Source organism: Paucisalibacillus algeriensis, from assembly GCF_000577245.1.
In the GTDB taxonomy this organism is placed as follows: domain Bacteria; phylum Bacillota; class Bacilli; order Bacillales; family Amphibacillaceae; genus Ornithinibacillus.
On record NZ_CBYO010000007.1, the window covers coordinates 230686 to 346028 of the forward strand.

Here is a 115343-nt window from a genome sequence, read left to right on the forward strand (position 1 = left end):
CAAAAGGTCATTCGTCTAAAGTTATTTGGGGACTATCGTTTCAATGAAATAGCGGAGATGGAACAAATCCCGTTATCGACAGTTAAAACAAGGTATTATGCATCATTAAAGTTAATTAAAAAGGAAATGAAGGTGCATCGTGATGAGTAAGGAAAAATTTCATATTCAACTGCCTAGTGAAGACCTGATTCAATCCGAAATTACTACCATAGTTGCTAACGGATTAAAGCCTAAAGAGTCGTTCTATGCGTATTTAAAGCGGTTATACAAACAAATTGGTTTACGCAATCTGTTACCAAACCGTTGGGAAGAGTTCCTTATTATTTTTTCCGTATTATGTCTCTTGATTGTTCTGCCATTCAATTTAGTGGAGAGTAATAATTATCTGATTAGAGACTTTTACATGATCACATTTTTACTATCTCCTCTGTTATTTATGGTGCTTTCTATTTATCAATTGGTAAGTCGAATCCAAGCTGCTACCTATGAAGTGGAGATGGTATGTAAGTATAATCTCTACCAAGTTGCTGCTTTTCGCATGTTAGTGTTTAGCATCATTGCTATCGTGGTCAATATTCTCAGTGTACTTTCTATTTTCTTGATAATTGATGGAATTCATCTTTTCAGAGCTTTGATGATTTCGATTTCATCTCTGTTTCTTTTTTCTATTATTTTCTTGTATGCCTATATGAAACGGCAATCGAGATTGATTATTGCCTTAGTCATTTGTGGATGGATTGCTGTAAACATTGGTTTAAGCTATGTGAGCCATGAATTCTATCTTGATATGTTAATAAATGTGCCAATCATTGTATATGCCATTGTTTTAGGCTTGAGTGTTGCTATTTATTTCAATTTTTTAAGAAAATTGGTGTATTTAAAACCAGTAGAAGGAGTTCGATAATATGTTGGTCATACAGGATGTAAGTAAGAACTACGGTAATTTCACAGCTTTAAAGGATATTAATCTTGAATTCAGTGCCGGTGTTTACGGTCTACTTGCTCCTAATGGTGCTGGTAAAACAACATTAATCAAGATGCTTGTCACACTTATTTCACCAAGTAAAGGAGAAATCTTATATAACGGAACAAATATTACTAATTTTGATGAGGAGTATCGCGATATTCTTGGGTATCTCCCCCAGCAATTTGGCTATTACAAGCATTACACACCGAAGAAGTATTTGATGTATCTAGCCGCACTTAAAGGAATAGACAAAAAGGTTGCACATGACAGAATCACTGAACTTCTAAAAAAAGTAGCATTGTCCGATGTTGCCAACAAGAAGATGCGGAAGTTTTCTGGAGGAATGATTCAACGTGTTGGTATAGCACAGGCTCTGTTAAATGATCCCAAAATATTAATATTAGATGAACCAACTGCTGGACTGGATCCAAAAGAGCGGGCACGTTTTCGTCAGTTATTAACCGAATTATCTCGGGAACGATTGATCATAATTTCCACACATATTGTCTCAGATATCGAGTCCATTGCTAATGAAGTGGTCATGATAAAGAATCAAGAGCTTTTGTATATGGATTCTGTCGAAAATATTTGTCACACGCTTGAAGGTTCTATCTACGAAACGTCCATTGCTAATGAAGAACTGGAATCATTTAGAAAGAATCATGTGCTACTTTCAGAGAAACAAGAACGAGGAAGTATGCTTGTACGATTCGTTCACAAAGGGAGTCCTGAACCAGAATGGACATTAAAGAGTCCTCATCTTGAAGATGTCTTCCTATTTGAATATCGAGATGACCTCTCGTTGGATGTGTGATGGCCATGCGTATCTCATTATACGAAAGTAAAAAAGCATTAACATCGCCTATTATTCTATTTTTACTGGTCCTATTTACCGTCTATAACATTTTCTTAATCTATAACTCTTCTGATTTTAAAAAAGAACTACATATCGCTAATGATATTGCTAAAAACTATGGATTAGACATTACAGATGAATCACTACTTAAATTAGAAAACGATATGCAGGAAGATCTTTCTTATTTAAATGAAATTACTTCTGAAAAAGTCGGACAAACGTTTACGAGTTCAGGAGAATTTTTCACTAATTTACGCTTTGAGGATCAGGAAACATACACGGAAGAACAATTAAATTCTTTTTATGATTTGTATGTAAAGGAAATGTATTTGGGTACGGCAAAAGGGATAGATGATTCTTACAATAAAATCGATATAGCGACATTGGGAGAAGACGGTATTCGTAGCTATGGATTGACTGGGTCAGCTGCAGATACCCTTAGAAAGCAGTTTGAGGTGTTTGAGGATCGGTTTGAGCAAATGAAGGCAAATGCTGAACATAAAGAATGGTTTTTTGCTGGAAAGATGTATTTTATGCATAGCCTATTATTTAAAAGCTTGTTCCTATCCATTATATTAGAATCTATTATTCTAATAGTCCTTTCAACCGCTTTAATTACCAACTACGAGTTTGAAAACAGGACACAACTTGTCACCTTTGCAACGAAAAGAGGACGGCGATTGATGGGGGATAAATTGTCAGCTTCCTTAATTGTCTCCACATTCCTTTCTGTGTTTTTGTTGGGTTCTTCTTTATTCATATATTTTATAGTGTATGATTATAGCCATTTGTGGGGCAGTTCTATTAGTAGTGCATTTAACTGGGAGTATCAGTTTCCTTACGTGTCATGGTGGGACATGTCTCTATTAACCTTTTTAATTTGGTCTATCGCACTGTTTTATGCTTGTATGCTTCTTTTTGCAGGGGCGACATTCGTTATTTCGGTACTGATTAAAAATAGTTATTTTACATTCTTTGTATTTGCGGCGATTTTTGCCATTCTATTCTTATTGCAGGGATTCATGCCGAAATCCTCTAACCTTTTGTTTGCTGCAGGATTCAATCTATCTAGTCTCGCCTTAAATCCTCATCAGTGGTTTATGGCAAGCAAAGGATTACTCATCTTTAAATACTACGAATGGATTACGGTATTGGTCTGGATGGTTTTCATTACGGTCTTCATTATTTTGGTTATCAAGCATTTCAAAAAACGGGAAATTGTCTAAGGGGAAGTGTATATGCGAATCATCTTACATGAAATCAAAAAAATCTTAAACTGGAAAATCGCCTTGATGTTAGTAATTGTAAATGTAATATTGTACTTTTGGTTCATCAGTTTTCATATTGATTATTTCCCTAATGGAAGGCCAGCATTAGATTCCTATCGAATTGGTGTGGAAATGGTCGAGAAATACGGGACTTCTTTAAATGAGGAGGAGATGATGGACTTTGAAAAGACATATAAAGAGCGAGTAAAAGATGCCGATGAATATATTCAATCAAGACAAGACTTTAAAGAAGCAGAAATTGGTTCTTATCAAGAGTTTAAAGAAATTGATTTTGAAAACCAGGCACAAGCTGAAGTACGCAACAAAGTAATATTTGAAGAATATATCGATATTTTTTGGGAGCTTCAAGCACGTGAATCATTATTAGAATTTCATGATGAACATGGTATGATCATGGCCAATGAAATGGAAAGAGCTAATACGAAACAGAAAGAAGTTTTAGCGAGTATTAGTGCAACCGGTAACTATTATATTTATCCTGAGGGAGCGTTTTATAACTTCCAAGAATTTATTAAAAATGTAGCAATTGCAATTATCATTAGCGTTGTATTGGTCGCTTCACCGATTTTTCTAAAAGATCGTTCTTTGCGGTTAATTGATCTGCAATATTCTTCAAGGGTAGGGAGAAATGTATTTAAGAAAAAGGTAATTGCGGGATTGGTTTCAACTTTAATAGTAGTAACAGCGCTATTAGCTGTTTACTTTAGTATTTATTCGTTAAATGATACGGAAATGTTCTTTGATGTCCCGATTAATTCCTTTATCGGAGGATTTCATTGGTATGATATTACATTCTTCCAATACATTATGATAACTGTTGCTGCAATTTACATATTGGGAATTGTTTTTTCTGTACTGGCTATGGCATTTTCCAATATTATGCCTAACTTTGTAGCCTTAGTTGGTGTTCAAATTCCGATTGTTATCGGTTTGATCATCTATGCCCTTTCCATGTTAGTGAATGGTATTACGGTCCTGTCTAGTTTTCCACAATGGTTTGTTCCGACATGTCATATGGTTCTAGTTTTTGTGGGTACCGTATTTATGTTTTTTGTTTGGAGAAGAGAAAGGAAATTGGATATTGTACAATAGTTATATTTTCACGAAGTGTTCATTGAGGAATTTATAAATGATTACTTAGATTCGTTATGCAGACATAACGAATCTTTTTCTTTTGCTAAATTACACTATAATTGTAAATTCTATGTGAATAATTCCAGTATATACTTGATTCAAGTATATACTTCTGATAATCTTATGCCATGGATAAAACAAGTTTAATAAAAGGTCATTTAGAAATGTGTGTCTTATCAATTTTATCGAATGGAAAAAGTTATGGGTACGAAATTATGAAGGAGTTGGAAAAGCATCATCTAAAACTGAAAGGAGTCGGAAGCATTTATCCCATTCTAACTAAATTAAAGGATCAGGAATGGGTTGATACTTATCGTGAAATGACGGATAGCGGTAAGGTTAGGGTCTACTATGAAATTAACGAAAAAGGAAGACTTCGTTTACAACTCAAGATTAAAGAATGGCTGGAGCTACAGCATGATATTAAATCGTTATTGGCCAGTGGAACGGAAGGAGATTTACTGAAATGAATGTTCAGCTTACGATGGAAGAACAACAATTTTTACAGGAGGTATTAGCGGAGTTAGAGGAGCTTCGGGTAGGTTCAAAGGAACGCGCTATAGTGAAAGAACAGCTACTAGAACATTTCCAAGAAGCCCATGAACATGGGGATGATAGTATTTACCGATTAGGTGATCCATCCACGTTTGTACAGGACTTTTTGGAAATCAACGGAATTAACATACAATCCAATACTAAACAAACAAAACCCAAATCGGTTCGTTTAACTGTGATTGGCTTTCTGACATTTGTTGCTACTTACATCATCTCACAGCTTTGTTTTTCTCTTTTTCTTACAGACTCATTTAGTCAAGAGAGGGATCCGACACTTCAATATAATCTCTTCTATAACATATCCAGTAATACTTGGTGGAATGGTTTATTGATATTGATTAGCATTACCATTTCAGTAATCTTGACCATTCTAGCAATCTATTATACTAGAAAATCACTACATAAATAGGAGTGAAGAAGGTTGAAAACTAGAATTTCAGTAATATTAATAACTCTTTTGATAGTTTTAATACCAGTTTCTTCAGCAGTTGCATTGGATGAATCGATGAAAGACGATTTAGATTCTAATATAGAAGAATACTTAGAAGAATATCGAGTTCCCGGTGCAGCTGTTGCTCTTGTTAGGGATGGAAAAGTCTTTTACTCCAACACATGGGGTGTAACAGGTGAATCGGAGGAGCCTATTACATTAGAAACTCCTTTTACACTTGGCTCGATTAGTAAATCCCTTACAGCCCTTGCGATTGTGAAACTAATAGATGAAGGAAAAATAAACCTAGAAGATCCTGTCCAGACTCATCTATCCTGGTTTACACTTCCAGACGACCAAGCCGCTTCTCAAATTACGATTAAACACCTTCTTAGTCAAACAAGTGGATTTAGTCCTTATACTGGTCTAGCCATCTCTGACCATGAATCCAAGAGTATGTCCGCTATTCAGCATACGGCAAAAAGCCTAACTGATGCGAAACTTAGCGCAAAACCTGGCGAGATACATCAGTATAGTAATGCTAATTTCATCATTCTTGGTGCACTCATTGAAGAGGTTTCCGGTCAAGTATTTACCGAATTTATGGAGGAGCATATATTTTTACCGCTAGGAATGGAGCACGCTGCTAGTGACTATGAAAGCGCGGTAAAAAAGGGTTATCAATTGGGCTATCAATCCTGGTTTGGATTCCCGGTTAAAAGTAGTATAACCTATGATAACGGTGGAGTTCCTTATGGATACATAACTGCAAATACACAAGACATGCTTGCGTACTTAGAATTTATCCGTTCAAATGAAGGACTTCTTTCCGAGGAAAATTGGGAACTCTATCAAACTCCCGTAACAGAGACCGGTACAGACAGGTTCTATGGTTTAGGATTACGTATTACCTCTCCTGGAACAAAAGATGAGATGATTTGGCATTCTGGATCGACTGCGGATTCCCACTCTGAGTTCTTTTATTTTCCAGAATCGGATTGGGGCGGCATCATTCTAACGAATAAAAATCACATACTTGAAGAAATTGGTCTAGTACAGCTTAAGCAAGGAATCATAAACATCGTGAATGAGGATGAAGCCGTTGAAATATCTAAAAACACCCCCACCGTTCAACTTATCATACTGGGAGTAATCCTGCTTTTGGGAGTATTATTTATCTTACTCGTTAAAAAGAGAAAAGTAGTAAAACGGAAAAAGATTTGGGGAATAATTGGTTTCTTACAGTTGGTCGTAGCAGTTGCCATTATTCCACTACTAACCTTTAGTACTAGTTCCCCATGGCATGCCATTCATGTCTTTGCACCGGACCTAGCTTTTACGATTATTGTTTTAATCATAATGTTAGTTATAAATGGATTATTTTTGTTAGTTGTTTCACTAAGAAGAAGTACAGGTGCCAGGAGCTAGGCATCTCTGAATTGGTTCATACTCTTCTATTAAAATATGTAAAAAGAACGATTTGCACTACTACGGCAAATCGTTCTCCTTATTAGTTGATTTTCCTTTCCTAAACCGATCCTTCTCCACCTTCTCCGGATCTGGCTCTAATACACCTTTTACCAATATTTGCTCAAAATCCGCTACCGGAACTGGTCTTGAAAATAGATATCCCTGAATGAGATCACAGTGGCGATTTTTCAAGAAGCGATATTGTCCGTACTCCTCTACACCTTCTGCGATGATCTTCATCTTCAGGCCTTTTGCCATTTCCATCACAGAGCCAACAATGATATTATCCTTTTCAACTTGACCGTCACGGCTTTGAATAAATACTTGGTCAATTTTTAAGGTGTCCGCTTGATACTCTCGTAGGTAGTTTAATGATGCAAAACCAGTGCCAAAGTCATCGATTGCAACTCGTACCCCAAGTTCTTTTAGCTGAGCAAGTGTGTCGATAACACCTTTTTCGTTTTTCAATAGTGAACCCTCAGTGATTTCCACACCAAGGTAGGCAGTTGGCACTTCGTATGCTTCCAGCTGGCTCTTCACATATTCAGTAAACCCCTTCTTCATGAGGCGAATTGGAGAGATATTGACAGAAACCGGGATAAGTTGTAATCCTTTATTCTTCCACTCTCTAATTTGGGCACATGCTTTTTTAATAACCCAATCACTGATGTCGTTAATTAGGTGGTTTTCTTCAGCGATCGGGATGAATTCACCTGGGGAAATCAAGCCCCATTCTTTATGATTCCAGCGAATTAATGCCTCCGCCCCCATGATCTCGCCAGTTTGTGTTTCCACCAATGGCTGATAATACAGTTCAAAATCTTCTCTTTCCATTGCTTCCAGCATCTCATTTTCTAGTCTAAGTTTACGTTGGAATGCTGTATCCTTTGAATAAGAGTATAAACGGAATGTATTTCTTCCGCTTTTCTTGGAGTATGCCAGTGCTGAATGAGCTTTTTCCATTAAGGTTTTACCGGAGTCTCCATCTTCCGGATAAAAGCTTACGCCAATGCTTGAGGTCATATTGATTTCGTATTCATCGATCGTGATTGGTTGCTTAATATCCTGGATTAGATTTTCAATTAACGAAACAAGAATTTCATTTGACGAATAATCCTCAAAAAGAATGATAAAATCATTGCTCTTTAAACGTGCAACGAAGCTACTCTCCGGAAGGATTAATAATAGCCTGTTGGCGATTGTTTTTAACACTTTGTCCCCAACATGATAACCAAGTGATCCATTTATTTGAGAAAATCGATCTAAGTTTAAAAATGCAAATGCAAACGGCTTTTCCTCCAGAAATAAACTATCTAGTTTCTCATCAAGACTTCTTTGATTCGGAAGTGTTGTCAATAAGTCGTGATTCGCTGTGAATGTAAGTTGTTCCTGAGTTTTTACTTCATCTGTAATATCGGTTTGCATCCCAAAAATATGCGTTATCTTCCCATTGTCATCATAGTAAGGAGCAGTATTACACGTCAACCACTTTTCCGTTCCATCCTGATGAGTGATTCGGTAGCGCATGTTGACAGACTCACCATTTGCTAGTACTTCAATCGCTGTTTGTCGAACATATTCCTTATCATCCTGATGAACATATTTCTGGATCACAGACCGAATATCTAATTTGTCTTGATTAAAGGATTCAATTGGATAGTTATAAAGATTTGTCAGCCCTTTAGATGCATAGACTAATTTCCCAGTCTTAAATTCACTTACCCAAACCCCAATATGTAAATGATCAAAGATTAGTTTAAAGCCTTTATTTTCATTTTCTATATCCATATGATGTCGTTTACGTATGGTAATATCCTTGATGATTAGCCCAATTCCCTCTACATCTACCCCTTGGCTTTGTATGGGAACCATCAAAATCTCATAAAACTGTTTTTTACGCTTTATTTCAACTTCACACTGTACTGCATTACCACCTCGAGCACCTTGGAAAGCAGTCTCTAGTTCCTGATAAGACTTTTTCAGTAAGATTCGCTTAAAGTCGACCATATTCACTATGTTCTTGTATGGAGTCGTCTCATTATCATTTCTAGAACGTATTTCCCCATCTGAAGAGAATATCATAATTACATTAGGAGAATTATTTCCCAATGAAGCATAGTGATGTAATAGTTTATCTGTATGAGCGTCTCGACTAATGGTTGTATCGGTTATATTATTTTGAAATAACAATCGTAAGGTGTCGGATTGTGTCGAATCTTTCATAGCCATAATCGCTCTCCTTTAACTAAAATAAACAGCAACTACTCTCTTTCTAATCTAAATTATAGTATAAAGGTCCCATATTTCAAACAGTTTTCTTAATATTCTTTAGTCATTTCGGTTATTGAAGAACAAAATACGATAAATTTTGTCAAAATTTCCTGTGTTTTGGATGATATTTACACATAATAGTCCAACATTATTGAGTAATAGGACGCTTATGTCATGAATTGCAGGCGTGGTCTGGTTGGTTTACAATAGGTAGCATGTAAATGAATCGGAGGTTATTGGAATGGCAATATTAGCCCAGCTTATCACGAGCTTTATTTCTTCAGCAGGGTTTGGCATTTTGTTTAATGCACCAAAGAAAGTATTACTTCAATGTGGCTTTAACGGGATGGCTGGTTGGATTGTTTATTATTTGTTGGTTGAAAATGGAGTGGATGCTGTACCAGCTACCATAGTCGGAGCAATTCTAGTTGCGATGATCAGCCGCTTCTTTTCCAAAATGTATAAAACACCAATCATTATCTTCAACGTATCCGGCATCATCCCTCTCGTACCAGGGGGAATGGCATATAACGCCATGCGCAGCTTTGTACAAAATGACTATTTAAATGCTGTCCAGTACTCAGCTAAGGTCATGCTGCTAGCGGGTGGCATTGCAATGGGCCTGATGTTCTCAGAAGTGTTGAATCAGATTATGTTGAAGACAGCTGGAAAGAGACGGCGGACGCAGTTGTAGGGATTAGGGGGGATGATTATGGGGTTTAGCCCATCTTCTAGGGGGGTTAGGCGCATGGCTTGGGTTTTAGGGCAGATGCTCGCCGAAGTTGGGCACAACCCCTCGTGGTTCGGGCTCATCCTCTATTAAGTCGGGCTCTTCGTCAAAGTTTTTGAGCGCAACATTCCCTCGATTAGGCACATGACCAGGGCTTTCAGTCGCATGACAAAAACATCCAGCCACCACAACAAAAATAAAGAGAGATTGTAGACGCTCTCTCTAACAAAACGGCTCCAATCTCTCTCCAATTCATCTATTCATCCTCAGATTCTAATTGTTTTATCCGAGTTATCATCACTTTATCCACGCGTGCACGATCCATATCCACCACTTCCAGATTGAAATCTTCTACTTGGATTGAATCAGTTACTTTTGGTATATCACCGATATAAGTAGTAATGTAGCCTCCAAGGGTGTGTGATTCACTTCGTAGTTCTTCCAATTCATCAATATCAAAGTAACGCTTGAATGTTTCCAGTGAAATTAATCCGTCAGCTAACCAAGATACTTCGTCGCGTTTAATAATTTTAGGATCGATGTCCTCTAAGTCTGGCATATCACCGACAATACTTTCGATAAAGTCATGTAGGGTTACAAAACCTTCAATTCCCCCGTATTCATCAATGACAACTGCCTGATGTTTACCGGAGACTTTGATTTTTTCCAAGGCTTGAAATGCCATCATGGTTTCCGGAAGAACAAGGGCTTTTTCTACCAATTCATCTAATTTGAAGTCTTTTCTTTTAATTAATTCAGTGAAGACATTTTTCGTGTAAATGATACCTCGGAAATTATCGAGACTTCCTTCTCCAACTGGAAATGCTGAATGATTACTTGAACTCATGATTTCTAGGTTTTCTTCCAGAGTATCTTCCAGGTCAATCCACTCTAGATAAGTTCTCGGAGTTAGGATATCGCCTAAGCGTTGGTCACCCATGTAGAAGATTTGCTCCACCATTTCGTGCTCAATTTCTTCCACTACGCCGCTGTATACACCTTGTTCAATTAACTGGGTGATTTCTTCTTCTGTGACGTTTGGTTCATTATTTTGTTTAATACCGAATATTTTCAGTACTAATTCGGTTGATTTACTTAATAACGAAATAAGTGGCTTACCTATTTTTGAAAAATAGTACATCGGCTTTGCCACGGTAAGTGCTGTTTTTTCAGGATTGTTCATCCCGATTCGTTTTGGCACTAATTCACCAATAATTAACGATAGATATGTGGTTATCGCAATAACGATAAACATACTAATTTGCGAACTAAATGGCGCAAGTGCTTCAATTTTTGCAATATGTGGCGCTAATTGGCTAGCAATTGCTGCCCCACCAAACGCACCTGTAACCACACCAATTAAGGTAATTCCGATTTGGATTGTTGATAATAATTGATTGGGCTCTTCTGCAAGTTTAAGTGCGAATGTTGCTCTTTTATCTCCATCCTCGGCTAATTTTTCTAGCCTTGCTTTTCTAGATGTTACGATTGCAATTTCCGTCATGGCAAAAACACCGTTTGCAATAATTAATATGAGAACAATACTGATGGATACCAGTGGGATGTCCAAAATGCCATCACCATACCTTTACTTTTCTTAACACATAAGAAAATTTAATCATATTTCTCCCATTCAGTCTAATTTTTGCTACTAATTGGATTCCTATTCTCTTTCGGAGGGAATAGCATTTCAGAAAATTATAGGTACCAGTTCGTTGTTATGCTACAATAGGATTAACGGATACGAGGAGGTTTTCAAATGGATATTGCAGCACTTTCAGTTGTCATGGCAAATAGCCAAGTTCGTTCTGACGCTAGTTTGGCAATCATGTCGAATATAAAAAATCTCATGCATCAACAAGGAAATCAGCTTACTGAGATGTTGAGTAAATCGGTTCCTGAAGCTCCACATCCTACACTTGGGAAAAGTGTTGACATTAAATTGTAAGTACGTACATATGCAGACAAATAATCTACTTCTTGCCAATAAATAATCCCCGAGCGACGTTTCGCCAGGGGATTTATTTATTGCACAATTATTGATTTTCGTCGTCTTTTTTATTTTCGTCATTAGGACCTACTTCTTCGCCGCCGTGATTATCGCTATCATCACCTAAGTTATTACCATCTTCACTACCTTCATTATCTTCTAGAAGGCCGTCGTCACCGTTAGTTCCGTCAGTACCATTCATACCATTGGTACCGTCCGTGCCATTATTCATGCCGCCGTCATCCGTACCACCATTTTCAAGATTGTTATCGTTACCATTATCATCTTCTTGATTTAATGGAGCCTCGTCACCGGCAGGATCTTCGATAGGATCTTCCGTATCATCGTTACCACATGCTGCCATAAGCGATAATGCCAATACAGGCGCACCTAATTTTATAAGCCATTTCTTAGTCATATGACATTTCCTCCTTGTAATAATAACTTATCGCGAATAGTTTAACCCGATTTCCTCATACTGATACGGATTTTTTACAGAAAAATAATGTATTTGGAATAGATTTAGGGGAAATTTAGAATTTGGGAGATTAATTTAGGGATTGTTTTGAGGAATTATGTGCTTGAAATTATTGGGCATATGCCCGGTTTATGGATAAATGTTACCTGAAATTTAGGGCATGTGCCCGGTTCTTGCTAGCTTGGACATTTATTTTAAATCATGTGCCCATTTCACCATTCATTGTTACCCATCACATACTACATCTGACCAATAACCGTAACCTTTTACCCAAATCCCACGAAATTGTACAACACCCATCCAACCCTATAAAACAAAAAAAATGCCGCCACACTCTATCGTGGCAGCATTTCCTCATTCATTATTTAATTGCAAAAGTAATCTCCGCTTCACAAGCTAGTTCACCATCAACAGTTGCGATACCTTTTCCTTTTCCAACAGGGCCTTTTACGCGGATGATTTCAACTTCTAATCGTAGTTGGTCGCCTGGTTTTACCTGGCGCTTAAATCGACATTTATCAATACCGGCTAAGAATCCGATTTTGCCACGGTTTTCTTCTTTTCCTAACATGGCAATGGCTCCAGTTTGAGCTAACGCCTCCACAATTAGCACACCAGGCATTACTGGATAATCCGGGAAATGTCCTTGGAAAAATGGTTCATTTGCAGAAACATTCTTAAGGCCCACAACGCGTTGACCTTCATCCATCTCTAACACCTTGTCCACTAACAAAAATGGATAACGGTGGGGAATTGTGTTTTTGATTTCATTTATATCCAATGTAAAAACTCTCCTTTATGTATACTTTTTTCTCATTATAACAGAGAATTAGGGTTTGGTATTAGTATTTACTACTAATTTTTTTGAAAGGAACTGTAAATTGCAAAAACCTGCACTCCAATACGAGTACAGGTCCTTATTATCTTTCCTTATATACAATATCAATGATATGTTGCCAAGTTTCCCATTCTAATGCATCTCTTGGTTCACCGTCGCCTAGTCCACCATAACCGAACATTAAGCCAACACCTAAAGCAGCAACACATAGAGCTACTACAATAATAAGTCTAAGCCAAATAGGGAAAATACGAAGTCTTGGCTTTTTATTATTTCGTTTCTGTATTTTTTGTTGTTTCTTTTCTGCTTTTTGCTTCTTCTTTTGTTCTTTTCTCATTTGCTGTTGTGTTTCGGTCATTTCGACTTCTGCACTTGCAGATCTACGTCTTCTCTGCTCTTTTTTCTCTTGTTCTAAGGAAGTATTCTTTTCAGAAGCACCCTCCTCTACTTTTGGTTCAGCGGCAGGTTTTGGTTCTTCTTTCACACCTTCAATTGGTACACGCTTGGGTGGAGCAGCCTCTACCTCAATTGGTGCACTTTTTGTTGGTGTTTCTTGAGTTTCTTCCTTAGTTTTTCCAACTTGTTCTGTTGTGGACATAACTTAGTTCACCTATTTCTAGATTACATTATATCTTCCTACGTAACAAATCATAGCAAAGCCCAGTAGAGCTAGACCAAAATCCGTACAATACTCTCTTTTATACTATAAGTTATTGTCAGTAGGTGAGTCAATCATCTTTTTTCCAATTAAGAGCGTAATTGATTTACTAATCCGATCATTTGATCACCCATGGAAATGGTCCGTGCATTAAATTGGTAGGTACGTTGGGATGTGATTAAATCGGTTAATTCCTTCGCCAAATTTACGTTGGACATTTCCAATGTGCCACTTTTAACAGAGGCTGGTACTCCTTGAATAACCTCTGCTTGGTTAAATCCTAGTTCAGCTAAGTTGGGTAGGCGGAAGTTGTTGTTTCCAGTTGCTTCTAGTAATCGTGGTCGAACTGCTTCTACTACCGTTAATTGACCAACAACTTCTGTGTTAGTTCCACGTCTTACGGTAACTTGGCCATTTTCAGCAACCTGAAGATCGTTAAAGCCATCCGCAAAAGTAATTGGGCCATTCACTCCTAAAACAGGGTCACCGTCTTTGGTTGTTAGCATCACTTGATTATTTGCAAGTGGGCTTAAATAAAAGGATCCGTCTCTTGTATAGCGAGTTTCGGTCATATTATTTTCCGTTACTGAAATTTGGAATAAATGGTTTGGTTGCATGAGTGCAACATCAAGAGCGCGTCCAGTTTCTTTCAAAGTACCTAGTGACAGGTCAACGTTAATTGAACCGAGCTTTGCTCCGGAACCGACGCGTACACCATCAGGCGTTAAACGACCTTGTGCATTGGCAGGGTCGGTCATGTTATTGATTTGTTGAAATAATAGGGAAGAAAAATCTGCGTTTCTAGCTTTATATCCTGTGGTTTGACTGTTGGCCAAATTATTACCAATTAAGTCCATCTTTTGTTGGAGTTGATTCATTGTAACTGCAGCTTGAATCATTGTTCTAGACAAGACGTTCCCCTCCTTTATACTTTGTCATTTACCCAATACGACCAATTTCAGTGACTGCTTTTCCTAAACTTTCGTCATATGCTTTTAAAACACGTTGGTTCATTTCAAATGAACGGTACGATTCCATCATTTGTGTCATCGTTTGAACTGCATTTACATTAGACTGTTCTAAGAATCCTTGCTGCACGGTGTATGTAACCCCAGCTGGTACAGGCCCTACTTCCCCATTAAATAGTCCATTGCCTTCTTTTTCCAATTGGTTCGCATCATTTGCATAGGCAATGCCTAGTTGAACATTCTGAGCACCAAGTTGAAGTTGTCCCTCTGGAGTAACGGTGAATTCCATTCCTCCCGTTTGAATCGGGTTACCAGCTTGGTTCAGCACGTAATATCCTTCTGTAGTTGTTAGAAAGCCCTGTCCATCTACTGTGAAATTCCCGTTTCTTGTATAACGTTGCTCTCCATTTTCATTTTGTACGGTAAAGAAAATACTTCCCGTTTCATCTGGGAAAATACCATCTATTAATGTCAGGTCAGTGGATACACCAGTTTCTTTCAGTGCACCTTGCACATAATCTGGAACATATTCTTGCACATAAACACCGGTATTAATGGATCCAATTGGATTTTGTACCGGTAGATTTTTAGGATTTTTCGTTGGGACCGTTTGGGAGCCCATTTGGTATAAAAGCATTTCGGGAAACGATCGTAATGTTGCTTGGTCTGCTTTATAGCCTGGTGTGTTAGCATTGGCAATATTATTAGCTAACGCTTCTTGTTGTCGTTGCATCGATAGCATCCCGCTTGCTGCTGTATAAAAACCTCTTAGCATTACAATTCGTCCTCCTTTTTCAGTAGGGAAATGGGAACTCTATGACGAGTTCCCAAGTTTAATTAAACAATACCTCTTCTACGTTCAATTTTATCGATATTTTCAAGCATGATTCCTGTTCCTTTTGCCACACAATGCATTGGCTCTTCTGCAAGGAAAACAGGTACTTTTAATTCTTCTGCTAGTAGTTGGTCGATTCCGTGAATCAGCGCTCCACCACCAGTTAAGATAACACCACGATCAATAATATCAGCTGAAAGTTCCGGTGGTGTACGCTCTAGAACAGCCTTAGCACCTTGTACAATCATGTAAACTGACTCACGTAGCGCCTCTTCAATTTCATCGGAATAAACCGTAATGGTACGTGGAAGCCCTGTTACCATGTCACGTCCACGGATATCCATTTCTTCTTTACGAGAACCTTGAAAAACTGTTGCGATATTAATCTTAATATCTTCAGCAGTACGTTCTCCGATCAATAACTTATATTTACGCTTGATGTATTGAAGAATCTCCACATCAAACTTATCACCAGCCATTTTTACCGACTCGGAAGTTACGATATCCCCCATAGAAAGAACAGCAACATCAGTAGTTCCTCCGCCGATATCAACAACCATATTACCGCTCGGCTGATAAATTTCCATACCGGCACCAACTGCAGCAACTTTAGGTTCTTCCTCTAGGTATACTTTTTTACCACCAGATTTCTCCGCAGCCTCTTTAATTGCTTTTTGCTCTACTTTTGTAATGTTTGTAGGGCAGCAAATTAGCATTCTTGGCTTAGAAAGAAATCCTTTAACATTAATTTTATTTATAAAATGTTTTAACATTGCTTCAGTCACGTCAAAATCGGCAATTACACCATCTTTTAATGGGCGAATTGCTTCAATATTTCCTGGTGTCCGTCCAACCATACGACGAGCAGCTTCTCCAACCTCTAACACTCTGCCAGTGTTACGATCCATTGCTACTACAGATGGTTCATCCAATACAATTCCTTTTCCCTTCACATGAATCAACACATTGGCTGTTCCAAGGTCAATTCCTATATCCCTAGAAAACATCAAAATCCTCCTCGTTTATTACGTTCCGCACCTGTCCAAAAACACAATGCTACTTATATCATATATTACCACAAAGTTTGACATAAAACTGCAATATTTTCAAAAAGAAATGGGAAATTTTGTTTAGTAGTAGTAGGGATGGGGTATTGAGGTGGATGGGGGTGCATTAATTAGGGGCTGCGGGCGCATGGTACCTGGGATTTGGCACATGTCCTTACTTATCAGGCTCATGGTGATTTGATTCTGGCACATGATAATCAAATCCAGGCTGATGCCACGACCTCAAACAAAAAACACATCCTAAAACTGGATGCGTTTTCCGTCATACCGTCTTCAAAAACTTGCTTCATTTCTAACATCCCAATTAAATAAGTACTCGCATTCACCTCCTTTAGAAGATGATGGTAACCGTCTAGGGTGTTAATTTACTGTTGTTACTTTTTCTGTGTCGCTGGTTTTGTACTTTTTACGGGTTGCTTCTCCGCCACGTAGGTGTCGGATGGATTTGTGGTACTCCAGAATTTCTTTTACCTTTTGGGCTAATTCTGGGTTGATTTCTGGTAGCCTTTCGGTCAAATCTTTATGGACTGTGCTTTTAGAAACACCAAATTCTTTGGCTATCACTCGGACGGTTTTCCTCGTTTCGACGATATGTTCGCCAATCCTGATAGTTCTTTCTTTGATGTAATCGTGCACACCGTTCGCCTCCCTAGTTGAATATTTCCCTGAGGTGTAGACATGAGACTAGGTGATCCCAAAAATGAACACGCCATTTCAGGTAGTCCACCCATGCAAATATTGTTGCAGGATGGATGTTCAGTGGCTTGTTAGTGTGGTTACTTTAGGTGTTGAGTTACATATTTATAGCAACTTGTGAACAACAGTACAAAGTAAGTTAGAATAAATAAACGACTAAATTTTTAAGATATTCTTTTTTAAGGCAATATGTAATCAAGCAAATAGGATGTTTTATAAAGAGCCACATAAGCTCTCACCTCAGACTTACTGAATGCTTGGTTTGTAACATTTTATTATCGTAAGGGCTGGATTATGATAAAAAAAGGATAGAAAGGTTGAGGGGACAAGTTGTTTTTTATTTTATTTTGAATTTTCCTTTATTTTTCCTTATAAAATCCCTCCAAATAAAAATAGAACCAAAAACTCTATACAATATAGATGTATAGAACTTTTGGTTTCTATATGAATGGGTTCAACTATTTAATTTATATTTCATGCGGTTGAATCTAATTCCCCGTACTCGGGGTCTGCAAATAATGAGCTTGTAGGCTGAATTAATGTGAAAAGCAATGCAAAACCTAAAAGTGTTTTAACTAAGTTAGTTTTGATTTCTTTCATGTTATTCCTCCTCCCTCATTTCTTCTTTAATGATACATTCAAGTTGAATCCCATCATTAACGATTCCACCGTATTCCCGAATTCTCTCTCTATAATCCCAATTTTTTTATCGCATTCATCGGTAATCTGCTAAAAAAATAGTCACTTCTTTCCACGAACATTCTGCATGACTCCGATAAAAGAGTTTTATCCTTCTTGGCAAGTCCCATGTAATACATCTTAAATGGGCTCTCTGTATATATATCCCCTAATAATTCAATCGCTTTTTCGTTATTTCCTTTTGCGATTTCAAGATGAGCTTGTTCGCTAATATCATCTGTTACTACTCCATTTGTTCTACCAAAGTGGGCAGCAAAGAATGGAATTGATTTATTATTAATGGAGTGTATGAATTTTTTAAGATTAAACTTTTCAGCAATTTTTAATGCTTCCTTTAAATGGTACATACCTTGATAATACGTATCAAAGGAATAAGTTAACGCTAGGTTCATATGTAAATTCACTTTTGTGGTTGGACTATTTGTTTGGTTTAGTGCTCTAAATGCATATTTTCTTGCCATGATTAACTCATTACGAGTCCAATAATAAACGAATAATTTTTGATAAGTCCTTAAATTAAAGCTGGAAAGAATATAATTATCTTGAATCGATTCAAATAATTCCTGTTGCCTTTCCAAAAAGTTGCCAAATTGGTTAAAATCCATTTGGCTGAAGTATGTATCCACGATAACAAGTTCAATTAAACATTTTAGTTCTGGATCAGGAGGAATCATTTCTTGTAAACGCGTTCGCATTTCCCCAACTGAATATTTCCTATCACGGCGGTCTAAGATAATTTGATAAACCTCCGCCCATAATTGGTTGGATGGGTTATTGGATAGTTGGTTTTTTGTGATCAAGATTCTAAGATCATCATAAAAACCATTCATATATAAGAATTCCATACCCTTTTTCCGAATCTCATTAGTAGATGATTGTAAGCAGAATTTACGTGTTAGATCAATTACTTCTTCCTCTTCATGATCTTGGGACAGTAATAAAATAATTTGTCCAATGGATAATTCAGCACTCTCTGAAATTGGCGTCAACGACTCTGGCATTATGCTTATATTTCCATAACTCATTTTTTGGGGACCATTCCTTTCAATATACATAGGCATCTGTTAGATAATTTATATTAATGAAAGTTACTAGACTGTGAAAACTATTTTGTCTATTAAATGTGATATATTATATTCTAGTAAAATTAATGCAATTTAATAGTAACATATAAATTCCTAGTTAAAAGGTATAATCGTTCGACATATTTCTTATGGAAACATTGAATTTGTAGGATTTTTGACAGATTATGCAATTGTTAGCTAGTAGAAGTTTTTTGAAGAAAGAATTCTGCAAAAAAAAGAAATCCTAGCATGTTAATTTACTAGGATTTCTAACTAATTATTCTGCTGAATCCGTTGAATTTTCTTCCTGGTTTGGTTCATCTGTAGATTCTTCTGTTGAATCTTCTTTTGATTCTTCTGTTTCAGTTTCGGACGTTTCGCCCTCGCCTGTCTCTTCAGAATTTGCATCGTTTGAATCTACTTCTTCAGAGCTAATGCTAGAAGTATCCTCTTCAGATACATCTTCAGACTCTGTGCTTTCTAGCTTACTTACTGGTTGATTAAAGAATTCTTCTGGGTTAAATACTTTTGCATCTTTTCTGATTTCAAAATGTACATGGACGCCATTGTCTTGGCCGAAGATATTTTCTCCAGCTGTACCAATAACATCACCCTGTTTTACTTCATCCTGTGGCTGTACACCAACTTCTCCTAGACTAGCATAATAGGTTGTTACCCCATTATCATGTGATAGAACGACAACATTTCCTAATAATGGATCTTCTTTGACCTCCGAAACTGTTCCGCTTAGTGCTGCTAGTACATCAAATGCTTCACCGTTTGGATAGACGATGTCAACTCCTGTACTTTGGTAATAGCGGTTGTTATGAAGAATCAGTGCACTTTCGCGATCTTCTTGAGATGCATCGTAATCAAAGAACTTCGTTACGATTTCAGCTTGTTCCTGGTCTGCCACAGGCATCTTGATTACTTCCTGTGAATCCATTACAGGCGCTGCATCCTCATCATGCGGATTTGGTGTATAATTATCACCTAACTCTTGGTCATCCCCAGCTTCTGGTAATTGATTATCAATATTTTGATACCAAACTACTACTGCTAATAATAAAGCAGCAATCGTTAAGTACACCGCAGGGAAAAACCATTTCTTACGGAAAATTGATTGGCCACCTTTTTTTGGCGTTTTGTTTTCCTCTTTCATTTATTCATCACCTCACCAACCATTCTGAACAGAAAATGAAAAATCTATACATTTTCTAAAACTTTTTTTATATTTTTATGCATTTTTTAACTGGTTTTGGGGATATTAAAGGTTTTAAGTGGGAGTTGGGATGATATTTGGTAGTATGGTTGGCGGGGTTTGGTAGAATGGTTGGGTGGTGAGAAGCTGGAATTTGAGTGTGGTAGGATTGGGGATGTGACCAAAACGAGCAACCATACTCCCTATCCCAGAAAACTTGTGACCCATTAAACAGGGCCTCCCACCCCCAATAGTTTAACAAAATACAATAACCCCCAGAGCCTAAGCTCCAGGGGCTAACTAACTTATTTACTGCATGACCAATGCTGGCACTGCTTCATCCATTTTACTAATTTCTACATCTTTATAATAATACTTCACGATGTCTTGGTATGTTTTTCCTTCTTTGGCCATTCCGTTAGCACCGTATTGGCTCATGCCTACGCCGTGTCCGTTTCCTTTTGTGGTGAAGATGAGGTAATTGTCTTTTTGTTTAATGGTAAAGTCATTGGAGCGTAATTTGAGTTTTTCTCGTACTTCCCGACCGGTGAACTTGTTACCTTCGAGGTTTAACTCACCAATGCGTTTACTATCCGTTCTAGTTGCTTCGATTACAAGTTGCTTGTTGTTTGGAAGATCTATTCCTAATGCTGTCTCCACCTGTTCAAATGTAAATGTTTCTTGATCTAAGTAATATGGGGAGGCCTCATCCCATGGGCTAGGCACACTTCGCAAATATGGAATCTCATTAATATAGTAATCTTCGGAGTTCTCGGTAAACCCATTGCTCGTTGAGAAGAATTGCGGGTCGATGGGTTTGTCATTATGTGTAATAATTTGACCTTTGGTTGCGAGAACCGCTTCTGAGATTTTTTTCATATTTTGACTGTAATTAGTACCCCATTTTGCTCGAAGTTCAGCATCATTTTTATAAACTTGATCTTGAATTGTATCTGTCACATCTGCTGTATCTTCTTCTGTTTGGTATAACATTTTATTGACGACATAAGTTCTTGCAGCAAGTGCTTGGGCTTTTAGTGCCTCTAGTTCAAATTCAACTGGCATTTCCTCAGCAACCACACCCGTTATATAAGCCTCCAGTGGTACGTTTTCAATTTGGTCTGTTTGTGTGCGCATGACTGCTACTTCTACAGCTGAATCCTCTATTAATCCCGTTGTCTCCACACTGTTGGTTTCACTTTTCTGTTGATCAATGGATTGTGATTGCACCTCACTATTCGAAATAAATGGAATGACGATTAATGTCGGAACGGCAAGAATGATAAATACCAGGCTAAACATGAATGCTGCTGGTCCTTTCCATTTAATGCCCCTTGTACTCATCGGTGCTCTCGGTCTTTTATTCGTTATGGTCGCTAATCGTTTTTGTAGAATCTGTTGCTTCGATACAGATTTTTTCTTTTTTAATTTTTGGATTTGTTTGATGGTGTGTTTATTGGTTTTCAAAGGCACCCTCCTCCTGAGACTTTTTCATTTCTAGCATTCCTACTATTAAACTTATACAGTTAGGGAAAATAATAGAACTAGAATTTTAATAAACTAGTGGAGGGGATTTAATAGGACAGGCTTAAAAGTATTTATAATGAAGATAATAAAATGATGTAGGATAAAATTAAATACCAATTCTATATTTACAAACCAAAAATAAAAGGTTGCCTCACCGCAGTGTAAGACAACCTCATCCTATAACTACCTAATATTCACAACCGGCTCCTTCGCCTTATCCTTCTTCACATTCTCATTGTACAAATGGCATGCGACAAAATGATTATCTTCCACTTCCTGCCATTCTGGTTTTTCCTTACCACAGATTTCCATGGCGAATGGGCAGCGGGTACGGAATACACAGCCACTTGGTGGGTTGATTGGACTTGGGAGTTCTCCTTGTAAAATAATTCTTTCCCTGGACTCCTCGATATCCGGGTCTGGAATTGGGATGGCGGATAGCAATGCTTTTGTATATGGGTGAAGTGGATTTTCATAGAGACTCTCACTCACGGTTAACTCCACCATGTTTCCTAAATACATAACGCCGATCCGATCGGAAATTTGCTTCACCATAGACAAGTCATGGGCAATAAACAAAAATGTCAGACCTTTTTCCTCTTGTAGTTGTTTTAATAGATTCACCACTTGTGCTTGAACAGACACGTCTAGGGCTGAGATTGGTTCATCGGCAATGATAAAATCTGGATTTAAGGCTAGTGCACGAGCTATCCCAATCCGCTGGCGCTGTCCACCACTAAATTCATGTGGATAACGGTTTGCATGGTCTCTATTTAACCCAACCTCTTCCAAAAGTTGGTAGACTCGCTCATTTTGTTCTTTTTTGCTTTTATAAAGTTTGTGAACTTCCATCGGCTCCGAGATGACCTCACGTACGGTCGAGCGGGGGTTAAGGGAAGCGTATGGGTCTTGGAAAATCATTTGCATCTTTTGGCGTAGTTTAAAGAGTTCTTTTTCACTTAAGTTGTGGACATTTTCGCTGTTAAATAAAACATCCCCTTCTGTTTTGTTGTAAAGTCCGATGATGGTTCGACCAATTGTTGACTTTCCACAGCCGGATTCCCCTACGAGCCCAAATGTTTCTCCCTTATTAACATGAAATGTTACGTCGTTAACGGCTTTTAAGACTCGATTTTTTCCTAGGTTAAAATGTTTCTTTAGATTTTTGATTTCTAATATTTTTTCTTCTGCCATGGCTATTCAGGCTCCCTTCCCCAGTATCGTCTTGCAATACAAAGCTCCCGCTCATATTTCGTATCTGCCAAACAAACAATCTCAATTCCTCGACCTGTCATCGGGGAATGTAGCATCTTTCCATCTCCATAATAAAACCCAACATGATGGATTCTTCCTTTTCCTTCTTCATATGCGAAAAATAGTAAGTCCCCTGGCTTTAGTTGATCAATTGGAATCTCTTTACCGTGCATTGCTTGGTCAGATGCATCCCTACTAATCTGGAAACCATTTGCTTTATGCATGGCATAGGCAAAGCCAGAGCAATCATAGCCAAAAGAACTCATTCCACCCCACAGATAATCAAGACCGATGTATGGTTCTCCCGCTTTAATAATGCTTAATCCATCGCCAAGTTTGCCACCTTTATCAGTAGGAAAAATTGCAATATGCTCTCTTGGCAAATAGCCCTTTCCATGAGGTGTGTGGACAGCTACACGGGATTCTTCTTTTTTCGCTACCGGTAAACAAGTCATATAACTCAGCTTTATGATTTTATCCCCTGATTCATCTTCTAACCAGACATGCTTTTCCGTAACCGCAGCTGTTTCTGGTCGAAGCCATTCATCCCGCTTCACTTCTTTTAATTGATAAAGTGGAACCCATCCAGGATAGCCATTTTCATCCTTTTTGGATGGCTGGCTAGGAATAATAATTCTTGCCCAGTCTCCTTTTACTTCTGTCACGAGAATCGCTTCCCCATATAACACTTGTGTTTGTACCCGGTTATCATTACATAAAGCTACTTTTTCTTCAGTTGATAGATCGGTTAGCCATTTTTCAATGTCTGTTGGGTTCCCTGTTGCCAATGAATCTATCTCCCTCGGGGACTCGGGATTTGTCCAAACGGTTCCAACTTGAACCGCTGCTACATGAAATGTTTCTGGTAATAGAAATGATTGTTTGAACATAGTATTGCTCCTTTCTCGATGAACTTTTAGAGGATATATTCTTGATGAAGCCCTTCGATTCCTAATCCTTTTCCGCTTCCAAAAGTAATTAAACTTTCCTTATATGTAATTCCACCTTTAATCAAATCTCCCGCAAGCATTAGTGGGGCATCAAAGTCAAAGTATTTTATATTTGGTTGGCTTGCCGCAAAGTGTGCTGCAGCTGTTATCCCAATCTTAGATTCAATCATACTACCAACCATGCATGAAATGCCGTAAACATTTGCTAGTTTGGCAATATTAAGTGCTTCATGGATTCCGCCCGCTTTCATTAGTTTGATATTAATCAAATCTGCAGCTCCCAGCTCTAGAACTGCCCTTGCATCCTTTGCGGAAAAGACACTTTCATCTGCCATGATTGGAATCTGCGAATGTTCAGTCACGTATTTGAGACCCTTTAAATCATATGCTTTAACCGGTTGTTCGATAAATTCAATTTGCAACCCAAGGTCTTCCATCTTTTGGATGGAACGGACAGCTACTTTTGGCTCCCATCCTTGGTTTGCATCAAGGCGAATGGTAACATCGGGCCCAATTCGATCACGGATTGCTTGGATTCTCTCGATATCCATGTTGATCTCATCTTTCCCAACCTTTACTTTTAAAACAGAAAACCCATCCTTTACATAGCCCTCTGCATCATCCGCCATTTCTTCTGGACTGTTTACACTTACCGTGTAATCCGTTTCGATTCTTTCTTGATACCCACCTAAAAACTGGGTCAGGCTCATGTTAGCCTGTTGGGCGATACAATCGTATAGTGCCATGTCAATTGCAGCTTTGGCGCTGGTGTTCCCTACTATTAGGCTATTGATTTTTTTAAAAAGGGCCTCTCGGTCTAGAATAGACAGTCCAGTTAAAGCTGGTTTGAAAACATCATTTATTGCATAGTGAATGCTTGCTAATGTATCTCCTGTAATCACATGTGTTGGTGGAGCCTCTCCCCACCCAACAATGCCATTGTCACAAGTCACTCTGACTACAATGGTTTCCGCAACTCTCACGGTTCGGAGTGCTGTTTTGAATGGTTTTTTCAATGGTACTGCTGCTTTATAGGTATCGATTTGCTGTATTTTCATGTATTTGTCACTCCAGGCATGATGGTTAATGTTTTATCGGTTGTATTTAGTATTGCGCTGACCCCCAGTGGGACAGCAAAATGTGGGAAGCAATGGCCAATTTTAAAGCCAGTCATTACTGGACAGGATAGGTCAGCTAAAAAATGGTGGAAAACTTCTTCTAAGGTTAAGGATGGTTTACTTTTCGGCTCCGCATTCGCAAAATCACCCACTACAATTCCCGCTGCTTGCTCCAGTTTTCCTGCTAGCTTCAATTGGTTCAACATGGAGTCAATCCGATATGGTTGTTCATCGATGTCCTCTAGGAGTAAGATTTTTCCTCTTGTGTCGATTTCATATTCTGTTCCTAGAGTACTTGTAAGTAATGCTAGATTGCCACCAACTAAATCTCCCGTACCTTCCCCTTCCACTAAAACATTCAGTTGTGAGATGCTTTCGTTATATTGTAGTGGTGTTGGTTCGAATAATTGCAAAAAGGATGTTGCCGATATGTCATCAAAATTAGGATCTGCTACATCAGAGGCTAGCATTGGCCCATGGAAGGTAATGAGACCAGTTCTTTGCTGGATAGCTGTATGTAAATAGGTAATGTCGCTATAGCCCCAGATGATTTTGGGATGCTTAGCGATGACATCATAATCAATAGAATCAACGAATCGTCCGGTTCCATAGCCACCACGTGCGAAAATAATGGCTTTCACTTCGTCATCTGTGATCATGTCGTAAAAATCAGATAAGCGTTCTTCATCTGTTCCGGCTAAATAGCCATGTACTTTTTCTATGTTTTTCCCTAGTTTCACTTGGAGGCCGAGTTTAGTGAAAAAGGGAATGGCTTTTTCGAGGTGTTTCATATTTGGAGGGCTTGCAGGGGCAATTACACCAATAGTATCACCTTTTTTTAGGGCTTTTGGTTGTAGCATATGTATACCTTCTTTCTGTTTTATGTCATCGAATTAACTAGTAAGGGGAGTTTGCTCTTCAGTAACGCTTATCACAAACATTCTCAATTTTAACTCAAGCTAAAATGCATATGACATCAGTGCTCATGAACATTTAGAAGAGAAAAGTATTTTGAAATGTTTATGAAGACCTTTCTCATGAACATTTTAAAGCTGTAATCATACAAAAAGTATATGATCGCGGCTCTCATGTATCTTAAGATACGATAAGCATATAGAAATGTTTATGAAGACCTTTCTCATGAACATTTTAAAGAGAATTCATGCTATAAAGTATATGATGTCAGTCATGTATAGTTAGTAGTGACAGGCTTGAAGCTATTCGTTTAAAAAGGAGTGGCTCATCATGGTGAATGAGCCATTCCTTGGTTAATTCAACTTACTTCTTATCCGCATACTTCAAATCAAAGTATCCAACTGGATGGCGTAGTATTCCTTCTACTCCATCTGCTTCTAGTACTACAGTATTGTAGTAACGGATTGGTATTGCAATCATTTCATCTGCTAGCATTTTTTCAGCATCATAAAGGGCTTGCCAACGTTCTTCTTCATCTGTTGCTGATTTACCTTTTGCAATTAGTGCATCATACTCTTCGCTAGAGAAACCTGTACGGTTCATGTAAGAATCCGTGATGAAGCTTTCTAAGAAGTTAACTGGGTCATTGTAGTCATTGATGAATGAACTACGTGAGAATTGTAGCTCTAATGCTTTTTGTGCTTCAGAGAATACGTTCCACTCTTGGTTTTCAAGAGTTACCTCTACACCTAAATTCTCATTGAACATACCGTGTAATGCTTCTGCAACGGCCTTGTTTGTATCACTTGTGTTGTAGCTTAACGTGATTGGTGGTAACTCATCATAGCCTTCTTCTGCCATACCTTCTTCTAGTAACTGTTTCGCCTTTTCAGGGTCAAATTCTACTAAATCACCATTTACATCGCGGAAGTCTTCACCTGTAGGGCTTGTATAACCAGGGTTAATGAATCCATATGCAGGCTCTACTCCATTTTTCACAACGAATTCAGCAATGTCATCACGATTTACCGCATAGGAGAATGCTTGGCGAATCTTCTTGTTTTGGAATGGTTCCATTTCAAGATTAAAACGGAAGAATTCCAATCCTCCATATGGGCCAATAAATACGTTATCTCCATCAATTAATTGATCAGACAATTCTGGAGGAATACCTGCTGTATCCAGTTCTCCAGCTTCAAACATTTGATATTGTGTGTTCGTGTCGTTAACCATAGCAAAATGTACCTTATCCAATTTCACAGCACTTGCATCCCAATAATGTTCGTTTTTCACGAATACCATTTCTTCATCATGCTTCCATGATTCTAATTTAAATGGACCGTTTCCAACGAATGTTTCAGCTTCTGTATGCCAATCCGGATTTGCTTCAGCTACTTTATGGTTGATTGGGAAGAATGCTGGATTCGTTAATACGTCTAGGAAGAATCCAGTTGGTTGAGCTAAGACAACTTCTAAAGTTTTCTCATCCACTGCTGTTACTTTTACATCATCAGCAGATCCTTCTCCACTATTATATGCCTCTGCTCCCTCAATAAAATAACCAAGGAATGCTGCTGCAGAAGCTGTTTCAGGGTCTAGCATGTATTTCCACGCAAATTCAAAGTCGGCTGCCACAACCGAGTCGCCGTTTGACCATTTGGCATTTTCACGTATAGTGAAGGTGTAGGTTAAACCATCATCAGAAATTTTCCAGTCCTCCGCTACCCCTGCAGCTGCGCGGTGGTCTGCATCTAAACGCGTTAAACCTTCCATTAAGTTATTTAATGGATCCCAAGATACCGCGTCAAACCCAATAGATGGATCTAATGATGTTGGCTCGGTACTATTATTTAATCGAAGTACTTTTTCGTCTGATGCTGCTTCATCGTCTGTAGCATCCCCATCACCAGTTTCCCCTGGTTCTTCAACTGGATCTTTTTCTTCCGGGTCTTTACCCGCGTCTTCTGAAGCAGTACAGGCAGCTAGGAAAAATACTGTCAGTACAGCTATCAGCAAAAAGAGAAGTTTCTTCATCCTTATCCCCCTTATTCCTAATTTGTGACCATGGTGGCCAGTAGTTGTTTTGCCCGTTCATCTTGTAACCAGCAATCCACAGAGTGAGAATCGCTTATGGTCGTAGAGCCCGGGTATATTTTATTACACACCTCCATCGCCATTGGACATCTTGCTGTAAATGGACATCCTTTGGGAGGTGAGAATAAATCAGGTGGTGTTCCTTCAATTGGCTTTAACTTTCCTTTTGTATCCAATCGGGGAACGGAATTTAGTAATCCTTTTGTGTACGGATGTTGCGGTTTATAAAATATCTCCCGCTTGTCACCTGTTTCGATAATTTTTCCTGCATACATAACAGCAATCCGGTCGGCAATTTTAGCGACCACACCTAAGTCATGCGTAATGAGGATAATTGATACACCCGTTACATCCTGGATTTTTTCAAAAAGTTCTAGGATTTGGGCCTGAATCGTCACATCCAGTGCTGTTGTTGGTTCATCAGCTATCAGTAGCTCAGGCTCACAAATTAGTGCTATTGCAATAACGATACGTTGGCGCATTCCACCACTAAATTGGTGTGGATATTGCTTCATTCGTTCTTCTGGATTAGGAATCCCAACAAGATCCATCATTTCCAGTGCACGTTTTTTTGCTTCCTTTTCAGTGACTTTCCGGTGTTGTTTCAACCCTTCCATTAGCTGTGTGCCTATGGTCAAGGTTGGGTTGAGTGCTGTCATTGGATCCTGGAAAATCATTGAAATATCAACACCCCGGATGGAGCGCATCTTTTTTTCCTGTAATCTTGTTAAATCCTTGCCTTTAAATAGGATCTTCCCACCGCTAATTTTCCCGGGCGGGTTTGGGATAAGCCCCATAATCGCATTGGAGGTAACACTTTTTCCACATCCAGATTCTCCTACGATTGCGAGTGTTTCTCCTTTATTTAGATGGAAGTCGACACCTCTTACTGCTTGTACGGTACCCCCATAGGTCGTGAAGGTAACGTGTAGGTCTTTTACTTCGAGAATTTTTTCCATCACTCCACCTACTTTCTTAATTTCGGATCCAGGGCATCCTGTAATCCGTCCCCTAAGACGTTAAAGGCAAACATCGTAAAGGATATGAAAAATGCTGGGAAAAACAATGTCCACCAGTTACCGGATAGTATTGCTCCTAAGGAATCATTAGCCATGACGCCCCAACTTGCATTTGGTGACGATATTCCAAGCCCGATAAAGCTTAGAAAGGCTTCTGCAAATATTGCGGAAGGTACGGTTAACGTCATTTGCACGATAATTGGCCCCATTGTATTCGGTAAGAGACCTCTCCGTATAATCCGTGGTGTCTTTGTTCCAAACGATTTCGATGCGAGGACATATTCATAGTTCTTTATCTGCATGACCTGCCCCCGCACAATCCTGGCCATGCCGACCCATCCCGTAACGGTCAGGGCAATAATAATCGTGGATAAACTTGGTCCCAACACAACTAGAAGCAAGATAACTACTAGCAAATAGGGGATACCATATAAAATCTCAATTATACGCATCATGACATTATCCGTGCGTCCACCTTTATATCCGGAGATTCCTCCCCAAATAATTCCAATTGTCACATCAATTAATGCCGCCATAAACCCAACAAACAGGGAAATTCTCGCTCCGTACCAAGTACGTGTAAAAACATCGCGACCTGCATTATCGGTCCCAAACCAATGTTCAGCAGATGGTGGTTGGTATTGTTTAGATAACACTTGTGTATTCGCATCATATGGTGACAAGATTGGACCGAAAATTGCCATCAGGACTAATAGAATTAAAAATACTAATCCCGACATGGCTAGGAAATTTTTTCTTAAACGTCGCCATGCATCTTTCCAGTAGGAGAGGGATGGCCTTGCTACTAATTCCTGCTCTTTGATGTTTTTTTTCCGCCATGTAAACCATTCATCTGGTACATTGTTTCGATTGTAATTCTGGGGATTCTGATTTGGCTTCATACTACTCCCCTTCCTTCTTGGTCACTTTGATTCTTGGATCTAATATTCCATATGCAATATCCACTAGGAAAAGCATGACGATTAAGAATGCACTATAAAACACGGTTGTTCCCATAATAACTGGGAAATCCCGATGGTTAATACTTTCCACAAAGTATTTCCCCATGCCTGGTATCGCAAAGATTTGCTCAATTACAAACGATCCCGTCATGATACCAGCAAGTAATGTACCCATGATAGTAATGACTGGCATCAATGCATTCCTAAGTGCATGCTTCACAATTATTTTCCATGGGGTTAAGCCTTTTGCACGAGCCATTTTTATGTAATCCTGTGTTAATACCTCGAGCATGGTGGACCTTGTAAGTCTGGCAATGATGGCCATTGGACCGGTCGCCAAGGCTAAAACTGGCAGCACCATATGCATGGGGCTCTTCCATGTCGCAACCGGGAAAAACTCCCAATCAACCGCTAATTTCTGGATTAATAATGTTGCTAAAATAAAGTTTGGTATTGATATTCCAAGTACTGCGATTCCCATTGCCAGGTAATCAATGACACCATTATGTCGAAGCGCAGCTAGAATTCCGAGTATAATCCCGGATAGGACCGCAACGATAATCGTGACCAATCCTAGTTCTGCTGAAATTGGAAATCCTCTACCTAATAAATCATTCACTGTTTGATTTGGTTGTTTAATAGATGGACCAAAGTCTAAGGTAGCAACTGATTTTAAATAGAGAAAGTACTGGACATGGAGTGGTTTATCGAGATTGTAATGCTTCTCCAGGTTTTGCTGGACAATCTCATTGGAGTTTCCTTCACTATTAAAAGGAGAACCTGGAACCGACACCATCAGTACAAAGGTCAATGTAATGATGATCCATAGTGTTAGCACCATGATTAAAAGTTTCTTCAGAATGTATTTGAGCATTGCCTCCAACTCCTGTATTGATTTCTCATTTGAAGTACTAGTAGAAAAGCTTCTTCTGAAAATAAATTATGAAAGTGTTCTTTTGTTTATGAGATTTATTGGGTAAGATATTGATAGATTTCAAGACCCACTCTCCCGATGATTTCGGGTGATTGTAGGTCGTCTAGGCCTCTTGTTAAAACAGATGCAATGAATGTTCTTTTACCGACATAGAAAATACCTACATCATGTCGAATACCGGATACATTTCCGGTTTTATTGGCGATTTCCCATTGCTTTAGTGAGCCGATTATGGGCTCGTCTGGCTCTGGGACTTTAGCTGGTAACGAATTTCTTACTTGCTGTTTTTTCAAAATATCTATCATTTGCTCACATGCATGGGCAGATATAATTTTTCCCGTTAAGATTTTTTTGAGCATATTGGTCATGTCATGAGCAGTAATCTCATTTAATCCTTCACGTTCGACGTCTATGGTCATCATTTTATGATAAAAATTACTTTTTTCTAAACCAATATTTTTCATGGTCTGTTGGATTGCTTCCGTACCCACTAAATCAATAAGCATATTCGTTGCAGTGTTATCGCTTTGAATGATCATTAGCATAATCAAATCGTAAATCGAGATTTGAGTCCCGGGAGTCATATGCTGTAAAACGCCACTTCCCCCAACCAAATCTTCCCGTTTCAGTGTTAAGCAGTTACTGAGTGAAAATTGGTTGCGATGACTTGAGGCAAATACAGTAATCATAATTGGTATTTTGATCACACTAGCAGAATAAAATAGCTCATGTGCATTTAATTCCCATTTTTCATCGGTATCAAGGTCGTGTAGGGATATCCCCCAAGTACCACTAGCATCTTCTGTAATTTGACTGATTCGTTCCGATAGCTCTCTCATATTAATTGTTTCTCCCATTAGTTGATTACGCATATTTCGTATCATAGGCAAGTTCAATCATAACGAGGAGTGCTCGATATGCTTCTAAAATATCTTTTGCCTGATACTGAACGATCGTTGTTCCAGGGATAATTTCTGTTCCTGGCATCATATGCGCTAGTTCTGCTGCACCATAGTTTACAAATTCTATTTTGATGGTTGGATGTTCAGGTGGAACGAGTGGCTTCACATTATGTTGATTTTCAATTGCTTGTTTTACTTTTTCCTGCAAAAGTTCCCCTGCTTTTTTAGGGGTTAGACTTTTCGTTGTCGATCTAGAAACTGCTTCTTTCACAATTGCGGTGGTGACATTTGGAACAAGTGCCTCGGCTTCTTTTGCCGTTTCATCATCACCTGATACGAGTAGCAGTGGAACCCCATGGTATCCAGCCACCATCGCATTCATTCCAATCTCCCCAACTTGCAAATCATTCACATAAAAGTTTCGGACCATATGTATCATCGAATGGGACATTACTCCAGGCATCCCTGCTCTTGAGTGGTAACCAATAAACATAGCACCCGCATATGTCTCATCGATTCCATGAACCATCGAGTATGTTTTGACCCCACCAGTTATAAGCTGTGCTTCTGGATGAAGTTCGTCGATTAAGATATTATTCATCTTCATGTGGCTATCATTAACCAGTACCTCACTACAGCCAGATTTAAAGGCTGCATCAACAACATAATTCGTTTCATTAGTCATGATTTTACGTGCGCGCTCATAATTATGCATGGAAGCGCTAACAAAAGTATAATCTGGTAAACCTGTTATCCCTTCCATGTCCACAGATAAATAGAGTTTCATAGCATGTCTCCTTTGATGTTTTATGATTATTAAATTATATGTTTGGATTTCTTTCTGCATGAGTGGATGTTTGTATTGTTCTGTGAAGTGAGACAAAGGTCTGAGTACTCGAGCATTTTGAGGTTTTAAATATGTGGAGTAGTAGACATCGCTCGACTTTCTTCCCCATTAATTTCATTTTTTATTTGTTAACATTGTACCTGTTAATCCATCAAATTGCAAGATAATTTATACAATTTAATATTGTTGGAATTGAGGGAATACAAAGGAATTGTGGCGTTAGGTGGGTGTTTAACATATATTGGATATAACTTGACTGCTTGCTTAAGGGCATGGGACTAAACTATTGATAGATGTGACCGTTTGGGTTGATCATACACCCATGTTAAATAACCATGTACCTTTTAACGAAGAGGATGTACCCGATATATGGTAGCATGAAACCATTACACTGAATCATATGCCCGATCCAGAAAGAGTTTATGGTCCCATCAACCGAAAGCTTGTGCCTGATTTTGTATATCAAACTACCATAAAAGTTTTGGATAAAAAAAAGAATGGAGCCCTTACAGCACTCCACTCTATCAATCATTCGACTTAAGAAAGTTCAGCAACATAGTTAACCTTATATGGGTTAACAACATCACCATTTTCATCAACGCGTTCGATATCTGCTCCAAGGTTTGCTAATTTTCCAGCAAAGTCAACATAGCCACGATCTAAATGTTTTAGTTCGGTAACTCTCGTTAAACCTTCTGCCCGGAGTCCAGCAAGAATTAGCGCAGCCGCTGCACGTAAGTCTGTTGCAGCTACTTCTGCACCTTGAAGTTCAGATGGTCCGTCAATGATGACACTACGGCCTTCAATTTTCATTTTTGCATTCATGCGGCGGAATTCCTCTACGTGCATGAAGCGATTTTCAAATACTGTTTCTGTAATCATGCTAGTTCCATGAGCACATAACATTAGCGCCATAATTTGCGATTGCATATCTGTTGGGAATCCTGGATGTGGTAACGTCTTAATGTCAGTTGCTTTTAACACATCTGGACCGATAACTCGAATCCCATTTCCTTCTTCTAGAATGGCAACTCCCATTTCCTCTAATTTTGCAATTAGAGGTCTTAAATGCTCACTTACAGCATTTTCAATGAAAATATTTCCGCCAGTAATAGCTGCAGCAATCATAAATGTTCCAGCTTCAATACGGTCTGGGATGATGGAATGAACGGCACCATGAAGTGATTCGACCCCTTCAATACGGATTGTTTCCGTACCAGCACCAATCACTCTTCCACCCATTTTATTAATGAAATTTGCTAAATCTACTATTTCAGGTTCTTTCGCTGCATTTTCAATAATAGTTTTACCTTCTGCAAGTGCAGCTGCCATCATAATATTCTCTGTAGCTCCTACACTAGGAACATCTAAATAAATCTTTGCACCTTGTAATCTACCATCTACTGTTGCTTCAACAAATCCATTACCGACATGAACTTTTGCACCCATTGCTTCGAAGCCTTTTAGGTGTAAATCAATTGGACGTGAACCGATTGCACATCCTCCTGGCATCGCAACATTTGCATGACCATAACGAGCAAGTAACGGACCTAAAACAAGAACGGACGCACGCATTTTTCGAACATACTCAAATGGCGCTTCCGTTTTTAATTGCTTTGAAGCATCAACAACAACTGTATTATTATTAAACACTACATCAGCATTCATATTTCGTATTACTTCATTAATCGTATAAACATCAGCTAGAACTGGGACCTCATGAATAACGCTATTTCCCTCACTAGCAAGAATACTCGCAGCAATTACGGGTAGCACGGCGTTCTTAGCGCCTTCTACATAGACATTACCATTCAACTGCTGTCCGCCTCTTACAATGATTTTATCCATATTTCAAATTCTCCTTCAGATCCATTTTCCCTATATTAATATTCATTTATTAGGATAGGTGTTCCAATCAAGTATTGGACATCACCATTGCCAAGGTTTCTTGTTACAATCTGAACATTTACTGGCCTATCCTGAATGGTAATTTTCTGACCCCACCCGGAGGTATAACCATATACTATCTCTACATTTCTTGTCGAATTTATTGTGTCTCTTTGTACATTAATTTGTCGCAAATTAAGCTTTTCAGTAAAACTTTGAACTACATAATCATTTTCAATTATAGCACTAGTTCTCGTAGACATACAAGAGAATATTTTAACGTCTTTTGTAAAATATTTGTTAGTTAAATTAGACTGCATATTCCTATATATAGAAGCAACATTTTCATCCCATGAACTTCCTTTTATGGACACCACAAGTTCCGCCTGATACTGCTTTTCTTTCGGGAAAATCACATTATACATTACGTTTATATTACCCTTTTTATGAGTGTCACTAACTAAATATATAATACTGTTTTCATTCTCTTCTTTCGTGACTGAATAACTGCTACTAAAATCCTGAAGAATAACTTCTAATCGCGACGAATCCATATTTTCCTTCAACGTCACTTCCCAGCTTTCGATTTCAAGATCGCTTTCTAACATAATAATATTTGCTATATCAATAATTTCATATTGTTCATGTTCCATTGCAAAAACAGTATTCGATAATAATAAGATAATAACACTCATTACTAAGATTCTTTTCATAATAAAAATCCCCCTTGTTCAACTTATCAACAGTATGAACAAGAGAGATTCATAACATACATCTTTTTTAATAGTTTAGTAGATTCTATGTAGTCCTTCAACTTATAGAAGTAATTTTAGATCTTGTGACCATTGTAGAAACTCCAGGAAAAAGCGACTTACCCCTGTCCCTATAACAATCGTTAAAAAAAGTATTAAGATCCTTGCTTCTGTTCCTCTACCTTTTCGTATTAATGGCTCAAAATTAATGGTTTGCATTAACCGCCATGTAATATAGATGAAAAGAATATGGGAAATGATGCTCATCAGTGCAACTTGTCCAATCGATAACATTGCTAACCACCTTAATAATATAGTTTTCCTATATAAGACTGCCATTTAAACGCTATAATGTCAAATGAAGTAAGCCTTACATGGAGTTTCGACACAGGAAATGAGTTATGTATTAATATTTCGCATTTCCCGGGAAATATCGACATTGATTGAGAAGTTTGTTTGATTTTATGTTGGAAGTTAATTTCCATTATAAATATGATTGTTGTTTAATTTTTGGAATAGTAATTAATATTTTCCTTGGCAGGATTTATGTATTGTTATTAAATATTTGATTGAGGGGTGAGTTTGGTTAGAGGACTGACTTTTTACAATAATTCTAGAACATGTGCCTAACGATATATGGGGTGCTTCTATTATCTTTTATAATAACCGGTATTAATTGTGAATGTATGATACAGTCTCAATATTCATTTCAAATCTGTACCCATTTTAAAATGATGTATGAAATTCTGCCATTCTTCTTTTCAATCCTATTTCATGCGCGAAATAATGTATGAACCTTTTCCATTGCAACAACTGTATCCAAATACCCACAAAAACACAAAAAACCCCCCGCATTCCACGGGGGATTTTCAAATACAGTTATCTTGGTTGAGCAACTTCCAGACGGTTTGCTGCTCTTCTGAGTGCTAATTCTGCCCTTAGACGATCGATATGATCATCGTTTGAACGAAGGCGTTGTTCGGCACGTTCTTTTGCTTTTTGAGCTCGTGCTACATCGATATCTGAAGGTTTTTCTGCAGATTGAGCAAGGATTGTTACCTTATCTGGTCGAACCTCCAAAAATCCGCCATTAATAGCTAGCTTGTCTTCACCTGAATCACGCTTTAAGCGAACAGCCGAGATTGCAAGTGGCGCAACCAATGGAATATGCCCTGGTAAAATACCGAGTTCACCATTTTCTGCTTTACAGCTAACCATTTCATACGTATCTTCTAAAACAGGGCCATCAGGAGTAACAACACTCACAGTTAGTGTTTTCAATGTAACCCCTCCTTAGACTGGCTCCACTTCATGTAAGTCATTGACTTACATGAGTGCATAGGTGTTTACCGAGCCGAATGTCTATTTATTATTCCATGCTTTTCGCTTTTTCAACTACTTCTTCAATGCGACCAACTAGACGGAATGCGTCTTCTGGTAGGTCATCATATTTACCTTCAAGAATCTCTTTAAATCCTTTAACAGTTTCTTGTACTGGTACGTAAGATCCTGGTTGACCAGTAAATTGTTCTGCTACGTGGAAGTTTTGAGATAGGAAGAATTGGATACGACGTGCACGAGCAACCGTTAATTTATCTTCATCAGAAAGCTCATCCATACCTAGGATAGCGATGATGTCTTGTAATTCACGGTACTTTTGCAATGTAGCCTGTACTTCACGAGCAACTTCATAGTGTTCAGCACCTACGATTTCAGGGTCTAATGCACGAGAAGTTGATGCAAGTGGATCCACCGCAGGGTAGATACCTTGCTCAGAAAGTTTACGATCAAGGTTAGTTGTTGCATCTAAGTGTGCGAATGTTGTAGCCGGAGCCGGATCCGTATAGTCATCGGCAGGTACGTAAATCGCTTGGATAGATGTAACTGAACCTTTTGTTGTTGATGTAATACGTTCTTGTAATTGTCCCATTTCTGTTGCAAGTGTTGGTTGGTAACCAACCGCTGATGGCATACGACCTAGTAGGGCTGATACCTCAGAACCTGCTTGTGTGAAACGGAAGATGTTGTCGATGAATAATAGCACGTCTGCGCCTTTTTCATCACGGAAATATTCTGCCATTGTAAGACCAGTTAATGCTACACGCATACGTGCACCAGGTGGTTCGTTCATCTGACCGAATACCATTGCAGTTTTTGTGATAACACCAGAGTCCTTCATTTCGTAGTAAAGGTCATTACCTTCACGAGTACGCTCTCCAACACCAGCGAATACGGAAATACCACCGTGCTCTTGTGCGATGTTGTTGATTAATTCCTGGATTAATACGGTTTTACCAACACCGGCACCACCGAATAAACCGATTTTACCACCTTTGATGTAAGGTGCTAGTAAGTCAACAACCTTGATTCCTGTTTCTAGAATCTCAGTTTCTGTTGATAAGTCTTCATATTTAGGAGCTGCACGGTGAATTGGGTCTAAACGAATTCCTTCTGGTAATTCTGGATCCAAGTCAATTTTATCCCCTAATACGTTAAATACACGACCTAATGTAACGTCACCAACTGGTACAGAAATTGGTCTACCTAAGTTTTCAACTTGCATTCCACGTTGTAAACCATCAGTTGATGCCATTGCAATTGTACGGACAGAGTTATCACCTAGGTGAAGGGCAACTTCTAGAGTTAATGTACCTTCTACTAGTTTGACAGTTAATGCGTTATAAATTTCAGGAAGCTTGCCGTCTTCGAATTTTACGTCAACGACTGGTCCCATTACTTGAGTAACGTGTCCTAAGCTCATCGATATTTCCCTCCTAACATACTTTCATCAAGATTATTCTAGAGCGCTTGCTCCACCAACAATCTCGGTAATTTCTTGTGTGATTGCTGCTTGGCGTGCACGGTTATAGGACAAGGATAGATCATCAATAAGATCTGATGCGTTATCACTTGCACTCTTCATTGCCGTCATACGTGCAGCATGTTCACTTGCTTTTGCATCCAGTAATGACCCGTAGATAAGACTTTCAGCGTACTGTGGTAATAATACTGCTAAAATTTCTTCCTCACCTGGCTCATATTCATACTGGCTGCTTGATCCGGTAGTAGTATCCATATTTTCAATAGGCAATAACTGGTTAGTTGTAACAACTTGAGATATCGCACTAACATAATGGTTATAAATAATTACTAGCTTATCAATCTCTTGATCAGAGTACATCTGTACCGTTTCAGATGCGATGTCTTTAATGAATGCAAATGAAGGTTGGTCTGGAAGTCCGATAATGCTTTTGGCTACTGGGAAATTACGTTTCTTACAGAAGTCAACAGCCATTCTTCCAATTGCAATGACAGTATACTCGTCACTAGAGTCGTGATTTTTCTGGATTGTATTGTTTAGATGTCGCAAAATGTTCGCATTATATGCACCTGCTAAACCACTATCAGCAGTAATGGCAACATAACCTGTCTTTTTCACTTCGCGTGTTTGGAGCATCGGATGAGTTGCATCGGTATGTTTTGCAATACTTGCCACAACCTCTTGCATTTTTTCGCTATATGGAACGAATGCTTTTGCATTTTGTTCCGCTTTATTCATCTTAGATGCAGAAACCATTTCCATCGCTTTGGTGATTTTTTTCATTTTGGATGTAGAATCAATACGTTTCTTAATATCTCTAAGTGATGCCAAGCTCTTTCACCACCCTTTCGTAGCCGAGTTAAAGGGTAAAAAGCTTATGAGATTTAGGTAAACCCCTAAGCTTCTTACTCATCACTCTTAAAGGTATTTATTAATTATCAGATGTTAAAAATGTCTTTTTAAATGCTTCAATTGCACTGTTCATATCTTGAGCTTCTGGAAGGTTACCAGTGTCGCGGATTGTTGCTAGTAATTCAGGTTTATTAGAATCTAGCCATACATTGAACTCTGATTCAAAGCGTGTAACATCCTCAACTGGAATATCATCTAAGAATCCTTTTGTTAGTGCATAGATAATCATTACTTGGTATTCCACTTTAAGCGGTTTGTGTAAGCCCTGTTTTAGAACTTCTACTGTACGAGCACCACGGTTTAGTTTTGCTTGTGTTGCTTTATCAAGGTCAGAACCGAACTGAGCAAATGCTTCTAGTTCACGGTATGAAGCAAGGTCTAGACGTAGAGTACCAGCTACCTTCTTCATCGCTTTAATTTGTGCGGAACCACCAACACGTGATACGGAAAGACCTGCGTTGATCGCTGGACGTACTCCAGAGAAGAATAGGTCAGATTGTAAGAAAATTTGTCCATCTGTGATGGAGATTACGTTTGTTGGAATGTATGCAGAGATATCTCCTGCTTGTGTTTCAACAAATGGAAGTGCAGTTAGTGAACCAGCACCAAGTGCGTCACTAAGTTTAGCTGCACGCTCTAGTAAACGTGAGTGTAAGTAGAATACATCCCCTGGGAATGCTTCACGACCTGGAGGACGACGAAGTAATAGGGAAAGCTCACGATATGCTGATGCTTGTTTAGATAAGTCATCATATACAACAAGTACGTGTTTGCCATTGTACATGAATTCTTCACCCATTGTTACACCCGCATATGGTGCTAGGTATAATAATGGAGCTGGGTCAGATGCACCTGCAGCTACAACGATTGTGTAGTCTAATGCACCATAACGGCGGAATGTTTCCACTGTTCCACGAACAGTAGATTCTTTTTGACCAATTGCAACATAGATACAGATCATGTCTTGGTCTTTTTGGTTTAGGATTGTGTCAACTGCAACTGTTGTTTTACCAGTTTGACGGTCCCCGATGATAAGCTCACGTTGCCCACGACCAATTGGTACTAGTGCGTCTATCGCTTTAATACCAGTTTGAAGTGGTTCATGAACTGATTTACGATCCATAACTCCTGGAGCTCCGGATTCGATTGGACGAGATTTAGACGTTTCGATTGGCTTACCACCATCAATTGGTTGTCCTAATGGGTTAACAACACGACCGATTAGTTCCTCACCTACTGGTACTTGCATGATACGTCCTGTACGACGAACCTCGTCGCCTTCTTTAATCTCAGTGTACGGTCCAAGGATAATGATACCGACGTTAGACTCTTCCAAGTTTTGCGCCATACCCATAACACCGTTTGAGAATTCAACAAGCTCTCCAGCCATGACATTGTCAAGACCATGAGCACGTGCGATACCGTCACCAATTTCAATAACTGTACCGACGTCACTTACTTCAATATCTGAATCGAAATTTTCGATTTGCTGTTTGATCAGTTTACTGATTTCTTCAGCTTTGATGCTCATACCATTTCACCCCTATCATCAAATGTTCGCAAGTTTAATATTTTGCTCAATACGGCGTAGTTTTCCAGTAATTGTTCCATCATAAATGGTGTTACCCATACGAATCTTCACACCACCAACAAGACTTGGGTCTACTACATTGACAAGCTTGACAACTGATTTATTCAAACGCTTTGCGAATGAAAGTTCAAGGTCAGCTCTTTCGGCATCGGATAACTTACGAACAGAATATACTTTACCTTGTGCAACTCCGCTAGCGTTGTTTACAAGCGCTTCAAAAGCATCGACAACTTCGGATGTAATTCCGACACGATGACGTTCTACAAGAATTTTCAATGTGTTCAACACATCTTTTGATACTCCTGTAAAAACTTCCTCTAAAAAGTTGCGCTTTTTCTCGTTTGTAACACGTGGATGTGCTAGGAATGCTTGTAGTTCTTTGTTTTCTTGGAAAACTTGTTTTACAACACGAAGTTCTTCTAGCAAGTCATTTAAAGTTGCTTTTTCACTTGCTAGTTGGAAAAGAGCATCTGCGTAACGTTTTGCAACTACTGCTTCACTCATCGCTCTTCTCCTACCTCTTTAATGTATTCGTTGATCAATTTCTCTTGATCTTGTGCACTCAATTCTTTCTCAATAACCTTACTTGCAATAAGAACAGATAAGGACGCAACTTGTTCTTGAAGTGCTTGAAGTGCTTTTTCTTTTTCGTTTTGAATATCTTGTTGTGCTGATTTCTTGATGCGTTCTGCTTCTTGGCGTGCTGACTCGATAATATCTTGTTCTTGCTTCACACCAGCAGTTTTAGCATCTTCTATAATTTTTTGTGCTTCTAATTTTGTTTGCTTTAATTGTTCTGTAGCTTCTTTTGCTGCTTTTTCAGCTTCTTGTCTTGAGTTTTCTGCAGCTTCGATTTCACTCGCTACATATTCTTCACGCTTTTTCATCATATTCATTACTGGACCCCAAGCGAACTTACCAACTAGGAAAAGTAATAATAGGAAGAAGAAAAGCTGTACTAACATGTCTCCACCGTGAAATCCACCAAGTGATGCGTATATAGTGAATGCTTGCACTCGAATTCACTCCTTTCAACCTGATTCAATCTTCTAATCAATATGGTTCATTTCTTACTCAGGTAAAAACAACGGCGAAGTTTTATTTGACATCTTCGCCATGTTAACATGAATATACTCTTAATTAGTTACCCATTACCATTAATGCGATAACTACCGCGATGATAGGCATAGCCTCTACTAGACCTACACCGATGAACATTGTAGTTTGAAGTTGACCTTTAAGCTCAGGTTGACGAGCGATTCCTTCTACTGTACGACTAACGATCATACCGTTACCAATACCTGCACCAAGTGCTGCTAAACCTACTGCTATTGCTGCTGCTAAAGCTCCCATAATATAAAATCCTCCTTAAAATGTATAAATAATTTTTTTAATAATTTCCGGTTTTAACAGTTTACTATTAAAACTGGTTAATTAATGAGATTAATGTTCTTCACTAACTTTATGCGAAATGTATACCATTGAAAGCATTGTGAAGATAAATGCTTGGATACCTCCGATAAATATAGAGAATCCTTGCCATGCTAAGAATGGAATTGCTCCACCTATGAATCCCCATACTCCAGTCATTGTAAGTCCTACTAATAATGATAGTAAAACCTCACCGGCATATAGGTTACCAAATAGACGAAGACCTAGAGTCAACGTATTGGCAAACTCTTCAATAAGTTTAATTGGGAATAAAAACGGTAGTGGTCGGAAATAATCTTTGACATATTCTTTTCCACCACGTAGTTTAATTCCATAAAAATGAGATAATAGAATTACCATTGCTGCTAGTGTCAGGGTAATACCAGGATCTGCTGTTGGTGATTTCCACCAAACATCACCATTGTATACTCCGTTAGTTATAACACCAAGCATATTTCCTACTAAAATGTAAGTAAATAGTGTTAGTGCTAATGGTAAAAATAGCTTACCAGTCTTCCAATCCATTGTGTCATTTACGATTCCTTTAACAAAATCTAGAATCCATTCCATGACGTTTTGAGCACCAGTTGGTTTCATTTGTAACTTTCTAGCACCTAGCACGGATAGGACAAATACGATTAATGAAGTTACGATAATCATAAATACATTCGACAAATTGAAATCGAGCCAACTTATTCCAAAGACGTCGTGTACTATCGGCGCCCCATGATCCATACTTATTCACCCCTCTTTCAAGCGCTGTCCTTATTTTTGTTCATAAAAAAATCTATCATAATGACTAAGTAGGAAGTCATTAATCCAATTATAACGGCAATCACATTAAAGTATTCTTCGTAGCGAAGAGCTATGATAATTGCTAAACTTGCTGCGGCGAATCTGGATATCATCCCTATTCCTCGTGGTTTCTCACTTTTAGCGACTGCTTCTGTAAATTCAATTGTTTTCTTTTGTAATAGATAAAGGTTATAGAAGCTAATGGCACTTCCTAATAGTAGCCCGAGGAAAACTTGTAAATAAGGAGTAAATCCTGCCCCAAGTACGAGAATTGCTAAAAGGTAAAACATCCACTTACGCTGACGGGCATATTGATTTTCGTTGTTGGTCATTCCTTATAATCTCCCGTTTCCGTGAATTTCCTAACAGTTGTTACCATTCCATAGATTCCTGCAGCTAGTCCTAACAAAAGCCCAATTATTGTGAAAATTGGCTTTAGAGATACTAGATTGTCGACCCAGCTACCAAGGAATATTCCTAGAATCGCTCCACCTGCTAAATTAGCAGAAACCGCACTTGCTAACACAATTGCATGATGTGGTTTTTTCCCCATAATTTTCACTCCTCTTCCAAGAGTTCATTGGGGACAAAGTTAATAGGAGAGGTCCATTAACTAACACTATGTAAGATATAAAAATTGTACACAGTTATGCAGTTAAATGAAAACCTTATCATTCATTCCACACTAAGTCAGTTTACATTAGCCCACCTTTGTTTGTCAATTGAATTCCTTGTAAATTTGACATATTTCATGCATTCCATTTTTTGTATATAAAAATGACGTTTCAGAATGCTTTAAAACTGAATATTCCTATATCATTATATAGGATTCATGCGGGTGAAATGGTGACATTTTTGTGAACATGATTAGGTTTGGAAATTGCTAATTTGATAATAAGAAGGACTACCGTTTTAGGTAATTGTATTGTCGAAAAAAAACCAGGCAGCTATTGGTGTGCTACCTGGGCTAGTAGTTGTTCTCTTATGCGTTACCCGATATGTGCTCGGTTGTATGTTCACTACAGTTCTGGACTTATAACTAACTCCGTTTCATAACTCTCATATGTGCCATCCTCTAGCTGCAAGGTGATGATTGCTAAGTATCTACCCGGTTTACCAATATCCCTCTTTTTTATATATCCTTCATTCATTCCTACTTGAGTGTCCTCTATACGAAAGAGTGTCCGGTCAAAAAGTAGTGTATGTGGATCATAGAGCTCTACCTCAACGCTTCGATTATCTTCTGTTACATATAAACGGTAGACAAACTCGTCTTTCGAGAATGGTTTTAGCGTAAACTCAAAACCAGTTGCTTTTGGGTAATCTGCTGTTTCGTTAATATATAGGTATGGTAGATGATACGTTTCCCCTTCAGAGCTTAATTCAAGCCAACCTTGGTGAATTCCTTTTTCCATTTGAGGTGATGTAATGCTTAGTTCAACTGGGATTTCAACTTTTTCACCTGCATCCACTTTAAAAGGAAGAGGTAGATTCCAGCTCACTCCCTGATGTTTCGACGGGATATTAAATGAAAATTTTCTTGGTTTTTTAGAAGTATTCTCAATGGTTAAATTAACTGTTTGCGTTTTTCGGTACTCATTAATTTTTCCAAACGTTAGTGATGGATTGTAAATGATGGTAGGTGTATCAATGGCTTGCATTGGATCCACCTTTCCCATTCCCTGTACGATTGGCTCTGCTGGTTGACCTTTTTCGTCAGCAATTCTTTGTGCAGTTGTTTTCAGTGCACCGAAAATTTGTTCATTGGTCCAGTTTGGTTTTGCTTCCTTGATGAGGGCAATGACACCTGCTACATGTGGTGACGCCATGCTTGTCCCTTGTAGTGGCATGTAACCGCCGGGGACGGTACTTAAGATGTTTGTTCCAGGAGCAAGTACATCTGGTTTTATTTCCCAGTTAACCGTCACTGGCCCCCTTGAACTAAAGGTAGCAATTCCGCTACTCTTTTTTTCATAGATTGTTTCGATATATGGATGACTTTGGTCAGAAGCAAATTGCACTAGCCATTCTCCATCCTCTTTAGATACTGAAACCACTGGTATGGTTATAGGTTGTGACTGGTCATGGATGGCACCTTGAAATATGCCTTCCTCATTATTGTAGATGATTGCGGCGATGGCTCCTTTATCCTCTGCTTCCTTTGCAAGTTCATAGAATGGGACCTCTCCCCTTTTGATGAGAGCAATCTTCCCTTCTAGTTCTGTGGTTTTTCCCGTTGCAATTTTGTAGTCCATAGCTAGTTCCCAAGGGACGGAGCCTACCATCGGTAAAATAAGTATTTTTTTATCCGAAAAGGAGTCGTATAACATAGGGACTGTTTGAGAGTTAGCAAAAGCTCCGACCGCTAATGCTTTTGTTGCGGTTGCTGGAGCCCCGACTGTCCAATTATCCGGACCACTATTTCCATTGGCAATGACCACTGCCACCCCCAGTTCTGCTGCACGATTTACTGCAACACTTGTTGGATAGTCAGGTCCATTGACAGAATTTCCAAGTGAAAGATTGATAATATCCACCCCATCTTCCACCGCTTGTTCCATGGCGGCAATTACCTGGACAGAAGTACCACTTCCGCCTGGTCCAAGTGCACGATAAGCACGAATTTTCGCATCGGGCGCTACCCCTTTAAGGCTTCCATTTGCAGCAATAATTCCTGCGACATGACTCCCGTGGTTGGTGGGCATTCCTTCTGTTTCCAAGGTTTCCATTGGGTCATCATCTAAATCGACCAAGTCATACCCGCCTTCGTAATTCCCCTTCAAATCAGGGTGGGTGTGATCAATACCTGTATCTACTACTCCAACTGTAATGCCTTTTCCAGTGTATCTCGTATTATTCAGAGTGGATGGCAGTACAATATCTGGATTACCTTTCATGACATCTTCGACAGCTTTAGCGGGCTCCTGATACAAGTTGGTTTTATTAAATGAATTGGATTGGTATGTTTGAACTGTGTGTACGGCTTTAACAAAATCCAGGGTTCCCATTTTAGCTAAATCATTGGGTGATCCTTGTAGTGCTAAGCCGTTAAATAGTTTGTTGTATGTAGCGATTACGGTGATAAATGGATGATAGGTTTCTATATACTTCTTATGTTCTAGTGGATTACCCTCTACTTCGATGATAATGGATTGGTGATTGTCTTTGTCTTTAGCTTGGACAGGGCTTTGGATTGTAAATGTCATGATTATGGTGAACACAAGTATAGCTAATCGTAAGTAACGCACACAAACTCCTCCTTAGCTATTAGCATCTGTATTTTTTATTGGAATGATACATGAATATCTCATAGCTTGGTATTTTATTTATGTTAGGAGAATGCGTGTTACTTTGATTAATCCAAATGATAGATTAGTTGGACTACATCTGATTGGACATAATTTTTCCTCCTATTCAATCTAAGGTAAAAATAATGACTACAAATTGATAAACTATGTACACCAATTTGTAGTCATATATTTGTGAAACAGAATATGGAAGTCTCTATTTTATTATTTGTTAAAGTATTCCGCTATGGCATCGGCAATTCTACGTGATGCTTCTCCATCACCGTATGGGTTGGATGCTTTCGCCATTTTGTCATGTGCTTCTTGGTTGGATAAAAGTTCATCTGCTAGCTTAAAGATGGTGTCCTCGTCCGTTCCTACAAGTTTTAATGTTCCAGCTTCGATACCTTCTGGACGTTCCGTCGTGTCCCGAAGCACAAGAACTGGTACTCCTAATGATGGCGCTTCTTCTTGCACACCACCCGAATCGGTAAGAATTAAGTGGGCATGTGCTGCAAAATTATGGAATTCCACTACATCAAGCGGTTCAATGAGCTGAATACGGTCATCGTTTCCTAAGATCTCATTGGCAGTTTCTCGAACAACTGGATTTAAATGCACTGGATATACGATTTGAATATCTTGATGTTTTTCCACCAATCGCTTGATTGCTCGGAACATTTGCTTCATGTTCGTTCCTTGATTTTCACGACGGTGGGCAGTCATTAATACAAGCCGCTTCCCTTTAATTCCATCCAATATTGGGTTGGAGTAATTTGAAGCAACTGTTGTTTTCAATGCATCAATCGCCGTATTACCTGTAACATAAATGCTCTCTTCTGGTTTATTTTCATCCAACAAATTTTGCTTTGACTTTTCCGTTGGTGAAAAATGCAAGTCCGCCAGTATCCCGGTAAGTTGGCGATTCATTTCTTCAGGGTATGGAGAGAACTTATTCCAAGTACGAAGACCAGCTTCTACATGCCCCAGTGCAATTTGGTTGTAGTAGGCTGCTAAGGATGCAGCAAATGTTGTACTTGTATCCCCATGAACAAGCACGATGTCAGGTTGTGTTTTTTTCATCACTTCATCCAGACCTTCAAGGACACGTGTCGTAATTTGTGCTAATGTCTGTTTTTGCTTCATGATGTTTAGGTCATAGTCTGGTGTAATATGGAATATCTCTAAAACTTGGTCTAACATTTCACGATGTTGAGCCGTTACCGTTACAATCGGTTCAAATTCATCTAATCGTTTTTTCAATTCCAGAACAAGTGGAGCCATCTTAATTGCCTCTGGTCTTGTCCCGAAAATCATCATTACTTTGATGCGTTTTGGCACCATTATCACTCCGATTATTCTATTTACACCTGACATATTGGATGTAGCTTACTTTGTCCCAAATAAACGGTCACCAGCATCTCCAAGACCTGGCACGATATAAGCATGATCATCTAATTTTTCATCCAGTGCAGCTAAATAAATATCGACATCCGGATGTTGTTCTTTGATTACCTCAACACCCTCTGGTGCTGCGATTAAGCACATCAAGCGAATATTCTTCGCACCACGATTCTTCAGGGATTGGATTGCATCATTAGCAGAACCTCCAGTTGCAAGCATCGGGTCAATTACAATTAACTCACGCTCATGGATATCTGAAGGAAGCTTTATGTAATATTCAACTGGTTTCAATGTTTCTGGATCACGGTATAATCCAACATGTCCAACCTTTGCAGCAGGAATTAATTTCAACATTCCGTCCACCATACCAAGTCCTGCACGTAAAATCGGAACAAGCCCGATTTTCTTACCAGCCAATACTTTAGTTGTTGTAGTTGTAACTGGTGTCTCAATTGTCGTTTCTTCTAGTGGTAGGTCACGAGTAATTTCAAATGCCATTAGCATTGCAACTTCATCTACTAACTCACGAAATTCCTTTGTTCCCGTACTTCTATCTCGGATAAATGATAATTTATGTTGGATCAACGGATGATCTAAAACATGTACATTTCCCATTTAGCGATCACTCCTTATCGAATTGGTTACATCTTTAAAATTGTACTGAAAAAATGGGACATATTCAAGGTAGAGGTATGAAAAGTTGGGAAAGTTTAATAGGATGGGGATGATTTTGCAATATGAAGATTGAACTTGTGCCTGATTTGGTGGAGGATGGGACCAGGGGATTTGAGTTTGTGCCAAATTGTGGGAGGCATAGGACCGGGAGACTTGAGCTTGTGATTGATTGTGAGAAGCATGGGACTGAGAGACTTGAGCTTGCACCCAAAACAGAGATGGATGTGACCGGTATACTCGTGCATGCGCCGAAACCTTAGAACCCTGTAACCGGTAAACTTTAACTTGCCCTCAGACTTAATAATCGTGTGCCAAAAGCAAAGGGTTCAACTACTTTTAACATACACCACCCAGTAAAACACATCCCACCTAAAAAGAGGACACCGAATCTGGTATCCTCTCCCCTAAAAATTATACATATAAAGGTGATTTTTCAGTTAACGCCAATACGCGGTCAGCTGCTTCTTTTAGCACTGTTTCATTTTCATGATCGTGTAATGTCATGGAAATGATGCTTGCAATTTCGCGCATTTCTTGTTCTTTGAAACCTCGTGTTGTAACGGCTGGTGTTCCGATGCGGATTCCACTAGTTACAAATGGGCTTTCTGTGTCGAATGGAATGGTGTTTTTGTTAACTGTAATTCCGATATCGTCTAAAACATGTTCTGCAATTTTTCCAGTGATACCAAGTGGTGTTACATCTAGTAATAACAGGTGGTTGTCTGTTCCACCTGATACTACACGGATTCCTTCTGCAACTAGCGCTTCTCCTAGTGCTTTTGCATTGGCGATGATTTGTTGATTATAAACTTTGAAATCATCGGATAGTGCTTCCTTGAAAGCTGTCGCTTTTGCAGCAATGATGTGCATTAATGGGCCACCTTGCATTCCTGGGAATACAGCTTTATCCACTTTTTTTGCATATTCTGCTTTGCAAAGAATCATACCTCCACGTGGTCCACGTAATGTCTTATGAGTTGTTGTTGTAACAAAGTCTGCATATGGTACCGGGTTTGGATGTAGACCAGCTGCAACAAGGCCTGCGATGTGTGCCATATCAACCATAAGGTATGCGCCTACAGCATCTGCAATTTCACGAAACTTTGCAAAGTCAAGTGTACGAGAATAGGCACTTGCTCCTGCTACAATTAATTTAGGGTTTACTTCTTTTGCTTTTTCTAAAACCTTATCATAATCAAGTGTTTCTGTTTCTTTTTCTACACCATAGTCTACAAAGTTGTATAATGTCCCACTGAAGTTTACAGGGCTACCATGTGTTAAGTGTCCACCGTGGTTTAGATTCATCCCAAGGACAGTGTCTCCAGGCTCGAGTACAGAGAAATAAACTGCCATATTTGCCTGTGCACCCGAGTGTGGTTGTACGTTGGCGTGTTCTGCACCGAATAATTCTTTTGCACGGTCGCGAGCTAGGTTTTCTACTACATCGACATGTTCACAGCCACCATAATAACGTTTGCCTGGATATCCTTCTGCATATTTGTTGGTTAGTACGGAACCCATTGCTTCCATTACCGATTCTGATACGAAGTTTTCGGATGCGATTAGTTCAATTTTTGTTTGTTGGCGTTTCTTCTCTGCCTCCATTGCTTCAAATAGTTCGCGGTCTGTTTGTTTTAAGTGTTCCATTGGTAATCCTCCCTGTTTATTATTCTATTAGCTTAGCCCCTCAGAGCGATTAGTAAAATATATTTTTTTACAAGGTAATAACTTATTTATATACCTACTCTAAACAAGCTCTATCCCACGTTACCCGTATAAAGCTCTTGCTCCGCCTATTAGTTTAGGTCGGGTTTTTGCTATGTTGATTCTGGCTTTCCCTATGTATCGTTGGTTTAGTCTTACGGGTACAGCGACGTGTTTTAGATGCATGCCTATCATGGTTTCCCCTATGTCGATACCGGCATGGGCTTGTATGTGTTCCACAACTACTGGATTTTCCATGTGTTTATAGGCATAGGAAGCCATCGCTCCTCCAGCTTTCGGTACTGGAATGACGGATACTTGTTCTAATCGGTATTCTTCTGCTGTTTCTCTTTCTACGACAAGTGCACGGTTTAGATGTTCACAGCATTGAATGGCTAGATGAATGCCAGTTCTTCTTTTAAATACCATTAGTGCTGAGAAGATTTGTGAGGCGATTTCTTCACTTCCTGATGTGCCAATATGTTCACCAGCAACTTCACTTGTTGAGCAACCGGTTACAAAAATGGTTCCGCTTTTAAGAATGTTTTGATTTTCAAGTTCTAACAATACGATTTGTAAATCTCTTTTGATATTATCCATTGTCATTATCCATCACCTTACTTAGATATTTTGGCGGGGTAGGTCCCCCGCCATCATTATTATAGATTTTTATCTTCGTAGGCTGTTAACTTGTCAAGGCGTCTTTGGTGGCGGTCACCTTCGAAATCTGTTTCTAACCAAGCTTTTGCGATGTCTCTAGCAAGTCCAGGACCAATTACGCGCTCCCCTAATGCAATCATATTGGAATTATTATGCATACGGGTTAGCTTTGCACTATATACATCTGAAAGAAGTGCGCAACGGATTCCTTTTACTTTGTTTGCTGCAATGGACATCCCTATTCCAGTTCCACATACTAGAATTCCCCGGTCGAATTCACCGCTTGCTACTCTCTCTGCCGCTGGAAGAGCATAGTCAGGATAGTCTACAGATGTTTCACAACTACAGCCTGTATCCTCATATACAATACCCATTTCATCTAATAAATTTTTTACTTCATTACGTATAGTCATTCCTGCATGGTCACCTGAGATAATTACTTTCATCAGTATTTTCGCTCCTTGTCTTGTTGTATTAGTTCATACGAAACTTTTGAATTTGTTTATTTAAACCACTTGCTTGTTCCTCTAAGTCATGGACGAGATGATCCACTTTGCCAATAGAAGCTGCTTGCTCTTGAATAGATGCATTCACTTCTTCTGCTCCTGCAGACGTTTCTTCAGCAATGGCTGCAACCTCTTGTGATTGAGAGGCCGTCGCTTGGATGGAAGCAAGTTGTTGATTCACAATAGATAAAATAACATCAATTTCACCAGCTACTTCTTCCACAGAACCGGACATTTGCTCAATGGACGCATTGGTTGTCACACCATTGTTTGCTTCTCGGTTTGCGAGCTGAACATTCTCATTAATTTTCTTCACTACTTGGTTCACATCATCTTGAATTGCTTCAATTAGACTAGAAATACGCCCGACTGCTTGGGCACTTTGGTCTGCTAGCTTACGAATTTCTTCCGCAACCACAGCAAAACCTTTTCCATGTTCCCCTGCTCTAGCCGCTTCAATCGAAGCATTAAGTGCAAGAAGGTTCGTTTGCTCGGCAATTTCCCCTACCATCGTGATAATAGACTCAACTTGAAGTGCATTTTCCTTCAAGTGATCCACATCTTTCAATGAGAGTTCTTGGTCTTTTGCTAGTTTTTGAATACCTTCTACTAGTTGATGTACTACTTGTTTACTATCATTCAACGTTACTAGCATCGTTGTTGATTTTTCTTTGGATAGCCCAGCTTTTTCCTGAACCTTTTCTGCAAGAGCAGTTGCTTCTTCCACTGATTCTACGGTTTGCTGAATAGCTTCTGATGAGCTCTCTGCACCTTTTGAAATATCCTCAACAGATGCACTAATCAAATCGGAATGCTGTGCAACTAAACTCGAGGCCTCTCTCAATTGCACCACCGATTCATTCGTGTTTTTGAAATGGACATCTATATTATGTACCATTTCTTGTAGATTTTTTAGCATGGCATTAAATGATGTACTCAACGCGCGGATTTCATCATCTGAAGATGGAATTTCCACCTCCTGGTTTAGTTGACCAGCTGCTACTTCAGATGCAACAATCGCCAACTGATTCAACGGCTTTGTAATCACTCTTGCAGCAAAAAATGCTAACACCCCAGACCAAAAGATCCCCAAGAGTAAAATTACGATGGTGTAGACTTCCATAGAAACCTGCCAGAAATCTACTACAAAGTCATAAAGAAAGTACAGAAATAATGCACTCGTGGAATAAGTAATGAACGCTAATATTGTTGTGAATAATACGAGCTTTAACCTTAATCCAAAGCGATATTTGTTGCTCATCTCGTTTTCCCCCAGCATGTTTAAGTATTGTTCTTTTATATAATTATATAGTTATTAAGCTTATTCACTGCAACAGCCATGTCCAGCGCCAAACGACTAGCGAGATTCCCTCACCTACGCAAGTCGCTAACTGGGCACTTCCGCTTTTAAGTTTCTTATATTTTTTTAATTAAAAGCTCTATATTATCTTCTAATTCTTCTAATGTTTTTTGGTATGTAGCTAAATCTCCACCGAATGGATCGGAAATATCGTAGTTTATTAAGCTGCTTTCTAGTTGACTAATTTTCTGAATGTCAGGTTGTAAATATTCTCGCAACTTTTCTTCCAGTTGCACATTATTTAATTTATGTTGATTTTCATGGATAAATTGAGATTTTTTCATTTCATATTCGGCATAAAGTGATTTTAATTCATCCCATACTTTACGATCGGAATCAGATACAAATTCTTTCAATGTGTAATACTTTTCTTGAAAATTAGGATATGCCATAATGAGCGACTGCTTGTGACCGGTTGTCATTAATAAAACAATATCTGCCCAGTTTAGAAGTTTTTCATCAACCGGCTTGGATTGATGGCTTAGCGCAATTCCCTTTTGGTCTAAAAGCGTTACAACATGCTTGGATGCACGTTGATTTTTAGCCGCAAAAATCCCTGCTGATTTTACTTCTGCTCCTGGTAGCTTACTTTTCAACAAAGCCTCAGCCATCGGGCTACGACAAGTATTACCGGTACATACAAACAAGATTTTCATGAAAGAACCTCCATTCCGGTGAAAATCATCTACATATCTAAAATATAACATAGAATTATGACAGTTGACAGAAAAAGAATATAAAGTAAAAATCAATACAACAGATAATTCTGACTTTTACTTCCCCATAAATACTATCTAAAAATGATTACTTCGATACACTTCAAAATATATCAATAGTTCATTAGTCCTAGTTATTTTTTCGCAAATTGTCAAAAAGTGAGAAAAATGTAGAAATTCTAATCCATTAGTATTACTATTAGGAGTATGAAATAAAAATACCTAAGCTACCAATTTACTATTTCTATAAGTTCTTTCCATTTTTGTTTACATAGCCCTTGGTGTTTCTCTATACAATATAGAGAAGTCTCATTTAGGTATTATCCTTTGGGAGGGGAAAAGAAATGAATAATAATGAAACAGCAAATGTAGGGGATGTTGTCCTTTTTGACAGAAGGAATCAACAGTATCAAGGTAAAGTATTTCAAGTTAGAGAAAATAGTGTACTAGTTGAATTATCAAAGGATGCTGCAAAGATTTTAGGATATGAAATGCCTAACACTGTGGTGAGACACGGAAAATATAGTATTATATCATAATGAAATGGGAGACTTCTCCCTAGCAAAAGAGGATGCCCGTATCGGACATCCTCTTATTAGTTCCGTTAAAAAATGATATAAATGCCAAATCCGCAAAGAATACTGCCTCCCAATATCTCGCTATAAGCCCCTAGGAACCCCTGCACCTTTCTACCAATAATCATTCCAGCCCAGGTTAATACCATACTGCTAGCCCCGAAAAGTATTAGTGTTAATGCTGTTTTTACGCCAGATAAACCAAAACTCAGCCCAACCGAAAAACTATCGATACTAACACTTAAAGCTAAAATAAGTAAACCCAAGCCGGCTGTTTGAATCATTTTTTCCGACTCATGATTAAATGCCGAAAACAACATATGTGCTCCGATACCAAACAGTAGCAGACCACCCGCTAAGGTTGTCCAATCACCAATTTGCTCCGAGATCAATTTACCAACCACAATCCCTAGAAACGGCATGATAATGTGAAATAAACCAATCACAATGCCAATAATCGCGATTCGCTTCAACCGAATATTCTGCATTCCCAGCCCAAGGCTTACAGAAAAAGCATCCATTCCTATAGCAACTGCCATCATTAATATCGAAATAAATTCACTCATAAATCATCCCCCTTGGACATGCCTTTTACACTATATGCTGGGTTGGGTGGGATTATGATTTGTGGTCTTGGGATGAGTTTGGTATTGGGTAGGGGGTGTTTGTTGGGGTTTGGGTACATGATTTGTTGGATTGGACTCATGCTCCGAGTTTCCGGAAACAGGATTCTCGAGACATGAGCACATACCCGAATAACCACCTACGTTTCCAGAACTCAACACGAAAAAAGAGGTGATCAATGTCACCCCTTTTCCATTACTCTGCAATATACCGACTAGCTGCTTTTCTCAATCGGTTCATGACAGCTTGGCCTATTCCAATTTCCGGATAGGTATCGCAAAGAATAATGTCTACATCACCTTGCTTAAATTTTCGTAGGCCGTCATAAAGATTGGCAGCCACTTCCTCGAGTGACTCACCTAGAGAAATTTTTTCTTCGACATTCAATTTTTCTAATGTGTTACGATTCGCTAGGATGCCGACGCGTTTACCTTCTGCTATTAGTTGATTATAGGTGATCTGCATTTTTTCACTTCCACCATCGATTAGCCACATGGGAACCTCTGGTGCGTAATGTTTGTATTTCATTCCTGGTGCCTTAGGCTTTTCATTTGCCTCTGCACTTTGAAGGGCTGGATCAACCATAACCTTGCCAACTACCTCTTCTAGTTCCTCTTTGGAAATTCCGCCTGGTCTTAGGATAACGGGGATATCCTGTGTACAATCTATCACGGTTGATTCCAATCCAACACCGGTTGGACCAGCATCCACTAGTCCGGCAATTTTTCCGTTCAAATCCTCCCAAACATGGACAGCTGTTGTTGGACTTGGTTTTCCTGATAGATTTGCACTTGGTGCTGCAATTGGTATGTTACAAGTCTTTAATAGCTTGAGTGCTACAGGATGACTTGGTATCCGTACTCCTACCGTTGTTAAGCCGGCTGTTACATTATCTGCACAAGTCCCGTTTGAAGGTAATACATACGTAATTGGTCCTGGAGAAAATGTGTCTACCAATTCTTCTACATAACTAGGAACAGCTTTCACCAGTTGAAATAATTGCTCTTTTGTAGCAACATGCGCAATTAGTGGATTATCCTGTGGACGACCTTTTGCCTGGAAGATTTTCGATACTGCCTCATGATTCGTAGCATCAGCACCGAGTCCGTAGACCGTTTCTGTTGGGAAAGCCACAGCTTCCCCTACTTTCAATAAATCGCCTGCTTCTATGATCATTTTTTCATTATTTGTACCGTTCTTTGTTATATTCCATCGTTTTGTTTCTACCATTCCACTACCTCTTTTCTTTCCTCATTTTATCGGAATGATGAGTGTTTCGCAAAGTATATAGTTATCCACAAACCAAAAAGAAAACCCGTATATTATCCACAGGTTTTCCAAACAAACGTTTATTTTATTCCGGTTAATAACACCTTATCCACTACTTTTATGTTTATTGACAGTTTTTTCACAACTTATACACAAGCACTTGTGGATTATGTGCATAATCCCTTATGAAACCTCGTATGCCCACCAATTTCCTTGTTTAGGACGATTACTATTCACATTTAGTGCTTCTTTTTGTGGATGGAATTGCAAAGCTCCTAGAAGAATGTCCACGACAGGCTGATGACTATGTACATAAACCTTCTTCGCTTTCTTAGTTTTTGCTAACACAATAATCATTTCTAGTAGGACTGGTAGTCTTTGTGCAGCTTCTTTTGATATGTAGAGCTGCTTTAGCCAAAATATATCTTTTTCTACAGTTGATAGGACAAAACATCCTTTAATCTCATCACCAATCTCAACCACATATCCATCTTGTAATAAGCTCTTCTGGTCTACTTGATCTGTTGTACTTAAAAACTCTGTAATTTTATCCTCTGCTACTTCGCTTGCAATCAATAATCTCATCTTTTACACCCCTGTTATTAGTAGATTACTTCATTTAGAATCTCGCTTTTCTAGCATTTTATGCAAGGGTACTATATTCTATGACAAACCTAACCATTCAAATAAGAAAAATTTTATCTTTAGGCCTTCATCCTTTTGGGGTTCTTCATCAAATCCACCAGGACTTGCTGCAGCTACACTAATTCCGTTGGCAAAATCTAAGAAACATAACGGCGGGAATAACACACACCACCAATTTGCCCCTTCTCCTTCACCAATCGTAATTAGTATTGCTTCATATTCGCCTGCAGGGTACAAATACGATCCATAAATTTTGGTTGGAAAACTTACACTATCATTGTATTCCACATCAAATTCTCGCTTTTCCCCTTCTTCTTCTAGTGTCTGCTTCACAATTTCACTTATCTCTGGTATTCTGCTTTCTAACAACTTTCTTGCTTCCTCAATATCCGTGATATCAGCTACCCATTCTGTAATGGCAGCATTCACTTTATCACGAACTTTTTGCTTAATTTGTTGATCTGCTTCGTTATCACTGTTTGCAAGAATCCTTAAGCGTATCGCATCATCCGGGATTACTTGATAATCATCTATTTTTTTTCCATCTCCTTGCCCTTTAAGCGGTAAGGAAAGTGCTATCATAATAAGAATAATTAAAATAAATGCTAGTTTCTTCATTGTCCCCATCCCCCAGTTACTGAATTAGTCATAGTATGGACAGCCGGGAAAGTTTTTAAACTAGTAATCTAGCATATTTTCTTAAACTGGTAGTTGGTAATGATTGTCAACCTGTCAACCACAATAAAAAGGACTGATTAAACGTGTCAGCCTTGTTTTCGAACCAACGATTATACTCAATCGAATCTCCTGTATTAAAAATTGCTAAATATGGTAAGGTTCTTGCTCTATCGAGTATATTAATCGATTTCTTGTGGATATTAATATTATCAGTTTATTGGGAGGATAATAATGCAAGAGAACCATGACACAAGATTAACATCTTCTGAGATTTCAGTGATTTGGAGCAGTTACCTGAACAACTCTTTTTCCATGTGTATTATGAAATATTTCTTGGAAAATGTTGATGATCCAGATATAAAATCTGTTGTACAATTTTCACTTGATACTTCTGAGAAAAATTTCAATACCAGTAAAGAAATTCTAATGAAAGATAATCAACCTGAACCAGTTGGTTTTACGGATGATGATGTAAGTCCAACTGCTCCCCGATTATATTCGGATACATTTTATTTATATTATCTTGAAAATATGGCGAAAATCGGATTATCTGTTTATGGTGTTGCTTTAAGTACATCAGCGAATACTAAGGTCCGTGATTTTCTAAGTCTGGCGATAAAAACTTCAACAGAACTATATAATAAAACTGCCGAGATATTACTAGCTAAAGGGCTATTTGTAAGGTCACCTTATGTTACAACTTCTAACAAGGTAGATTTTATTGACGAGAAAAAGTATTTAGGTGGATTGATGGGTATGAACAACGACATTAGACCGTTAAATGTTGTTGAAATGACTCATATTGAAGCAAATGTAAAGACCAATGCAGTTGGGACCACACTATTAACAGGTTTAGCACAAGTCGCAAAATCTAAAAAGGTACGCAACTACTGCACTACTGGAAAGGAAATTGCGAAAAAACATGTTCAAGTGTTTACCACCTTTTTAACGGATGATGACTTACCTTCACCAATGCCATGGGATCTTGAGGTTACCGATTCAACAGTAGCACCTTTCTCAGATAAATTAATCATGTATCACACATCTACACTCATTTCATCTGGCATTTCTAATTACGCGACTGCATCAGCTGCTAGCTTTAGAACCGACATTCAAACATCTTATGTTCGTTTAACAGCGGAAATTACACAATATGCTAAAGAAGGTATAAACATCATGATCAAAAATAAATGGCTTGAACAACCCCCACAGATGCCAAACCATAAAAAATTAGCAAAGGAATAATTATTTGAAGTTATAGTGAGATAGAAGTGGCTGCTGCTTAATTTCAAAGATTATCTCAAGATGATTTTGTGTTCAATTACTTTTCAGGGTATTGGTCAGTTTCTAAACCAAAAATAAATAATAGGTAATTATTAAAGTAATTTCTACAAGAAATTGAAGAAACACACTCCGTTTGCAATGAGTGTGTTTCTGTTTTTTTGGAGAACTTTCTCTATACTTGATAGTCGTATAGAATTCCAATTACACCAAGTTATCCGCAAATACTATCCGATTTTTCCCATTAATATCTTTTAAAATATTTACCGTACTTTTAGGAAAGGTTTCCAGTAGTAATTCTTTTACTGCTTCGCCCTGTAAATGTCCAATTTCAAATACAACGGCCCCACCGGCGATAATTGCATTAGGGAGCTGGCCAATTATTTTCTTATATGCTGCTAAACCATTATCATCAGCAAACAAAGCCAATTCTGGATCGTGGTTTACTACCGTATCGGATAGTTCTGGTCTCTCCTCTTCTGATATATACGGTGGATTAGAAACAACAATATCTGCTTTAAGGTTTTGGGCAAAGAATGGAGCAAGAAAATCCCCTTGTAAGAACGTAACATTAGCTTGCAAATATTCCGCATTCTTCTTGGCTGTTTCCAATGCTTTTTCTGAAATGTCAATGGCATACACGTCTGCATTCGGTAGTTCTAAAGCTAATGTTATCGCTATAATCCCGCTACCAGTGCCTATATCCACAATGGTTATTGGCTCATTTTTAGAAGCGTGGTTGATGACATGTTGAACAAGTTCCTCTGTCTCAGGACGTGGGATTAAAACATGTGGATTAACGGAAAATTTTCTACTGTAAAACTCTTCGTAACCCATTAAATGCTGAATCGGCACTCCTGTTTCCACATGCTTTTCAATATCTTTACGAAATCTTTCCGCAATATGCAATGGTACATCATCACGCATTTGTGCAAAAAATTGCGTCCTCGACACATCTAAATGATATTGGAGAAGGAGGTCAGCTACCCTCGGTTCTCGATTGTTTTTTTCTAAAAAAAGAGAAGCCCACTGGAGGACTTCATATTGTTTTTGAACCATCTTATTCACCAATTTGTTCTAATTTATTTGCTTGCTCTTCCATAATTAACGCATCAATTACTTCATTAAGCTTACCTTCTAGAATTTGATCTAGCTTTTGAATGGTAAGACCAATGCGGTGATCTGTTACACGGTTTTGTGGGAAGTTGTACGTTCTAATACGCTCGGAACGGTCTCCAGTTCCAACTGCAGATTTACGATGTTCATCATATTCCGCCTGTGCTTCCTGTTGGAATTTATCATAAACACGTGCACGAAGAATTTTCATAGCTTTCTCTTTGTTTTTAATTTGGGATTTTTCATCCTGCATGGAAACAACGATACCCGTTGGCAAGTGAGTCAAACGAACAGCTGACATGGTTGTGTTTACACTTTGTCCACCAGGTCCACTTGACGCAAATAAATCCACACGAATGTCCTTGTCGTGAAGTTCAACTTCAACTTCTTCCGCTTCTGGTAGTACTGCTACGGTTGCAGTTGATGTATGGATTCGGCCACCTGATTCCGTTTCCGGTACACGTTGTACTCTGTGAGCTCCATTTTCATACTTCAGCTTGGAATAAGCACCATTTCCTTTTACCATGAAAATAATTTCCTTATACCCACCAACACCAGTTGTATGAGCATCCATTACTTCCGTCTTCCAGCCTTGGCTCTCAACAAATCTTGTATACATGCGATATAGGTCACCAGCAAATAACGCAGCCTCGTCTCCACCAGCAGCTCCGCGTATTTCAACAAATACGTCTTTATCATCATTTGGATCCTTTGGTAAAAGAAGAATTTTCATTTTCTCTTCTAATTCTTCTTTTGCTTTGCTAAGCTCGGAAATTTCCGACTTAACCATGTCCTGCATTTCCTTATCCAAATCGTCCTCGAGCATTTCTTTCGCATCTTTCAACTGATCGGTTACATCTTTATACTCACGGTACGCCTGCACAACATCCTCAAGTCCAGACTGCTCCTTGGAATACTCACGCAATTTATTCGTATCACTAATAACTTCCGGGTCACTTAATAATTCATTCAATTTATTATAACGATCCTCTAACGTTTGTAATCGTTCTAACATCACGGTCACCTCACTCAGATTAACATTCTAATTATAGTATACAGAAGGGATGAGGTCAAAATTCTTTTTAGTGAATACCATTTGGCCTCGCGATATATGTAGTTAGTTCGGCTGTTTATATTTGGTTTGGGGTTTTTGGTGTGTTGTTAAACGAAATTTATGCAAGTTCAGCAAAACTAACAGGAAAAGCAGTGGACTCTGTTTATTAGAATGGTTTTAAAAGGCTAAGTTTATAAAAAAGCTGTTACTCTGTCTATTAGAACTGTTTTAAATAAAAAGAGCACCCTCAAAAAAGGCTGCTCAACACAATATCATTTGCTAACATTCATCAACTTCCGTTTCCCTACGCTTGTTGGGCGGTTTGGGACTTCGTGGTGGTGGCGACATCTTGGTTCGTAGGATTCGGATGCGCCTACCATGATAATTGGGTCGTTGTAGGATGCTGGTTGTCCATTAATTAGGCGTTGTGTGCGGCTTGCGGGAGATCCGCAAATTGGACATATGGCATTAAGTTTTGTTACTGATTCAGCAAGGGCCATTAATTCTGGCATTGGTCCAAATGGTTCACCGCGGAAGTCACGGTCTAATCCTGCAGCAATAACACGAATGCCACGATCTGCTAATTGCTCTGCAACAATAATGATGTCTTCATCGAAGAATTGTGCTTCATCGATTCCTACAATTTCAACATTAGTTTGTAGATTTTCCAAGATTTCAGAGGAGGAACTTACTGGTGTTGCCATGATGGATGTCCCATTGTGTGAAACTACTGCTACATCGTCATAACGATTATCTATTGCAGGTTTGAATACTTGGATTTTTTGGTTTGCATAGGTTGCTCTTCGTACTCTTCGAATAAGTTCTTCGGATTTACCTGAAAACATGCTGCCACAGATTACTTCTAGCCAGCCGCTTTGCTTCATAACATACATGTTTTGGGATCTCCCTTCGTTTCTACTAGGTTTTATATGTGTATTCATCACATGTATACGTTCATTTTTAATCATTAGTATGTGTATTTGAGAAATAAAAAACAGGCAAAGCATAGTCGATTTGCCTGTTTTCTCCCGGCATGAGTAAACTCACCCAAAAATAGTATTATTTGGTCATTCACTAGATAAGTGAATTTGCCATTCTTATTTCAAATTATATTTCTTCTTGAAGCGATCCACACGTCCACCAACAGTGTCAGCTTTTTGTTTACCAGTGTAGAATGGATGAGATTCTGAACTAATTTCAACACGAATTAATGGGTATGTGTTACCATCTTCCCATTCAATTGTTTCGTTTGAAGATTTAGTTGATCCGCTTAAGAATTTGAAGTCAGAACTTGTATCTAGAAATACAACTTTTTTGTATTCTGGATGGATTCCTTCTTTCATGTCTTTCACTCCTTCTGCCCTGAATCCTTTGGAAACAGAGTTATTTTAGAGGATGTTCAAAACGTCCGGTAAAAATGACACTTTGCTGTTTCTAGTTGGCTTGATTTTCCGCTCCTCATGTACCTTTTGTGTACATTCCAGTGCTTAAATCTACGCCTCCTCGAACTGCTCGGTCCTTTTTTCCTCCTTTTGAACTCTCATTTTAAGAGCCGCGTTAGGTATAAACCTTTTCTAAACTCACTAAAAAATTATAACAATATGCGACTCTGTTTGCAATAGCTTATTGAAATATTTCATTCCGGAAATGTATTCCTACTGCTAGTTTATCTACTTCCCTGTCCGTTTACGCTGCATTTCTTCTTCTATTTTTTGCAAAAATCCTTCATTACTTTCAGATGCTTTTAGTTTTCTAAGGAAGCGTTCTAAGAAATCAGGGGAATCTTGCATGGTTTTACGAATTGCCCACATTTTATCTAATTGGCCTTTATTAACTAATAGCTCTTCTTTACGAGTTCCAGAGCGTAAAATGTCAATCGCAGGGAAAATTCTACGATTAGCAAGATTACGGTCTAAGTGTAATTCCATATTACCTGTACCTTTGAATTCCTCATAGATAACATCATCCATACGAGAACCTGTGTCTACAAGTGCTGTTGCTAAGATGGTGAAACTTCCACCTTCTTCAATATTACGTGCTGCACCGAAGAAACGTTTTGGACGGTGAAATGCCGCAGGGTCAATACCCCCAGAAAGTGTACGGCCACTTGGCGGAATTACAAGGTTGTATGCACGAGCAAGACGGGTAATGCTGTCCATCAACACAATAACATCGCGTTTATGTTCCACTAATCGCATTGCACGTTCTAGAACAAGCTCGGAAACTTTAATATGGTTTTCTGGTACTTCATCAAATGTTGAGCTTACCACGTCAACATCTGGGCTAACGGAGCGTTCAATGTCGGTTACTTCTTCTGGTCGCTCGTCTACTAACAGAATGATTAATTTTGCTTCTGGGTGATTAACGGTGATGCTATTCGCAATTTCTTTGAGTAGCATTGTTTTACCCGCTTTTGGTGGTGCAACGATTAGTCCACGTTGACCAAACCCTACCGGCGCCATTAAATCCATAATTCTTGTGGAAAGCTTGTTTGATTTTGTTTCAAGTTTCATCAAGCGATCTGGGTATAAAGCTGTTAATGCTGGGAAGTGTACTCTTTCTTTTGATGAGTCAGGGTCTTCACCGTTTACCGCATCAACATGCAATAAACCGTAGTAGCGTTCGTTTTCTTTCGGAGGTCGTACTTTACCAGATACTTTATCCCCGTTACGTAAGTCAAATCTACGTATTTGAGATGCTGAAATATAAATATCCTCTGCACTTGGAGAATAGTTTATTGGTCTTAAGAAACCAAACCCTTCTGACGGAATAATTTCTAATACCCCATCCATGAATAAAAAGCCATCTTTTTCTGCCTGTGCTTTTAAGATTGAAAAAATAAGTTCTTTTTTCGTTAGTTTCGCATAATAAGATACTTTGTATTCTCTCGCTAATGCATAAATCTCTTTTAAGGTTAGTTCCTGAAGCTTGCTTAATGTTAACTCTGCCATTTAATTATCACGCCTATTCCTTATACATATTTACTATTTTGATAGAAACACTAATGATTATGTAATATTTACATGTCCATTTTGATTCTTTAGAACTTGAAATTATTTTGATAAGGCATTTCTGATTATAGATTGAATTTTTGCTTCTTAGATGTGAAACTGTGAAGAAGGGAAGAAAATAATTAGAAGCTAGAATAGAAGTTTTGGGTCTCTCCTCTGTGCCTTGAGACAACCATTTGATTTTTTTCTTTTATCTTGTATATTAACCAAACAACACCTATCTTAAACATTTACAATATTAAACGTTTTAACAGGAATATTCAATAGTTTTTTTGCATTAAGGAAAATGTAATGTTTTTGCAGAGATTAATGTAGGAAAGTACTAGGGCCAAGTAATCATAATTCTTCTGGCTTCCACGAATATCGCTATCATTCTAAGGTATATATAAGTCAGAGGAATTGGAAAACATTGGCACGATGTTGCCAATGTTTTCCAATTATTTATTCAGGCTGCATGACTAAGTTTGGTTTTTTCTTTAAGCTATGTTCCCCATCGATAAAGCGAACTGTTCCACTTTTAGCTCGCATCACGACAGTTTGTGTTTTTGCTTTTGAGCCTTTGAATTGGACACCTTTTAATAATTCCCCATCTGTAACGCCGGTTGCAGCAAAGATGGCGTCATCCCCACTACAAAAATCATCCATATAAAAAACTTTATTAATATCACTAATTCCCATTTTGTGACAACGTGTAATTTCCTCATCATTGGATGGAACCAGTTGACCTTGCATTTCGCCACCTAAGCATTTTAGCGCTATTGCAGCAATGACGCCTTCAGGTGCACCACCAATGCCCATAAAAATATCAATACCTGTATCATCAAATGCAGTATTAATTGCAGCTGCTACATCACCATCTTGAATTAATCGAATTCTGGCTCCTGCCGCTCTAACCTCATCAATCAGCTTCTGGTGACGAGGACGATCTAGCAAAATTACAACAAGGTCTTCAATATCTTTGTTTTTAGCCATTGCAACTGCCTTTAAGTTATCAATGGTTGGTGCATTAATATCAATTTTGCCTACAGCTTCTCGTCCTACTGCTATTTTTTTCATATACATATCCGGTGCATGAAGAACTTTACCATGGTCACCGATTGCGATAACGGTTAATGCGTTTGTTGTTCCACTGGCCACGATATTGGTTCCTTCTAATGGATCAACTGCTATGTCAACTAGTGGGCCTGTTCCAGTACCAAGCTTTTCTCCGATGTATAGCATTGGGGCTTCGTCCATTTCGCCTTCCCCAATAACTACAGATCCTCTCATCGGAATGGTATCAAAAACGTCGCGCATTGCTGTTGTTGCAGCATCGTCTGCTTCTTCTTTTTTTCCTCTTCCCATCCAACGTGCGGATGCAAGTGCTGCTGCTTCTGTTACGCGTACGATTTCCATTGTTAAGCTTCTTTCCATGTTCCCCATCTCCTTTAAGTAAATAAAGCCTCATCCCAAGAAGGTTTATATACTTAAAAGTTGGATTATAGATGGAACTTTCTTGCCATGTTCGCAGCCCGAATTCACTCCGCTTTCCATGGGCGGCTGGTGAGCCTCGGGCCAACAGGATGTTGGTCACAAAGGCGTTGCCTCAGGATGAGGCGTCCTTAGCCTTTGAACCCCTATTTGCTATTGACGGGGTCTCACCTATGCCTATCCTCCCATAGGAGTCTCCGTGTATTCGGGCTGCTCTGGTTAAAATACAAAACACTTTTAATTAATTAAAATAACCACTTAATAAAACTCAAACAAGAAACTCTACGAATTCTGGTATTGTAAGATCTCGGTTTCTGTCATGTCTTCACGCCATACGTTTGCGCCTAGGGTGTTTAGTTTTTCTGTTAGGTTTTCGTATCCTCGGTCGATATGGTCGAGTCCTGTTATTTCGGTTATTCCATTGGCCATTAGTCCTGCGATTATGAGTGCTGCTCCGGCTCGGAGGTCACTAGCTTTGACTCGTGCTCCTTGTAGTTGTACTGGACCTGATACGATGACAGAACCGCCTTCTACTTTAATGATGGCATTCATTCTTCTTAGCTCATCAATATGCTTGAGCCTAGCGGAATAAATGGTATCCGTCACTACTCCGGTATTATGTGCTTTTGTCAGCAAGCTGGTAAATGGTTGTTGTAAATCCGTTGGAAAACCAGGATATACTAATGTTTTTATGTCCACGCTTTTTAATGGTTTCTTGGCTGCAATATATAGTTGGTCGTCTGAATCTTCTACGGTGACACCCATTTCGCGTAGTTTCGCTAATAGTGATTCTAAATGCTGTGGAATCACGTTATCAATTATTACTTCATTGCCGGCGGCAGCAGCTGCAATGGCATAGGTACCTGCTTCGATTCGGTCCGGTATTATGGTGTGTCTACAACCATGTAAGGTAGGTACTCCTTCGATACGGATAACGTCCGTCCCAACACCCTTAATTTTCGCACCCATATTGGTTAGTAAGGTTGCCACATCAATAATTTCTGGCTCTTTCGCTGCATTTTCAATGATGGTTTTCCCTTTTGCCTTTACAGCGGCAAGCATGATATTAATGGTGGCACCAACACTAACCACATCTAAATAGATACGGGCACCTCTAAGCTCGTTTGCTCGAAGATAAATCGCACCTTGTTCATTGGTTACTTCCGCACCTAATGCTTCGAATCCTTTGATATGTTGATCAATCGGACGAGGGCCTAAGAAGCATCCACCTGGCAAGCCGATCACTGCTTTGTTAAATTTGCCCAGCATGGCTCCCATAAAATAATACGATGCTCTTAGTTTTTTAACTTTTCCATTTGGTAGTGGCATGGAAATCATGTTTTCTGGATCGATATGTATCGTTTGTCCATCCCACGCAACCTTCCCACCGATTTCTTCTAACAAATCACTTAATGTATATACATCCGAAATTTCTGGCAGTCCTTCTATTGTAACCTCCGAATCAGCTAAAATAGCAGCTGGAAGGAGAGCTACTGCTGAGTTCTTAGCTCCACTGATGCGTACCTTACCATTTAAGACATGACCGCCCTCAACTATCATTTTTTGCACGTCAAAAACCCCGCTTTATGAGGTGAGGATGTTACTAAGATTTGTCCCCTTTTACATCCTCCACATTATTTAAATATTCCAGCCTTTTTATTACCCAGTTCTACATCTCTTCAAACCTTGGACCAAACTGATTGAAAAACTTGGCGTTGCTTTTCTTAGATGAATAATTGAGCACACACCACCTAAACAGGTAGGAGTTCTCTAAAACACTGAAATTTCTAGTCAACCTTAGTGTGGTCGTACTAGCTGTAATTTATTGATTTACTTTTGCCCAATCTGCAAGAAACTTTTCAATTCCTTGATCTGTTAATGGATGCTTCACTAGCTGAGCAAGTACGTTATATGGTACTGTCGCAATATGTGCACCGTTTAGAGCCGCATCTGTTACATGCATCGGATGTCTAATACTTGCAGCGATAATTTCTGTCTCAATACCATGACGATTAAAGATTTCAGCGATTGTTGCAACTAATTGCATACCATCATGACCAATATCATCTAAACGACCAAGGAATGGCGAAACATATGTAGCTCCAGCTCTAGCAGCTAACAATGCTTGGTTCGGATTAAAGATAAGCGTAACATTTGTTTTGATACCTTTGTCACTAAACGCCTTCACTGCTTTTAATCCCTCAAGTGTCATCGGTACTTTAATCGTAATATTAGGTGCAATAGCAGCTAGCTCTAAACCTTCTTTAATCATTCCTTCTGCATCTTCAGCGATAACTTCTGCACTTACAGATCCTTCTGTAACTTCTGCAGTTATCTCTTTCAGACGATCTACAAATGATACACCTTCTTTTGCAACAAGACTTGGATTTGTTGTTACTCCTGCTAAAACACCAAGTTTGTTAGCTGAACGGATTTCCTCAATATTTGCTGTGTCGATAAAAAATTTCATGTAGTTTTTTCCTCCCCTATTTTATAGGAATAGCCCTGTCTATTAGACCATCTACATATATAATATATACGTAGTTCGACCAAATGGATAGGGCGTATTGTTAAAAATTATTAAGCTTGATTAGAAGAACCAAATTCACGCATTTTACCAATTACAGTTTGTTTAATTGCTTCTGTTCCTGGTCCTAAGTATTTACGAGGATCATAAACTTCTGTTTTCTCATTTAATACTTGGCGAACGGCTTTCGCTTGAGCCATTTGGTTTTCTGTATTTACATTAATTTTAGCTGTACCTAATGAAACAGCTTTTTGGATATCCTTTGTTGGAATTCCAGTACCACCATGTAGTACTAATGGAACTTGTGTAAGGTTTAAAATTTCTTCCATTTCTTTGAATCCTAGATTAGGTTCTCCTTGATAAGGACCATGAACGGAACCAAGTGCTGGTGCTAGGCAGTCAATACCTGCTTCTTTCACGATACGAACACATTCCTCAGGATCCGCATAGTTAATTCCACCGATAACACCGTCTTCTTCTCCACCTACTGTACCAACTTCAGCCTCAACAGATACCCCGTGGATATGTGCTAATTCAACAACCTTTTGTGTTGTTGCAATGTTTTCCTCGATCGGTGAGTGAGAAGCATCAATCATAACAGAAGTAAATCCTGCATGAATTGCTTGGGCACATTTTTCAAAGCTTGAACCATGGTCTAAATGGATAGCAACAGGAACTGTAGTACCATATTCTTCCATTAATGCTTTAACCATTGCTACAACTACCTTGAAGCCACCCATATATTTTCCAGCACCTTCAGAAACCCCTAGAATTACAGGAGATTTTTCCGCTTCAGCTGCTTGCAAAATCGCTTGTATGTACTCCAAATTATTTATATTGAACTGTCCAACTGCATAGCCATTGTCTTTCGCTTTATTCAACATGTCTTTCATAGATACTAATGGCATTTGAATGTCCTCCTTCGTGATAGATCAAATCCATCATTTTGTTCACTTCAGTATTAGAATACCAAAGTCAAAGACATGCATGCAAGGTAATCGAGTCGAAGTGGCTATTTGAAAAAATTCCAACTAGTCTGCCAGTAATTGTTTTACATAATCTCTTACCTCAAGAACATCAAAAGGCTTGGACAATACTTTTTTTACACTTGTTAATTCATATGTAAGATCTTTAAAGCTTTCTGCTAAACCACTCATGATAATAGTATTGATATCTTTATTTTCTTTTTCTAATTGTTTTACGACTTCAATACCATCCATAATAGGAAGCTTATAATCTATTATCATTAAATCAATCTTATGCTTGTTAACCATTTCTAATGCCTCTTTTCCATTTTGGGCAGTGTGAACTTGAAATCCTTCACTACCCAGTAAATCCTCTAGCAAAAGCCGGATTCCAATTTCGTCATCAACTATCAATATTTTTCTCTTCATTTTGACAACATCCCCCTTTATCATTAACTATTCGATATAAAGCACTAAAATCCCTTCTTTTTAGCGAACGCTCCAAATGGTAAATTATAGAATTATTAAACCTCTAATCGCGGTATTCGTATATCATATCGACAGTAACTAGTACCCTATTGTCCTAATTGATAAACGTTAAATTGAATATAACAAAAAAACGCGAATTGGATCACATAGGGATACAATTCGCGACTAATGCACTACTAGTATTAATTTGGCATGATTATTTCTGGCTATTTAGTTCTACTGCAGCGCCAATAAAACCTTTGAATAAGCTTTGTGGTCTTGTTGGACGTGATTTAAATTCTGGATGGAATTGACATGCCACAAACCAAGGATGATCTTGAATTTCAATAGTTTCTACTAAACGACCATCTGGGCTTGTTCCTGAGAAAATAAACCCTTTTGCTTCCATTTCTTCCCGATATTCATTATTAAATTCATAACGGTGACGATGGCGTTCCTCCACCATCTCTGCACTATCATAAGCAGCTTTTGTCTTGGTACCTTCCTTCAATTTACATGGATAAAGACCTAGACGAAGTGTTCCACCTAAATCCTCCACATCTTTTTGTTCTGGAAGTAAATCAATGATAGGATGTGTTGTATTTGGATTAATTTCTGCTGAATGAGCATCTTCATACCCTAGTACATTACGAGCAAATTCAACTGTTGCTAACTGCATTCCCAAACAGATTCCGAAGAAAGGAATGTTATTTTCACGGGCATATCGAATTGCTTCAATTTTCCCTTCGATTCCGCGGTCTCCAAAGCCACCTGGTACGATTACGCCATCGACTTGTGATAACTTTTCACGAATTGTTCCAACATCCATTTTCTCTGAATTAATCCAGTGAACATTGATATCTGCATCAAATGCATAGCCTGCATGTTTTAGTGATTCCACCACAGAAATATAAGCGTCTTGCAGTTCAACATATTTTCCAACTAAGCCAATGTCAACAGTCTTGGATAAATTGGTTACACGGTCCACAAGTTCTTTCCATTCTGTCATATCGGCACCGGCCACTTCTAATTCAAAGTGATTACAGATGATTTGATCTAAATGTTGTTCTTGTAATGAAAGTGGGATTTCATAAAGGTTTGCCGCATCTTGCATTTCAATTACTGCTTCTTCACGAATATCACAGAAAAGAGCAATTTTATCTTTCATATCTTGGCTAATTTCATGTTCAGTACGTAATACTACTGCATCTGGTTGAATCCCTAATGAGCGTAGTTCTTTTACGCTATGTTGTGTTGGTTTTGTTTTTAGTTCACCAGCTGCTTTGATAAAAGGCACTAATGTACAATGAATGTACATGACGTTTTTCTTGCCAATATCACTTTTCACTTGGCGAATTGCTTCTAGGAATGGAAGAGATTCGATATCCCCTACTGTTCCACCTATTTCTGTTATAACAACGTCTGCATGGGTAGCTTCACTTGCTCGGAAAACTTGATCTTTGATTTCATTGGTTATGTGTGGGATGACTTGAACAGTTCCGCCAAGGTAATCACCACGACGTTCTTTGCGAATTACGTTTGAGTATACTTTTCCAGTAGTAATGTTGCTGTATTTATTTAGGTTTTCATCAATAAATCGTTCGTAATGTCCTAGGTCTAGGTCTGTTTCTGCACCGTCGTCTGTTACGAATACTTCTCCGTGTTGGTATGGGCTCATAGTGCCTGGGTCAACGTTTATATATGGATCAAATTTTTGAATAGTTACTTTTAATCCTCTGTTTTTAAGTAATCTTCCTATTGATGCTGCTGTTATTCCTTTTCCTAGTGATGACACGACGCCACCTGTGACGAAAATGTATTTTGCCACCCTTATCCCTCTTTCTGTGTATGATTAATATAAATGAAAATAAGTACGGCCACTGTTTGGTTTTAGTTTGTGCTTAATTTATTTTTAGAATCGTAGAAAATAAAACTTCCCAGTGGTTTTAAACATTTTGTTGTTACTTTCTGGCCAAGTCCGCGGCCAGATACACTTCGCTTTTACTTCCAGCACAGGGGCGACATCTGCTCGAAAAAACCATCGCAGTGTCTACCTTGCCATGGGCGGCTGGTGAGCCTCGGGCCAACAGGATGTTGGTCACAAAGGCGTTGCCTCAAGATGAGGCGATCTTAGTCTTTGAACCCCTAATTCCTGCTGCGGGGTCTCACCGATGCCATTCCTCCCACAGGACAAGAAGCGCTTCGTCAGCATGACATCGCACGCAGAAAAAACGCTCCTCTTTTTCAAGGAGTCTTCGTGTATCTGGCCGCTCAATGCGAAAAAATTAATAATCCTTCTTGGACGTATGAGTTACAACCTAATAAAAATAACAGTAATTAATACTTACCAAATCACTTTTTACTAGCTATAAAAGAAGATTCCTTAAAAGAAGATTCTTTTTGCTGCTAGGGTATTGATTCCCGTTATGGGCTTGTGTAAAACACAAAAAGCGCTCCCCTTTTTAAGGGAAACGCTTTGAATAAATAATTTTAAAGAGCCCAATACATATTGTACAAACCTGTTCTATAAAAGTCAAGGTGTGTTTTTATTTTTCGTCGTCTAGGTCTTCTTCTTCGATTTCATTAAGGTCTTCTAGTTCATCATCGACATCGTCTTCATCATCGTCATCGAATTCATCGAAATCTTCATCTTCTAGTTCAAAGTCTTCTTCTTCATCTTCGTCAATATCATCGAAGTCCTCGTCGTCTAGATCATCATCGTCATCTAGGTCAAGATCTAAATCATCGTCTTCCAGATCTAAGTCGTCATCATCTTCAATTTTCTTTTTAGATTTCTTCTTTTTCTTCTTCGGTTCGTTGTGGATATCTTCGTCCATTTGTTCAAATGGATACCAGCGCTTTAATCCCCACATGTTAGCACCTAGGGTAATGAATCTTCCGTCTACGTTTAAGTCTGTGTAGAATTGTGCTAGTAGGTCTGCTTTTTGTTGTTCGGTATAACCTTTTAGTTCTGCAACTTTATTGAAAATATCTCTAAAGTCCATTGCTTTTGTTTCTGCTAGTAATACTTCTTTTGCCAATTCTAACATTGACATTCTTTCAATTTCCTCGCGGCTAAGATTATCCAAGCTCACAATACCGCACTCCCTTTTCGTTAATATACAGTTTCTATTAAAAATGAATCCTATAGGGTAGGATAACTCTTGCTAGTATAACTTTGTATGTGTTGTTTTTAAAGCTATGATACATTATAAACAAAATATGATGTAATTATCAAATTTATTTTCTTTGTTTTATATAAATGCTAAAAAGATATAACTTTCGACATTTATTATGGTGTAGATATCAAGCCCGCGGCCCGAATACACTTCGCTTTTACTTCCAGCACAGGGGCGACATCTGCTCGAAAAAACCATCGCAGTGTCTACCTTGCCATGGGCGGCTGATGAGCCTCGGGCCAATAGGATGTTGGTCACAAAGGCGTTGCCTCAGGATGAGGCGATCTTAGTCTTTGAACCCCTAATTCCTGCTGCAGGGTCTCACCGATGCCTATCCTCCCATAGAAGTCTTGGTGTATTCGGGCCGCTAAGTGCAACTATTGTTGTTTGGCTTTCTTTTAATTCTGGTAATCCATAATAATCCAAAAAGAATTTCTATCAATTTTGCAATATGCAAAACTTACTATCATCACATATTCCTTCTATACTGTCCTCCGACTTCGTATAGGGCGGTTGTGATTTGGCCTAGGCTAGCTACTTTGACGGTTTCCATTAGTTCTTCGAAGACGTTTCCCCCGGATGCTGCTACTTCTTTTAGGCGTTTTAGGGCTGGACCTACATGATCTTGGTGTTTTTCTTGGAATTTCTTTAGTTCTTGGATTTGATGTTCCTTTTCTTCGGTTGTTGCTCGGGCTAGCTCCATGGAATCAATTTCCTCTTCTGATGGTGGGTTAGGATTCAGGTACGTGTTTACCCCAATAATTGGCAGTTCGCCTGAATGTTTTTTCCCTTCATAATAGAGGGATTCCTCTTGAATTTTACCTCGTTGGTATTGGCGCTCCATCGCACCTAGTACACCACCACGATCATTAATGCGTTCAAACTCCTGTAATACCGCTTCTTCTACAAGGTCTGTAAGCTCATCAACGACGAAGGATCCTTGCAGGGAGTTCTCATTTTTCGTTAAGCCAAATTCACGGTTGATAATCATTTGAATTGCCATTGCGCGTCTTACGGATTCTTCTGTTGGTGTTGTAATAGCCTCATCATATGCATTTGTATGGAGTGAGTTTGTGTTATCTTGAATCGCAATTAATGCTTGTAATGTTGTACGAATATCATTAAAATCAATTTCCTGTGCATGTAAGGAACGACCAGAAGTTTGAATATGGTACTTCAATTTTTGGCTTCGCTCATTGGCACCATATTTATCACGCATTGTTATTGCCCAAATACGACGTGCTACCCGACCTATGACGGTATATTCAGGGTCCAGTCCATTGGAAAAGAAGAATGATAAATTCGGTGCGAATTTATTAATATCCATGCCACGACTTAGATAATACTCTACATAGGTAAAGCCATTTGCAAGCGTAAATGCAAGTTGTGTAATTGGATTTGCTCCTGCTTCTGCAATATGATAACCAGAAATGGATACCGAGTAATAGTTTCGTACATTTTTATTGATAAAGTATTCTTGGATGTCACCCATCATTCGCAGCGCAAATTCAGTTGAGAAGATACAAGTATTTTGTCCCTGATCTTCTTTTAAAATATCTGCTTGAACAGTTCCTCGGACTACAGCGAGTGTATCTGCTTTAATTTTTTCATACTCTTCATTAGTTGGCTTACGACCATTTTCTTGAGTAAACTTTTCTACTTGCTGATCGACTGCCGTATTAAAGTACATAGCCAAAATAATTGGCGCTGGTCCATTAATTGTCATGGAAACAGATGTTAATGGGTTGATTAAGTCAAAGCCTTTATATAGCTTTTTCATATCATCAAGTGTACAAACGTTAACACCACTCTCGCCAACTTTTCCGTAAATATCTGGTCGGTATGCCGGATCTTCTCCATACAATGTAACGGAGTCAAAGGCTGTCGATAGACGTTTAGCCTCATCATTTTTTGATAAATAATGGAAACGACGATTTGTTCTTTCTGGTGTTCCTTCTCCTGCAAATTGACGTGTTGGGTCTTCTCCCTTCCGTTTGAACGGAAATACTCCAGCTGTGAATGGAAATGCTCCCGGAACATTTTCCTTTAACTGCCAAAGAAGTCTTTCTCCCCAGTCCATGTATTTTGGAAATGCAACCTTAGGTATCTTTAAGCCAGCAAGGGATTCCGTTGTCAACTCCATGTTAATTTCTTTGTCTCGGACCTTAAACGTCATCGTATCGCCTGTATAGCTTTCTTTTGTCGTATCCCATGATTCTAATAATTTCTTAGCATTTGGATGAAGTTTTGCTTCGTAGGTTGTATAGGTTGATCTCAATGAATCCTTCACCATATCATCTTCAACCAGTTTAAGCGCTCCTTGTAATTGATACATTTTCCTAGCGATTTCACTTTGTTCTGTTGCGTTCTTGTGATAGTTTCGAACATGGCTTGCAATCTCACGTAAGTAGTGACGGCGTTCATTAGTGATAATCAGGTTTTGCTTTTCAGAAATCGTAAAACGGTCAAATTCCACTTTTTCTTCCCAGCCATACTTCTCATTTAACTTATCAACGATTGCGGCAAATAAAGCATTCGTACCTGTATCATTAAATTGACTTGCTATTGTCCCAAACACAGGGAAGGTCTTCTTATCTTGATGGAACAACATATGACTACGCTCGTATTGTTTCCTCACTTGGTTCAGTGCATCCTCAGAGCCTTTTTGCTCAAATTTGTTAATGACAATAAAGTCGGCAAAATCAATCATATCAATCTTCTCAAGCTGTGTTGGTGCACCAAATTCTGATGTCATCACATACATAGAAAGGTCCGTTATGTCCGTAATAGCTGCATCTCCTTGCCCAATTCCACTTGTTTCGACCACAATAAAATCAAACCCGGAAGCACGAACCACCTGAATGACATCCTGTATTGCCTTTGATAATTCACTTCTTGAATCTCTCGTAGCAAGTGACCGCATGTAAACACGATTGGTGAAGATAGCATTCATACGGATTCTATCTCCAAGAAGAGCACCGCCTGTCTTCCGCTTCGTAGGGTCAATTGAGATTATCGCTACTTTTTTTTCCTGTATTTCATTCATGAATCGACGAATTAGTTCATCGGTTAATGAACTTTTTCCTGCACCGCCAGTACCTGTAATCCCAAGAACTGGAGTTTTGGTATCAGCTATTTTACTAACTGCTTCTAATACCTTCTGTTTCTCTTCTACCTCAATTTCTTCATTTTCCACATAGGTAATCATTCTTGCGATTGCTTGGCGGTCGCCTGCTTGCAGTTTTTCCAATTGCTTTTCCAAATCAAATGGTGGTAGAAAATCACATTCTTCTAACATGAAATTGATCATACCTTGTAGGCCATGTTCACGACCATCATCCGGGGAGAAAATACGTGTAACACCATATTGGTGCAATTCTTTAATTTCACGTGGGATGATAACGCCGCCACCACCACCAAATACTTTAATATGTTCTGCGTTAAGTTCTTTTAAAAGGTCAATCATGTATTTAAAATATTCCACATGCCCACCTTGGTAAGAGGAAATTGCAATCCCTTGTACATCCTCTTGTATGGCCGCATGGACTACTTCTTCAACAGATCGATTGTGACCAAGGTGGATTACTTCTGCTCCACTTGCTTGTAAGATTCGGCGCATGATATTGATGGAAGCGTCATGGCCATCAAAAAGACTTGATGCGGTAACAAAGCGAACTGGATGCTTTGTTTTATATGATGTGACTTGTTGTACCATTTATTAAAACCTCCAATTTATTGGGTTTATATCAAACTTTGCTTGTTAATCGTGGTTCGCAGCATAAATCAATGTTATATTCTTTCTAAAAAGTACTCTCCTTTTTAAAACAAAGCATTTATGTTGAGCGTTTAATTCCCAATGCTGAAAAGGCAAATTGTAGTTGTTTTTCGATATATTCATCCAGGGTAAATTCTTTTTGTAGCATCCATCTTCTAAAGCCCCACATGTGACCTTGGATCATGATGTTATTGGCTAGTAGTGTGATGTCTTGCTTTGGTAGGGCGTTTGGAAGTGAGGCTGTGATTGCTTTTTCTAGCATGGTTGCCATTTCTCTTTCTTTTTGGAGAATGGCACGTCTTGTTTCTTTACTTAGGGATTTAACTTCTTGATATAAGATCAAAATTTCTTCCTGCATCTCATCCATTAAACGGAAGAAGGATGTAATCACATTTCCTAAGTTTTCTGTTGAAGCTTGATTCCGCTCAACCACTACCTCAAGACGCTTCTTCACTTCTCCATGGATGGAATCACAGACTAGATATAATACATCTTCTTTGGTACGGATGTATTCATAAAGGGTCCCAATACTGAACCCTGATTCCTTGGCAATTTCCCTTGTCGTTGTTCGATGAAATCCTTTTTCTTTAAACAATGTTAAGGCACCTTTGATCATTTGGTCTCGCCTTTTCTTAATTAACTCTTCATCTTTAACAGAAGATAGAACCTTATTCTCCTTCACCCTTCTATCTCCCTTCCCTTTTCCATTTCTCATACCAATCACTTGCCTGTTTATACGGATCTATGTTTTCTTGATCGGCTGTAAAATCCGGTTGAGCCTGAATAAACTGATTGACATCACGCCAAATTTCTTCACGGATTAATTCGAGTACTTCGAGCTTTTCCCGCATGTTACGGCGCTTTTTTCCTTCTGTTGTACTGTACAAGTAATGATGATGTTCATTGATTTTCTGCCAAAGTTCATCGATTCCTTTGTTTTCCGTTGTGATGGTTTTCACGATGGCTGTTTCATGCTGGTCCGTTTTAGTAATGTGCACGAGTTCCCTTAACATGGCTCTTAATTTTCCAACACCGTGTAAGTCAGCTTTATTGATAACATACAAATCAGCAATCTCCATAATTCCTGCTTTAAAAATTTGCAGCACATCACCACTGTTTGGTGTCAATACAACTGTTGTTGTGTCCACAATTTTCATGATATCTAGTTCAGATTGTCCGACCCCGACTGTTTCGACAATAATGACATCAAAACCAAACGCATCACAAATTCGAACTGCGTCTTTTGTTGCCCGGGCAAGACCGCCTAGACTACCACGGGTTGCCATACTACGGATAAAAACGCCGTCATCGGTAAAATGCTCATTCATTCGAATGCGGTCCCCAAGAAGTGCCCCTCCACTAAATGGACTGGTAGGGTCAACGGCAATAACTGCTACCGTCTTCCCCTCCGTCCGGATATGGGATATCAACCGGTTTACAAGCGAACTTTTCCCGGCACCAGGAGATCCAGTTAGTCCGATAAACATGCCATTCTTTTTGATGGAATAGACATCCTGCATGATTTGTAATTTGTCTTCATGGTCATTTTCTACAAGCGTAATTGCCCTTGCTAAGGCACGTACATCCTTATTGGCAATCCGCTCCACTAACTGGTGCATCCTGTACATCCTTTCTATTTCGTTACCATTCTACCGATAACAAGACGTTGTACTTCTTGTGTTCCTTCATAGATTTGAGTAATTTTTGCATCACGCATATAACGTTCTACTGGGTAATCCTTTGTATATCCATACCCACCGAAAATTTGAACCGCTTCTACAGTAGATTTCATCGCAACGTCTCCAGCGAATAGCTTCGACATAGCAGATGCCTTTCCATAAGGAAGTCCTTCTGATTCTAGCCATGCTGCTTGATACGTTAAGAGACGGGCTGCTTCTATTTCTGTTGCCATATCTGCTAGTTTGAAAGATATTCCTTGGTTATGTGCAATAGGCTTACCGAACTGTTCACGCTCCCGCGCATAGTTGGTTGCTGCATCTAATGCACCTTGTGCAATACCAACTGCTTGTGCCGCAATACCATTACGTCCACCATCAAGTGTCGTCATGGCAACCTTGAATCCTTCTCCTTCTGCCCCTAGTAGATTTTCCTTTGGCACACGGCAATTTTCAAAGATAAGTTCTGTAGTAGGAGATGAACGAATTCCTAGCTTTTTCTCTTTCTTTCCAAAAGTGAATCCTTCTGTTCCTTTTTCTACGATGAATGCACTAATCCCTTTATGACGTGCCTCTACATCTGTTTTTGCAAATACTACATAAATATCCGCTACTCCACCATTGGTAATCCAAACTTTACTACCATTCAGTACATAGTGTTCACCATCTAATTTAGCTGTTGTTTTCATGGAAGCAACATCACTTCCAGCACCTGGTTCCGATAGGGCATAAGCTCCTAAGGCTTCTCCTGTTGCTAGACGTGTTAAAAAGTTCTTCTTTTGTTCTTCATTTCCATATTTATAAATTGGCCAGCTAGCTAGGGAAAGGTGAGCTGAAAGGGTTACCCCTGTTGAAGCACACACACGAGATAATTCTTCTACAGCGATCACATAACTTACATAATCGGCACCAATTCCACCATATTCTTCTGGCCAAGGAATCCCGGTTAAGCCTAATTCTGCCATTTTATCGAAAATTTCACGGTCAAAGCGTTCTTCCTCATCACGCTCTGCAGCGGTTGGTTCTACTTCTTTTCTGGCAAAATCCTGGACCATCTTACGTAACATTTCCTGTTCTTCTGTTAATTGAAAGTTCATGTTCCTTGCCTCCTAGTTTCTGATTAAGTTATTGGAAATAACGATATGCTGAATTTCATTTGTGCCTTCGTAAATTTGGGTGATTTTTGCATCCCGGAATAGTCGTTCCACTGGATACTCCTCTGTGTAGCCGTAGCCTCCAAAAATCTGGACTGCTTCTATTGCCACATTCATAGCAGTGTTAGAGGCATACATTTTCGCCATTGATGCTTCCTTAACACATGGGATTTCTTGCTCAATAAGGGATGCAGCTTGGTAGACTAATAGTTTCGCTGCCTCCACTTGTGTAGCCATATCTGCTAGTTTGAAAGAAATACCTTGGTTGTGTGCTATTGGCTTTCCGAACTGCTCACGGACACGCGCATATTTAGTCGCATGTTCTAGTGCTGCTTCCGCTATCCCAAGAGCTTGTGCTGCAATTCCAACTCTTCCTTTATTTAGGTTTGCCATCGCAATCTTGAAACCATCGCCAACATTACCAAGTAATTGCTCTTTCGGTACCCGGCATCCTTCAAAGGTTAGCTGAACTGTACTAGACCCATGTAAGCCCATCTTCTTTTCCTGTTTCCCAATAATGAAACCTTCTGTATCCTTTTCTACGATAAAAGCAGAGATTCCGTCTGGTCCAGGGGAAGTTCTCGCAAATGTAATATATAAATCAGCTGCCCCACCATTTGTAATAAACACTTTCGATCCATTCAGAACATAATGATTTTCATCGAGCTTGGCAGTTGTTTTTAAATTTTTCGCATCAGATCCTGCTTGCGGCTCAGTTAATGCAAACGCACCAAGGTATTCACCCGTGGCCAGCTTCGGTACGTACTTCTCTTTTTGTTCCTCGGTACCAAAAAATAGAATTGGATTTGTACCTACAGATGTATGAACCGATAAAATAACCCCTAGTGTAGCACTTACTTTCGCTAGCTCATGAATCGCAATAATATAAGACGTGTAGTCCATCCCTGCCCCTTGGTACTTTTCGGGGATTGGGATTCCCATGATCCCCAATTCTCCCATTTTCTTAATAAGTTCCATTGGAAACCTTTCATCCTGCTCCATTCTTTCTATCTCCGGAAGTACTTCTTTCTGGGCAAAGTCTTGAACCATCTTGCGCATCATCTGTTGTTCATCAGTAAAGTGAAAATGCATGGTTCTCGCCCCCTTTCTAATGTTGTTAAATATTATGTAAAACTAATCGTACCGGTAAAATCCTCGTCCTGTTTTCTTCCCTAACCATCCTGCTTTCACATATTTCCGTAATAATGGACATGGCCGGTACTTACTATCACCAAATCCTTCATGTAAGACCTCCATGATATATAGACATGTATCAAGTCCGATAAAATCAGCTAACTGTAATGGTCCCATTGGGTGATTCATCCCAAGTTTCATCACGGTATCAATATCCTCTACCGATGCCACGCCTTCATACAATGTGTAGATAGCTTCGTTGATCATTGGCATTAAAATACGGTTTGATACAAAGCCTGGAAAATCATTCACTTCAACTGGTGTCTTGCTTAGTTTATGGGTCATATCCTCAATAGCTTGGTAAGTCTCATTACTAGTTTGTAGACCGCGAATAATTTCAACTAGTTTCATAACTGGCACTGGATTCATAAAATGCATCCCAATCACTTGCTCCGGTCTACTGGTAGCGCTTGCAATTTCCGTAATAGGAAGTGATGATGTATTGGATGCAAGAATCGTGTGTGCTGGTGCAATTTCATCCAATTGTTTAAATACACTTGTTTTGACATCCATGTTTTCAACAACCGCTTCAATAACTAAATCACAGTTTTTTGCATCTTGAAAGCTAGATGATGGAGTTAGTCTAGTTAATGTGTCTACTTTTTCTTTGTCCGTGATGCGGCCTTTATCAACCGCACGGGCTAATAGCTTTTCAATATTTTTCATGCCCTTTTCTAGAGCCGCTTCGTTCATATCATTTAAATAAACATTGAATCCTGATTGCGCACAGACTTGGGCAATTCCTGCCCCCATTTGTCCAGCACCGATTACCATTACTGTTTTCATTTGTTGCACCTCCTGTATATTAAAGGAATGAGGTTTGTATGAGAGGGAGGTTGATGTGCATGTTTTCTGAGCATGTGACCGTTAGAGCGGGGCATGCGCCCTCCTGACCCCCGGACACTCCCAGTCCCCTACATCTATCAAACTCCCAAACTATTCCTCATCCCAAATCCAACAAATTTATTACTCCCCTGGTACCTCAATTAATATCGCATCGCCTTGGCCGCCACCGCTACAAATTGCAGCAATTCCTAATCCGCCTCCACGGCGCTTTAGTTCGTGGATCAGTGTTAAGATGATACGGGATCCACTAGCTCCAATTGGGTGTCCAAGGGCCACTGCTCCACCGTTTACATTTACCTTTTCCGGGTCTAGACCAGCAATGACGCCGCTTGCTAGTGATACCGCGGCAAATGCTTCATTAATTTCATATAAAGCAATATCGTCTTTTGTGTAGCCTGTTTTTTCAAGTAATGCATTAATTACAATTCCCGGTGTTTGTGGGAAGTTCTTTGCTTCGACAGCTACTTCGGCATGACCTAGAATGGTTGCCAAAGGCTTTTTGCCAAGGGTTTCGGCTTTTTCTTCTGACATCAACACAAATGCTGCTGCACCATCATTGATGCCAGGAGCATTACCGGCAGTGATAGTTCCGTCTTTATCGAATGCAGGTCTTAGTTTTCCTAAAACTTCTAAGCTAGTATCTTTTCTTGGTGCTTCATCTTTTTCTACTAATACTGTGTCACCTTTACGCCCGATGATTTCAACTGGTACGATCTCATCGTCAAACTTTCCATCTTCCATTGCTTTCACTGCACGCATATGACTGCGGTATGCCCATTCATCCTGTGCTTCGCGAGTTAAATTAAACTCTTCCGCTGTTGAGTTACCGTACGTTCCCATGTGTACTCCAGTGAAGGAACAGGTTAGCCCGTCGTGAATCATCATGTCAACCACACGTTTATCACCCATACGGTTACCCCAGCGTGCGTCTGGTAAAATATATGGTGCATTACTCATACTTTCCATGCCACCCGCAACGACTACCTCTTCTTCACCGAGACGAATTAACATGTCTGCTAATGTGACACTACGTAGGCCAGAAGCACAAACCTTGTTGATTGTTTCTGTTTTAACGGCCCATGGAAGACCTGCCGCGCGGGATGCTTGGCGTGATGGAAGCTGTCCTTGACCACCTTGTAGAACATTCCCCATGATTACTTCGCCAACTTCTGTACCTTCTACCCCCGCTCTTTCTAAAGCAGCTTTTATTGCTTTTCCACCTAATTCAGATGCAGTTAGTGGTTTTAAGGCACTGCCAAATTTTCCAAATGGAGTTCTTGCTCCTGCTACAATGACTGATTTTTTCATCTTAACATTCCTCCTACTTTTATTTTTTCTATGTTGTCATTCCTTATGTCATAATGATTGAACGCTCGCTCAGTATCAATTCTGTAAATAAGAGGGGTAGTCAAATACGTTTACCCCTCTATCCCTGAACTTATGCGGTCTTTACTTCCTCTTCCACTAAGACAGATATTGCTAGAATTTCTGCAACATCCATTGTGCTTATGTCTTCTTCTACTTCTTTCGCTTTTGTTCCATCACTTAGCATCGTTAAGCAGTATGGACATGCACTCGAAATCATGGTTGGTTGAACGGCTAACGCTTGCTCTGTTCTCGCTACATTAATGCGGTTTCCAGTTGTTTCTTCTGTCCACATTAGACCACCGCCAGCTCCACAGCACATCGCATTTTCACGGCTACGATCCATTTCCACAAGTTCTAGACCTGGAATTGCAGAAAGAATCTCACGTGGCGGATCATAGACGCCATTATATCTTCCTAAGTAACAGGAATCATGGTAGGTTAATCGTTCATTAATTGCTTTGGTTGGTTTTAATTTACCGTCCATAACTAAATCATAAAGCATTTGTGTATGATGGTAAACCTCCGCCTCATACCCAAAGTCAGGATATTCATTCTTAAAAATATTGTATGCGTGTGGATCAATCGTTACTATTTTTTTCACTTCATTTTTCTCAAATTCTTTAATGTTTTTCTCTGCGATTTCTTGGAATAAAAATTCATTTCCGATACGTCTTGCTGTATCACCTGAGTTCATTTCTTTGTTTCCTAGAATTGCAAAGCTGATGCCAGCTTGGTTCATTAATTTAGCAAACGCAATAGCGATCTTTTGGCTACGTGCATCAAATGAACCCATCGAGCTAACCCAGAATAAGTATTCGAAGTCTTTTCCTTCTTTTTTCAATTCTTTAACAGTAGGAATATATGCTGTTTCATCTGTTTCGCGCCATTTAATACGGTCTTTCTTCGATAATCCCCAAGGGTTACCTTGACGTTCTATATTCATTACCGCACGTTGAACATCAGCATCCATTTTTCCTTCTGTCATTACTAAGTAACGCCTTAAGTCAATAATCTTATCCACGTGCTCATTCATAACTGGACATGCATCTTCACAGTTACGGCAAGTTGTACATGCATTGATTTCTTCTTCTGTTATCACATCACCAATTAGACTAATCGTCTCCATTGTTGCTGCCGCTTCACTTTTTGCAGTTTTGGCTAATTGGTTTCCTTGAGTACCGGCAAATGCATAGGAAGGAACCCACGGTGATTTCCCAGTAACTGCTGCACCTTTTTCGGTTAAGTGATCACGAATCTTGACCATTAAATCCATTGGTGACAGCATTTTCCCTGTGCCTGCAGCAGGACAAACATCTGTACAACGTCCACATTCTACACAGGCATAAAAGTCGATCATTTGAATTTGTTCAAAGTCCTCTACTTTTCCAACACCAAAGGATACTTCTTCTTCACTTTCTTCATCGATATCAAAATCTAGCTTATTCAGTTTACCAGGAACACGCTTACTTAGGAATACGTTGATCGGTGCTGCAATTAAGTGTGCGTGCTTGGATTGTGGAACGTAAACTAAGAACGTAAGTAATGTTAGGTTATGAATCCACCAGCTTACAAAGAATATAACCATTGCCGCTGAAGGTGATAAGAAACCAAAGACGGTGGCTATTAAACTAGCAACTGGCTCTGTCCATGTTGCAGAATGTCCATGCCAAATTTGCGCCATACCGTTTCCAAGTAATACGGAAACCATTAATGTTCCAATGAATATTAATACTAATCCAGCTTTAAAACCACGCTTTAAACGGACTAGTTTTTCAATATAACGGCGGTAAAATGCCCAAATAACTGCTACTAAAATAGTTAATGTCACGATTTCCTGGAAAAATGTAAATCCTGGATATAAAAATCCAAATGGCAAATGATTCCCAGGTGAAATGCCTTTTACGATAAAATCAATTGCACCAAATTGTACAAGGATGAATCCATAGAACATCATAACGTGAATTATACCGGACTTTTTATCCTTTAATAATTTTGATTGTCCAAATACAATCTTGATAATTCGGTTTACTCGCTCTTTAATTTCCCCATCAAACTCCGATTTTTTACCAAGTCTAATGTAGGCTACCCTTGTTGCAATTACTCTACCAAACAAGTAAAATGCATAGATTGTGACGGCGATAAATAATAGCGTGTTGATTAATAAGAATACTTCCATCAGCTGCCCCTCCTACTGAAGTTCTTTTTCCTAATGTATTAATTTTCTTGCAAAGAATAACCAACTACATTAAAATGATAGCGATTGCAATTATTTGAAAATAAAAAAGAATGTTTCACCTCTACTATAAATTATGAATGACTATTCAGTCAACCTGTTTTTTATGGATATGCTCTACTACTTGGATATATGTTGAAAGCATTAAAAAAACCCAGGAAAAATCCCAGGTTTCTAACTTTCATATTAAGTATCACTTTTACATTTTCTCTGGAGCATTCACTCCAATTAACTTCAACGCATTCGCAATTGTTGTTCTAACTGCCTTCATTAACGCAATTCTCGCATTTGTTAACTCAAGATTATCTGTATCCAATACTTTCTCTGCATTATAGAAACTGTGTAGTAAGGATGCTAAATCAAAGACATATTGTGTAATTTTCTGTGGTGCATGTTTATCAGCTGCATCCACAATTACTTGTGGGTATTCTCCCATTTTCTTTAGTAAATCAAGCTCTTTTTCAGAAGTTAATAAAGATGAATCAAACGTTTGTTTGAACTCTATACCCTTTGCCTCTGCTTGTTTTAGCATGGTGCAAATTCGTGCGTGGGCATATTGCACATAGTACACCGGGTTGTCATTTGACTGTGATCGTGCAAGCTCTACATCAAAATCAAGCTGGGAATCATTAGATCGAGCTACGAAGAAATATCGAACAGCATCGATTCCTACCTCATCCATTAGTTCTCTAAGTGATACTGCATTACCAGTACGCTTACTCATACGAAGCTTTTCTCCACCATCAAAAAGATTTACCATTTGAATGATTTTCACATCAAGTTTATCCGCTTCATAGCCAAGTGCTTGAATTGCAGCTTTCATTCTTGGAATGTATCCATGGTGGTCGGCACCCCATACATTAATCAGCTTATCAAATCCACGATTTAATTTGTTTTGATGGTATGCAATGTCTGGTGTTAAATACGTGTATGCCCCATCATTTTTTACTAGAACACGATCCTTATCATCACCGAAGTCCGTTGAACGGAACCATGTTGCACCGTCCTGTTCATATATATATCCGCCTTCTTCTAACTTGTTCAATACATCTTTGATTTCATCGTTCTTGTATAGACTTCTTTCTGAGAACCAGTTATTAAAATGAACGCCAAAATCATTCAGGTCTTTCTTAATCTTTCCTAATGTATACTCTAGGCCATATTCTTTAAAAAATGCTAGACGCTCTTCTTCAGACTTATTTGCGTAGGCTTTTCCATGTTCCTCCGCTAATTCTTTTCCAATTGCTACAATATCTTGGCCATGGTAACCATCTTCAGGCATATCCGCTTCTTGCCCTAATGCTTGTAGGTACCGTGCATTCACAGATAATGCAAGATTATCAATTTGGTTTCCAGCATCATTGATATAGTATTCACGCTCTACTTCAAACCCCGCAGCATCTAACACACTGCATAGCACATCCCCAAATGCAGCCCCACGAGCATGCCCAAGATGTAGGTTTCCAGTTGGGTTTACGGAAACGAACTCCACTTGGACTTTCCTTCCTTTGCCGTATTCGGTTCTTCCGTATGCAACGCCAGCCTCTAATATCGTAGGGATTAAATCGGTCAAAAAGTCGTTTCTCATGAAAAAGTTAATGAAGCCGGGACCTGCAATGTCAACTTTTTCTACAGAAGCCTTTGATGTATCTAAATTAGCTACGATATCTTCTGCAATTTGTCTAGGTGCTTTCTTTGCGATTCGTGCTAATTGCATCGCTATATTTGTCGCAAAATCACCATGTGACTTATCCTTTGGTTTTTCTAAAATGATATCTGGTAGTTCCGTTTCTGTTGCAAGTTCCGCTTTTAAAACCGCGGCACTAATCTGTTCTTTTAAATTGGTTTCTGTTTGTGCTAAGACGTTCATTCTGCTTCCTCCTTTTTAAGTGTAAGTGTTAGTTTATGTTTACGTTCATCTTGTCCGTTCAATTTTACCGTGTATTCGATATTAAGCTGACCCTCGTGTTGACTATCTAGTGCTTGATAATTAATGGAATTTGTATATGTTTCCATATGTAAGTTGCCATGCGGATGTGTATAGACATTCTCCGTCACTTTTTCCATACGAAATTGCTGATTCATAGAGACGGCTCCTGACCGTTTTATATTTACCTTTTCTGGATGTATGGTAATGAAGCTTTTAATACTATAATTATCCTCTGTCTTCTCTTCAAAGGTAATAACATCCATATTATTTTTTCGATAAAACTTTCCAATCTGCTTACTTGTATTAGTTTCTTTTTGACCATTGTCTTCAATAACCGTTTGCAAATGTATTAAGACTTGTTTTTCCAAAATTGCACGCCCCTACTTCTTGCTCGTATTTATCTATTATAGCGACAACTGAAGACCCATTTCAATATATATAATTAGAAGTTTATTTCCCTGAATATTCACCCATAATGATAATAATTGACAGATTACGACAAAACCAGATGGAGTCTTGAATATGGAGAAAAGTTTCCTGCGTAAAAAGATAAACCGCATTCTATTAAAAACAATACTTGGCATCTCCCTAACAGCGGTATCTTCTATTTTACTGATATACCTTGTAGCTCTTTTACTTGGACCACCCAACTTAATGAATGAACAAAATACGATTTATTATAGCATAGAAGAAGAGGTGATTGGAGAAGAACAAGGTGTAGAAAATCGTTATTGGGTTGGTCTGGAGAAAATGTCACCTCATGTTATTAATGCAACATTGATGATTGAGGATCAACGATTTTTTCAGCATAATGGCTTTGATTTCAAACGCATTATCGGGGCTATTATGAAGGATATTAAAACAATGTCCTTAAAAGAAGGAGCAAGTACCCTTACCCAGCAGTATGCCCGAAACCTTTTTCTTTCCCACGAAAAAACATGGGCAAGAAAACTGAAAGAAGCATTTTACGCTATTCGTCTTGAAATGTATTACTCGAAGGAAGAAATTTTAGAAGGATATCTTAACACGGTCTATTATGGACACGGAGCATACGGAATTGAAGCTGCCAGTATTCATTTTTTCAATAAGTCGGCCAATGAACTGACAATTTCTGAAGCTGCAATGCTTGCTGGAATTCCAAAAGGTCCAACCTACTACTCTCCTTTAAATGATTTGGAACGGGCAACAGACCGACAAAAGCAAATCCTTTCTGTAATGAACGAAGAAAATGCCATTTCTGATGAAGATTATTATTTAGCCAGTCGTGAAAACCTGGTATATGCCGATCCAAAGGAAAGAAAGAAACTAACTGTTGGCCCTTACTTTCAAGATACAGTTTTAACAGAAGCAGCCAATCGGTTAGAGCTTGATCAAGAATTAGTACGGTCAGGTGGGTATCAAATTTATACCACATTGGATATAGACATGCAGAAGAAGCTAGAAGAAAGTGTAGCTAAAACAATTGCTGAAACAAGTGAGATGGAAGTGGGTGCTGTTGCAATCGACCCAGAAAACGGTGCAATTCGTGGATTAGTTGGTGGACGTGACTATCGGTCCAGTCCATATAATCGAGCAATCCAAGCAAAACGAATGCCTGGTTCTACATTCAAGCCATTCTTATACTATGCAGCATTAGAAAATGGCTATACGGCTACTACCATGCTAACAAGTAAACCTACTACATTTGAAATCGAGGATGGAAATGTCTATCAACCGAGTAATTTTAATGGATATTATGCCAATGAGCCCATTACCTTAGCCCAAGCTCTGGCGTTATCCGATAATATTTACGCCGTTAAAACAAATATGTATTTAGGTGTAGAAACCTTGATTGATTCCGCTAAACAATTTGGGATATCAAGCGATCTGCCATCAGTACCTTCTCTTGCCCTTGGAACGGCAACCGTAACTGTCGAGGAAATGGTCTCCGGATATGGGATGCTAGCTAATGGCGGTAAAAAGATTGATGGACATACAATAAAAAAAATTGTTGACCGGGAAGGAAAGACTGTGTATGAGCGCGATGATTCTAAAAAGGAACAAACACTTGATCCACAAAACGCCTTTATCTTAACCCAGCTTTTGACAGGAACATTTGACGAGTCATTAAACGGATATATGTCCGTCACAGGAATTTCACTATCAGACCAATTATCTCGTACATACGCTGGCAAAACTGGCTCAACTGATTCGGATAGCTGGATGATAGGCTTTAGCCCTACACTTGTGGCCGGAGTTTGGACTGGGTATGATGACAACCGGACCATCACCAAAATGCCCGAACGATCCTATTCCAAGGATATATGGGCAGATTTTATGGAAAGTGCCCACGAGGGTAAGCCTCAGGAAAACTTTGAAGCACCTGCTGGTCTAGTTGCTGTTCCAATCGACCCGGAAACTGGTTTACGTGCAACACCACACTGTCCGGTTAGTACCGTAATGTTTTTTGAAAAAGGTACTGAGCCTGATTTCCATTGTTCCGAGCACTTTTATGGTGAATTAGAGCATGATTATGAGGAAGAAAAAGGATTGTTTCAGCGGTGGTTTGAGGTGTTTTTTGAGTGATTAGGGTTGGGTAGGCACATGCTCCATATTATCGAGGCATACGATCCCTCACCCTAGCACAACATCCCCACCAATACACGTACAAAAAAGAAGCCGACGTACTGCAAGTGTCCAGCTTGCAAGTCGTCGGCTTCTTTTTTGTCCTAGTAATACATGAGTAAGCCCATGTACTAATTAGTTTACAAATTTCTGGAGTAAAGTACAACATTTTAGTTAAAGTTTCATTTTTCAGACACAATTTATTCACTTTTATCTATTTCCACCTGTCTTTTACTCACTAGTAATTTTAAACAAAAAAGACTAGCAACCAATTTCTAGCTGCTAGTCTTCTGAGGATTATGCTAAACTATTTTTTAATTCATCTGTAGAGTTTTCCCAGAATTCTGGTTTAAACTCTTTTAAGAAATCTCGTAATAAATGTCTGGAATGTTCATCCATATGTTCGACGATGATATGACCCTTGAGTGATTTCTCCATATGTTTCACATGCTCGGCCATCGATTTATAAGCAATTTTATTGGGACGATCCACTTGGATTTCGCATCCAGTAACCCCGGCATAATAAGGGCCATTTTCATTGCGATCCACGTTTACCCATACAATCCAGTATAGTAATCCATTTGGTACCTTGGATTTATCTGATTGCCATTTAACACGGCGTTCTACATCACTTCGGGCATGCATAGCACCCATATCCACATAGGCTTTGTCTTCATTTGGATCTACAATGACAGAAGACATGTTTTCTAAGCTGATTGCTCCTACACCGTACCCGCCATGTCCATCATTGGAGTCATCCTTTATTATTGTAAATTGGTTCTTTTTCTCTTCACTCATCGGTCAACCTCCTATACAACCTCATTACCACATATTGTAGCATAGCCTGCCAACCAATTTCACCTTTCGAAACCTAGTGCAACTTCAAAGCTAGCTCATCGATCAACTTCCAAGCCTCGACCAATTCTTCTTCACTGTATTTTTGCTTCGGTTTCACATCATGTACTTTTGCCTCAACTTCATCTTTTGATAAGTCTTTGAAATAGAGCATAGTTGAGACAAGTTCAAGAAAACGCGAGCTTTTTCCTTGTAGAAGCTCAATACTTCCCGAGCAGTTCGGCATATGAACGGAAAATTGATTTAAAAATTGTGTACCGTCATTAGTTAATGAATAATGATATTGAAAATAATTGCTCTTGACTTCTTTTTCTTCATTGATAAAACCTAGGTTGCACAATTCCTCAATACGTAATGTAAGTTCTTCTGAATATGGTCCATAGAAGTGAAACTGAAATTTCTCCTCAAATGGGATACCAAATGATTGTAAAATATATACCATTTTTTGCAGTTTTTTTCTCCCAGTAACCTGCTTTGCTTCAGAAAAAAACCGCATGAGCTTTGCATGATTTTCAAGCATTTATGATTACAACTCCTTGCGATATAGAATTTCTGTAATTTCTTGGATAATTTTTTCATCTTCTATTGCATATAAAAAGTCTTTCGGGAAATACAATTTATGATCTGTTCGTTTCTTACCTGAAATAGATTCCACAATATCCGAATGTCTCGAAAGCTCTTTCAATGCGCCATTCGGCATTAATAAGTGTATTGGAAGTCTTTCTTCTTCCTCACCTGGACGGTAAAAGTCATATGGTAAATCAGAGGATGAATCGACCACTAGATAATATTCTGGATCAATACCTGCTTGTTTGAAAAGTTGAATCAGTCTCATCAGATCATTAATTTGCTTATTAGGATTAAACTCGACATATTTAAACAATCGTCGATTCATGAATCGTTCACACAGGTCGCTTAAAACCTTATCATCTTCCTCCTGCCATAGTTGGAAGTAGTAATGAACAATTGATTCATCAAGCTTTAAATACTCATCTAGGGACACCTTTCCTAAGAAAAAGGACAGAAAATGTGTTGGCTGTAGTTTGAAATTATAGTCCATTTCATATAAGTGTTTAGCACGGTGAAGTATTTTCGTCAAAATAACTTCTGCACTTCTGGTTACTGGGTGGAAATATACTTGCCAGTACATTTGATAACGGCTCATAATATAATCTTCTACGGCATGCATACCGGAAGATTTAATAACGACCTGGTCCTCTATTGGGCGCATAACACGTAATATCCGTTCCATATCAAAGTGGCCATAGCTTACCCCTGTGAAATAAGCATCACGTTGCAAATAATCCATACGGTCCGCATCAATCTGACTAGAGATTAAGCTAACAACAAGCTTATTCGAATGTGTTTTTGCAATAACATCCGCCACTTCCTGCGCAAATCCAGGGGTTACACGTTCTAGAATTTGATGGACAACAGTATCACCTAAAATAATTGCTTGTGTATAATACTCATGATCAAGTTTGAATACTTTTTCAAAGGAATGTGAGAATGGACCATGTCCTAAATCGTGGAGTAATGCCGCACACATACAGAGTAAACGTTGGTCGTTATTCCAATGGGCTCTCCCTTGGAAATTATCGATAATTCGACGCACTATTTCATAAACCCCTAAGGAATGATTAAATCTACTATGCTCAGCCCCATGGAACGTGATATTTGTCGTTCCAAGTTGTTTAATTCTACGGAGACGTTGGAATTCCGGTGTTGCAATTAGATCCCATATAACACGGTCACGTACATGTACATACCGGTGAACAGGGTCCTTAAATACCTTTTCCTCATTCAGTTGTTCATCTTTATAGGCCACACTATTTCAACTCGTTTCTATCGGTCGATTTTGTTATTATAATTATATAATAGTTAGTCAGGGGAAAAAAGACATATTTCGGAACTTATGAAGGAGATCATAATGAAAAATTGGCAAGATATCATACACCATACGACATTCAGATACATCGATCACACAGAGGAAGAATTTTTTCATCATGTGTCGAACACCGCTTTAACTTCATTTGCAATCGATGATGCACTAGCTACTTCCGTTAGTCTAGAAAATTCTCCACCAACAGTACGATTATGGGTACACCCAAAAACCATTGTGCTCGGGATTCCCGATGCTCGCCTTCCCTATATCGAAGAAGGAGTTAAAATATTAGCAAGCGAGGGCTATCATGTGGTGGTGCGAAATTCTGGTGGACTTGCTGTTGCTCTTGATGAGGGGGTTCTTAATCTTTCCCTTGTCCTACCAGGTGTTAAGCATTTATCGATTCATGAATGTTATGAGGCGATGGTTAGTTTGATCCAATACATGCTCCAAGATGTGACAAAGGAAATTGAGGCTTATGAAATTGTCGAATCTTACTGTCCTGGTGATTATGATTTGAGTATAAATGGAAAAAAGTTTGCAGGAATTTCTCAGCGTCGTGTTCGTGACGGTGCTGCGATTCAAATCTATCTAGATATTGAAGGAGATAGTCATCAGCGTGCTTCCCTCATTCGAAACTTTTATCATATAAGTAAAAAAGGGGAAGAAACAAAATTCGACTATCCTAAAGTTAATCCCGATGTAATGGGTTCTCTGTCGAATCTGACTGGAATACCGATAACCGTCAAGACAATAAAACAACGGGTTTTGTCTGCTTTGCAAGAATTGAGTGATGTTGTCAAAATACCTTTTTCCGAGGATGAACTTGAAGTGTTTGAGAAGAGGTATGAACAGATGATAAAGAGAAATGAAAAGATATCGGAATGGCTAAAGGAAGCTTAATGAATTTGTATTAAGCTTCCTTCTTTAATGGAATAAACGCCCCCACCCTCTATTTCCTGCAGATTATCGTCTTTAAAGTAGAGACCTGTGTTTTCATCGATTCCGTAATTATAAGTAGTTGGGAAGTCACTAGTAATCTGTCTTAAATGATCCTGCTCGTCCCATTGGGTGAAGTGAACAGCAATTAACGTGTCCGAGAGTAATCCTACCCCGTCCCGTTTATAATATTTCTCAAGCCCACTATCACGTGCTGATATAACGCAAACCTCTGGACTAATTAAAGCACCTGCAGAAAAACCCGCTATTGGTACTGCATTTTCATATGCTCCTCGTATCGCTTCAGAAATAGGTGTGTCCACAATATTTTCTGCGTAGCCAATGGAATCTCCACCACAAATTATGATTCCTTTACTTTGATTTATTAGATTAATAGCTTTTTCTACTAAAGTAAGTGGGAGTGGTATATTGGTGAATTCATGATGATGGAACTCCTCTAGTAGATTCGTATACCTTGGAATAATCGGTTCTCCGCCATTTAAGAAAAGAATGGCAATTGGCCCTCCAGTACTTAATTCTGCAAATTTTTTAGCAAACGCTTTGGTGAAAGGTGATCCTCCACCAAAAAGAAATAAGTGTTTATCCATCTAAATTCAATCCCCTTTTACTGATTTGGATTATTATAGGGAAAATAGATATAACATGTATTAATTGAAGTTATTCTGATTCGAGTATTTCTTGGATGAAAACATGTAGGGATTCTTCATTTAACTCCCCCATATAATAACGTTCTATAGTTCCATCGGGATTTACGAAAAATGTAGTGGGTAAATTTTGTACCTTATACTGGTCATTAATTGTTCCGTCGTCTAATAGAATAGGAAAATCAAATGAAGGATTTTCGTCCAAATACTGCTGAATGGCATCTTCTTTTTCTCGAAAGTTAATCGCTAATACTTCTAATCCTTGATCCTTGTAGCTATCATAAGAATCTTGAATAAGTGGCATTTCATTTCGACATGGGTAACACCAACTGGCCCAGAAGTTAAGTAAGACTGCTTTTCCTTTATAATCTTGTAGATTGACCACATCACCATTTAATGCTGTAGCGGAGAAGTTTGGTGCCTCAGAGTTGCTACTTTTATCTAGTTTTGATTTATCTGCGACACTTTCACCAATATTCTGTATCAATATAACCACAAGAAAAATCATTAGTAGAGCTCCAAATAAAGCAGGTATTTTTTTGATATTCGACTTCCCCATATTTTAAAATCTCCTAATATTAGTATACTAGTTATCTTTTCCCCATTAGTAGCCATTTTACGTAATAAGTATCTTGTAACAGGATTACTGGTCTTCATATGTTCACGCCAATTTATTTTCTTTAAATATAGCGTAAAAATACTAAATGTCAATACATTAAAGAATAGGAGGTACATGTTGTAGTTCATACTTTCCTAAAACCTATATTAACCTATAAAAATGCCCGCAACAGAATTTTTCTATCGCGGGCATTTTTCCTATAATTTATAGAGCCTGAGCAGCCGTAATTAACGCCAGATTATAGACATCTTCTGCACTACATCCACGGGACAGATCATTAACTGGTTTATTCAATCCTTGTAAAATCGGTCCAACTGCTTCAAAGCCACCAAGACGTTGAGCAATCTTATAGCCAATATTTCCAGCTTCTAGACTAGGGAAAATAAATACATTAGCATCTCCTTTGATTACAGCATCTGGTGCTTTCTTTTCCGCAACACTTGGGACAAATGCAGCATCAAATTGGAATTCCCCATCAATTACAAGGGATGAATCCTTCTCTTTTGCTAATTGTAATGCTTCAACAACTCTCTCTGTTTCCTGGGATTTTGCCGAACCTTTTGTTGAAAAGCTTAACATGGCTACTTTCGGATCAACACCGAATAGTTTTGCTGTAACGGCTGACTCCACAGCAATTTCTGCTAGAGTCTCACTATCAGGTGCAATATTTATCGCACAATCAGCAAATACATACTTCTCATCTTCACGAACCATGATGAATACACCGGATGTTTTCTTAACACCCTCTTTAGTTTTAATGATTTGTAGTGCAGGTCGCACCGTATCAGCAGTAGAATGCGCTGCACCACTAACAAGACCATCCGCTTCATTCATGTATACCAGCATGGTACCGAAATAATTCTCATCCAGTAACATTTTTCGAGCATCTTCTTCTGTCGCTTTCCCTTTTCGACGTTCGACAAATTGCTGTACCATCTCATCAAATTTCTCATAACTGCCCGGGTCAAGTATCGTAATCCCGCCCAATTCGACAGTTAATTCATCAGCCTTTTTCTGAACTTGTTCCGGATTTCCAATTAAGATTGGTTTAAGGACACCTTCTTTTCCAAGTCTGCTAGCTGCAATAATGATCCGCTCATCTAACCCTTCTGGGAATACAATCGATTTATTCTTACCACTAACTTGGGTTTTCACTTCTTCAAATAAATTACTCATCTTCCAACCTCCAATTATCGTATGTTCTTAATATGTATCAACTATTTGAAAAGTTGCATATAACTTTGGTCCAGAATACATGATAGTATAAATACGGGTCCATGTTAAATAATTGGCTCCACTTTTAGTTATGACAATATCGTGACAAGCACGACAAAACCCTGATTTATTAGGATTTCACCAAGTATTGTCCGAAGACCTCTTTCATGATTATGACTTTTAATTGTGATATAGTAAACTTATGATAATAATTATTACACTTTAACTTATTAAGGAGAGATACATATGGTAGAAGCTGTCGAAACAATGGATGGTTGGTATAGCCTACATGATTTCCGTACAATAGATTGGAGCTTTTGGAAAAACGCTACTCCAGAAGAACAAAAAGAAGCTGTCGCAAGCTTTGAAGCACTAGTAGAAAAGTGGGATGCTGTAGAAGAAGCAAAAAACGGTTCTCACGCTATGTATACAATTGTAGGACAAAAAGCAGATTTAATGTTTATGTTCCTACGCCCTACAATGGAAGAATTGAATGAATTAGAAACAGAATTAAATAAATCTAAGTTCGCAGAATACCTTACACCTGCACACTCTTATGTATCTGTAGTGGAGCTTTCTAAATATCGTCCTGCAAAGGATGGTATTGATCCAGAAACATTACCAGAGACACAAGCTCGCTTAAAGCCAATTCTACCAAAATGGGAGCATGTTTGCTTCTATCCAATGGACCGCCGTCGTGTTGGCGATGAAAACTGGTACACATTAGAAAAAGATGTACGTGGTAAGATGCTTTATGAGCACAGTAAAACAGGCCGTAAGTACGCTGGTAAAGTGAAACAAATCATTACTGGTTCCATTGGTCTGGATGACTGGGAATGGGGCGTAACATTATTCGCCCATGAGCCATTACAATTTAAGAAAATTGTGTACGAAATGCGTTTTGATGAAGTAAGCTCACGCTATGGCGAATTTGGTGAGTTCTTTGTAGGTAACCTTTTGAAGAAAGAAGAAATTGCTCAATTAATGGAAGTTTAACGCAAAATTTGAAGACTTTCTGTTTCGACAGGAAGTCTTTTCTTTTTAGGATTTATCCCATTCTCCACAGAAAATCAGGGTTTATGTCTAATATTGTTGAAGTTTCGGATTGAGTCTTTGATAGAGTTTTTGGATAGTGGTCCAATCTTCGAGGTTTCTTATGAAGTATACGATCGGATGTTTAACTAGTCGATTCCTTTTCTAATGTTTGCACTTTACCTTACCAAGCATTATGTAAACCTAGTAAAATGGTACTAACACATACCTTTTAGCGCCCTACTCTGTTCTCCTATAACTTTTTCCCAATTAATTTCTCTAGGCATATCACTTTCCGCCCACTCATACATATAATCATAGTAGACCTTGGATGAAATAAGGTGTACGGATGGCAGTAATCAAACATACCGATAAGGACATCGATTTATTAGCACGTTTAATGCTAGCCGAGGCAGAAGGTGATGGAAATTTAGGAATGCTTATGAGTGGAAACGTAGGCGTTAATCGCGTTCGTGGTGACTGTTTAGACTATAAGGACATTTGAAACATTAACGATATGGTTTATCAAAGTCCTGGTGGTTTTGAGGCAACACAAAAGGGATATTTTTATCAACGGGCCAGGGATCCTGAAAAACGATTAGCTCGCAGAACAATTAATGGAGAAAGATTTCATCCCGCAACCAATTCATTATGGTTTTTTAGACCGGAGGGTAATTGTCCAGCTCAGTGGTTTAACCAATGGAACAGTGGAAGATTTAAAGCACATTGTTTCTATGCCCCTACTCAGACAGATTGTCCAACGGTATTTTAGAAAAAATATATTTAGGAGGGTTTTTTAATGACTGACAACCAAGGAAAGTCACAACACAATGCAAATTTTGGGCAGCAGCCTTATTATTATTTCCCACAAGCATCTCCAGCTTTTTATCCAGTATATAACCAGCGCACATTCCCACCACAACAACAGCAGCAGCAACAACAACAGCAATCTCCATTTATTAATGTACCAGGAATGCTACCAGCAGAGCAATCTTATATTGAGAACATTTTACGATTAAACCGCGGTAAAGTTGCAACGGTGTATATGACATTTGAAAATAATCCCGAATGGAATGCTAAAGTATTTAGAGGTATTATAGAGGCAGCTGGACGTGATCATATCATACTTAGTGATCCGCAAACTGGAAAGCGTTACTTACTGTTAATGGTTTATCTCGATTATATAACGTTTGACGAAGAACTAAATTATGAATACCCATTTGGAAGTAACGCACAAATGACAACCTATTCTCCACGCTAAAACACAGTGCAAGATGCGGAAGTATTCTCTTCATCACAGTAAAAAACAGCAATAAGGATGGTACCAAACAAGCTGTACCATCCTTTATTACATAGAAAAGTATATTTAGAACGTAGTGAGGCGATTATCCATGCGACATCCATATGAAAAATTCATTCGTGGTGAGCTGGTTGCCATTGGGCTAGCTCTATTTTTTGGTCTTATTGCATTAATTCAAGGGATATTCTTACTCATCATCCTTTGCCTTTACTGCATTGCAGCAAGTCTTGCCTTTGATGGATTAATTGGTATGAACATGCGAAACCAAACACATGGAGTCAAGCAATTAGTAAGAGCACTTCTCCTCTTTCTATTTGCAACTTTCCTGTTAATCTTTTTATAAAAATTTCATTACCGCGTATCCTAGTAAGATCCATCCGATTAAAAATGCCAGCCCACCAAGTGGTGTGATCATAGCAAATGTTTTAATACTAGTTGTGGAGTAAATATATAGGCTGCCAGAAAAGATTATAATCCCAATTAGGAATAGCCATCCAGCCGTAGCAAGACTTCCTGATTGAAACTTCATCCCTATTAAGCCTGTTACCAATAACGCAACGGTGTGGAACATTTGATAGGTAACTGCTGTATTCCATGTACCAATCGCTTTTTCTGATATTTTCCCTTCTAATCCATGTGTTCCAAATGCACCAAGGGCAACTGCTAAAAAGCCATTAATGGCTCCAAGTATTAAAAATATCTTCATTCTTCTTTACACTCCCCTACTAAAAATCAAATAACGAATCCCCATTTCCATCTTCATCATCTAATTCGATTGACTTTCTATATGTTGGTTGTGGCTTGGAGCTTGGTGTTTTTCCCAACATTGTTTTTAATTCATCTGCACTTACTTCAGGTGATTCGATGGAAGTCGTTTCGTTTTTTTCCTCTGGTAAAAATAAGTCACATAATAATCGTATATTTTCTATATGCTTAAGCATGTCCGCTTGATCCTGTTTTTGCTTTGCCTGATCTAGTTCATACATCATTTTTTGCAAAATTGTATTATTTGCAACCGCCACGTGATACACTCCTATCTTCTTTAACGATACTTCTTTATCATACCGAAAAGTTATCGTGTCGGCAAAATTAAAAAGCCTTGAATACTTCAAGACTTCCACTTTCAGCTTATAAGGGAATGGAATAACTCAACATCCAAACTTTATTACGCAGGTAGTTGATTATTATCTTTTAAATAGCGATTAAAAACCCACTGCAAAAACTTAACTTCTTCACTTGTTAACTGCCGATCTAACTTTATCTCAAAGTCTTTATACATTTGCAAGTAGTTTGTCATACGCTATTAATCCCCCAATCTTTGTACCTCTACTAATATCATACAGTTGTTTGAATATATGCGCAATACTATTTTATTATTTTGGTTAGTAATAACTAATTAAATCATTAGAACTTACATTTAATGGCTGAAACCAGTACTTTTTGCTCTCAAACAAATGTTTGTTTATGATATCGAGGCTATTGTCTGGTATCCTTAATTCTATAAATCTACAAGATTCATAAAAATACATTTTGACAAATATATATGCGATGATTATACTAGTAAACGTGATAGAAATTGAAAGAAAACAACATACTAATGAAGACAAAGATATAAGGTGGTTCATCATGAAGAAATCCTACACATTAGGAGAAAATTTAAAATTTATTATTCCTTCTATCCTTGGAATCTTATTATTTATTATTCCAATTAAGACGGAAGGTGGCTTTACCATTCCAATTGCACTTTTAGCAAATTGGGTTCAGGGAAAATTAGCGGATCATCTATCATTCATCATGATGATCATCATTACTATTACTGCTGTTCTTACCGTGATTGCTCGTATAATTGGTCGAGAAAGATTGGGAAAAACGCCATTCTTCCAAAACCTACTTTATGTAAATTGGTTTTGGACAATCGCTAGAGTGCTTGCAGCTGTTTTTGCAATTATGGTTTATTTTAGACTTGGACCAGAAGCAATACACGGAGAAAACACAGGTCAATTATTATTAGATAGTTTATTGCATGTCTTATTTGCCGTATTTTTATTCGCGGGAATCTTTTTACCACTTCTCATGAACTTTGGACTTATGGAATTATTTGGAACCCTTTCAACAAAGTTTATGAGACCACTTTTTAACTTACCAGGTAGATCTTCCATTGATGCATTAGCATCATGGATTGGTGATGGAACAATTGGTGTACTATTAACGAGTAAACAATATGAGGACGGTTATTATACAAAGCGCGAGGCGGCAATCATTGGGACAACGTTTTCCGTTGTGTCGATAACCTTTTCATTAGTTGTAATTGATCAAGTTAATCTTGACCATATGTTTGTTCCATTTTATTTAACAGTTCTTGTGGCAGGTTTAATAGCAGCATTAATTATGCCTAGAATCCCTCCACTTTCAAGAAAGTCGGATACGTATATAAATGAACAAGCAGTGGGAATAGAAGAAAAAATTCCTGATGGATATAATTCATTTACGTTTGGCTACGAAAAGGCAGTTAACCGAGCAAAAAAGGAATCCAGCTTCTATCAGTTTATTAAGGAAGGCTTTCAAAATGTATTAGATATGTGGATGGGTGTAGCTCCAGTTGTCATGGCACTTGGATTAGTTGCACTTATTATAGCGGAATATACACCCGTTTTCCAATGGTTAGGCATGCCATTCATTCCGTTGTTAGAGCTTATGCAAGTACCATATGCAGAAGAAGCATCCCAAACGATATTAATTGGTTTTGCTGATATGTTTCTCCCTTCTGTTATTGGAGCTTCCATTGAGGCTGAGATCACTCGCTTTATTATTGCTGCTCTTTCCGTTACACAATTAATCTATATGTCAGAGGTTGGTGGGCTTTTATTAGGATCAAAAGTTCCAGTTTCCTTTAAAGATCTAGTTGTAATTTTCCTTTTACGTACGTTAATTACATTGCCTGTTATTGTGTTAATTGCGCATATAATATTTTAAAGGATAGTTATTTTCATTAGGACCGCAGCATAACCGTAACATTAGTTCTATAAATAATTAGCAAAAAAAACCAAACCTTGGGAAAGGTTTGGTTTTTTTCTTTATTTCATCTAGAAAAAGGGGGGCTATTTATATATACGCAAAATGTCATGCAAAAGTTTCAATTTACTCAGATGTTTTTAGAGTTTTTCTTAAATGACTAGCTTTGCATTCAATTAAGGGTTGGCTCATCGTAAGGACTGGTCTGCTAGATAATAGTAGAACAATAATCGCTGAAACCCCGAGTAGACCTAGTATATCCAATACATTATTGACCTCAAACACATCATATGCTCGGAAGTATTGAATGATAAATCCATGTAATAAATAGACATATAAGGTTCTTTCTCCTAATTTCGTCATGTTAGATCGCGTTGTCGGTACCCATGCCAGCACACTAGCTGCCATGATCGTTGATGTCAGATAAACAAGCAATCTGGCAATTCCACCAAACTCTTGCATACCAAGGTCAAAATAAGATTTTGAGGCTAGCAACCAACCAGTATTAATTTCTGGTGCAATGTAAATAGCAGCTGCAAATATAACCATAATAATGACTGATGTTGCTTTTACGCTTTTTCGCTTCAATAGCATAATATGCTCTTCTTTTAGCCAAAAACCTAGTAGGAAAAACGGGAAGAAGACAAATGTCCTGGATAAACTAAATGAGTGCCCTATTGCTGCCAAATATCCTACTGAGATTCCAAGCAAAACGGCTACTGATAGACTTGCGTATATAGGAAATCGTTTAAACAAGATTAATAACATATGCCAACAGAATAAACTAATTAAAAACCAAAGTGACCAATGCGGATAGAAAATATCCGTTAACCAATTTGAATTTCCAATAAAATAATAATATGAAGAATAGATTAATTGGAAGATTACATATGGAATTAATAGCTTTCTTGCTAATTTTAAAATATAACCTTTATTGCCAAATCCCTTCGCAAAGAATCCAGCTAAGAAGATGAATGCCGGCATATGAAACGTATAAATCCATGTGTACAACGTATTCATTCCAACAGAAGCCTCAATAAACGGCTGTATTAGATGCCCAAACACTACTAAGAAAATAAGTAGCACCTTAGCATTATCAAAAAACGGGTTACGTTCCATGTTGCTCATTCCTTTTCTGTTTTTTTCTTTCGGGTATTACTTTTCTACCCACATCAGTAAAGGAATACGCATTGTCCAGTGCGATTTATTGAGGTTGTAAAGGACATGTAAAGGCAATGAAAGATTGATATTGGAATGTAATGGGTAAATATGGTGGAATTGGGTAGGTGGTATAAATTGTAGGCGTATGGAATTACTTTTTTGGGGGATGCTTGGCCAGGTTGAGTGCATCATTTCACTTTTCGGGGCGATGATCCTCGCACTCGGGCACATCATTCCACTTTCCAGGACGATGATCCTCTCTCGGGCGCATGGGCGCATTTTTCAAAATGATGTCTTCCTCTTCCAAAACAAAAAGCCCCCACAAAATGTGAGGGTATTCTTCCATTATCCCTGTACGGTTTTCTTCCTTGTATGTGCTTTCCGTTTCTTTGGTTGTGAAGGCTTTGGCTTGTCTTTCTTCGCACGTTCCAATGAAGCTTGTAATGCTTCCATTAAATCAGTTACATTATCTGGCTTTGGTTTGTCTTTTGCAGTGGTAGTTTGATCCGCATTTTTCTTTTCTTCGATTAAATCCAGTAATGCTGTTCGATACTCATCTTTATATTTTTCCGGGTCGAATTCTGTTGTTAGTTGGTCAATTAGCATTTTAGCAGTGTCTAATTCTTTTTTTGCTGTTTCGACATTTTCTGGTACATTTGGGACTTCATTCACGTCTCGGACCTCATCCGGGTAATGGATTGTTTCTACGACAATTGTATTTTTATAAACGCGAATGGCAGCGAGCTGTTCCTTTGAACGAATCATCATTTTTGCGACACCGATTTTACCTGTATCCTCTAGGGCAGCACGAAGTAAACCATACGCCTTGCTTCCACCATCATTTGGTGATAAGTAATAACTTTTTTCAAAATAAATCGGGTCAATATCTTCTAATTTAACAAAATCAATGATTTCTACAGCTTTGTCCTCTTGCTCCTTTTTTAATTCAGCAAGATCTTCATCATCTAAAATGACAAATTTATTTTTTGCATATTCATAGCCCTTCACGATATCATCGGTACTAACTTCTTTTTCACATACTGGGCAAACTTTTTCATATTTTATCGGCGACTTACATTCTTTGTGAAGTTGCCGTAACGAAACATCCTTATTCTCTGTTGCTGCATGCATTTTCACAGGGATATTCACTAGCCCAAAACTAATCGTTCCCTTCCACATCGTATGCATTACAACACCTCCCTTTTCCATAGTTTGTCGAACTCATCTATTTTTCATTCTAGAACTGATTATTTTCTTATTCTTTTACTCATCTTAATAATGAAGGGAGTTTTACAAATGGATGTGATGAAACCAATAGCAACTACTGAAATACCAACCGGTGGGGATTGGCTATATGAAGTAAAATATGATGGCTTTCGTTGTGTGCTTCATTGGGGGAAAAATGGTTCGGTTAAATTGATTAGTAAAAATAAGCATGATCTAACAGCTCAATTCCCTGAAATAGTTGCTTTTTGCCAGGTAATTGAGAATAAAGTTAAAGACCTCCTTCCTCTCCAATTAGACGGGGAGTTGGTTATATTAAATAATTCCTACCAAGCGAACTTCTCTCGAATCCAAAAGCGCGGCCGTTTAAAAAATAGTGATTCGATTCAAAAAGCAGCAAATGAAAGACCTGCGAGCTTGCTAGCGTTTGACCTTGTGCAACTCTCGGGAAAAGATCTTTCCAAAAAACCTTTTAATAAAAGAAAAGAATCTCTTTCCACCTTTTTCGGCAAAGCAGAAATTCGTCGTGATATGTGGAATCGAATAGGATATGTCGAGCCATTCGATAATCCAAATGAATTATGGAAAATAATCTTTGACCATAAAGGTGAAGGGATGATCGCAAAGCGGAGCAAGAGTACTTATGGCACAGGAAAAAAGCATCAAGATTGGTACAAAATTAAAAATTGGCGACTAATACATGGCTTTTTGACAGCATATGACAGTAAAAATGGTTATTTTGATGTACAGGTATTAGATAACAATAAATTGCATTCTGTCGGAAAATGTAAGCATGGAATAGATGGAGAGGATTTTCAGACGGTAAAAACGTTATTTTTGACCAATGGGGAGAAGAAAGGTAATCAATACTTCCTACCACCTGCTGTTTGTGCTGAAATCCATACGTTAGACATTTATCAGAATGAGTTGAGGGAACCAGAGTTTTACCGGATTGCACCTGAAATCAAAGCTGATGAATGTACAGTCGATCAGCTACAACTCGATTTGGCCATGCTACCTGATTCCATTGATTTTGCCAATACGGATAAATTATATTGGCCAGATGTGCCGTTCACCAAGGCAATTTTCTTAGCTTATATGAGGGAGATATCTCCCTATATGCTACCATTTTTGGAGAATCGAGCACTTACTACCATTCGCTGTCCAGATGGCGTAAACGAGGAATCCTTTTATCAAAAACATCTCCCTTCCTATGCACCCGATTTTATCAAAGGTGTTGGTGAAGGGGATGAAAAATTAATGATTTGTGATTCCCTTGAATCACTAATGTGGTTTGCAAACCATGGGACTCTTGAGTTCCATATTCCATTTCAAAATATAAATAGCTCACAACCAAAAGAAATTGTATTTGACCTAGATCCACCTGGCAGGGAAAAATTCGCATGGGCAATAAAGGCAGGTTTACTTATCAGAGAGGTATTGGATGATTTGCAGGTCATTTCTTTCGTAAAGACTTCTGGGAATAAAGGACTTCAGATACATATTCCCATACCGGAAGGAAGTATGACGTATGAGGATACAGGTGTTTTTACGCAAGCAATCGCCTATACTATTGAGAACCAACACCCTGATTTATTTACCACCGAGCGAATGAAGAATAAACGAGGTGGAAGATTGTATATTGATTATGTGCAACATGGGAAGGACAAAACCTTAATTGCCCCTTACTCTACAAGAAAAACGCCAGATGGAACAGTTGCTACCCCATTATACTGGAAAGAAGTCACCGAAGACTTACGACCAGAAATGTTTACGATTGAGAATGTTGTAGAACGTGTTCAATATTTGGGATGTCCTTTTCGCTATTACTTTGAGGTTGGGCAGGAGCAGAATCTAGATAAAGTCCTGAGTTTGATACAATAGCTATCCCTAATATGATATATTCCCTATCTACAAAGGAAAAACCGCTCCCTGTTGAACTGCACCCCAATTATTAGACACAATCTAATAATTGGAGGTGCAGTTCAGTTAGGAGCGGTTTATTATAATTTAAAGTGATTTAGCTTCTTCAATCGCAGTTTTATCATTGAAAACTTTCGTATTAAAGTTACCTAAAATACGGGATGTTAACGTACCAGATACCATCGATCCATTTACGTTAAGGGCAGTACGCCCCATATCGATAAATGCTTCGATGGAGATTAATAATCCAGCTAAACCAACTGGTAACCCCATAGAAGAAAGTACAATTAGTGCTGCAAATGTTGCACCACCACCAACACCAGCAATACCAAATGAACTAAATCCGATGATTAGAATTAGTGGTACTAAGAAATCCATTGTTAATGGATCAATACCAACTGATGGTGCTATCATAAATGCTAGCATCGCTGGATAAATTCCTGCACATCCGTTTTGACCCATTGTTGCACCGAATGATGCTGACATATTGGCAACACCTTGGTCTACACCAAGTGCGTTTTTCTGTGCTGAAATATTTAATGGAATTGTTCCAGCACTTGAACGAGATGTAAATGCAAAGCTTAATACTGGTAAAACCTTTCTTAAGTAGTTTAGTGGATTCAATCCAAATAAACCAACCAATACAAGGTGAAGAATGAACATCACACCTAATGCTACATATGAAGCTAATACAAATTTACCAAGCTCTAAGATCCCAGCAAAGTCGGTACTTGCAATCATGTTTGCCATTAATGCTAAGATACCATATGGAGTTAAACGCAATACTAATGTTACGATACGCATTACTACTGCATAGACAGCATTTACTATTTTAGTAAACATTTCTGCTTGCTCTGGGTTTTTTCTTCTTACTCCTAGTACAGCTACCCCAACAAAAATCGAGAAGATAACAACAGCAATAACAGATGTTGAACGCTGTCCTGTCATATCAAAGAAGATATTAGACGGGATAAAGTTCAAAATACGTTGTGGTGTAGAAACAGTCTCTACCTGTGATGAATATCGTTCCTCAAGTGATGCTGCACGTTCTTGTTCTGCTTCACCAACTGTAATTTCCTCAGCACTTAAGTCAAAGATAGCTGCTGCTCCAATACCAATCATTGCTGCAACCATTGTGGTCACAATTAAAATCCCAATAATCCAACCAGCCATTTTTCCTAACTGTGCCGATTTCTCTAAGTTTGTGATTGCTTGTATGATGGATACCATTACTAGTGGCACTACAATCATCATTAAAAAGTTGATATAACCTCGACCAACGACATTATACCAATCGGTTGTAGTAGCTAATGTTTCAGAGCCACTTCCATAAACCCATTGAAGTAACGCTCCAAGTACTATCCCTAAACCTAAACCAGTAAACACTCTTTTTGAAAACGAAACATGTTTACGTTGCATGAAAATTAACAAACCAATTAATGCTAATAAAATAACAATATTTAAAATGACCATCCAGTCCATTTTATTTCCCCCTGTGTTGTTTTTTAATAAAGTATGCATCTTAAATAGGTATCGTCACTATAAGTATATTAATCCGATAAAATTAGTATGCTTTAATAAGATACAACGCAACATAATTTGTGTCAAGAGAATAATTTCCAGTGGCACTTACAAAGGGTAAATTAAAAAAGAGCACTCTTTTTTTAATTAGAGTGCCCTTTTAATTGTATTATATTATGTTTTCCTCTAATGCAAGCTCTACATTCCCTTGAATAGCTCTGGAGATCATGCAGCTCTTCTCTGCTTTTTGGACAAGTTTTCCTAGTAATGCATAGTCCTGTTCACTGGCATTATCTGTAAGTACAACGGTTGGGCGATGAATAATTTTCTTATACGTAAATACGCCATTTGTCACATCTACAATGCCTTCTGATTCTAAAGACATTTCTTTTAATGGTAAATTCGCTCTTTCTATCATGGCTGCAAGTGTGATGATATAGCAGGTCGCCGCAGCTCCAAGAAGCATTTCATCTGGATTTGTTCCAACTCCAGGTCCATCCATTTCAGGTGGTATGGAAACTTTAACTTTTAAATTTCCTGATTCAATATAACCTTCACTATTTCGTCCACCTGGCCAGTCTGCTTTTAAATGAAAATGATGTTCTGCCATTATTACTCACCTCAATTTCATTTTAGAGGAATATCAACTTAAATGAAAAGGTAATGCATAATCTCACCTAACACAACTCCGATGATTACGATTAACCATGCGGGGGTTTTCCAGAAATACATGAGTGCGAATAATATAGCAGCTAATGAAAAGCTAGCGGTATTTGTTATGGAGCTTGTGAATACAGGATCGTAGAATGCTGCGAGTAATATTCCCACTACACTAGCATTTACCCCTGTTAATATTCCCTGAAAGCTTTTGTGTTTACGAAGTTCACTTAAAAAGGGTAGCGCTCCAACAATTAATAAGAATGAAGGTAAGAACATTGCGATTGTCGCAATAATCCCACCTAATAAGCCGCTGATCATGGTTCCTAGGTAACTAGCAAAGGTGAATAAAGGTCCGGGAACCGCTTGTGCCATTCCATAACCTGCTAAAAACTCACTACTAGTGAGAAGTCCATTTGGTACTACTTCTTGTTCTAACAATGGAAGTACTACATGTCCGCCCCCAAACACAATGGAACCAACCCGGAAAAATGTATCAAAAATACTGACATAAGGGTTATTCACTAATTGAGAAATAATTGGTAAACCAATAAGTAATACGACTAATATGGATAGCGAAATAACACCTTGTGTTTTCGTAATGGACACTGAAAAAGTCTTCACATTCGACTCAGCTTTCTTTGAAAACAAAAAGTATCCTATTATAGCGGCACCAACAATTATGGAAATTTGGATAATTGCAGATGGAAATAAGAGCATGATTAACATTGCAACAACAGCAATGGCGATTCTTGGCTTATCTGGGGTTAATTTTTTCCCCATACCGAGTACCGCATGTAGGACAACCGCTACAGCTACTATCTTCAGGCTAGTAATCCAAGTAGCATCTCCTAATGAAAAGCTTTGAAAAGCTAATGCAAATAACATTAACACGATAACAGATGGCATAGTAAAACCTAGCCAGGAAATCACACCACCAAAAAAACCACCACGCAGCATTCCAATCGCTATACCTACCTGACTACTGGCTGGACCTGGTAAGAATTGACATAGCGCAATAATATCTGCATAGGTCTTATCGTCAAGCCATTTTCGCTTATCAATATATTCATTTTTAAAGTATCCAAGATGAGCCACAGGACCTCCAAAAGAAGTAAGTCCTAGCTTTAGGGATGCACCTAATATTTCTAATAAGGAATTCTTTTGTTTCATATGTACCTCCAGAATGATTGCTTTTTCTAAGGTAACATATTATTCCGAATATGGCTTTAAAATTTACACAAAATTTACAATAGAATTAAGTATGGAATTGGTTTGTGGCTACCCAAGAATACAGGATGAAACATTCCACCCTATTAATCCGTATAAACTACTATAAAGTGTTCTTCAATCCTTTATAGAAAATCTAAAAGGGAGATTTACAATGAAAAATAATGTAGAACAATATATTCAAGCTTATAAAGAGCTACATCACCATATGAAATGGAAAGTGTCGGATAAACGGATTTTAATGATGATTGCTTCTATTTATGTATTAAATCAAAAAACGTTACATGTGGAGCAGTTATTAGACTTAAGTGACAAAATCAAACAAAAAGCAAGCTTATTCTCCTCTTTACGTTCTAATTCAAGATTTACTACTGCTGCTATGTTGGATGTGAAGTTCGAAAATCCAGAGGAAAAAATACAAGAGTTATTGGACTTGTATGACTTATTTAGAGAAGTTAAATTTGGAAGTGGAGCGTTTACGTATATTGCTGCTAGTATTTTGTTAACAAGTGAGGCAGAAAACGCGAGGGAAACCGTAAGTAAAGCGAAGGCGATATATGATGGGATGAAGAAAGAACATGCATTTCTTACCTCAAGCAATGACTATCCATTAGCCACTCTACTTGCCATTGAAAATCAGCCGGGTATTATCAATCACATCGAACGATTTTACGAGGATTTATCCAGAAATGGGTTTCGAAAGGGTAATGATTTACAATTTCTAAGTCATATCCTTGCACTTGGTAACGATGAAGGTAATAACGTACTAATTAATCGAGCCATATATATTAAGGATTCCTTTCAAAATACTCCATTTAAGGTAAAGTCCATGTATTATCCAATAATAGGAATGCTATCTTTACTACCTCATGATGAGTATTCTGTTGATCAAATTGTTTCCATGTATGAAGTACTAAAACAGCAAAAAGATTTCAAATGGCAAAAAGACATGAATGTTATAATCGCTGCATGCATATTGGTGAATGAAAAGATAGGAAATACGCAACTTGCAGAGGCAAGTCTAAGTACCATATTAGAAGCTATTCTTCAAGCACAACAAGCAGTAATGATTGCAACCATGGCTGCGGCATCTGCTTCAAGCTCTAATAGCGGAAATTAATGAAATCAAACTAGTTAGTCAAATTCTATAAAACACTATCTAGGCCAAGAATTGAGTTCAGTTGATTATTTCATCCAAAATCCTTTCTTGGTCTTTTATGATGCTTGGCACTTATTTTCCTTCTAAAATTTGCTTCAAAATGACTGCCTGATTATTCTCTTCATTTTTTGCACCATATAGTAATGTAACTGGGCCATCATTCCCAACTACAAGTTCGATTAATTGTTCTATTGCTTCCTTTTGTTTATCTTGAGTAAGTTCCGCTTCATATCGGATTTTAAACTCCTCAAATTCATCTAGATTTTGATGATACCATTTTCTCAATTCATGTGTTGGTGCAACTTCTTTTAACCAATAATCTAGTTTTGCTTTTTCTTTTGAAAGTCCTCTTGGCCAAAGACGGTCTACTAAAATACGTATCCCATCTTCTTCACTGTATGTATCAAATACCCGTTTACATTGAATTTTTGCCATTTATATGACCCCCTTATGAAAGAATCATCCTCTACTCGAGGATGATTCTTTAGGCAATGATGTCATTCATTACTTGATTCATTTTTTCTTTTAAAGCTGTGAGTGTGTCTTCACTTTCTGACAAGCTCGTTCCACGGGTTCCATAGTAGCATTTAATTTTCGGCTCGGTTCCGGATGGTCTTAAGCAAACCCAGTTATTGTCTTGCAATACAAATTTCAATACATTTTCTTCCGGTAGTTGAATTTTTTCTGTTTCACCAGTAGATTTATTCATTCTTTCACTAGTTAAGTAATCTTCAACTAACTCAACCTTATGCCCAGCAATTTCCTCGAACGGATTTTCACGAATAGTATTCATAATAATGGCTATTTTTTCAGACCCTTCCATTCCTTTTAAGGTTAAGGAAGACATTCCTTCACGGTAGTAGCCATGTTTTTGATATAGCCCATCAAGTGCATCCAGCAAGGTTTTTCCTTGTTTTTTCCAATAATAGGCCATTTCACTAGCCATCACCGCAGCCTGTACTGCATCTTTATCACGGGCAAAGCTACTAATTAAGTACCCATAGCTTTCCTCGTAGCCAAAAAGAAAGGCTTCACCAGTCGAATCAAACTCGTGGATTTTTTCAGCAATATATTTAAAACCTGTTAGTGTGTTGATCGTTTCTACACCATAAGAAGCAGCAATTGCTTGCCCTAGCTCCGATGTAACAATTGTTTTTAATACACGAGCATTCGATAACAGTACTTTATTGGTGTGGGTTAAAATATAATCAATTAATAGAGCACCAAGTTGATTTCCAGTAAGAACGGTGTAATCACCTGCTTTATTTTTCACTGCTACACCTAATCGATCCGCATCTGGGTCAGTCCCTAGCAGAATATCAGCACCGACTTTTTTACCAAGGTCAATTGCCATGGTGAAGGCCTGATGTTCCTCAGGATTCGGTGATTCCACTGTAGAGAACTCAGGATCAGGAATTGCTTGTTCTGTTACCACTGAAACCTGGTTAAAGTTTAACTGCTTTAATCCTCTTGTTAAGATGTCATGTGCAGTTCCATGTAATGGTGTGAAAGCAATTTGCAAATCTTTATCCTGTTTATATTCTGCTTCATCTAATTTTGAAATTTGGTTAAGCTTTTCCAAATAAGCATTATCAACCTCATCGCCAACCCAAATTAATAATTCCTTTTCCTCTAGTTCTATCTGATCTAAAACAGGGATTTCCAACTCGTTTTCAATTTTACTTATGGTTTCGATAATTTTATTTGCCTCATTGGGAACCATTTGCCCGCCATCTTCGTTATATACTTTAAACCCATTATATTCTGGGGGGTTATGACTTGCAGTAATCATTGCTCCTCCAGCTGCCCCTAAGTAACGCACAGCAAATGATAGAACTGGTGTAGGCCTTAGGGATTCAAACACATACGTTCTTATTCCAAAAGCACCAAGGGTTTTAGCAGTTTCAACCGCAAACTCCCGTGACATATATCTTGAATCATATGCAACTACAACACCACGATCCTTCACATTAACTGCATGGCTTAACAGATACTTGGCTAACCCATAAACCGCTTTTCGAATCGTATAGACATTCATGCGATTAGTACCAACACCAAGTACACCGCGCATTCCACCAGTACCAAATGTAAGTTCTTTATAAAATGCATCCTCTAGTGCTTTTTCATCTGATTGTAAAGTATATAATTCTTGTTTTAGTTTGGGATCTAATCCTTCAAACGCATTCCATTTTTCAAAGATTGACTTCCAATTGGCCATTTATGTAGTCCTCCAACTCGTGTTTATGTGCAAATTTTAACATAAAATTTGTCAATAATCTAATGGACTATTATATCGGTTTAATCTATGTCCTTTTGGGTAAGAATCAATATATAGAATTTTGTATTTCTTAAGTGCGAAATGGCTTAAAATAATATATGATTACCTTAATAATGAAGAAAGTGTGATGAACTTGTCTAATAAACGTTGGTTTCAAGTTTTAGTAGGGTTTATTTTAGTTTTTCTATTAATCTATTTAATCTACACAACACGTTTTATTTTTGACCCCGCATTTAAATATATTGGAGCGGTTGCTTTTCCATTTATCGCAGCCGGATTACTATTCTATTTAACTAAGCCAATTTTTAAGTTACTAATGAAATATAAAGTGCCAAAACTAATTTCAATCTTCCTTGTATTTATATTAATTATTGTGGTTGGCTATGTGTTTACCATTTTCGTTATCCCAATTGCTCAGGATCAGTACTCAAGGTTTATAAAAAATATCCCAAGTATGATTAAAGGAGCAGAAGATGTTATTGACTACATCCAAGACAATCAAAAAATAATTCCAAAAGAGGTCTATGTCACGATAGATAATATGATGGCCAATTTACAAACTTATTTTGAAGGGTTCATGACCTTCTTATTAAGTTTTATTACACAAGTTATTGGGTTTGTATTCTCTTTAGTTCTGGTACCATTCTTCTTGTTTTTCATGTTGAAGGATGGCGATAAGTTTATCCCATTTGTCACAAAAATTTTCGAACCAAAAAAAGCTAGTAATCTACGTAATTTATTACGTAAAATTGACCATACATTATCTGCCTATATTCAAGGACAGCTACTAGTTAGTTTAAGTATTGGTATCATGCTGTTCATCGGGTATTTAATCATTGAGTTAAACTATGCATTGGCCCTAGCACTATTCGGGATGATGATGTGTGTTGTACCTTTTATCGGTCCCTTTATTGCGGTCATTCCAGCCTTAATTGTCGGCGTATTCCAAGACCCAATGAATGTCGTATGGATTGCACTTATTATGATCATTGCACAACAGATTGAAGGAAACTTTATTTCACCAAATATTATGGGGCATGTGTTACGGATTCATCCGCTAACGATTATCACGATTATTCTAGCTGCTGGAAGCATTGCAGGATTTATCGGAATTCTATTTGCAGTCCCATTCTACGCAGTGGTAAAAGCTATTATTGTGCATTTCTGGGAAACATATCAGGATACACGGAAAAATAAGGAAGATGCTTTGATATAGAGAAAGAGCGACAGCCGGAGCTGTTTCTCTTTTTGATATGTTGATCTGGGGATTGGAGGTGGGGATGAATTTCGGTTTTGGGCGTATGTTCATCGGATTCCGGCGCATGCTCGAGACCTAATGGAACATCCTCCTCGACTTCAGGAGCATTCCCAATCAAAAAAAGGACGTGTTCTTCCCCAAAAGGTAGAAGTACATGTCCCTTAACATCACTCAAACAAACAATCAACTGAATCTCCAACAACATAATATCCTATCTTCTTATAGATGCTATTCGAGGTTGGGTTGGAAAGATCTGTATATAAATTACAAAACTTTGCTCCTTCATCTAGTAGTTTCTGAGATAGGGCTGCCACAACACTTGTTGCATAGCCTTTACGTTTATGTTCGTCGGGGGTAAATACCGCATTAACGGACGCACCGTTTCTAGTTCTTCGAGAATTATTTACCATTGAAACTAGTTCACCCTCTGATTCCCAAAGATAGATAGAGCCTTTTTGGATATAGGACCTCGCCATACTGTCTGCTTGTGTTTTCGCTATTTCCATATTTGCTTGTTCGCCAAAGTGTTGGAGCCATTCCCGAACATTTGATAAATGTTCATCCGTACCTTGAATTAGCTTCCCCTTAGGATCTGGCTTTACTTTAACTTCGTCCAACTGATAGATTAGCTGTTTCATATGTATATTTTCAATTTTTCCCGTTAGTTCTTTCCATAGGCCTACAAATTCATCTACCAGTTCCGAGGGGCCTATCACTCCTGGTACTGGGTATTTATTTTGAAATAGAAACTGTACTACAGCTTGAATGGCATGTTCATGCTGATGCTTTACTTTGGGTAATATCCATTTGTTTGGAGGGGTTTGCATAAAAGCATATATTGGCTCCCCGTTTTCTTCTACAATTCCTAGGCGAATGCCATCAGTAAATACACCGATATTGTTTTTTCCTCTTTCCAATAAGCCTAACATTAAATTGTTATTTGCTTCCTGCTGAAGAAGTAAATCTTCTACTCTCTCAAGATAACGTTTAATTGATGTTTCCAATAATACTTTCATATATTATGCCCCCTCTATTGCTTAGATCAGACACCAACGACTGGCTCGAGTTTCCTCACCCTAGTATACAGCTCAAGTAGGCGCCTTCTGTTTTTCTTGTATAATTGAATTTATTTTACACCAATCAGTTGTTTTGTAAAGGGGTTCCCGGTAAACTTAACATGAGGAGTGGATAACATGACAAAAAAAGAACTTGAAAATAAACTTGATGAACTGAAATCAGATTATGTGCGTATCCAAAGTGATTTAGATAAATTAGTTTATGTCAGGGGAAGAGCATCTTCAGCTGAGGAGCAGCTTATTCGTTTGGAGAAAGAAATTGCTGAGGTTCGTAAAAAACTGGATGAATTGGAATAAGAGCGTACAACCATTACGGTTCGTACGCTCTTATTCAAAAGAGTATTAAATAGAGATTTTTATCTCCGTGTGCCCTGCGCTTTTCTTATTCTACATCACTATTTCCTAATCTTGCTTGAATCTTTGCTTTTTCTTTATTTCTTGGCATTAAACTAACGATTGTATCCCCTGTGCTTGGTACCGTACGCATTTCCTCTGAGTAATACTTAATTTGGCCAGACGGCTTAATTAAATATAGGAATACCGTTTCTTCATCCTTCTCATCTAAATACTGGCGATATGAATATTGATCGGTAATTGTTGTACGACGGAACACAAAACCGTTATTGATTTTCTCCTTTAAATCATCTAAGGTAATTTCCTTCTTGAATAAGATTCTACCGCCTACCTTGGAAACAATCTCTCCGGATTTATAAACGGAATCATATGGGCTTACCTTAAAGACATTTGTACGGCCATATTCCGGCATAAATGTCGTACAAACTAGTGAATTATATGATTTGCTATCTGTTGCCGCAATCAGATACTCATATGGAATAGTATCCAAATGATATTCTGTTTGCTCAGAAAGTACCTCCTCATGATAGAAAGGAACTCCTGCCTCTCTGGCAACTTTCAGTCTTTCCCAAGAACTATCCACAATAATAATTGGCACATTAGATTTTGCAAGTGATTTTGCAAGTTCGACAGTAAAAATATTACTACCAACAATTAATGTTCCAGGTCTACCTTCCATCGAAAGATTTAATTTCTTAGCAAGCCAACCGATAGAGAAACCATGCGCAATAACCGTGAAAAATACTAATCCAAATGTTAGTGTTGTGAGAATATTAGCATCCTCATATCCTGCTTCTAATAAAATGGTGGCAAAATAACTCGATACCGTTAGCGCTACTATACCTCTCGGAGCAATCCAACCCACTAACAACTTCTCATTTAACGTTAATCCCGTTCCAAATGTCGAAAGGAAAATGGAAAGTGGACGAACTAAGAACATCATTAATAAAACATACCCAATAATATTAGGGCTAAAGATTTCTAGAATGGTTTCAATCTGTAATGATGCTGTTAGCATAATAAAGATTGCGGAAATCAATAGGATGGAGATATTTTCCTTAAAATGTCGCATGTCTGCTACAGAGGAAATCCCCATATTAGCAAGTGTTATACCCATTG

Annotated in this window: 109 protein-coding genes and 1 pseudogene (2 of these 110 only partly in view); 23 read left to right on the top strand and 87 right to left on the bottom strand. The window is 38.4% G+C overall.

Annotation, left to right across the window (positions count from 1 at the left end; genetic code table 11):
• The 8 genes from TY11_RS05650 to TY11_RS05685 form a co-directional block, all read left to right on the top strand.
• On the top strand, positions 1-150 hold the final stretch of the coding sequence (locus TY11_RS05650) for an RNA polymerase sigma factor (RefSeq protein ID WP_042143787.1). 405 nt of this gene lie to the left of the window's left edge; 150 of the gene's 555 nt are visible here — the last part of the coding sequence; its start codon lies off the left edge, out of view; the stop codon is at positions 148-150.
• Positions 143-904 carry a hypothetical protein gene (locus TY11_RS05655; RefSeq protein WP_042143789.1) on the top strand — a complete coding sequence of 254 codons (762 nt, stop codon included), beginning with the start codon at positions 143-145 and terminating at the stop codon, positions 902-904. Before TY11_RS05650 ends, TY11_RS05655 begins: the two co-directional genes overlap by 8 nt.
• A gap of 1 nt (position 905) precedes the next feature.
• Positions 906-1781, top strand: coding sequence for an ABC transporter ATP-binding protein (locus TY11_RS05660; protein ID WP_042143791.1), 876 nt, complete (start codon positions 906-908; stop codon positions 1779-1781).
• A gap of 5 nt (positions 1782-1786) precedes the next feature.
• Entirely contained in the window at positions 1787-3049 is a 1263-nt protein-coding gene (locus TY11_RS05665) for a hypothetical protein (RefSeq protein WP_042144249.1), read from the top strand.
• Between the two features lie 12 nt (positions 3050-3061).
• Positions 3062-4204, top strand: a complete 1143-nt coding sequence (locus TY11_RS05670; RefSeq protein ID WP_042143793.1) for an ABC transporter permease — start codon at positions 3062-3064, stop codon at positions 4202-4204.
• A gap of 170 nt (positions 4205-4374) precedes the next feature.
• Complete coding sequence (locus TY11_RS05675) at positions 4375-4716, top strand: PadR family transcriptional regulator (protein ID WP_042143794.1); 342 nt, start codon at positions 4375-4377, stop codon at positions 4714-4716.
• Positions 4713-5210, top strand: a complete 498-nt coding sequence (locus tag TY11_RS05680; protein WP_042143795.1) for a hypothetical protein — start codon at positions 4713-4715, stop codon at positions 5208-5210. Before TY11_RS05675 ends, TY11_RS05680 begins: the two co-directional genes overlap by 4 nt.
• Positions 5211-5222: 12 nt before the next feature.
• Positions 5223-6659 carry a serine hydrolase domain-containing protein gene (locus TY11_RS05685; RefSeq protein ID WP_042143796.1) on the top strand — a complete coding sequence of 479 codons (1437 nt, stop codon included), beginning with the start codon at positions 5223-5225 and terminating at the stop codon, positions 6657-6659.
• 60 nt (positions 6660-6719) lie between these two features.
• Here the strand turns inward: TY11_RS05685 and TY11_RS05690 are convergent, their stop codons facing one another.
• Positions 6720-8930 carry an EAL domain-containing protein gene (locus TY11_RS05690; RefSeq protein ID WP_052345759.1) on the bottom strand — a complete coding sequence of 737 codons (2211 nt, stop codon included), beginning with the start codon at positions 8928-8930 and terminating at the stop codon, positions 6720-6722.
• A gap of 283 nt (positions 8931-9213) precedes the next feature.
• Between TY11_RS05690 and TY11_RS05695 the strand changes: the two genes are divergently transcribed.
• Positions 9214-9666, top strand: a complete 453-nt coding sequence (locus TY11_RS05695) for a threonine/serine exporter family protein (RefSeq protein WP_042143798.1) — start codon at positions 9214-9216, stop codon at positions 9664-9666.
• A 292-nt stretch (positions 9667-9958) separates the two neighbouring features.
• On the opposite strand, the gene TY11_RS05700 is transcribed toward TY11_RS05695, so the two are convergent.
• On the bottom strand, positions 9959-11272 hold the full coding sequence (locus tag TY11_RS05700; protein WP_042143800.1) for a hemolysin family protein: 1314 nt from the start codon (positions 11270-11272) through the stop codon (positions 9959-9961).
• Between the two features lie 189 nt (positions 11273-11461).
• Here TY11_RS05700 and TY11_RS05705 point away from each other — a divergent pair, with 189 nt between their 5' ends.
• Positions 11462-11650 (top strand): YjfB family protein, encoded by a 189-nt coding sequence (locus tag TY11_RS05705; protein ID WP_042143802.1) that lies wholly within the window; start codon positions 11462-11464, stop codon positions 11648-11650.
• Positions 11651-11738: 88 nt separating this feature from the next.
• Here TY11_RS05705 and TY11_RS05710 read toward each other — a convergent pair whose 3' ends face one another.
• The 42 genes from TY11_RS05710 to TY11_RS05915 form a co-directional block, all read right to left on the bottom strand.
• Entirely contained in the window at positions 11739-12110 is a 372-nt protein-coding gene (locus TY11_RS05710) for a hypothetical protein (RefSeq protein ID WP_042143804.1), read from the bottom strand.
• Positions 12111-12531: 421 nt separating this feature from the next.
• Positions 12532-12951, bottom strand: coding sequence for a 3-hydroxyacyl-ACP dehydratase FabZ (gene fabZ / locus TY11_RS05715; RefSeq protein ID WP_042143805.1), 420 nt, complete (start codon positions 12949-12951; stop codon positions 12532-12534).
• A gap of 139 nt (positions 12952-13090) precedes the next feature.
• Positions 13091-13606 (bottom strand): DNA-directed RNA polymerase subunit beta, encoded by a 516-nt coding sequence (locus TY11_RS21080; RefSeq protein ID WP_369797394.1) that lies wholly within the window; start codon positions 13604-13606, stop codon positions 13091-13093.
• 149 nt (positions 13607-13755) lie between these two features.
• Positions 13756-14577 carry a flagellar hook-basal body protein gene (locus TY11_RS05725; protein ID WP_042143807.1) on the bottom strand — a complete coding sequence of 274 codons (822 nt, stop codon included), beginning with the start codon at positions 14575-14577 and terminating at the stop codon, positions 13756-13758.
• A gap of 28 nt (positions 14578-14605) precedes the next feature.
• Positions 14606-15409 (bottom strand): flagellar hook-basal body protein, encoded by an 804-nt coding sequence (locus TY11_RS05730; RefSeq protein WP_042143809.1) that lies wholly within the window; start codon positions 15407-15409, stop codon positions 14606-14608.
• Between the two features lie 62 nt (positions 15410-15471).
• The gene (locus TY11_RS05735; protein ID WP_042143811.1) at positions 15472-16476 is read right to left on the bottom strand and encodes a rod shape-determining protein; all 1005 of its coding nucleotides are present in this window, start codon (positions 16474-16476) and stop codon (positions 15472-15474) included.
• A gap of 420 nt (positions 16477-16896) precedes the next feature.
• Entirely contained in the window at positions 16897-17172 is a 276-nt protein-coding gene (gene spoIIID / locus TY11_RS05740; RefSeq protein WP_042143816.1) for a sporulation transcriptional regulator SpoIIID, read from the bottom strand.
• 534 nt (positions 17173-17706) lie between these two features.
• Complete coding sequence (locus tag TY11_RS20970; RefSeq protein WP_255342654.1) at positions 17707-17832, bottom strand: hypothetical protein; 126 nt, start codon at positions 17830-17832, stop codon at positions 17707-17709.
• Positions 17833-17921: 89 nt separating this feature from the next.
• Positions 17922-18932: an AimR family lysis-lysogeny pheromone receptor gene (locus TY11_RS05745; RefSeq protein WP_231495786.1), complete on the bottom strand. Its 1011-nt coding sequence runs from the start codon at positions 18930-18932 to the stop codon at positions 17922-17924.
• Positions 18933-19272: 340 nt separating this feature from the next.
• On the bottom strand, positions 19273-20157 hold the full coding sequence (spoIIQ, locus tag TY11_RS05750; protein ID WP_042143819.1) for a stage II sporulation protein SpoIIQ: 885 nt from the start codon (positions 20155-20157) through the stop codon (positions 19273-19275).
• 348 nt (positions 20158-20505) lie between these two features.
• Entirely contained in the window at positions 20506-21663 is a 1158-nt protein-coding gene (gene spoIID / locus TY11_RS05755; RefSeq protein WP_042143821.1) for a stage II sporulation protein D, read from the bottom strand.
• A 243-nt stretch (positions 21664-21906) separates the two neighbouring features.
• Positions 21907-22917: an ABC transporter ATP-binding protein gene (locus tag TY11_RS05760; RefSeq protein WP_042143823.1), complete on the bottom strand. Its 1011-nt coding sequence runs from the start codon at positions 22915-22917 to the stop codon at positions 21907-21909.
• A 2-nt stretch (positions 22918-22919) separates the two neighbouring features.
• The gene (locus TY11_RS05765) at positions 22920-23867 is read right to left on the bottom strand and encodes a C40 family peptidase (RefSeq protein ID WP_042143825.1); all 948 of its coding nucleotides are present in this window, start codon (positions 23865-23867) and stop codon (positions 22920-22922) included.
• Positions 23868-23893: 26 nt separating this feature from the next.
• A complete protein-coding gene (locus TY11_RS05770) occupies positions 23894-24985 on the bottom strand; it encodes a mandelate racemase/muconate lactonizing enzyme family protein (RefSeq protein WP_042143827.1) in 1092 nt (363 codons plus the stop codon).
• A complete protein-coding gene (locus tag TY11_RS05775; RefSeq protein ID WP_042143829.1) occupies positions 24982-25905 on the bottom strand; it encodes a S66 peptidase family protein in 924 nt (307 codons plus the stop codon). Before TY11_RS05775 ends, TY11_RS05770 begins: the two co-directional genes overlap by 4 nt.
• Before the next feature lie 418 nt (positions 25906-26323).
• Positions 26324-27994 carry a peptide ABC transporter substrate-binding protein gene (locus TY11_RS05780; RefSeq protein ID WP_197025061.1) on the bottom strand — a complete coding sequence of 557 codons (1671 nt, stop codon included), beginning with the start codon at positions 27992-27994 and terminating at the stop codon, positions 26324-26326.
• A gap of 17 nt (positions 27995-28011) precedes the next feature.
• On the bottom strand, positions 28012-29013 hold the full coding sequence (locus TY11_RS05785) for an ABC transporter ATP-binding protein (protein WP_042143833.1): 1002 nt from the start codon (positions 29011-29013) through the stop codon (positions 28012-28014).
• An 8-nt stretch (positions 29014-29021) separates the two neighbouring features.
• A complete protein-coding gene (locus tag TY11_RS05790; RefSeq protein ID WP_042143835.1) occupies positions 29022-29975 on the bottom strand; it encodes an ABC transporter permease in 954 nt (317 codons plus the stop codon).
• A 1-nt stretch (position 29976) separates the two neighbouring features.
• On the bottom strand, positions 29977-30909 hold the full coding sequence (locus TY11_RS05795; protein ID WP_042143838.1) for an ABC transporter permease: 933 nt from the start codon (positions 30907-30909) through the stop codon (positions 29977-29979).
• A gap of 95 nt (positions 30910-31004) precedes the next feature.
• A complete protein-coding gene (locus TY11_RS05800) occupies positions 31005-31841 on the bottom strand; it encodes a serine hydrolase (RefSeq protein ID WP_197025062.1) in 837 nt (278 codons plus the stop codon).
• Positions 31834-32658, bottom strand: coding sequence for a D-aminopeptidase DppA (gene dppA, locus TY11_RS05805; RefSeq protein ID WP_042143844.1), 825 nt, complete (start codon positions 32656-32658; stop codon positions 31834-31836). The genes TY11_RS05800 and dppA overlap by 8 nt, the downstream gene beginning before the upstream one ends.
• Positions 32659-33255: 597 nt before the next feature.
• Complete coding sequence (gene murA, locus TY11_RS05810; protein ID WP_042143845.1) at positions 33256-34566, bottom strand: UDP-N-acetylglucosamine 1-carboxyvinyltransferase; 1311 nt, start codon at positions 34564-34566, stop codon at positions 33256-33258.
• 35 nt (positions 34567-34601) lie between these two features.
• Positions 34602-35318 (bottom strand): YwmB family TATA-box binding protein, encoded by a 717-nt coding sequence (locus TY11_RS05815; RefSeq protein ID WP_042143848.1) that lies wholly within the window; start codon positions 35316-35318, stop codon positions 34602-34604.
• A 102-nt stretch (positions 35319-35420) separates the two neighbouring features.
• A complete protein-coding gene (locus TY11_RS05820) occupies positions 35421-35651 on the bottom strand; it encodes a DUF1146 family protein (protein ID WP_042143850.1) in 231 nt (76 codons plus the stop codon).
• A gap of 585 nt (positions 35652-36236) precedes the next feature.
• Positions 36237-36638 (bottom strand): F0F1 ATP synthase subunit epsilon, encoded by a 402-nt coding sequence (locus TY11_RS05825; protein WP_042143852.1) that lies wholly within the window; start codon positions 36636-36638, stop codon positions 36237-36239.
• An 88-nt stretch (positions 36639-36726) separates the two neighbouring features.
• Positions 36727-38118, bottom strand: coding sequence for a F0F1 ATP synthase subunit beta (gene atpD / locus TY11_RS05830; RefSeq protein ID WP_042143854.1), 1392 nt, complete (start codon positions 38116-38118; stop codon positions 36727-36729).
• A 33-nt stretch (positions 38119-38151) separates the two neighbouring features.
• Complete coding sequence (atpG, locus tag TY11_RS05835; RefSeq protein ID WP_042143856.1) at positions 38152-39009, bottom strand: ATP synthase F1 subunit gamma; 858 nt, start codon at positions 39007-39009, stop codon at positions 38152-38154.
• 100 nt (positions 39010-39109) lie between these two features.
• Positions 39110-40621, bottom strand: coding sequence for a F0F1 ATP synthase subunit alpha (gene atpA / locus TY11_RS05840; protein WP_042143859.1), 1512 nt, complete (start codon positions 40619-40621; stop codon positions 39110-39112).
• A gap of 18 nt (positions 40622-40639) precedes the next feature.
• Positions 40640-41185 carry a F0F1 ATP synthase subunit delta gene (locus TY11_RS05845; RefSeq protein ID WP_042143862.1) on the bottom strand — a complete coding sequence of 182 codons (546 nt, stop codon included), beginning with the start codon at positions 41183-41185 and terminating at the stop codon, positions 40640-40642.
• On the bottom strand, positions 41182-41697 hold the full coding sequence (atpF, locus tag TY11_RS05850; protein WP_042143863.1) for a F0F1 ATP synthase subunit B: 516 nt from the start codon (positions 41695-41697) through the stop codon (positions 41182-41184). Before atpF ends, TY11_RS05845 begins: the two co-directional genes overlap by 4 nt.
• A gap of 124 nt (positions 41698-41821) precedes the next feature.
• Positions 41822-42034, bottom strand: coding sequence for a F0F1 ATP synthase subunit C (gene atpE, locus TY11_RS05855; RefSeq protein ID WP_042143865.1), 213 nt, complete (start codon positions 42032-42034; stop codon positions 41822-41824).
• Between the two features lie 90 nt (positions 42035-42124).
• Positions 42125-42847, bottom strand: coding sequence for a F0F1 ATP synthase subunit A (atpB, locus tag TY11_RS05860; protein ID WP_042143867.1), 723 nt, complete (start codon positions 42845-42847; stop codon positions 42125-42127).
• 17 nt (positions 42848-42864) lie between these two features.
• Positions 42865-43239, bottom strand: a complete 375-nt coding sequence (locus TY11_RS05865) for an ATP synthase subunit I (protein ID WP_042143869.1) — start codon at positions 43237-43239, stop codon at positions 42865-42867.
• Positions 43236-43460, bottom strand: coding sequence for an AtpZ/AtpI family protein (locus TY11_RS05870; protein ID WP_042143871.1), 225 nt, complete (start codon positions 43458-43460; stop codon positions 43236-43238). The genes TY11_RS05865 and TY11_RS05870 overlap by 4 nt, the downstream gene beginning before the upstream one ends.
• A gap of 466 nt (positions 43461-43926) precedes the next feature.
• A complete protein-coding gene (locus TY11_RS05875) occupies positions 43927-46155 on the bottom strand; it encodes a S8 family serine peptidase (protein ID WP_052345760.1) in 2229 nt (742 codons plus the stop codon).
• A 264-nt stretch (positions 46156-46419) separates the two neighbouring features.
• Positions 46420-47535 carry a non-hydrolyzing UDP-N-acetylglucosamine 2-epimerase gene (gene wecB / locus TY11_RS05880; RefSeq protein ID WP_042143874.1) on the bottom strand — a complete coding sequence of 372 codons (1116 nt, stop codon included), beginning with the start codon at positions 47533-47535 and terminating at the stop codon, positions 46420-46422.
• Positions 47536-47583: 48 nt separating this feature from the next.
• Entirely contained in the window at positions 47584-48213 is a 630-nt protein-coding gene (upp, locus tag TY11_RS05885) for a uracil phosphoribosyltransferase (RefSeq protein ID WP_042143876.1), read from the bottom strand.
• A gap of 471 nt (positions 48214-48684) precedes the next feature.
• The gene (gene glyA / locus TY11_RS05895) at positions 48685-49920 is read right to left on the bottom strand and encodes a serine hydroxymethyltransferase (protein WP_042143879.1); all 1236 of its coding nucleotides are present in this window, start codon (positions 49918-49920) and stop codon (positions 48685-48687) included.
• A 120-nt stretch (positions 49921-50040) separates the two neighbouring features.
• On the bottom strand, positions 50041-50577 hold the full coding sequence (locus TY11_RS05900; RefSeq protein WP_042144258.1) for a TIGR01440 family protein: 537 nt from the start codon (positions 50575-50577) through the stop codon (positions 50041-50043).
• A gap of 59 nt (positions 50578-50636) precedes the next feature.
• Positions 50637-51083 (bottom strand): ribose 5-phosphate isomerase B, encoded by a 447-nt coding sequence (gene rpiB / locus TY11_RS05905; protein ID WP_042143882.1) that lies wholly within the window; start codon positions 51081-51083, stop codon positions 50637-50639.
• A gap of 28 nt (positions 51084-51111) precedes the next feature.
• Complete coding sequence (locus TY11_RS05910; protein ID WP_042143884.1) at positions 51112-52404, bottom strand: methyl-accepting chemotaxis protein; 1293 nt, start codon at positions 52402-52404, stop codon at positions 51112-51114.
• Between the two features lie 155 nt (positions 52405-52559).
• On the bottom strand, positions 52560-53159 hold the full coding sequence (locus TY11_RS05915; protein ID WP_042143885.1) for a low molecular weight protein arginine phosphatase: 600 nt from the start codon (positions 53157-53159) through the stop codon (positions 52560-52562).
• 404 nt (positions 53160-53563) lie between these two features.
• On the opposite strand from TY11_RS05915, the gene TY11_RS05920 reads away from it, so the two are divergent.
• Entirely contained in the window at positions 53564-53758 is a 195-nt protein-coding gene (locus TY11_RS05920; RefSeq protein WP_042143887.1) for a DUF2187 family protein, read from the top strand.
• A 65-nt stretch (positions 53759-53823) separates the two neighbouring features.
• Here TY11_RS05920 and TY11_RS05925 read toward each other — a convergent pair whose 3' ends face one another.
• From TY11_RS05925 to spoIIR, 4 genes are all read right to left on the bottom strand, one after another.
• Positions 53824-54360, bottom strand: a complete 537-nt coding sequence (locus TY11_RS05925) for a manganese efflux pump MntP (RefSeq protein WP_042143890.1) — start codon at positions 54358-54360, stop codon at positions 53824-53826.
• Positions 54361-54613: 253 nt separating this feature from the next.
• The gene (locus TY11_RS05930) at positions 54614-55648 is read right to left on the bottom strand and encodes an L-threonylcarbamoyladenylate synthase (RefSeq protein ID WP_042143892.1); all 1035 of its coding nucleotides are present in this window, start codon (positions 55646-55648) and stop codon (positions 54614-54616) included.
• A 222-nt stretch (positions 55649-55870) separates the two neighbouring features.
• Entirely contained in the window at positions 55871-56272 is a 402-nt protein-coding gene (locus TY11_RS05935; RefSeq protein WP_042143894.1) for a GNAT family N-acetyltransferase, read from the bottom strand.
• Positions 56273-56350: 78 nt separating this feature from the next.
• Entirely contained in the window at positions 56351-56950 is a 600-nt protein-coding gene (gene spoIIR, locus TY11_RS05940; protein WP_042143896.1) for a stage II sporulation protein R, read from the bottom strand.
• Between the two features lie 291 nt (positions 56951-57241).
• Here spoIIR and TY11_RS05945 point away from each other — a divergent pair, with 291 nt between their 5' ends.
• The gene (locus tag TY11_RS05945) at positions 57242-58255 is read left to right on the top strand and encodes a DUF3231 family protein (protein WP_042143897.1); all 1014 of its coding nucleotides are present in this window, start codon (positions 57242-57244) and stop codon (positions 58253-58255) included.
• Positions 58256-58495: 240 nt separating this feature from the next.
• Here the strand turns inward: TY11_RS05945 and prmC are convergent, their stop codons facing one another.
• From prmC to TY11_RS06055, 22 genes are all read right to left on the bottom strand, one after another.
• A complete protein-coding gene (prmC, locus tag TY11_RS05950) occupies positions 58496-59350 on the bottom strand; it encodes a peptide chain release factor N(5)-glutamine methyltransferase (protein ID WP_042143898.1) in 855 nt (284 codons plus the stop codon).
• Between the two features lies 1 nt (position 59351).
• Positions 59352-60422 carry a peptide chain release factor 1 gene (prfA, locus tag TY11_RS05955; protein WP_042143899.1) on the bottom strand — a complete coding sequence of 357 codons (1071 nt, stop codon included), beginning with the start codon at positions 60420-60422 and terminating at the stop codon, positions 59352-59354.
• 311 nt (positions 60423-60733) lie between these two features.
• Positions 60734-61354: a thymidine kinase gene (locus TY11_RS05960; RefSeq protein ID WP_042143902.1), complete on the bottom strand. Its 621-nt coding sequence runs from the start codon at positions 61352-61354 to the stop codon at positions 60734-60736.
• Between the two features lie 204 nt (positions 61355-61558).
• Positions 61559-61804: a type B 50S ribosomal protein L31 gene (locus TY11_RS05965; RefSeq protein ID WP_026907736.1), complete on the bottom strand. Its 246-nt coding sequence runs from the start codon at positions 61802-61804 to the stop codon at positions 61559-61561.
• 327 nt (positions 61805-62131) lie between these two features.
• Positions 62132-63412, bottom strand: coding sequence for a transcription termination factor Rho (gene rho, locus TY11_RS05970; protein WP_042143906.1), 1281 nt, complete (start codon positions 63410-63412; stop codon positions 62132-62134).
• 501 nt (positions 63413-63913) lie between these two features.
• On the bottom strand, positions 63914-64885 hold the full coding sequence (glpX, locus tag TY11_RS05975) for a class II fructose-bisphosphatase (protein ID WP_042143908.1): 972 nt from the start codon (positions 64883-64885) through the stop codon (positions 63914-63916).
• A 339-nt stretch (positions 64886-65224) separates the two neighbouring features.
• Positions 65225-66511: a UDP-N-acetylglucosamine 1-carboxyvinyltransferase gene (gene murA / locus TY11_RS05980; protein ID WP_042143909.1), complete on the bottom strand. Its 1287-nt coding sequence runs from the start codon at positions 66509-66511 to the stop codon at positions 65225-65227.
• A gap of 253 nt (positions 66512-66764) precedes the next feature.
• Positions 66765-67412: a fructose-6-phosphate aldolase gene (gene fsa / locus TY11_RS05985; RefSeq protein WP_042143912.1), complete on the bottom strand. Its 648-nt coding sequence runs from the start codon at positions 67410-67412 to the stop codon at positions 66765-66767.
• A 110-nt stretch (positions 67413-67522) separates the two neighbouring features.
• Positions 67523-68377, bottom strand: coding sequence for a class II fructose-1,6-bisphosphate aldolase (gene fba, locus TY11_RS05990; RefSeq protein ID WP_042143914.1), 855 nt, complete (start codon positions 68375-68377; stop codon positions 67523-67525).
• 123 nt (positions 68378-68500) lie between these two features.
• The gene (locus tag TY11_RS05995; protein ID WP_042143917.1) at positions 68501-68863 is read right to left on the bottom strand and encodes a response regulator; all 363 of its coding nucleotides are present in this window, start codon (positions 68861-68863) and stop codon (positions 68501-68503) included.
• Positions 68864-69119: 256 nt separating this feature from the next.
• Positions 69120-70730 carry a CTP synthase gene (gene pyrG, locus TY11_RS06000; protein WP_042143919.1) on the bottom strand — a complete coding sequence of 537 codons (1611 nt, stop codon included), beginning with the start codon at positions 70728-70730 and terminating at the stop codon, positions 69120-69122.
• Between the two features lie 718 nt (positions 70731-71448).
• Positions 71449-71997: a DNA-directed RNA polymerase subunit delta gene (gene rpoE, locus TY11_RS06005; protein WP_042143921.1), complete on the bottom strand. Its 549-nt coding sequence runs from the start codon at positions 71995-71997 to the stop codon at positions 71449-71451.
• 553 nt (positions 71998-72550) lie between these two features.
• The gene (gene icmF / locus TY11_RS06010; RefSeq protein ID WP_042143924.1) at positions 72551-75796 is read right to left on the bottom strand and encodes a fused isobutyryl-CoA mutase/GTPase IcmF; all 3246 of its coding nucleotides are present in this window, start codon (positions 75794-75796) and stop codon (positions 72551-72553) included.
• A gap of 118 nt (positions 75797-75914) precedes the next feature.
• Positions 75915-76538: a TetR/AcrR family transcriptional regulator gene (locus TY11_RS06015; RefSeq protein WP_042143927.1), complete on the bottom strand. Its 624-nt coding sequence runs from the start codon at positions 76536-76538 to the stop codon at positions 75915-75917.
• A gap of 4 nt (positions 76539-76542) precedes the next feature.
• Positions 76543-77475 (bottom strand): methylmalonyl Co-A mutase-associated GTPase MeaB, encoded by a 933-nt coding sequence (gene meaB / locus TY11_RS06020; protein WP_042143929.1) that lies wholly within the window; start codon positions 77473-77475, stop codon positions 76543-76545.
• Between the two features lie 14 nt (positions 77476-77489).
• Positions 77490-78629 carry an acyl-CoA dehydrogenase gene (locus TY11_RS06025; protein ID WP_042143932.1) on the bottom strand — a complete coding sequence of 380 codons (1140 nt, stop codon included), beginning with the start codon at positions 78627-78629 and terminating at the stop codon, positions 77490-77492.
• 12 nt (positions 78630-78641) lie between these two features.
• The gene (locus TY11_RS06030) at positions 78642-79778 is read right to left on the bottom strand and encodes an acyl-CoA dehydrogenase (protein WP_042143933.1); all 1137 of its coding nucleotides are present in this window, start codon (positions 79776-79778) and stop codon (positions 78642-78644) included.
• Between the two features lie 42 nt (positions 79779-79820).
• A complete protein-coding gene (locus tag TY11_RS06035; RefSeq protein WP_042143936.1) occupies positions 79821-80666 on the bottom strand; it encodes a 3-hydroxybutyryl-CoA dehydrogenase in 846 nt (281 codons plus the stop codon).
• 180 nt (positions 80667-80846) lie between these two features.
• Positions 80847-82034 (bottom strand): acetyl-CoA C-acetyltransferase, encoded by a 1188-nt coding sequence (locus tag TY11_RS06040; RefSeq protein ID WP_042143938.1) that lies wholly within the window; start codon positions 82032-82034, stop codon positions 80847-80849.
• A gap of 130 nt (positions 82035-82164) precedes the next feature.
• Positions 82165-84270 (bottom strand): (Fe-S)-binding protein, encoded by a 2106-nt coding sequence (locus TY11_RS06045; protein ID WP_042143940.1) that lies wholly within the window; start codon positions 84268-84270, stop codon positions 82165-82167.
• Positions 84271-84526: 256 nt separating this feature from the next.
• Positions 84527-86197, bottom strand: a complete 1671-nt coding sequence (gene argS, locus TY11_RS06050) for an arginine--tRNA ligase (RefSeq protein WP_042143942.1) — start codon at positions 86195-86197, stop codon at positions 84527-84529.
• Complete coding sequence (locus TY11_RS06055; protein WP_042143944.1) at positions 86194-86625, bottom strand: YwiB family protein; 432 nt, start codon at positions 86623-86625, stop codon at positions 86194-86196. The genes argS and TY11_RS06055 overlap by 4 nt, the downstream gene beginning before the upstream one ends.
• 154 nt (positions 86626-86779) lie before the next feature.
• On the opposite strand from TY11_RS06055, the gene TY11_RS06060 reads away from it, so the two are divergent.
• Positions 86780-88822 carry a transglycosylase domain-containing protein gene (locus tag TY11_RS06060; RefSeq protein ID WP_052345761.1) on the top strand — a complete coding sequence of 681 codons (2043 nt, stop codon included), beginning with the start codon at positions 86780-86782 and terminating at the stop codon, positions 88820-88822.
• A gap of 336 nt (positions 88823-89158) precedes the next feature.
• Here TY11_RS06060 and TY11_RS06065 read toward each other — a convergent pair whose 3' ends face one another.
• The 3 genes from TY11_RS06065 to TY11_RS06075 form a co-directional block, all read right to left on the bottom strand.
• Positions 89159-89659, bottom strand: a complete 501-nt coding sequence (locus TY11_RS06065; RefSeq protein ID WP_042143948.1) for a YwhD family protein — start codon at positions 89657-89659, stop codon at positions 89159-89161.
• A 73-nt stretch (positions 89660-89732) separates the two neighbouring features.
• Positions 89733-90236: a YwgA family protein gene (locus tag TY11_RS06070; protein ID WP_042143951.1), complete on the bottom strand. Its 504-nt coding sequence runs from the start codon at positions 90234-90236 to the stop codon at positions 89733-89735.
• A gap of 6 nt (positions 90237-90242) precedes the next feature.
• Positions 90243-91544, bottom strand: a complete 1302-nt coding sequence (locus TY11_RS06075; protein ID WP_042143953.1) for an HD domain-containing protein — start codon at positions 91542-91544, stop codon at positions 90243-90245.
• Between the two features lie 102 nt (positions 91545-91646).
• Between TY11_RS06075 and TY11_RS06080 the strand changes: the two genes are divergently transcribed.
• The gene (locus TY11_RS06080; RefSeq protein WP_042143955.1) at positions 91647-92504 is read left to right on the top strand and encodes a lipoate--protein ligase family protein; all 858 of its coding nucleotides are present in this window, start codon (positions 91647-91649) and stop codon (positions 92502-92504) included.
• Here TY11_RS06080 and TY11_RS06085 read toward each other — a convergent pair.
• The 3 genes from TY11_RS06085 to pta form a co-directional block, all read right to left on the bottom strand.
• Positions 92501-93148, bottom strand: a complete 648-nt coding sequence (locus tag TY11_RS06085; protein ID WP_042143956.1) for a Type 1 glutamine amidotransferase-like domain-containing protein — start codon at positions 93146-93148, stop codon at positions 92501-92503. The genes TY11_RS06080 and TY11_RS06085 overlap by 4 nt on opposite strands.
• A 70-nt stretch (positions 93149-93218) precedes the next feature.
• Positions 93219-93764, bottom strand: coding sequence for a redoxin domain-containing protein (locus tag TY11_RS06090; RefSeq protein ID WP_052345762.1), 546 nt, complete (start codon positions 93762-93764; stop codon positions 93219-93221).
• Between the two features lie 264 nt (positions 93765-94028).
• A complete protein-coding gene (pta, locus tag TY11_RS06095) occupies positions 94029-95000 on the bottom strand; it encodes a phosphate acetyltransferase (RefSeq protein ID WP_042143957.1) in 972 nt (323 codons plus the stop codon).
• A 285-nt stretch (positions 95001-95285) separates the two neighbouring features.
• Between pta and hemQ the strand changes: the two genes are divergently transcribed.
• The 4 genes and pseudogenes from hemQ to TY11_RS06115 all read left to right on the top strand — a co-directional run bounded on the left by hemQ (position 95286) and on the right by TY11_RS06115 (position 97714).
• Entirely contained in the window at positions 95286-96035 is a 750-nt protein-coding gene (gene hemQ, locus TY11_RS06100; protein ID WP_042143958.1) for a hydrogen peroxide-dependent heme synthase, read from the top strand.
• A gap of 385 nt (positions 96036-96420) precedes the next feature.
• Positions 96421-96843, top strand: a pseudogene (locus TY11_RS06105) (cell wall hydrolase).
• 27 nt (positions 96844-96870) lie between these two features.
• The gene (gene gerQ, locus TY11_RS06110; RefSeq protein ID WP_042143960.1) at positions 96871-97332 is read left to right on the top strand and encodes a spore coat protein GerQ; all 462 of its coding nucleotides are present in this window, start codon (positions 96871-96873) and stop codon (positions 97330-97332) included.
• A gap of 130 nt (positions 97333-97462) precedes the next feature.
• A complete protein-coding gene (locus TY11_RS06115) occupies positions 97463-97714 on the top strand; it encodes a hypothetical protein (RefSeq protein ID WP_042143962.1) in 252 nt (83 codons plus the stop codon).
• Here TY11_RS06115 and TY11_RS06120 read toward each other — a convergent pair.
• Positions 97709-98077, bottom strand: coding sequence for a DUF423 domain-containing protein (locus TY11_RS06120; RefSeq protein WP_042143964.1), 369 nt, complete (start codon positions 98075-98077; stop codon positions 97709-97711). The genes TY11_RS06115 and TY11_RS06120 overlap by 6 nt on opposite strands.
• Before the next feature lie 19 nt (positions 98078-98096).
• Complete coding sequence (locus TY11_RS06125) at positions 98097-98393, bottom strand: YwdI family protein (RefSeq protein WP_042143966.1); 297 nt, start codon at positions 98391-98393, stop codon at positions 98097-98099.
• A 604-nt stretch (positions 98394-98997) separates the two neighbouring features.
• On the opposite strand from TY11_RS06125, the gene TY11_RS06130 reads away from it, so the two are divergent.
• Positions 98998-100344 carry a YjiH family protein gene (locus tag TY11_RS06130; protein WP_042143968.1) on the top strand — a complete coding sequence of 449 codons (1347 nt, stop codon included), beginning with the start codon at positions 98998-99000 and terminating at the stop codon, positions 100342-100344.
• A 165-nt stretch (positions 100345-100509) separates the two neighbouring features.
• Here TY11_RS06130 and TY11_RS06135 read toward each other — a convergent pair whose 3' ends face one another.
• Both TY11_RS06135 and ku read right to left on the bottom strand, forming a co-directional pair.
• A complete protein-coding gene (locus TY11_RS06135) occupies positions 100510-101502 on the bottom strand; it encodes an acyltransferase family protein (protein WP_042143970.1) in 993 nt (330 codons plus the stop codon).
• 387 nt (positions 101503-101889) lie between these two features.
• Complete coding sequence (gene ku, locus TY11_RS06140) at positions 101890-102732, bottom strand: non-homologous end joining protein Ku (protein WP_042143972.1); 843 nt, start codon at positions 102730-102732, stop codon at positions 101890-101892.
• 108 nt (positions 102733-102840) lie between these two features.
• Here ku and TY11_RS06145 point away from each other — a divergent pair, with 108 nt between their 5' ends.
• Positions 102841-104652, top strand: a complete 1812-nt coding sequence (locus TY11_RS06145) for a DNA ligase D (RefSeq protein ID WP_042143974.1) — start codon at positions 102841-102843, stop codon at positions 104650-104652.
• A gap of 126 nt (positions 104653-104778) precedes the next feature.
• Here the strand turns inward: TY11_RS06145 and TY11_RS06150 are convergent, their stop codons facing one another.
• The 3 genes from TY11_RS06150 to TY11_RS06160 all read right to left on the bottom strand — a co-directional run bounded on the left by TY11_RS06150 (position 104779) and on the right by TY11_RS06160 (position 108042).
• Positions 104779-106173, bottom strand: a complete 1395-nt coding sequence (locus tag TY11_RS06150) for an L-cystine transporter (protein WP_042143976.1) — start codon at positions 106171-106173, stop codon at positions 104779-104781.
• Between the two features lie 208 nt (positions 106174-106381).
• Positions 106382-106822 carry an OsmC family protein gene (locus TY11_RS06155; protein WP_042143978.1) on the bottom strand — a complete coding sequence of 147 codons (441 nt, stop codon included), beginning with the start codon at positions 106820-106822 and terminating at the stop codon, positions 106382-106384.
• Between the two features lie 38 nt (positions 106823-106860).
• Complete coding sequence (locus tag TY11_RS06160; RefSeq protein ID WP_042143981.1) at positions 106861-108042, bottom strand: chromate transporter; 1182 nt, start codon at positions 108040-108042, stop codon at positions 106861-106863.
• Between the two features lie 211 nt (positions 108043-108253).
• Here TY11_RS06160 and TY11_RS06165 point away from each other — a divergent pair, with 211 nt between their 5' ends.
• Entirely contained in the window at positions 108254-109219 is a 966-nt protein-coding gene (locus tag TY11_RS06165; RefSeq protein WP_042143984.1) for a DUF4003 family protein, read from the top strand.
• 111 nt (positions 109220-109330) lie between these two features.
• Here the strand turns inward: TY11_RS06165 and TY11_RS06170 are convergent, their stop codons facing one another.
• Both TY11_RS06170 and TY11_RS06175 read right to left on the bottom strand, forming a co-directional pair.
• On the bottom strand, positions 109331-109693 hold the full coding sequence (locus TY11_RS06170; RefSeq protein WP_042143986.1) for a DUF488 domain-containing protein: 363 nt from the start codon (positions 109691-109693) through the stop codon (positions 109331-109333).
• A gap of 49 nt (positions 109694-109742) precedes the next feature.
• Positions 109743-111476: a phospho-sugar mutase gene (locus TY11_RS06175; protein WP_042143987.1), complete on the bottom strand. Its 1734-nt coding sequence runs from the start codon at positions 111474-111476 to the stop codon at positions 109743-109745.
• Between the two features lie 187 nt (positions 111477-111663).
• On the opposite strand from TY11_RS06175, the gene TY11_RS06180 reads away from it, so the two are divergent.
• Entirely contained in the window at positions 111664-112752 is a 1089-nt protein-coding gene (locus TY11_RS06180) for an AI-2E family transporter (RefSeq protein ID WP_081755841.1), read from the top strand.
• Positions 112753-112961: 209 nt separating this feature from the next.
• Here the strand turns inward: TY11_RS06180 and TY11_RS06185 are convergent, their stop codons facing one another.
• Positions 112962-113810, bottom strand: a complete 849-nt coding sequence (locus tag TY11_RS06185) for a GNAT family N-acetyltransferase (protein ID WP_042143990.1) — start codon at positions 113808-113810, stop codon at positions 112962-112964.
• Between the two features lie 177 nt (positions 113811-113987).
• Here TY11_RS06185 and TY11_RS06190 point away from each other — a divergent pair, with 177 nt between their 5' ends.
• Positions 113988-114167, top strand: a complete 180-nt coding sequence (locus tag TY11_RS06190) for an SE1832 family protein (protein ID WP_042143992.1) — start codon at positions 113988-113990, stop codon at positions 114165-114167.
• An 85-nt stretch (positions 114168-114252) separates the two neighbouring features.
• Here TY11_RS06190 and TY11_RS06195 read toward each other — a convergent pair whose 3' ends face one another.
• On the bottom strand, positions 114253-115343 hold the 3' portion of the coding sequence (locus tag TY11_RS06195; protein ID WP_042143994.1) for a cation:proton antiporter. Its footprint extends 748 nt past the window's final position; the window shows 1091 of its 1839 coding nt (coding positions 749-1839); its start codon lies beyond the right edge, outside the window; the stop codon is at positions 114253-114255.

Excerpts from the sequence above, each read along its gene's own strand:
- TY11_RS05655 (WP_042143789.1), top strand. The coding sequence starts at position 143 with ATGAGTAAGGAAAAATTTCATATTCAACTGCCTAGTGAAGACCTGATT.
- TY11_RS05660 (WP_042143791.1), top strand. The coding sequence starts at position 906 with ATGTTGGTCATACAGGATGTAAGTAAGAACTACGGTAATTTCACAGCT.
- TY11_RS05665 (WP_042144249.1), top strand. The coding sequence starts at position 1,787 with ATGCGTATCTCATTATACGAAAGTAAAAAAGCATTAACATCGCCTATT.
- TY11_RS05670 (WP_042143793.1), top strand. The coding sequence starts at position 3,062 with ATGCGAATCATCTTACATGAAATCAAAAAAATCTTAAACTGGAAAATC.
- TY11_RS05675 (WP_042143794.1), top strand. The coding sequence starts at position 4,375 with ATGGATAAAACAAGTTTAATAAAAGGTCATTTAGAAATGTGTGTCTTA.
- TY11_RS05680 (WP_042143795.1), top strand. The coding sequence starts at position 4,713 with ATGAATGTTCAGCTTACGATGGAAGAACAACAATTTTTACAGGAGGTA.
- TY11_RS05690 (WP_052345759.1), bottom strand. The coding sequence starts at position 8,930 with ATGGCTATGAAAGATTCGACACAATCCGACACCTTACGATTGTTATTT.
- TY11_RS05695 (WP_042143798.1), top strand. The coding sequence starts at position 9,214 with ATGGCAATATTAGCCCAGCTTATCACGAGCTTTATTTCTTCAGCAGGG.
- TY11_RS05705 (WP_042143802.1), top strand. The coding sequence starts at position 11,462 with ATGGATATTGCAGCACTTTCAGTTGTCATGGCAAATAGCCAAGTTCGT.
- TY11_RS05710 (WP_042143804.1), bottom strand. The coding sequence starts at position 12,110 with ATGACTAAGAAATGGCTTATAAAATTAGGTGCGCCTGTATTGGCATTA.
- TY11_RS21080 (WP_369797394.1), bottom strand. The coding sequence starts at position 13,606 with ATGTCCACAACAGAACAAGTTGGAAAAACTAAGGAAGAAACTCAAGAA.
- TY11_RS05730 (WP_042143809.1), bottom strand. The coding sequence starts at position 15,409 with ATGCTAAGAGGTTTTTATACAGCAGCAAGCGGGATGCTATCGATGCAA.
- TY11_RS05735 (WP_042143811.1), bottom strand. The coding sequence starts at position 16,476 with ATGTTTTCTAGGGATATAGGAATTGACCTTGGAACAGCCAATGTGTTG.
- TY11_RS20970 (WP_255342654.1), bottom strand. The coding sequence starts at position 17,832 with ATGAAAGAAATCAAAACTAACTTAGTTAAAACACTTTTAGGTTTTGCA.
- TY11_RS05745 (WP_231495786.1), bottom strand. The coding sequence starts at position 18,932 with ATGCCAGAGTCGTTGACGCCAATTTCAGAGAGTGCTGAATTATCCATT.
- spoIIQ (WP_042143819.1), bottom strand. The coding sequence starts at position 20,157 with ATGAAAGAGGAAAACAAAACGCCAAAAAAAGGTGGCCAATCAATTTTC.
- TY11_RS05760 (WP_042143823.1), bottom strand. The coding sequence starts at position 22,917 with ATGGCAGAAGAAAAAATATTAGAAATCAAAAATCTAAAGAAACATTTT.
- TY11_RS05765 (WP_042143825.1), bottom strand. The coding sequence starts at position 23,867 with ATGTTCAAACAATCATTTCTATTACCAGAAACATTTCATGTAGCAGCG.
- TY11_RS05770 (WP_042143827.1), bottom strand. The coding sequence starts at position 24,985 with ATGAAAATACAGCAAATCGATACCTATAAAGCAGCAGTACCATTGAAA.
- TY11_RS05775 (WP_042143829.1), bottom strand. The coding sequence starts at position 25,905 with ATGCTACAACCAAAAGCCCTAAAAAAAGGTGATACTATTGGTGTAATT.
- TY11_RS05780 (WP_197025061.1), bottom strand. The coding sequence starts at position 27,994 with ATGAAGAAACTTCTCTTTTTGCTGATAGCTGTACTGACAGTATTTTTC.
- TY11_RS05785 (WP_042143833.1), bottom strand. The coding sequence starts at position 29,013 with ATGGAAAAAATTCTCGAAGTAAAAGACCTACACGTTACCTTCACGACC.
- TY11_RS05790 (WP_042143835.1), bottom strand. The coding sequence starts at position 29,975 with ATGAAGCCAAATCAGAATCCCCAGAATTACAATCGAAACAATGTACCA.
- TY11_RS05795 (WP_042143838.1), bottom strand. The coding sequence starts at position 30,909 with ATGCTCAAATACATTCTGAAGAAACTTTTAATCATGGTGCTAACACTA.
- TY11_RS05800 (WP_197025062.1), bottom strand. The coding sequence starts at position 31,841 with ATGCGTAATCAACTAATGGGAGAAACAATTAATATGAGAGAGCTATCG.
- dppA (WP_042143844.1), bottom strand. The coding sequence starts at position 32,658 with ATGAAACTCTATTTATCTGTGGACATGGAAGGGATAACAGGTTTACCA.
- murA (WP_042143845.1), bottom strand. The coding sequence starts at position 34,566 with ATGGATAAAATCATTGTAAGAGGCGGACAGCAGTTGAATGGTAATGTC.
- TY11_RS05815 (WP_042143848.1), bottom strand. The coding sequence starts at position 35,318 with ATGAAAAGAATCTTAGTAATGAGTGTTATTATCTTATTATTATCGAAT.
- TY11_RS05820 (WP_042143850.1), bottom strand. The coding sequence starts at position 35,651 with ATGTTATCGATTGGACAAGTTGCACTGATGAGCATCATTTCCCATATT.
- atpD (WP_042143854.1), bottom strand. The coding sequence starts at position 38,118 with ATGAGCTTAGGACACGTTACTCAAGTAATGGGACCAGTCGTTGACGTA.
- atpA (WP_042143859.1), bottom strand. The coding sequence starts at position 40,621 with ATGAGCATCAAAGCTGAAGAAATCAGTAAACTGATCAAACAGCAAATC.
- TY11_RS05845 (WP_042143862.1), bottom strand. The coding sequence starts at position 41,185 with ATGAGTGAAGCAGTAGTTGCAAAACGTTACGCAGATGCTCTTTTCCAA.
- atpE (WP_042143865.1), bottom strand. The coding sequence starts at position 42,034 with ATGGGAGCTTTAGCAGCAGCAATAGCAGTAGGTTTAGCAGCACTTGGT.
- atpB (WP_042143867.1), bottom strand. The coding sequence starts at position 42,847 with ATGGATCATGGGGCGCCGATAGTACACGACGTCTTTGGAATAAGTTGG.
- TY11_RS05865 (WP_042143869.1), bottom strand. The coding sequence starts at position 43,239 with ATGACCAACAACGAAAATCAATATGCCCGTCAGCGTAAGTGGATGTTT.
- TY11_RS05870 (WP_042143871.1), bottom strand. The coding sequence starts at position 43,460 with ATGGGGAAAAAACCACATCATGCAATTGTGTTAGCAAGTGCGGTTTCT.
- upp (WP_042143876.1), bottom strand. The coding sequence starts at position 48,213 with ATGGGAAATGTACATGTTTTAGATCATCCGTTGATCCAACATAAATTA.
- glyA (WP_042143879.1), bottom strand. The coding sequence starts at position 49,920 with ATGGAACACTTAAAACAAACAGACCGCGAACTATTTGAAGCAATGGAG.
- TY11_RS05900 (WP_042144258.1), bottom strand. The coding sequence starts at position 50,577 with ATGGATAATATCAAAAGAGATTTACAAATCGTATTGTTAGAACTTGAA.
- rpiB (WP_042143882.1), bottom strand. The coding sequence starts at position 51,083 with ATGAAAGTAATTATCTCAGGTGACCATGCAGGAATGACTATACGTAAT.
- TY11_RS05910 (WP_042143884.1), bottom strand. The coding sequence starts at position 52,404 with ATGAGCAACAAATATCGCTTTGGATTAAGGTTAAAGCTCGTATTATTC.
- TY11_RS05915 (WP_042143885.1), bottom strand. The coding sequence starts at position 53,159 with ATGAAAATCTTGTTTGTATGTACCGGTAATACTTGTCGTAGCCCGATG.
- TY11_RS05920 (WP_042143887.1), top strand. The coding sequence starts at position 53,564 with ATGAATAATAATGAAACAGCAAATGTAGGGGATGTTGTCCTTTTTGAC.
- TY11_RS05925 (WP_042143890.1), bottom strand. The coding sequence starts at position 54,360 with ATGAGTGAATTTATTTCGATATTAATGATGGCAGTTGCTATAGGAATG.
- TY11_RS05930 (WP_042143892.1), bottom strand. The coding sequence starts at position 55,648 with ATGGTAGAAACAAAACGATGGAATATAACAAAGAACGGTACAAATAAT.
- TY11_RS05935 (WP_042143894.1), bottom strand. The coding sequence starts at position 56,272 with ATGAGATTATTGATTGCAAGCGAAGTAGCAGAGGATAAAATTACAGAG.
- spoIIR (WP_042143896.1), bottom strand. The coding sequence starts at position 56,950 with ATGAAGAAACTAGCATTTATTTTAATTATTCTTATTATGATAGCACTT.
- TY11_RS05945 (WP_042143897.1), top strand. The coding sequence starts at position 57,242 with ATGCAAGAGAACCATGACACAAGATTAACATCTTCTGAGATTTCAGTG.
- prmC (WP_042143898.1), bottom strand. The coding sequence starts at position 59,350 with ATGGTTCAAAAACAATATGAAGTCCTCCAGTGGGCTTCTCTTTTTTTA.
- prfA (WP_042143899.1), bottom strand. The coding sequence starts at position 60,422 with ATGTTAGAACGATTACAAACGTTAGAGGATCGTTATAATAAATTGAAT.
- TY11_RS05960 (WP_042143902.1), bottom strand. The coding sequence starts at position 61,354 with ATGTATGTTATGAAGCAAAGCGGCTGGCTAGAAGTAATCTGTGGCAGC.
- TY11_RS05965 (WP_026907736.1), bottom strand. The coding sequence starts at position 61,804 with ATGAAAGAAGGAATCCATCCAGAATACAAAAAAGTTGTATTTCTAGAT.
- rho (WP_042143906.1), bottom strand. The coding sequence starts at position 63,412 with ATGGCAGAGTTAACATTAAGCAAGCTTCAGGAACTAACCTTAAAAGAG.
- glpX (WP_042143908.1), bottom strand. The coding sequence starts at position 64,885 with ATGGAAAGAAGCTTAACAATGGAAATCGTACGCGTAACAGAAGCAGCA.
- fsa (WP_042143912.1), bottom strand. The coding sequence starts at position 67,412 with ATGAAATTTTTTATCGACACAGCAAATATTGAGGAAATCCGTTCAGCT.
- fba (WP_042143914.1), bottom strand. The coding sequence starts at position 68,377 with ATGCCATTAGTATCTATGAAAGACATGTTGAATAAAGCGAAAGACAAT.
- TY11_RS05995 (WP_042143917.1), bottom strand. The coding sequence starts at position 68,863 with ATGAAGAGAAAAATATTGATAGTTGATGACGAAATTGGAATCCGGCTT.
- icmF (WP_042143924.1), bottom strand. The coding sequence starts at position 75,796 with ATGGTACAACAAGTCACATCATATAAAACAAAGCATCCAGTTCGCTTT.
- meaB (WP_042143929.1), bottom strand. The coding sequence starts at position 77,475 with ATGCACCAGTTAGTGGAGCGGATTGCCAATAAGGATGTACGTGCCTTA.
- TY11_RS06025 (WP_042143932.1), bottom strand. The coding sequence starts at position 78,629 with ATGAACTTTCAATTAACAGAAGAACAGGAAATGTTACGTAAGATGGTC.
- TY11_RS06030 (WP_042143933.1), bottom strand. The coding sequence starts at position 79,778 with ATGCATTTTCACTTTACTGATGAACAACAGATGATGCGCAAGATGGTT.
- TY11_RS06035 (WP_042143936.1), bottom strand. The coding sequence starts at position 80,666 with ATGAAAACAGTAATGGTAATCGGTGCTGGACAAATGGGGGCAGGAATT.
- TY11_RS06040 (WP_042143938.1), bottom strand. The coding sequence starts at position 82,034 with ATGAAAAAATCAGTCATTGTAGCAGGAGCAAGAACTCCATTTGGAAAA.
- TY11_RS06045 (WP_042143940.1), bottom strand. The coding sequence starts at position 84,270 with ATGGAAGTATTCTTATTAATCAACACGCTATTATTTATCGCCGTCACA.
- argS (WP_042143942.1), bottom strand. The coding sequence starts at position 86,197 with ATGAACGTCTTAGCACAAACAGAAACCAATTTAAAAGAACAGATTAGT.
- TY11_RS06060 (WP_052345761.1), top strand. The coding sequence starts at position 86,780 with ATGGAGAAAAGTTTCCTGCGTAAAAAGATAAACCGCATTCTATTAAAA.
- TY11_RS06065 (WP_042143948.1), bottom strand. The coding sequence starts at position 89,659 with ATGAGTGAAGAGAAAAAGAACCAATTTACAATAATAAAGGATGACTCC.
- TY11_RS06070 (WP_042143951.1), bottom strand. The coding sequence starts at position 90,236 with ATGCTTGAAAATCATGCAAAGCTCATGCGGTTTTTTTCTGAAGCAAAG.
- TY11_RS06080 (WP_042143955.1), top strand. The coding sequence starts at position 91,647 with ATGAAAAATTGGCAAGATATCATACACCATACGACATTCAGATACATC.
- TY11_RS06085 (WP_042143956.1), bottom strand. The coding sequence starts at position 93,148 with ATGGATAAACACTTATTTCTTTTTGGTGGAGGATCACCTTTCACCAAA.
- TY11_RS06090 (WP_052345762.1), bottom strand. The coding sequence starts at position 93,764 with ATGGGGAAGTCGAATATCAAAAAAATACCTGCTTTATTTGGAGCTCTA.
- pta (WP_042143957.1), bottom strand. The coding sequence starts at position 95,000 with ATGAGTAATTTATTTGAAGAAGTGAAAACCCAAGTTAGTGGTAAGAAT.
- hemQ (WP_042143958.1), top strand. The coding sequence starts at position 95,286 with ATGGTAGAAGCTGTCGAAACAATGGATGGTTGGTATAGCCTACATGAT.
- gerQ (WP_042143960.1), top strand. The coding sequence starts at position 96,871 with ATGACTGACAACCAAGGAAAGTCACAACACAATGCAAATTTTGGGCAG.
- TY11_RS06115 (WP_042143962.1), top strand. The coding sequence starts at position 97,463 with ATGCGACATCCATATGAAAAATTCATTCGTGGTGAGCTGGTTGCCATT.
- TY11_RS06120 (WP_042143964.1), bottom strand. The coding sequence starts at position 98,077 with ATGAAGATATTTTTAATACTTGGAGCCATTAATGGCTTTTTAGCAGTT.
- TY11_RS06130 (WP_042143968.1), top strand. The coding sequence starts at position 98,998 with ATGAAGAAATCCTACACATTAGGAGAAAATTTAAAATTTATTATTCCT.
- TY11_RS06135 (WP_042143970.1), bottom strand. The coding sequence starts at position 101,502 with ATGGAACGTAACCCGTTTTTTGATAATGCTAAGGTGCTACTTATTTTC.
- ku (WP_042143972.1), bottom strand. The coding sequence starts at position 102,732 with ATGCATACGATGTGGAAGGGAACGATTAGTTTTGGGCTAGTGAATATC.
- TY11_RS06145 (WP_042143974.1), top strand. The coding sequence starts at position 102,841 with ATGGATGTGATGAAACCAATAGCAACTACTGAAATACCAACCGGTGGG.
- TY11_RS06150 (WP_042143976.1), bottom strand. The coding sequence starts at position 106,173 with ATGGACTGGATGGTCATTTTAAATATTGTTATTTTATTAGCATTAATT.
- TY11_RS06155 (WP_042143978.1), bottom strand. The coding sequence starts at position 106,822 with ATGGCAGAACATCATTTTCATTTAAAAGCAGACTGGCCAGGTGGACGA.
- TY11_RS06160 (WP_042143981.1), bottom strand. The coding sequence starts at position 108,042 with ATGAAACAAAAGAATTCCTTATTAGAAATATTAGGTGCATCCCTAAAG.
- TY11_RS06165 (WP_042143984.1), top strand. The coding sequence starts at position 108,254 with ATGAAAAATAATGTAGAACAATATATTCAAGCTTATAAAGAGCTACAT.
- TY11_RS06170 (WP_042143986.1), bottom strand. The coding sequence starts at position 109,693 with ATGGCAAAAATTCAATGTAAACGGGTATTTGATACATACAGTGAAGAA.
- TY11_RS06175 (WP_042143987.1), bottom strand. The coding sequence starts at position 111,476 with ATGGCCAATTGGAAGTCAATCTTTGAAAAATGGAATGCGTTTGAAGGA.
- TY11_RS06180 (WP_081755841.1), top strand. The coding sequence starts at position 111,664 with ATGAACTTGTCTAATAAACGTTGGTTTCAAGTTTTAGTAGGGTTTATT.
- TY11_RS06185 (WP_042143990.1), bottom strand. The coding sequence starts at position 113,810 with ATGAAAGTATTATTGGAAACATCAATTAAACGTTATCTTGAGAGAGTA.
- TY11_RS06190 (WP_042143992.1), top strand. The coding sequence starts at position 113,988 with ATGACAAAAAAAGAACTTGAAAATAAACTTGATGAACTGAAATCAGAT.